General features: G+C 62.0%; 97 protein-coding genes, 2 tRNA genes and 1 pseudogene (1 of these 100 cut by a window edge). 59 read left to right on the top strand and 41 right to left on the bottom strand.

The window, feature by feature from the left end; genetic code table 11:
* The 15 genes from aspS to HU766_RS15140 form a co-directional block, all read left to right on the top strand.
* Positions 1-616 carry the 3' portion of an aspartate--tRNA ligase gene (gene aspS / locus HU766_RS15070; protein ID WP_033699848.1) on the top strand. It extends 1,160 nt beyond the left edge of the window, so only the last 616 of its 1,776 coding nucleotides appear in the window; the start codon falls outside the window, past its left edge; its stop codon occupies positions 614-616.
* A 114-nt stretch (positions 617-730) separates the two neighbouring features.
* On the top strand, positions 731-1,477 hold the full coding sequence (locus HU766_RS15075; protein ID WP_186658314.1) for a YebC/PmpR family DNA-binding transcriptional regulator: 747 nt from the start codon (positions 731-733) through the stop codon (positions 1,475-1,477).
* A 187-nt stretch (positions 1,478-1,664) separates the two neighbouring features.
* Positions 1,665-2,189 carry a crossover junction endodeoxyribonuclease RuvC gene (gene ruvC / locus HU766_RS15080; protein WP_033699846.1) on the top strand — a complete coding sequence of 175 codons (525 nt, stop codon included), beginning with the start codon at positions 1,665-1,667 and terminating at the stop codon, positions 2,187-2,189.
* Positions 2,190-2,298: 109 nt separating this feature from the next.
* The gene (gene ruvA, locus HU766_RS15085) at positions 2,299-2,916 is read left to right on the top strand and encodes a Holliday junction branch migration protein RuvA (protein ID WP_186658316.1); all 618 of its coding nucleotides are present in this window, start codon (positions 2,299-2,301) and stop codon (positions 2,914-2,916) included.
* Positions 2,913-3,959: a Holliday junction branch migration DNA helicase RuvB gene (ruvB, locus tag HU766_RS15090; protein WP_186658328.1), complete on the top strand. Its 1,047-nt coding sequence runs from the start codon at positions 2,913-2,915 to the stop codon at positions 3,957-3,959. Before ruvA ends, ruvB begins: the two co-directional genes overlap by 4 nt.
* A 125-nt stretch (positions 3,960-4,084) precedes the next feature.
* Entirely contained in the window at positions 4,085-4,537 is a 453-nt protein-coding gene (ybgC, locus tag HU766_RS15095; RefSeq protein WP_186658330.1) for a tol-pal system-associated acyl-CoA thioesterase, read from the top strand.
* Between the two features lie 2 nt (positions 4,538-4,539).
* Entirely contained in the window at positions 4,540-5,235 is a 696-nt protein-coding gene (gene tolQ, locus HU766_RS15100) for a protein TolQ (RefSeq protein ID WP_008090219.1), read from the top strand.
* Positions 5,236-5,249: 14 nt separating this feature from the next.
* The gene (gene tolR, locus HU766_RS15105; RefSeq protein ID WP_012273765.1) at positions 5,250-5,702 is read left to right on the top strand and encodes a protein TolR; all 453 of its coding nucleotides are present in this window, start codon (positions 5,250-5,252) and stop codon (positions 5,700-5,702) included.
* On the top strand, positions 5,702-6,820 hold the full coding sequence (gene tolA / locus HU766_RS15110) for a cell envelope integrity protein TolA (protein WP_033699841.1): 1,119 nt from the start codon (positions 5,702-5,704) through the stop codon (positions 6,818-6,820). Before tolR ends, tolA begins: the two co-directional genes overlap by 1 nt.
* A 26-nt stretch (positions 6,821-6,846) precedes the next feature.
* Positions 6,847-8,118: a Tol-Pal system beta propeller repeat protein TolB gene (gene tolB / locus HU766_RS15115; protein ID WP_033699839.1), complete on the top strand. Its 1,272-nt coding sequence runs from the start codon at positions 6,847-6,849 to the stop codon at positions 8,116-8,118.
* 54 nt (positions 8,119-8,172) lie between these two features.
* Positions 8,173-8,670: a peptidoglycan-associated lipoprotein Pal gene (pal, locus tag HU766_RS15120; RefSeq protein ID WP_008090230.1), complete on the top strand. Its 498-nt coding sequence runs from the start codon at positions 8,173-8,175 to the stop codon at positions 8,668-8,670.
* A gap of 6 nt (positions 8,671-8,676) precedes the next feature.
* The gene (gene ybgF, locus HU766_RS15125; protein WP_186658332.1) at positions 8,677-9,492 is read left to right on the top strand and encodes a tol-pal system protein YbgF; all 816 of its coding nucleotides are present in this window, start codon (positions 8,677-8,679) and stop codon (positions 9,490-9,492) included.
* 159 nt (positions 9,493-9,651) lie between these two features.
* Positions 9,652-10,299: a 7-carboxy-7-deazaguanine synthase QueE gene (queE, locus tag HU766_RS15130; protein ID WP_033700214.1), complete on the top strand. Its 648-nt coding sequence runs from the start codon at positions 9,652-9,654 to the stop codon at positions 10,297-10,299.
* Positions 10,300-10,316: 17 nt separating this feature from the next.
* Positions 10,317-10,991: a 7-cyano-7-deazaguanine synthase QueC gene (gene queC / locus HU766_RS15135; protein ID WP_186658343.1), complete on the top strand. Its 675-nt coding sequence runs from the start codon at positions 10,317-10,319 to the stop codon at positions 10,989-10,991.
* 60 nt (positions 10,992-11,051) lie between these two features.
* Positions 11,052-11,127: transfer RNA gene (locus HU766_RS15140), tRNA-Lys, on the top strand.
* A 117-nt stretch (positions 11,128-11,244) separates the two neighbouring features.
* On the opposite strand, the gene HU766_RS15145 is transcribed toward HU766_RS15140, so the two are convergent.
* The 3 genes from HU766_RS15145 to HU766_RS15155 form a co-directional block, all read right to left on the bottom strand.
* Complete coding sequence (locus tag HU766_RS15145; protein WP_033699836.1) at positions 11,245-12,204, bottom strand: cation transporter; 960 nt, start codon at positions 12,202-12,204, stop codon at positions 11,245-11,247.
* A gap of 139 nt (positions 12,205-12,343) precedes the next feature.
* Positions 12,344-14,410, bottom strand: a complete 2,067-nt coding sequence (locus HU766_RS15150; RefSeq protein ID WP_186658347.1) for a methyl-accepting chemotaxis protein — start codon at positions 14,408-14,410, stop codon at positions 12,344-12,346.
* Positions 14,411-14,476: 66 nt separating this feature from the next.
* Positions 14,477-15,829 carry an APC family permease gene (locus HU766_RS15155; RefSeq protein ID WP_033699834.1) on the bottom strand — a complete coding sequence of 451 codons (1,353 nt, stop codon included), beginning with the start codon at positions 15,827-15,829 and terminating at the stop codon, positions 14,477-14,479.
* Positions 15,830-16,301: 472 nt separating this feature from the next.
* Between HU766_RS15155 and HU766_RS15160 the strand changes: the two genes are divergently transcribed.
* Both HU766_RS15160 and nadA read left to right on the top strand, forming a co-directional pair.
* Positions 16,302-17,810: a YdgA family protein gene (locus HU766_RS15160; protein ID WP_186658348.1), complete on the top strand. Its 1,509-nt coding sequence runs from the start codon at positions 16,302-16,304 to the stop codon at positions 17,808-17,810.
* 230 nt (positions 17,811-18,040) lie between these two features.
* Complete coding sequence (nadA, locus tag HU766_RS15165) at positions 18,041-19,099, top strand: quinolinate synthase NadA (RefSeq protein WP_186658350.1); 1,059 nt, start codon at positions 18,041-18,043, stop codon at positions 19,097-19,099.
* 127 nt (positions 19,100-19,226) lie between these two features.
* Here nadA and HU766_RS15170 read toward each other — a convergent pair whose 3' ends face one another.
* Complete coding sequence (locus tag HU766_RS15170; protein WP_033699831.1) at positions 19,227-20,663, bottom strand: M48 family metalloprotease; 1,437 nt, start codon at positions 20,661-20,663, stop codon at positions 19,227-19,229.
* A 120-nt stretch (positions 20,664-20,783) separates the two neighbouring features.
* Here HU766_RS15170 and HU766_RS15175 point away from each other — a divergent pair, with 120 nt between their 5' ends.
* Both HU766_RS15175 and HU766_RS15180 read left to right on the top strand, forming a co-directional pair.
* Positions 20,784-21,023 (top strand): sulfurtransferase TusA family protein, encoded by a 240-nt coding sequence (locus HU766_RS15175; RefSeq protein ID WP_027594652.1) that lies wholly within the window; start codon positions 20,784-20,786, stop codon positions 21,021-21,023.
* Positions 21,024-21,043: 20 nt separating this feature from the next.
* Positions 21,044-22,114, top strand: a complete 1,071-nt coding sequence (locus tag HU766_RS15180; protein WP_186658352.1) for an AI-2E family transporter — start codon at positions 21,044-21,046, stop codon at positions 22,112-22,114.
* Positions 22,115-22,145: 31 nt separating this feature from the next.
* Here the strand turns inward: HU766_RS15180 and HU766_RS15185 are convergent, their stop codons facing one another.
* Both HU766_RS15185 and HU766_RS15190 read right to left on the bottom strand, forming a co-directional pair.
* Positions 22,146-22,619: a peroxiredoxin gene (locus HU766_RS15185; RefSeq protein ID WP_156311203.1), complete on the bottom strand. Its 474-nt coding sequence runs from the start codon at positions 22,617-22,619 to the stop codon at positions 22,146-22,148.
* A 10-nt stretch (positions 22,620-22,629) separates the two neighbouring features.
* Positions 22,630-23,190, bottom strand: coding sequence for a glycine cleavage system protein R (locus tag HU766_RS15190; RefSeq protein WP_033699827.1), 561 nt, complete (start codon positions 23,188-23,190; stop codon positions 22,630-22,632).
* A gap of 259 nt (positions 23,191-23,449) precedes the next feature.
* Between HU766_RS15190 and dapA the strand changes: the two genes are divergently transcribed.
* The 8 genes and pseudogenes from dapA (at position 23,450) to HU766_RS26575 (ending at position 28,183) form a co-directional block, all read left to right on the top strand.
* A complete protein-coding gene (gene dapA, locus HU766_RS15195; protein WP_186658354.1) occupies positions 23,450-24,328 on the top strand; it encodes a 4-hydroxy-tetrahydrodipicolinate synthase in 879 nt (292 codons plus the stop codon).
* Between the two features lie 17 nt (positions 24,329-24,345).
* The gene (gene bamC / locus HU766_RS15200) at positions 24,346-25,464 is read left to right on the top strand and encodes an outer membrane protein assembly factor BamC (RefSeq protein ID WP_033699823.1); all 1,119 of its coding nucleotides are present in this window, start codon (positions 24,346-24,348) and stop codon (positions 25,462-25,464) included.
* Entirely contained in the window at positions 25,465-26,223 is a 759-nt protein-coding gene (locus HU766_RS15205) for an MBL fold metallo-hydrolase (protein WP_033699821.1), read from the top strand.
* Between the two features lie 29 nt (positions 26,224-26,252).
* Entirely contained in the window at positions 26,253-26,963 is a 711-nt protein-coding gene (purC, locus tag HU766_RS15210) for a phosphoribosylaminoimidazolesuccinocarboxamide synthase (RefSeq protein ID WP_012315794.1), read from the top strand.
* A 92-nt stretch (positions 26,964-27,055) separates the two neighbouring features.
* Positions 27,056-27,145, top strand: a tRNA-Ser gene (locus HU766_RS15215).
* 109 nt (positions 27,146-27,254) lie between these two features.
* Positions 27,255-27,700 (top strand): annotated as a pseudogene (locus HU766_RS26215) (structural protein P5).
* 97 nt (positions 27,701-27,797) lie between these two features.
* The gene (locus tag HU766_RS26570) at positions 27,798-27,977 is read left to right on the top strand and encodes a DUF2514 family protein (protein ID WP_143500797.1); all 180 of its coding nucleotides are present in this window, start codon (positions 27,798-27,800) and stop codon (positions 27,975-27,977) included.
* Between the two features lie 86 nt (positions 27,978-28,063).
* Positions 28,064-28,183, top strand: coding sequence for a DUF2514 family protein (locus tag HU766_RS26575; protein ID WP_346656678.1), 120 nt, complete (start codon positions 28,064-28,066; stop codon positions 28,181-28,183).
* 595 nt (positions 28,184-28,778) lie between these two features.
* Here HU766_RS26575 and HU766_RS15225 read toward each other — a convergent pair.
* The 10 genes from HU766_RS15225 to HU766_RS15270 form a co-directional block, all read right to left on the bottom strand.
* Positions 28,779-29,621 carry a hypothetical protein gene (locus HU766_RS15225; protein WP_143500793.1) on the bottom strand — a complete coding sequence of 281 codons (843 nt, stop codon included), beginning with the start codon at positions 29,619-29,621 and terminating at the stop codon, positions 28,779-28,781.
* A gap of 5 nt (positions 29,622-29,626) precedes the next feature.
* Complete coding sequence (locus HU766_RS15230; RefSeq protein WP_050506092.1) at positions 29,627-30,160, bottom strand: fimbrial protein; 534 nt, start codon at positions 30,158-30,160, stop codon at positions 29,627-29,629.
* Positions 30,161-30,168: 8 nt separating this feature from the next.
* On the bottom strand, positions 30,169-30,672 hold the full coding sequence (locus HU766_RS15235) for a fimbrial protein (protein WP_050506091.1): 504 nt from the start codon (positions 30,670-30,672) through the stop codon (positions 30,169-30,171).
* Positions 30,669-31,148 carry a fimbrial protein gene (locus HU766_RS15240; protein ID WP_160015248.1) on the bottom strand — a complete coding sequence of 160 codons (480 nt, stop codon included), beginning with the start codon at positions 31,146-31,148 and terminating at the stop codon, positions 30,669-30,671. Before HU766_RS15240 ends, HU766_RS15235 begins: the two co-directional genes overlap by 4 nt.
* 10 nt (positions 31,149-31,158) lie before the next feature.
* On the bottom strand, positions 31,159-31,677 hold the full coding sequence (locus HU766_RS15245; RefSeq protein WP_160015246.1) for a fimbrial protein: 519 nt from the start codon (positions 31,675-31,677) through the stop codon (positions 31,159-31,161).
* A gap of 86 nt (positions 31,678-31,763) precedes the next feature.
* Entirely contained in the window at positions 31,764-32,522 is a 759-nt protein-coding gene (locus tag HU766_RS15250; protein ID WP_047583240.1) for a fimbria/pilus periplasmic chaperone, read from the bottom strand.
* A gap of 22 nt (positions 32,523-32,544) precedes the next feature.
* Positions 32,545-35,034 carry an outer membrane usher protein gene (locus HU766_RS15255; protein ID WP_201773250.1) on the bottom strand — a complete coding sequence of 830 codons (2,490 nt, stop codon included), beginning with the start codon at positions 35,032-35,034 and terminating at the stop codon, positions 32,545-32,547.
* Between the two features lie 46 nt (positions 35,035-35,080).
* Positions 35,081-35,605, bottom strand: a complete 525-nt coding sequence (locus HU766_RS15260; RefSeq protein ID WP_033699814.1) for a fimbrial protein — start codon at positions 35,603-35,605, stop codon at positions 35,081-35,083.
* Positions 35,606-35,810: 205 nt separating this feature from the next.
* Positions 35,811-36,365, bottom strand: coding sequence for a fimbrial protein (locus tag HU766_RS15265; RefSeq protein WP_033699813.1), 555 nt, complete (start codon positions 36,363-36,365; stop codon positions 35,811-35,813).
* Positions 36,366-36,544: 179 nt separating this feature from the next.
* Entirely contained in the window at positions 36,545-37,171 is a 627-nt protein-coding gene (locus HU766_RS15270; protein ID WP_033699811.1) for a response regulator transcription factor, read from the bottom strand.
* 199 nt (positions 37,172-37,370) lie between these two features.
* Here HU766_RS15270 and HU766_RS15275 point away from each other — a divergent pair, with 199 nt between their 5' ends.
* Both HU766_RS15275 and HU766_RS15280 read left to right on the top strand, forming a co-directional pair.
* The gene (locus tag HU766_RS15275) at positions 37,371-38,555 is read left to right on the top strand and encodes an EAL domain-containing response regulator (protein ID WP_033699810.1); all 1,185 of its coding nucleotides are present in this window, start codon (positions 37,371-37,373) and stop codon (positions 38,553-38,555) included.
* A gap of 95 nt (positions 38,556-38,650) precedes the next feature.
* Positions 38,651-42,280 (top strand): transporter substrate-binding domain-containing protein, encoded by a 3,630-nt coding sequence (locus tag HU766_RS15280; RefSeq protein WP_033699808.1) that lies wholly within the window; start codon positions 38,651-38,653, stop codon positions 42,278-42,280.
* Positions 42,281-42,505: 225 nt separating this feature from the next.
* On the opposite strand, the gene HU766_RS15285 is transcribed toward HU766_RS15280, so the two are convergent.
* From HU766_RS15285 to HU766_RS15295, 3 genes are all read right to left on the bottom strand, one after another.
* Positions 42,506-42,778 carry a DUF3077 domain-containing protein gene (locus tag HU766_RS15285; RefSeq protein WP_033699807.1) on the bottom strand — a complete coding sequence of 91 codons (273 nt, stop codon included), beginning with the start codon at positions 42,776-42,778 and terminating at the stop codon, positions 42,506-42,508.
* Positions 42,779-42,873: 95 nt separating this feature from the next.
* The gene (locus tag HU766_RS15290) at positions 42,874-43,137 is read right to left on the bottom strand and encodes a hypothetical protein (protein ID WP_033699806.1); all 264 of its coding nucleotides are present in this window, start codon (positions 43,135-43,137) and stop codon (positions 42,874-42,876) included.
* Positions 43,138-43,601: 464 nt separating this feature from the next.
* Positions 43,602-44,219: a LysE family transporter gene (locus tag HU766_RS15295; RefSeq protein WP_047583238.1), complete on the bottom strand. Its 618-nt coding sequence runs from the start codon at positions 44,217-44,219 to the stop codon at positions 43,602-43,604.
* 204 nt (positions 44,220-44,423) lie between these two features.
* Here HU766_RS15295 and HU766_RS15300 point away from each other — a divergent pair, with 204 nt between their 5' ends.
* Entirely contained in the window at positions 44,424-44,615 is a 192-nt protein-coding gene (locus HU766_RS15300) for a DUF4223 family protein (protein WP_027594641.1), read from the top strand.
* A gap of 316 nt (positions 44,616-44,931) precedes the next feature.
* Positions 44,932-46,569, top strand: coding sequence for a malate dehydrogenase (quinone) (gene mqo / locus HU766_RS15305; RefSeq protein ID WP_186658356.1), 1,638 nt, complete (start codon positions 44,932-44,934; stop codon positions 46,567-46,569).
* A gap of 65 nt (positions 46,570-46,634) precedes the next feature.
* Here mqo and HU766_RS15310 read toward each other — a convergent pair whose 3' ends face one another.
* Positions 46,635-46,970: a helix-turn-helix domain-containing protein gene (locus HU766_RS15310; protein ID WP_186658358.1), complete on the bottom strand. Its 336-nt coding sequence runs from the start codon at positions 46,968-46,970 to the stop codon at positions 46,635-46,637.
* A gap of 50 nt (positions 46,971-47,020) precedes the next feature.
* Here HU766_RS15310 and xenA point away from each other — a divergent pair, with 50 nt between their 5' ends.
* On the top strand, positions 47,021-48,112 hold the full coding sequence (gene xenA / locus HU766_RS15315) for a xenobiotic reductase XenA (RefSeq protein WP_033699795.1): 1,092 nt from the start codon (positions 47,021-47,023) through the stop codon (positions 48,110-48,112).
* A 130-nt stretch (positions 48,113-48,242) separates the two neighbouring features.
* Here the strand turns inward: xenA and HU766_RS15320 are convergent, their stop codons facing one another.
* From HU766_RS15320 to HU766_RS15340, 5 genes are all read right to left on the bottom strand, one after another.
* On the bottom strand, positions 48,243-49,499 hold the full coding sequence (locus tag HU766_RS15320; protein ID WP_186658360.1) for an FAD-dependent oxidoreductase: 1,257 nt from the start codon (positions 49,497-49,499) through the stop codon (positions 48,243-48,245).
* A 3-nt stretch (positions 49,500-49,502) separates the two neighbouring features.
* Entirely contained in the window at positions 49,503-51,080 is a 1,578-nt protein-coding gene (locus HU766_RS15325; protein WP_186658363.1) for an aldehyde dehydrogenase (NADP(+)), read from the bottom strand.
* 182 nt (positions 51,081-51,262) lie between these two features.
* Positions 51,263-52,210 carry a dihydrodipicolinate synthase family protein gene (locus HU766_RS15330; protein WP_186658366.1) on the bottom strand — a complete coding sequence of 316 codons (948 nt, stop codon included), beginning with the start codon at positions 52,208-52,210 and terminating at the stop codon, positions 51,263-51,265.
* A gap of 55 nt (positions 52,211-52,265) precedes the next feature.
* On the bottom strand, positions 52,266-53,192 hold the full coding sequence (locus HU766_RS15335; protein ID WP_186658369.1) for a 4-hydroxyproline epimerase: 927 nt from the start codon (positions 53,190-53,192) through the stop codon (positions 52,266-52,268).
* A gap of 27 nt (positions 53,193-53,219) precedes the next feature.
* Positions 53,220-54,836, bottom strand: coding sequence for an APC family permease (locus HU766_RS15340; protein WP_047583235.1), 1,617 nt, complete (start codon positions 54,834-54,836; stop codon positions 53,220-53,222).
* Positions 54,837-55,155: 319 nt separating this feature from the next.
* On the opposite strand from HU766_RS15340, the gene HU766_RS15345 reads away from it, so the two are divergent.
* The gene (locus tag HU766_RS15345) at positions 55,156-55,938 is read left to right on the top strand and encodes an AraC family transcriptional regulator (RefSeq protein ID WP_186658371.1); all 783 of its coding nucleotides are present in this window, start codon (positions 55,156-55,158) and stop codon (positions 55,936-55,938) included.
* Here the strand turns inward: HU766_RS15345 and HU766_RS15350 are convergent.
* Positions 55,926-56,813, bottom strand: coding sequence for a LysR family transcriptional regulator (locus tag HU766_RS15350; RefSeq protein WP_033699786.1), 888 nt, complete (start codon positions 56,811-56,813; stop codon positions 55,926-55,928). The two genes, HU766_RS15345 and HU766_RS15350, sit on opposite strands and share 13 nt — an antisense overlap.
* A gap of 140 nt (positions 56,814-56,953) precedes the next feature.
* Here HU766_RS15350 and moaB point away from each other — a divergent pair, with 140 nt between their 5' ends.
* Positions 56,954-57,493 (top strand): molybdenum cofactor biosynthesis protein B, encoded by a 540-nt coding sequence (moaB, locus tag HU766_RS15355; RefSeq protein WP_186658373.1) that lies wholly within the window; start codon positions 56,954-56,956, stop codon positions 57,491-57,493.
* A 26-nt stretch (positions 57,494-57,519) separates the two neighbouring features.
* Here the strand turns inward: moaB and HU766_RS15360 are convergent, their stop codons facing one another.
* Both HU766_RS15360 and moaA read right to left on the bottom strand, forming a co-directional pair.
* Positions 57,520-58,419, bottom strand: coding sequence for a bestrophin family protein (locus tag HU766_RS15360; RefSeq protein ID WP_186658377.1), 900 nt, complete (start codon positions 58,417-58,419; stop codon positions 57,520-57,522).
* Between the two features lie 20 nt (positions 58,420-58,439).
* Positions 58,440-59,444: a GTP 3',8-cyclase MoaA gene (moaA, locus tag HU766_RS15365; RefSeq protein ID WP_186658379.1), complete on the bottom strand. Its 1,005-nt coding sequence runs from the start codon at positions 59,442-59,444 to the stop codon at positions 58,440-58,442.
* Between the two features lie 218 nt (positions 59,445-59,662).
* Between moaA and HU766_RS15370 the strand changes: the two genes are divergently transcribed.
* The gene (locus HU766_RS15370; RefSeq protein ID WP_186658388.1) at positions 59,663-61,993 is read left to right on the top strand and encodes an FdhF/YdeP family oxidoreductase; all 2,331 of its coding nucleotides are present in this window, start codon (positions 59,663-59,665) and stop codon (positions 61,991-61,993) included.
* Positions 61,994-62,024: 31 nt separating this feature from the next.
* Here HU766_RS15370 and HU766_RS15375 read toward each other — a convergent pair whose 3' ends face one another.
* Positions 62,025-62,486, bottom strand: a complete 462-nt coding sequence (locus HU766_RS15375; RefSeq protein ID WP_186658392.1) for an Lrp/AsnC family transcriptional regulator — start codon at positions 62,484-62,486, stop codon at positions 62,025-62,027.
* 128 nt (positions 62,487-62,614) lie between these two features.
* On the opposite strand from HU766_RS15375, the gene HU766_RS15380 reads away from it, so the two are divergent.
* Positions 62,615-63,799 carry an aminotransferase class I/II-fold pyridoxal phosphate-dependent enzyme gene (locus HU766_RS15380; protein ID WP_186658414.1) on the top strand — a complete coding sequence of 395 codons (1,185 nt, stop codon included), beginning with the start codon at positions 62,615-62,617 and terminating at the stop codon, positions 63,797-63,799.
* A gap of 68 nt (positions 63,800-63,867) precedes the next feature.
* Here HU766_RS15380 and HU766_RS15385 read toward each other — a convergent pair whose 3' ends face one another.
* A complete protein-coding gene (locus HU766_RS15385; RefSeq protein ID WP_186658421.1) occupies positions 63,868-64,104 on the bottom strand; it encodes a YdcH family protein in 237 nt (78 codons plus the stop codon).
* Positions 64,105-64,400: 296 nt separating this feature from the next.
* Between HU766_RS15385 and HU766_RS15390 the strand changes: the two genes are divergently transcribed.
* The 4 genes from HU766_RS15390 (at position 64,401) to HU766_RS15405 (ending at position 68,582) form a co-directional block, all read left to right on the top strand.
* A complete protein-coding gene (locus HU766_RS15390) occupies positions 64,401-66,038 on the top strand; it encodes a phosphoethanolamine--lipid A transferase (protein ID WP_186658424.1) in 1,638 nt (545 codons plus the stop codon).
* Between the two features lie 108 nt (positions 66,039-66,146).
* On the top strand, positions 66,147-67,280 hold the full coding sequence (gene rnd, locus HU766_RS15395) for a ribonuclease D (protein WP_033699775.1): 1,134 nt from the start codon (positions 66,147-66,149) through the stop codon (positions 67,278-67,280).
* The gene (locus tag HU766_RS15400; protein WP_033699773.1) at positions 67,277-67,570 is read left to right on the top strand and encodes a YcgL domain-containing protein; all 294 of its coding nucleotides are present in this window, start codon (positions 67,277-67,279) and stop codon (positions 67,568-67,570) included. The genes rnd and HU766_RS15400 overlap by 4 nt, the downstream gene beginning before the upstream one ends.
* A 79-nt stretch (positions 67,571-67,649) precedes the next feature.
* Entirely contained in the window at positions 67,650-68,582 is a 933-nt protein-coding gene (locus HU766_RS15405; protein WP_033699772.1) for a D-2-hydroxyacid dehydrogenase, read from the top strand.
* A 125-nt stretch (positions 68,583-68,707) separates the two neighbouring features.
* On the opposite strand, the gene HU766_RS15410 is transcribed toward HU766_RS15405, so the two are convergent.
* Positions 68,708-69,301 (bottom strand): nitroreductase family protein, encoded by a 594-nt coding sequence (locus tag HU766_RS15410; protein ID WP_047583231.1) that lies wholly within the window; start codon positions 69,299-69,301, stop codon positions 68,708-68,710.
* Positions 69,302-69,446: 145 nt separating this feature from the next.
* Here HU766_RS15410 and HU766_RS15415 point away from each other — a divergent pair, with 145 nt between their 5' ends.
* Both HU766_RS15415 and HU766_RS15420 read left to right on the top strand, forming a co-directional pair.
* Positions 69,447-69,896, top strand: coding sequence for a YcgN family cysteine cluster protein (locus tag HU766_RS15415; RefSeq protein ID WP_033700206.1), 450 nt, complete (start codon positions 69,447-69,449; stop codon positions 69,894-69,896).
* Between the two features lie 41 nt (positions 69,897-69,937).
* Entirely contained in the window at positions 69,938-71,152 is a 1,215-nt protein-coding gene (locus HU766_RS15420) for a hypothetical protein (RefSeq protein ID WP_186658427.1), read from the top strand.
* A gap of 50 nt (positions 71,153-71,202) precedes the next feature.
* Here the strand turns inward: HU766_RS15420 and HU766_RS15425 are convergent, their stop codons facing one another.
* Complete coding sequence (locus HU766_RS15425; RefSeq protein WP_033699769.1) at positions 71,203-71,544, bottom strand: DUF2892 domain-containing protein; 342 nt, start codon at positions 71,542-71,544, stop codon at positions 71,203-71,205.
* A 338-nt stretch (positions 71,545-71,882) separates the two neighbouring features.
* Between HU766_RS15425 and HU766_RS15430 the strand changes: the two genes are divergently transcribed.
* The 5 genes from HU766_RS15430 to HU766_RS15450 all read left to right on the top strand — a co-directional run bounded on the left by HU766_RS15430 (position 71,883) and on the right by HU766_RS15450 (position 77,974).
* On the top strand, positions 71,883-72,611 hold the full coding sequence (locus HU766_RS15430) for a GntR family transcriptional regulator (RefSeq protein WP_186658443.1): 729 nt from the start codon (positions 71,883-71,885) through the stop codon (positions 72,609-72,611).
* 61 nt (positions 72,612-72,672) lie between these two features.
* A complete protein-coding gene (locus tag HU766_RS15435; protein WP_186658445.1) occupies positions 72,673-73,992 on the top strand; it encodes an FAD-binding oxidoreductase in 1,320 nt (439 codons plus the stop codon).
* A 183-nt stretch (positions 73,993-74,175) separates the two neighbouring features.
* Positions 74,176-75,504 carry an MFS transporter gene (locus HU766_RS15440; protein ID WP_186658447.1) on the top strand — a complete coding sequence of 443 codons (1,329 nt, stop codon included), beginning with the start codon at positions 74,176-74,178 and terminating at the stop codon, positions 75,502-75,504.
* A 74-nt stretch (positions 75,505-75,578) separates the two neighbouring features.
* On the top strand, positions 75,579-76,481 hold the full coding sequence (locus HU766_RS15445; protein ID WP_186658450.1) for a dihydrodipicolinate synthase family protein: 903 nt from the start codon (positions 75,579-75,581) through the stop codon (positions 76,479-76,481).
* A gap of 2 nt (positions 76,482-76,483) precedes the next feature.
* The gene (locus HU766_RS15450; RefSeq protein ID WP_186658453.1) at positions 76,484-77,974 is read left to right on the top strand and encodes an aldehyde dehydrogenase; all 1,491 of its coding nucleotides are present in this window, start codon (positions 76,484-76,486) and stop codon (positions 77,972-77,974) included.
* Positions 77,975-78,085: 111 nt separating this feature from the next.
* On the opposite strand, the gene HU766_RS15455 is transcribed toward HU766_RS15450, so the two are convergent.
* Both HU766_RS15455 and HU766_RS15460 read right to left on the bottom strand, forming a co-directional pair.
* Complete coding sequence (locus HU766_RS15455; RefSeq protein ID WP_033699757.1) at positions 78,086-78,556, bottom strand: RNA methyltransferase; 471 nt, start codon at positions 78,554-78,556, stop codon at positions 78,086-78,088.
* A 71-nt stretch (positions 78,557-78,627) separates the two neighbouring features.
* Positions 78,628-78,999 carry a YajD family HNH nuclease gene (locus tag HU766_RS15460; RefSeq protein WP_027594605.1) on the bottom strand — a complete coding sequence of 124 codons (372 nt, stop codon included), beginning with the start codon at positions 78,997-78,999 and terminating at the stop codon, positions 78,628-78,630.
* Positions 79,000-79,131: 132 nt separating this feature from the next.
* On the opposite strand from HU766_RS15460, the gene HU766_RS15465 reads away from it, so the two are divergent.
* Positions 79,132-79,410, top strand: a complete 279-nt coding sequence (locus HU766_RS15465) for a hypothetical protein (RefSeq protein ID WP_186658456.1) — start codon at positions 79,132-79,134, stop codon at positions 79,408-79,410.
* A 37-nt stretch (positions 79,411-79,447) separates the two neighbouring features.
* Here HU766_RS15465 and HU766_RS15470 read toward each other — a convergent pair whose 3' ends face one another.
* A complete protein-coding gene (locus HU766_RS15470; RefSeq protein WP_186658458.1) occupies positions 79,448-81,490 on the bottom strand; it encodes a S9 family peptidase in 2,043 nt (680 codons plus the stop codon).
* Positions 81,491-81,601: 111 nt separating this feature from the next.
* Here HU766_RS15470 and HU766_RS15475 point away from each other — a divergent pair, with 111 nt between their 5' ends.
* Genes HU766_RS15475 through HU766_RS15485 form a run of 3 tightly spaced genes read left to right on the top strand, consistent with a single transcriptional unit; the run spans position 81,602 to position 83,415 of the window.
* Positions 81,602-82,096: an MFS transporter gene (locus tag HU766_RS15475; RefSeq protein WP_186658460.1), complete on the top strand. Its 495-nt coding sequence runs from the start codon at positions 81,602-81,604 to the stop codon at positions 82,094-82,096.
* Positions 82,097-82,110: 14 nt separating this feature from the next.
* Positions 82,111-82,884: a class II glutamine amidotransferase gene (locus HU766_RS15480; protein ID WP_033699748.1), complete on the top strand. Its 774-nt coding sequence runs from the start codon at positions 82,111-82,113 to the stop codon at positions 82,882-82,884.
* 9 nt (positions 82,885-82,893) lie between these two features.
* Positions 82,894-83,415, top strand: a complete 522-nt coding sequence (locus HU766_RS15485) for a DUF2937 family protein (protein WP_186658463.1) — start codon at positions 82,894-82,896, stop codon at positions 83,413-83,415.
* A gap of 64 nt (positions 83,416-83,479) precedes the next feature.
* Here HU766_RS15485 and HU766_RS15490 read toward each other — a convergent pair whose 3' ends face one another.
* The gene (locus HU766_RS15490) at positions 83,480-84,397 is read right to left on the bottom strand and encodes a LysR family transcriptional regulator (RefSeq protein ID WP_186658466.1); all 918 of its coding nucleotides are present in this window, start codon (positions 84,395-84,397) and stop codon (positions 83,480-83,482) included.
* A gap of 131 nt (positions 84,398-84,528) precedes the next feature.
* On the opposite strand from HU766_RS15490, the gene HU766_RS15495 reads away from it, so the two are divergent.
* The 5 genes from HU766_RS15495 to HU766_RS15515 all read left to right on the top strand — a co-directional run bounded on the left by HU766_RS15495 (position 84,529) and on the right by HU766_RS15515 (position 89,136).
* Positions 84,529-85,815: an MFS transporter gene (locus HU766_RS15495; protein ID WP_186658470.1), complete on the top strand. Its 1,287-nt coding sequence runs from the start codon at positions 84,529-84,531 to the stop codon at positions 85,813-85,815.
* Positions 85,816-85,824: 9 nt separating this feature from the next.
* Positions 85,825-86,604, top strand: a complete 780-nt coding sequence (locus HU766_RS15500) for a 5-oxoprolinase subunit PxpA (protein WP_033699740.1) — start codon at positions 85,825-85,827, stop codon at positions 86,602-86,604.
* On the top strand, positions 86,601-87,296 hold the full coding sequence (gene pxpB, locus HU766_RS15505; RefSeq protein WP_186658485.1) for a 5-oxoprolinase subunit PxpB: 696 nt from the start codon (positions 86,601-86,603) through the stop codon (positions 87,294-87,296). The genes HU766_RS15500 and pxpB overlap by 4 nt, the downstream gene beginning before the upstream one ends.
* Positions 87,293-88,210 carry a biotin-dependent carboxyltransferase family protein gene (locus tag HU766_RS15510; RefSeq protein ID WP_186658488.1) on the top strand — a complete coding sequence of 306 codons (918 nt, stop codon included), beginning with the start codon at positions 87,293-87,295 and terminating at the stop codon, positions 88,208-88,210. Before pxpB ends, HU766_RS15510 begins: the two co-directional genes overlap by 4 nt.
* A 146-nt stretch (positions 88,211-88,356) precedes the next feature.
* Positions 88,357-89,136, top strand: coding sequence for an RHS repeat-associated core domain-containing protein (locus tag HU766_RS15515; protein WP_238338617.1), 780 nt, complete (start codon positions 88,357-88,359; stop codon positions 89,134-89,136).
* Positions 89,137-89,181: 45 nt separating this feature from the next.
* Here HU766_RS15515 and HU766_RS15520 read toward each other — a convergent pair whose 3' ends face one another.
* The 3 genes from HU766_RS15520 to HU766_RS15530 all read right to left on the bottom strand — a co-directional run bounded on the left by HU766_RS15520 (position 89,182) and on the right by HU766_RS15530 (position 92,487).
* Complete coding sequence (locus tag HU766_RS15520; RefSeq protein ID WP_186658493.1) at positions 89,182-90,360, bottom strand: VWA domain-containing protein; 1,179 nt, start codon at positions 90,358-90,360, stop codon at positions 89,182-89,184.
* Positions 90,361-90,372: 12 nt separating this feature from the next.
* Positions 90,373-91,218, bottom strand: a complete 846-nt coding sequence (locus HU766_RS15525; RefSeq protein WP_027594591.1) for a MoxR family ATPase — start codon at positions 91,216-91,218, stop codon at positions 90,373-90,375.
* A 195-nt stretch (positions 91,219-91,413) separates the two neighbouring features.
* Positions 91,414-92,487, bottom strand: coding sequence for a DUF748 domain-containing protein (locus HU766_RS15530; RefSeq protein WP_186658495.1), 1,074 nt, complete (start codon positions 92,485-92,487; stop codon positions 91,414-91,416).
* Between the two features lie 133 nt (positions 92,488-92,620).
* On the opposite strand from HU766_RS15530, the gene cysK reads away from it, so the two are divergent.
* Both cysK and HU766_RS15540 read left to right on the top strand, forming a co-directional pair.
* Positions 92,621-93,595, top strand: coding sequence for a cysteine synthase A (gene cysK / locus HU766_RS15535; RefSeq protein ID WP_033699727.1), 975 nt, complete (start codon positions 92,621-92,623; stop codon positions 93,593-93,595).
* Between the two features lie 172 nt (positions 93,596-93,767).
* Positions 93,768-94,703 (top strand): aspartyl/asparaginyl beta-hydroxylase domain-containing protein, encoded by a 936-nt coding sequence (locus HU766_RS15540; RefSeq protein ID WP_186658498.1) that lies wholly within the window; start codon positions 93,768-93,770, stop codon positions 94,701-94,703.
* Between the two features lie 360 nt (positions 94,704-95,063).
* On the opposite strand, the gene HU766_RS15545 is transcribed toward HU766_RS15540, so the two are convergent.
* Together HU766_RS15545 and azu are read right to left on the bottom strand one after the other, a co-directional pair.
* The gene (locus HU766_RS15545; RefSeq protein WP_095063770.1) at positions 95,064-96,716 is read right to left on the bottom strand and encodes a cyclic peptide export ABC transporter; all 1,653 of its coding nucleotides are present in this window, start codon (positions 96,714-96,716) and stop codon (positions 95,064-95,066) included.
* Between the two features lie 46 nt (positions 96,717-96,762).
* Positions 96,763-97,215 carry an azurin gene (gene azu / locus HU766_RS15550; protein ID WP_186658502.1) on the bottom strand — a complete coding sequence of 151 codons (453 nt, stop codon included), beginning with the start codon at positions 97,213-97,215 and terminating at the stop codon, positions 96,763-96,765.
* A gap of 181 nt (positions 97,216-97,396) precedes the next feature.
* Between azu and HU766_RS15555 the strand changes: the two genes are divergently transcribed.
* Complete coding sequence (locus HU766_RS15555) at positions 97,397-98,380, top strand: TauD/TfdA family dioxygenase (RefSeq protein ID WP_033699720.1); 984 nt, start codon at positions 97,397-97,399, stop codon at positions 98,378-98,380.
* The last annotated feature ends 55 nt before the right edge of the window (positions 98,381-98,435 follow it).

Raw genomic sequence — 98,435 nt, forward strand, 5'->3', positions numbered from 1 at the left:
GGGCGCAGTCGACGGCGACATCGTGTTCTTCGGCGCCGACAAGGCCAAGATCGTCAGCGAAGCCCTGGGCGCGCTGCGGATCAAGGTGGGTAACGACTTCAACCTGCACACCTGCGAATGGGCGCCGATGTGGGTTGTCGACTTCCCGATGTTCGAAGAGAACGACGACGGCAGCTTCACAGCGCTGCACCACCCGTTCACTGCACCGAAGTGCTCCCCGCAAGAGCTGGAGGCCAACCCGGCCACCGCGCTGTCGCGTGCTTACGACATGGTGCTGAACGGCACCGAACTGGGTGGCGGCTCGATCCGTATCCACCGCAAAGAGATGCAGCAGGCGGTGTTCCGTCTGCTGGGTATCGAAGCGGCAGAACAGGAAGAGAAGTTCGGCTTCCTGCTCGACGCCCTGAAGTTCGGCGCCCCGCCTCACGGTGGCCTGGCCTTCGGCCTGGATCGCCTGGTCATGCTGATGACCGGCGCCCAGTCGATCCGTGAAGTGATCGCCTTCCCGAAAACCCAGAGCGCTGCCTGCGTCATGACCCAGGCCCCAGGCATGGTCGACGCCAAGGCCTTGCGCGAGCTGCACATCCGCCTGCGCGAACAGACCAAGGTCGAGTAAGCGGGCCCCAGGCGCATCCACATGGATGCGCCTTTGCGTTACGGCGCAGGTTTTTTTGTCGTTGCGCCCCGTCAGGGGCGCAATTGTTTGTGTTTCAAAGAATTTGGAGTCGTTATGGCTGGTCATTCCAAGTGGGCGAACATCAAGCACCGCAAAGAGCGCCAGGATGCCAAGAGAGGCAAGGTTTTCACCAAGTGGATCCGCGAGCTGACCGTTGCAGCCAAGCAGGGCGGCGGTGACCCGGCGTCCAACCCGCGCCTGCGTCTGGCGCTGGACAAGGCCCTTGGCGCCAACATGAGCCGCGATATCATCGACCGCGCTGTTGCCCGTGGTGCTGGCACCAACGAAAGCGACAACGTCGAAGAGCTCAGCTACGAGGGTTACGGCCCAGGTGGCGTGGCGATCATGGTCGAGGCCATGACCGACAACCGCAACCGTACTGCCGCGGCCGTGCGTCATGCCTTCACCAAGTGTGGTGGCAACCTCGGTACCGATGGCTCGGTGGCCTACCTGTTCGAGCGCAAGGGCCAGATCAGCTTCGCGCCGGGGGTGGATGAAGACGCCTTGATGGAAGCCGCGATGGAGGCCGATGCCGACGACGTGGTGAGCAATGACGATGGCTCGTTCGACGTCTTCACTTCCTTCAACAGCTTCTACGCTGTGCGTAATGCCCTGGAAGAGGCCGGCTTCAATGCCAATGACGCCGAAATCGTCATGCAGCCGACCACCAGCGCCGAACTCGACCTGGAAGGCGCAGAAAAGGTGCTCAAGCTGATCGACATGCTCGAGGACCTGGACGACGTGCAGAACGTCTATTCCAATGCGCAGATTTCTGACGAGATCATGGAAAAACTCGGCTAAGGTGTGCTGGCGGATCAAGCCCAGCATGTGAGTTTTTCAGCGTCTGTACCGGCCCTTTCGCGGGGCGAGCCCGCTCCCACAGGTCCCTGCCATCCTTAAGGCCAGCGGGGTACCTGTGGGGGCGGGCTCGCCCCGCGAAAGGGCCGGTGCAGTTTGCAAAAATGCATCCCTAAATACGACAGGCGTTATGACTCTGATTCTTGGTATCGACCCCGGCTCGCGGATCACCGGTTACGGCGTGGTTCGCCAAACGGCCCGTGGTTGCGAGTATGTGGCGTCGGGTTGTATCCGCACGGGCAGTGGCGAGTTGCATGAACGTCTGCAGATCGTCTTTCGCGGTGTCGGCGAGGTCATCAGGCTGCACGAACCGGTAACCATGGGCATCGAACGGGTGTTCATGGCCCGCAACCCCGACTCGGCGCTCAAGCTCGGCCAGGCCCGCGGTGCGGCGATCGTGGCGGCGGCCGAGGCGGGGCTGGAAATCGCCGAATACAGTGCCACCCAGGTCAAGCAGGCCGTCGCGGGCACGGGCGGTGCCAACAAGGAGCAAGTGATGATGATGGTCATGCACCTGCTCAAGCTGACGCAAAAGCCGCAGATCGACGCCTCCGACGCCCTCGCCATCGCCCTGTGTCATGCCCATACCCGCTCCAGCCTGGTGCCACATGGCTTGGCCACGGCACGCCGACGCGGTGGGCGCTTGCGTCTGTAAGCGCTTCATGCGCTGATACACATTTTGTTCGGGTGGCAAGCTCACCCGGCGCATTTGCTGATAGGGTTGAGCGGTCTTTGACCGGCTCCCCGAGAGGAAGGATCGGAACGTGATTGGACGTTTGCGCGGCACCCTGGCGGAAAAACAACCGCCGCACCTGATTATCGACGTCAATGGCGTGGGCTACGAGCTGGAAGTGCCCATGACCACCCTGTATCGCCTGCCCAGGGTTGGCGAAACGGTGACCGTGCACACCCACCTGGTGGTACGTGAAGACGCCCACTTGCTCTATGGCTTCCACGAAAAGCGCGAGCGCGAACTGTTCCGCGAACTCATTCGCCTCAATGGCGTCGGGCCGAAGCTGGCGCTGGCATTGATGTCGGGCCTGGAAGCCGACGAATTGGTGCGCTGCGTGCAGGCCCAGGACACCTCGGCCCTGGTGCGCGTGCCGGGTGTTGGCAAGAAGACCGCCGAACGCCTGCTGGTCGAACTCAAGGACCGCTTCAAGGCCTGGGAGACCTCGCCGGCCATGTTCACCCTGGTGTCCGACGGGCCGGTACCGGCCAGCGGCGACTCCTCAGCCGAGGCCGATGCGGTCAGTGCATTGGTTTCCCTGGGCTACAAACCCCAGGAAGCCAGCAAGGCAGTGTCCGCCATCAAGGACAAGGCCGGCCTGAGCAGTGAAGAGCTGATCCGCCGCAGCCTCAAAGGGATGATTACCAAGTGATCGAAGCCGACCGTCTGATCGCCGCCAGTGGGCGTGACCGCGAAGAGGTCCAGGACCGCGCGATCCGCCCCTTGCGCCTGGACGACTACATCGGGCAGCCCGTGGTGCGCGAGCAGATGGCGCTGTTCATCCAGGCCGCGCGTGGCCGCAGCGAGTCGCTTGACCATACCTTGATCTTCGGCCCGCCAGGGCTGGGCAAGACCACCCTGGCCAACATCATCGCCCAGGAAATGGGCGTGTCGGTCAAGAGTACCTCGGGGCCAATTCTCGAGCGCCCGGGCGACCTGGCGGCGATGCTGACCAACCTTGAGCCCCATGACGTGCTGTTCATCGACGAAATTCACCGGCTTTCGCCGGTCGTCGAAGAGGTGCTCTACCCGGCAATGGAAGACTTCCAGCTCGACATCATGATCGGCGAGGGGCCCGCCGCACGCTCGATCAAGCTCGACCTGCCGCCCTTCACCCTGGTGGGGGCCACCACCCGTGCCGGCATGCTGACCAACCCCTTGCGGGACCGTTTCGGCATTGTTCAGCGCCTGGAGTTCTACAGCGACAAGGACCTGGCGACCATTGTCAGCCGTTCCGCCGGTATCCTGGGCCTGGTCATCGAAGACCAGGGCGCCTTCGAGATCGCCCGGCGTGCCCGTGGCACGCCACGTATCGCCAACCGCTTGCTGCGCCGTGTGCGCGACTACGCCGAGGTGCGCGGCAAGGGCCAGATCACCAAGGCCGTGGCAGACCTTGCGCTGAACCTGCTTGACGTCGACGAGCGTGGTTTCGACCACTCCGACCGCCGCCTGCTGTTGACCATGATCGAGAAATTCGACGGTGGCCCGGTGGGGGTGGACAACCTTGCGGCAGCCATCAGCGAAGAGCGTCACACCATCGAGGACGTGCTCGAGCCCTACCTGATCCAGCAGGGTTACATCATGCGCACGCCGCGCGGCCGTGTGGTCACCCGGCATGCCTACCTGCACTTTGGCCTGAATGTTCCCGGGCGCCTGGGGGAGGGTGGTGATTTTTCCGAGCCAGGCGATGAATGACAGATCAAAACCGGCTTTTTGTGGTCCTACCGCTGGCATGCCACAGGCGCGCTGGCAATAAGACATTAATGAAGAAAAAACAGTTGCCGCAGCGGATTGGCAAGCTGAGGAGTAAGCACTAGAGTATGCGCGCGCAAAATCAGCTCGAACCGTTCGCCCACCGTTGTCGCGTCTATTACGAAGACACCGATGCGGGCGGCGTGGTGTATTACGTCAACTACCTGAAATTCATGGAGCGCGCGCGTACCGAGCGGTTGCGGCACCTGGGCTTTTCCCAGTCGCAACTGGCCGGTGAAAACCTGTTGTTCGTGGTCCATTCCAGCGAGGCGCGCTACCACGCGCCGGCGCGGCTGGACGATGAGCTACGGGTCACCGCGCAAGTACTTGAACTCAATCGTGCCAGCCTGCGCTTCGTGCAGCAGGTCTGGCGGGAAAAGGATGAAACGCTGCTCTGCGAGGGGCAGTTCCTGGTGGCCGCCGTGCGCGCCGACACTTTCAAACCCCGAGCCATACCCCCCAAGCTGCGCGACGCCTTTGTGGCGGACGGCTCGGGTACTCAATCGAATGCAGGAGAATAAGCGTGGAAGCTAACGTCGTCGACCATACCTCCATGTGGAGTCTGGTCAGCAATGCCAGCGTGGTGGTACAGCTGGTAATGCTGATCCTGGTGGCCGCCTCGGTCACCTCATGGATCATGATCTTTCAGCGCAGCACCATGCTGCGCGCCGGTCGTCGTGCGCTGGATGCCTTCGAGGAGCGCTTCTGGTCGGGCATCGACCTGTCCAAGCTGTACCGTCAGGCAGGCAGTAACCCGGACCCTGATTCGGGCGTGGAGCAAGTCTTCCGCGCAGGTTTCAAGGAGTTTTCGCGCCTGCGCCAGCAGCCTGGCGTAGACCCGGACGCGGTCATGGAAGGCGTTGGCCGGGCCATGCGCGTGGCCATCTCGCGTGAGGAAGAAAAGCTCGAGCAGAGCCTGCCGTTCCTCGCCACTGTCGGTTCGACCAGCCCGTACATCGGCTTGTTCGGTACCGTGTGGGGCATCATGAACTCCTTCCGCGGCCTGGCCAGCGCCCAGCAGGCCACTTTGGCCACGGTTGCCCCAGGTATCGCCGAAGCCCTGATCGCCACCGCAATCGGCCTGTTCGCGGCAATCCCTGCGGTTATCGCCTACAACCGTTTCGCCGCACGCAGCGAAGTGCTGATCGGCCGTTACTACACCTTCGCCGACGAGTTCCAGGCGATCCTGCACCGCAAAGTGCACACCAGCGAAGAGTAATCAGGTAGAAGCCCATGGCCCGAGTTCGCCACAAACGCAAGCCGGTCGCCGAGATGAACGTGGTGCCCTACATCGACGTGATGCTGGTGCTGCTGGTCATCTTCATGGTGACGGCCCCCATGCTCAACCAGGGCGTGAAGGTCGACCTGCCCAAGGTTTCCAGTGAAGCCTTGCCGCAAGACAACAACGTCCAGATCCTCACCATCTCCATCAAGGCCGACAAGACCTACTACTGGAACCTCGGCAGCGAAGTCGATACCGATAAACAGATGGACAAGGCCATGACCTTGCCCGACATGACCAACGCAGTGACCAAGATCATTGCTGCCGGTCGTGACCAGGGCAAGCAGACCCAGGTCTTCATTCGTGGCGACAAGGCTGTCGACTACGGCGCGGTCATGGGTGCCATGGGCGGGTTGCAGAAGGCCGGTGTCGGTAACGTTGGCCTGATTACCGAGGCGCCCTGATGCAACAGCGAGAGCCATCCGCCTCGGAAAGCTACTTCTGGCCCAGCGTCTGGGCCATCGGCCTGCATGTGCTGGTGTTCGCTATGCTGTTCGTCAGTTTTGCCATGACGCCTGAACTGCCGCCTTCCAAGCCGATCGTCCAGGCTACTCTGTATCAGCTCAAGTCCAAGAGCCAGGCGACTACCCAGACCAATCAGAAGATTGCCGGGGAAGCGAAGAAAACCGCCTCGCGCCAGACCGAAGTCGAGCAGCTGGAGCAGAAGAAGGTCGAGCAAGAGGCCGTGAAGGCCGCGGAACAAAAGAAAGCCGACGCCGCTCAAAAGGCCGAAGAGGCTCGCGAGGCCGCCGAAGCCAAGAAGGCCGAGGACGCCGCCAAGGCCGCCGAGGCGAAAGAGGCCACCGAGGCCAAGAAAGCCGCCGAAGCCAAGAAGGCCGATGAGGCGAAGAAAGCCGCCGAGAAACAGCAGGCCGACATCGCCAAGAAGAAGGCTGAGGAAGAGGCCAAGAAGAAAGCCGCCGAGGACGCCAAGAAAGAGGCCGCCGAGGAAGCGAAAAAACAAGCCACCGAGGATGCCAAGAAAAAGGCAGCCGAAGAGGCCAAGAAGAAAGCAGCCGAGGACGCCAAGAAGAAAGCGGCGGCCGAGGACGCGAAGAAGAAGGCAGCTGAAGAGGCCAAGAAAAAGGCCGCGGCAGACGCCCAGAAGAAAAAGGCACAGGAAGCGGCCCGCAAGTCGGCAGAAGACAAGAAAGCCCAGGCCCTGGCCGAGCTGTTGTCCGATACCACCGAGCGGCAGCAGGCGCTGGCTGACGAGCAAGGTGACCAGGTGGCCGGCGATTTCGACGACCTGATCCGCATGCGCGCAGCCGAGGGCTGGGCACGTCCGCCTTCCGCGCGCAAGGGCATGACGGTAGTCCTGCAGATCAACATGCTGCCAGATGGCACCATCACCAACGTCAGCGTGTTGCGCTCCAGTGGCGACGGCCCGTTTGACAGTTCGGCGGTGGCAGCAATGAAGAACATCGGTCGTCTGACCGAAATGCAGGGTATGAAGCCGAGCGATTTCAACAGGTATCGTTCGTTCAAGATGACATTTACTCCTGAGGATCTAGCGTTGTGATTAAACTCCTTCGAGGACTGCTGGTCATGCTGTGCTGCGTGGCAGGCATGGCCGTAGCAGAGGAAAAGAACATCCTGGTCACCAGCGGCAGCGACCGGGCCACGCCCATCGCGGTAGTGCCGTTCGGTCTGCAGGGCGGCAGCGTGCTGCCCGAAGACATGGCTGACATCATTGGCAACGACCTGCGCAACTCCGGCTACTACTCGCCGATCCCGCGGCAGAACATGATCAGCCAGCCTTCCCAGGCCAGCGAAGTCATCTTCCGCGACTGGAAGGCGTTGGGTGCGCAGTACGTGATGGTTGGCAGCATCGTGCCGTCCGGCGGCCGCCTGCAGGTGCAGTACGCCCTGTTCAACGTCGCCACCGAGCAGCAAGTGCTGACCGGCAGCGTGGCAGGCAGCGTCGACCAACTGCGCGACATGTCGCACTACATCGCCGACCAGTCGTTCGAAAAGCTCACCGGCATCAAAGGTGCGTTCTCTACCCGCATGCTGTACGTGACGGCCGAGCGTTTCTCCACCAACAACACCCGTTACACCCTGCAGCGCTCGGACTACGACGGTGCCCGGGCAGTGACCCTGCTGCAATCGCGTGAGCCGATCCTGTCGCCACGCTTTGCACCGGATGGCAAGCGTATTGCCTATGTGTCGTTCGAGCAGAAGCGCCCGCGCATCTTCGTGCAGCACATCGACACCGGCCGCCGTGAGCAGGTCACCAACTTCGAAGGCCTCAACGGTGCACCGGCCTGGTCGCCTGACGGTTCGCGCCTGGCGTTCGTGCTGTCGAAAGATGGCAACCCGGACATCTACGTGATGAACGTGGCTTCGCGTCAGATCAGCCGTGTCACTGCCGGCCCTGGTATCAATACCGAGCCATTCTGGGGCAAGGATGGCAACACCCTGTACTTCACCTCCGACCGTGGCGGCAAGCCGCAGATCTACAAACAGTCGGTCAGTGGTGGTAGCGCCGAGCGCGTAACTTTCGTTGGTAACTACAACGCCAACCCGAAACTTTCGGCGGACGAAAAGACGCTGGTGATGATCCACCGTCAGCAGGGCTTCACCAACTTCAAAGTGGCGGCACAGGACTTGCAACGCGGAAGTGTAAAGATTCTCTCAGAAACAAGTCTTGATGAGTCTCCCACTGTTGCGCCAAACGGCACCATGCTAATCTACGCCACCCGCCAGCAGGGCCGGGGAGTCTTGATGCTCGTGTCGCTTAATGGCCGCGTGAGGCTCCCACTTCCTACCGCTCAAGGCGAAGTCAGAGAACCGTCCTGGTCCCCTTACCTGAACTGATTGCGGCGTAATACGTTTTGCTTAACACACTGGGGTTTCATTAGGAGTTTCACGATGGAAATGCTGAAGTTTGGTAAATTCGCTGCGCTGGCTCTGGCCATGGCTGTAGCTGTAGGTTGCTCCTCGAAAGGCGGTGACAACGCTGGTGAAGGCGCTGTTGACCCGAACGCTGGCTACGGTGCCAACACTGGCGCTGTCGACGGCTCCCTGAGCGAAGAAGCCGCCCTGCGCGCAATCACCACCTTCTACTTCGAATACGACAGCTCGGACCTGAAGCCAGAAGCCATGCGCGCTCTGGACGTTCACGCCAAGGACCTGAAGTCCAACGGCAACCGCGTTGTTCTGGAAGGCAACACCGACGAGCGCGGCACCCGCGAGTACAACATGGCTCTGGGTGAGCGTCGTGCCAAGGCCGTTCAGCGTTACCTGGTTCTGCAGGGCGTTTCCCCTGCTCAGCTGGAACTGGTCTCCTACGGTGAAGAGCGTCCTGTTGCTACCGGCAACGACGAGCAATCCTGGGCTCAGAACCGTCGCGTAGAACTGCGTAAGTAAGTTCCCATGCGAATGTGCCGCCGTGTAGTAACCGTCCTCGCACTCAGCCTGCCGCTCGCGGCCTGGGCTGAGGTCCCTGTAGTAGATGACAACGCAGGCAGTTATCCGCCTGCGGGTTATGGCACGAGCGGCGCCTATGCCGGGGCAGGGGCTTCAACCCCTACCTCGGCACAGGGCCAGCTGTTCATGCAGCTGCAACAGATGCAGGACCAGCTTTCCCGCCAGCAAGGCATCATCGAAGAGCTGCAAAACGATGTGTCGCGCATGAAGCAGGAAAACCTGGAGCGATACCAGGACCTGGACCGTCGCATCAACAGTGGTGCCGCGCCTGCCGCGACCCCTGACAATTCCTCTACCGGGGGCGCATCCAATGCCGCCGCCGGTGCAGCAGCAGGTGCCGCTGGCGCCGCTGCGCAACAACCGGCCGCCAGTGGCGAGCCCGGTGATCCGGCGAAAGAGAAGCTCTATTACGATGCCGCTTTCGACCTGATCAAGCAGAAGGACTTCGACAAGGCCAGCCAGGCGTTCAACGCCTTCCTGCGCAAGTACCCCAACAGCCAGTACGCCGGCAATGCCCAGTATTGGCTGGGTGAGGTGAACCTGGCCAAGGGCGACCTGCCAGGTGCCAGCCAGGCGTTCGCGCAGGTGAGCCAGAAGTACCCCAAGCACAGCAAGGTGCCTGATTCGCTGTACAAGCTGGCCGACGTCGAGCGCCGCATGGGCCACACCGACAAGGTCAAAGGCATTCTGCAACAGGTCATCACCCAGTACCCCGGCACATCCGCCGCGCAACTGGCGCAGCGTGACCTGCAAAAGCTCTAAGCAGCACCCTTCGCAAGAAACCCGCGCCAGTCGCGGGTTTTTTCGTTAGAATCACTGCCCTTTTTCTTAAACACGCTGCAGCGGATAACGCCATGTCGAGTCCGCGACAGTGCCTGACGGAGGCGGACAGCCTGTTTAGCTGTCACGCCCGTGGCGATCATGCAAGACACATTACGCATCACCGAAGTTTTTTACTCTTTGCAGGGTGAAACACGAACGGCTGGGCTGCCCACGGTTTTCGTGCGCCTGACCGGTTGCCCCCTGCGCTGTCAGTACTGCGACAGTGCCTACGCGTTCAGCGGCGGCACCCTGCGCACCCTCGATTCGATCATGGAACAGGTGGCCGGCTTCAAGCCGCGCTACGTCTGCGTCACGGGCGGCGAGCCGTTGGCCCAGCCCAATGCCTTGCCGTTGCTTCAACAGCTGTGCGATGCCGGCTACGAGGTTTCGCTGGAGACCAGCGGCGCGCTGGATATTTCGGGTACCGACACCCGCGTCAGCCGTGTGGTCGACCTGAAGACGCCAGGCTCCGAGGAGTCGCACCGTAATCGCTATGAGAACATCGAGCACTTGACCCGCAACGACCAGGTCAAGTTCGTGATCTGCTCGCGCGAGGACTATGACTGGGCGGTGTCCAAGCTGATCCAGTACAACCTTGCCGAGCGTGCCGGCGAGGTATTGTTCTCGCCTAGCCATCACCAGGTGCGCGCGAGTGACCTGGCCGACTGGATCATTGCCGACAACCTGCCCGTACGGTTCCAGCTGCAGCTGCACAAGCTGCTGTGGAACGACGAACCCGGGCGTTGATTGAGGAGTAGCAGTACATGACTGAAAAACGCGCGGTAATCCTGCTGTCTGGCGGCCTCGACTCGGCCACCGTTGTTGCCATGGCCAAGGCCGAGGGCTACAGCTGTTACACCATGAGTTTCGACTACGGCCAGCGTCATCGTGCAGAACTCGATGCCGCTGCCCGCGTGGCTCGCGACCTCGGGGTGGTCGAGCACAAGGTCATCGGCCTGAGCCTGAACGGTATCGGTGGCTCGGCCCTGACCGACAGCAGCATCGATGTTCCGGAAACCCCCGGTGAGGGGATTCCAGTCACCTACGTGCCAGCGCGCAACACTGTGTTCCTGTCCCTGGCCCTGGGTTGGGCGGAAGTGCTCGAAGCGCGTGACATCTTCATTGGCGTCAATGCCGTGGACTACTCCGGTTACCCGGACTGCCGCCCCGAATTCGTTGAAGCTTTCGAGCGCATGGCCAACCTGGCGACCAAGGCGGGCGTCGAAGGGCAGGGCTTCCGTATCCAGGCGCCGTTGCAGAACCTGAGCAAGGCACAGATCGTTCAGGAGGGCATCGCCCGCGGTGTGGACTACAGCCTGACGGTGTCCTGCTACCAGGCCGATGAGCAGGGCCGTGCCTGCGGCAAGTGCGACAGCTGCCGCCTGCGTGCCGATGGCTTCAAAGCTGCCGGTGTGAGCGACCCGACGCGTTATTTTTGATTTTTTTGCCGTAGGGTGTTGATTTCCCGTTAGAAATCAGTATTATACGCGCCATCCAACGGGTCGTTAGCTCAGTTGGTAGAGCAGTTGGCTTTTAACCAATTGGTCGTAGGTTCGAATCCTACACGACCCACCACACGCAGTAAGTCAAAGCCCGCTACCGGCAACGGTCGCGGGCTTTGTCGTTTCTGGCTCGTGTTGCTTGCCTTGGCCCATCGCCGGCGAGCCGGCGATGGGCTGCAAAGCGGCCCCGTTACTCGGCCCACTCCGGGTCGCCGGTAAACACCACGGTCAGCCAGCGGTCCGGCCCTTCGCCGCCCACGGCATCACCGATCTCGTTGCGCAGTGCATCCCACTCATCGATGGTTTTCGCGCCCATGCCGGTCGGCACGATGAAGTACAGCTCGATCTCCCGCGAGCGCCCCACCTTGGCCACATAAGCGCGGTACGACTGCAGGCCGTGGCGGGCGACGAATGCCTTGGCGACCTCGTCGACATGCAGTTTGAGGTCGCCCGGCGTCACCAGGAATATCTCTGAAAATGCCTGGCGTACCACCGACAACGGCAATGGAATGATCACCAGGCAGACCAGCGCCAGTACCGCCGGGTCGATGTACGGTGACATCCACTCCCACTGCGTGCCTTGCACGGCATAACCAAAGCAGAAGGCGATCAGCAACGCGGCGGTAATGCTGGCCGACATCACCCAGCCCTTGACGTCCATGCGCACGAAGTCCGAACACAACTTGCGGTTGGCCCGGGCTTCGATCACCGCGATGGTCACGCAGGCAATCACGGTCAGTACCGCGTAGACCATGGCGATGCCGAATTCCAGGTGGCGCCCGCCTTGCAGCACGCTGCTGACGGCGTTGATCAGCGCATAGATGGCCACGCCGCTGAGCAGGATGCCATTGAGCGCCAGCACCATCGGCTCCAGGTGCCAGAAGCCCATGGTGAAGCGCTCGCGCAGTTTGCGTGACATGTGTGCGGTGGTGGTGTGCGAGGTGATCAGCTTGACCACCACCAGCGACAGCCCGCTCATGCTGGCGTCGACCAGTGAATAGACGCCGTCGAAGATGATCGAGAACGAGCCGGAGGCCAGGCCGAAGGCGATGCCGATGGTGGCGATGAACAGGGTGACGGCGATCGAGGTGCGTAGCAGGCCCTGTTCGCTGGTGATGTCGAAGAATGGGGGTTTGTGTGCTGCTTCCATGGGTAAAGCTCTTTCAAAAGGTGGGTTGCCTGTACCGGCCTCTTCGCGGGGCAAGCCCGCTCCACAGGTGCGGCAGCGCGCCCAAGGCTGGTGATAATCCTGTGGGGGCGGGCTTGCCCCGCGAAGCGGCCAGTACAGACTAGACGCGAAACTGCTCCATCAAGGCTTGCTGCTGGTTGGCCAGCCGGTTCAGTGCCTGGCTGATCCGTGCCGACTCCTCGGCCTGGCCAGACAGCGATTCTGTCACATCGCGGATGCCGGCCACGTTGCGGTTCACTTCCTCGGCCACCGCACTTTGCTCTTCCGCTGCCGAGGCGATCTGCAGGTTCATGTCGCTGATCACCGTCACCGCCTCGCCGATTCGCTGCAGGGCCGGCAGTGCCTGCTCCATGCGCGTTGCGCTGGCTTGGGCCTGGCGTTGGCCTTCATGCATGGCGCCCACCACATCCTCGGTGCCTTGCTGCAAGCCTTCGATGACCTGGCGGATTTCCTCGACCGATACCTGGGTGCGTTGGGCCAGGCTGCGCACTTCATCGGCGACCACGGCAAAACCGCGTCCGGCTTCGCCAGCCCGGGCGGCTTCGATGGCGGCATTGAGCGCCAGCAGGTTGGTCTGCTCGGCAATGGCGCGGATCACATCCAGCACCGAGCCAATTTGCTCGCTGCGGCTTTCCAGGGCGCGTGCTTCGTCCATCGCGGTGGTCATGTCGGCGGCCAGGCGGTCGATGGCCTGGCGGGTACTGGCGATCAGTTGCAGGCCTTCGCGGCTCGCCTGGTCGGCGCCGCGAGCCGCCTGAGCTGCCTGGGCGGCATTGTGGGCGACATCCAGTGCGGTAGCGCTCATTTCGTTGGCGGCGGTGGCCACCTGCTCGATTTCCCGGTGCTGTTGCTGCATGCCGTTGCTGGTCTGGCTGGCGATGGCAGCGGACTGGTCGGCGGTGCCGCGGGCTTCCTGCAGCGAGCCCTTGACCTGGGCAATTACAGGTTGGAGTTTGTCGAGGAAGCGGTTGAACCAGCCCGTCAGCTGGCCCAGTTCGTCCTCGTGGGCGTAGTCCAGACGGCGGGTCAGGTCCCCTTCACCGCTGGCGATGTCCTCCAGGCGCGCCGCTACGGCAAGGATCGGCCGGGTTACCCCGCGTGCGGTCAGCCAGACCAACAGCAGGCCCAGCACGGCAGCGGCGAGGCCAATCATCAGGCTGGTGAGGTTGGCGCGCTGGTTGTTCGCGTCCAGCCGTTGGTTGAGGGCGACCGCTGGCGCTTGCAGGACGCTTTGTGGCACTTCAAGCAGTACCTGCCAGGGGGCTGCATCGGGGATCGGCGCAAAGGGGTGGGCAACCCGCAGCAGGCCGCTCGCCACGCTCGTGCTCAGCGCCTTGCCGAGCTGAGAGCTGTCGCGGCTGTGGCCTGCCAGCAGGCCGGCCGGGCTGACGATGCTGACCTGGCCCTGGCCATCGAACAGCTCCTGACGGCCGTCCAGGCTCAGCTGCTGCAGGTTGTCCAGGCCAATGTCCAGGCCGATCACGCCGATGACCTTGCCGTTTTCCAGCAGGGGCAAGGCGATGCTGGTCATCAGCACCTGGCGGCCATTGACCTCGTCGAGGTACGGCTCGAGCATGCAGGTCTGGGCCGTCTCTTGCGGGCAGGTCAGCCAGCGGTTCTGCGGGCTGCCGCTGGTGCTGGTGCGGGTGTCGGCCAGCATCGAATCTGGCATGGCTTCTGCTTCGAGGGTGCCAGGGCGTGGTTGCGACCAGTACAGCGAGAACCGCCCGCTGTCGTTGCTGCCCAGGGCATCCTGGCCGATGAACTGGCTGTCCTGGTGGTCCAAGGCATTGGGCTGGAACACCAGGTAAAGGCCGATCACATCCGGGTTGCCGGCCAAGCTGGCACGCGCTTCGCGGGTCAGGTCGCCGCGCAGGTCGCTGCCGCCGCGGGCCTTCAATACCTGCACCAAGCGGCGCAAGCCATTGCCATACTGATAAGCGTCCATGAAATAGCGCTGGATGCGCAATGCCTGGGTCTGGGCGTGCGCTTGCAGGCGCAGGCGCGCGCTCTGGTCGAGCATTTCGGTGTTGGCCTGGTTGACCAGTGCCGCGCTGCGTCGGGCCTGGGTCAGCGAGGTGGCGACCAGCAGGGCGACGATGGCCAGCAGGCACAAGCCGGCAAGCAGGGTGATCTTCCACTGGATGGAGAGGCGGCGCAGCGGCATAGGGGCTTTCCTTTTCGATCAAGCGCAACGCCCGCGATCAGGCGCGGGCGTTTTCGGCAGCGTGGGTCATTCAGCGATGCAGTTCGGTGGGGCAACCCTGAAGGCCTTGGTCAGCCAGGCCAGGTAGCACAAGCCGAACAATGCCCAGATGCCGCCAAACATCAGCGAGTGCGCGTTCAAGTCCAGCCACAGCGAAACGATGATGCAGAAGCCGATGGTCGGCAGCACCAAGTACTTGAGCTTGTTGGCCAGCCCCTGGCGATTGCCTTCGCGCAGGTAGCAATGGTTGATCACCGACAGGTTGACGAAGCTGAAGGCCACCAGGGCGCCGAAGTTGATGATCGACGTGGCCGTGACCAGGTCGAAGAAGATGGCCGACAGCGAAATCAACCCCACCACCGCGATGTTCATGACCGGCGTCTTGTAGCGCGAATGCAGGCGGGCAAAGATGCTGGCCGGGATCACGTTGTCGCGGCCCATCACGTACAGCAAGCGTGACACGCTGGTCTGCGAGGCCAGGCCCGAGGCGATGGTATTGATCACGGTGCAGGCGATGAACACCGACTGGAACAGCTTGCCGCCCACGTACAGGGCGATTTCCGGCAAGGCAGCTTCCTGGTCATGGAAGCGCGCCATGGTCGGGAAGTAGGCCTGGATGAAGTACGACACCAGGATGAACACCATCCCGCCGATCAGCGCGGTGAGGAAGATCGCCCGTGGGATGGTCTTGCCCGGGTCGCGGGTTTCTTCCGACAGGCAGGTGACTGCGTCGAAGCCCAGGAACGAGAAGCACAGAATGGTCGCGCCAGCGGCCAGGGCGCTGAGCTGGGTCTGGTTGTCGGCGAAGGGCAGCAGGCTCCAGGTGGTACCCATCCCTTCGCCATGGTGCAGGCCGCGCACGCAGAGGTAGATGAACACGCCGATGATTGCCACCTGCACCGCCACGAACAGCAGGTTGAAGTGCGCCACCAGGTTGATGCTGCGCATATTGATCAGGCTGATCAGGCTGACGAACCCGACCACCCACACCCACGCCGGCACTTCGGGGAACATGGCCGACAGGTAGAGCTTGGCCAGCAGCGCATTGACCATGGGCAGGAGCAGGTAGTCCAGCAGCGATGACCAGCCCACCAGGAAGCCAACGTGCGGGTTGATGGCGCGCTGGGTGTAGGTGTAAGCCGACCCCGATTGCGGGAAGCGTCGTACCAGGGTGCCATAGCTCACGGCGGTGAACAGAATGCCGGCCAGCGCCAGGATGTAGGCGCTGGGCACATGCCCGGCGGTGATGCCGGAAACAATCCCGAACGTGTCGAACACGGTCATCGGTGTCAGGTAGGCCAGGCCGATGATCACCACGTGCCAGAGGCGCAGGGATTTGTGGAATTGGCCGCTGCCGGTAGCGCTCTGGTCAGGCTGCATGCTGGCATGGCTCCTGCGGCTGGGCGTGAACGGCGGGCACAGTGAGTGGCGCATGCGGCAAGTGCGAGCGGGTGGGCTCCATGTTGTTCACCTTTATTGTTCGGAGCAGAGGGAGGCGCGTGCGAGACGCCGGTTGTTCTTTATGAGGTGGGCGCGGTGCAAGTGGTTAAAATAAAAAACGATGGGTAGGTTGGTGTCAAGTTAAACATGACAAGATGTTGCCAAGCTGAAATATTTATCGATTCCAATAGGGTTTTGTTCGGTTTTTGCGCGATTTTGTGCGCTTTTGGTCGATTTGAATGTCCGTAAAATCGAACAAACTCGCAACGCTTCCTGCGCCTTTCAGACGCTTCCTAAAAGCGGGATTTCTCTTCTTCGGCCGCCACGTGCCTCTGGCTGCAGTGATATTCTTCAGGCCCTGCGTGGCACCTGGCCGCGTGCAAGCCCTTATGGACAGCAATCGGTTTTATTCATGAAGAAATCAGTAGGCATCCTTTCCGGCCTGGCCCTTGCCATTGCCGTCGCAACCACCGCTGGCGCCTGGTACACCGGCGAGCGCCTGCCTGCGGAGCTGGAATATTCCGTCAACCGCAGCAACGCTGAACTGAAGAAAGCCCTGGTAGGCGTCGGCGGCAGCATGACCGTCGAACTGGTCTCGCTGGAGCGGCACTTCTTCAGCAGTACCGCCCAATACCGGCTCACCGCCAAGGACATCAACCTTGGCGACGGCGAGGCGGTCAATTTCGAGGTGGGCATGACCGACCAGATCGAGCATGGCCCGTTCCCTTGGTCGCGGGTCAAGGCGCTGAAGCTGATGCCAGTGCTGGCGGTCAGCAACAGCACGCTGGTCAAAGACGCATTCACCGCCCCCTGGTTCGCCGCAGCGGGCGAGCAGTCGCCGGTCAGCGCGCAGACCAGCCTGGGTTACGGCGGCAGCGTCGACAGCACGGTATTGCTGGCCCCGGCCAAGGTCACCGAAACCGATGGCAACAGCCTCGACTTCTCGGGCATGCAGCTGCACGTCAGCGGCGACCGCGAAGGCAAGGCGACCCAGTTCCAGGGCAGTGCCGAGCGCTTCGAGATGAAGGTGGTCCGCGACGATCAGCCGCCTGCCACGTTCGAGCTGAAAGGCCTGAAGGTCGGCGGCGACCTGGCGGCCACCAAGCATGATGCGATCTATGTCGGCAACGTCGACCTGTCGCTGGCTGAAACCAAGGTCACCTTGGGGCCCAAGCAGCAGGTGCTGTTGATCAAAGGCTTCGAGCAGAATGCCGTGCAAACCCTCGACGGCCCGGACACCGTGGGTGGGCGCGTGGCTTACACGCTGGCGGATATCACCTGGGACGGCCGCGCGGTCGGCAATGCTCAGTTGGCCGTGAGCATCAAGTCGCTCAACGCGCCGGCGCTGCAAGCGCTGTCGCACTGGTACCAGGCGCACTTGCCGGAGTTCGAGGCAGCGGCCGCAGCCGGCCAGCCGGTGCCACAGATCCAGATGGACGAGGCCGCGAAGGCCAAGTTCCAGGGCGACCTGCAACAGCTGTTGGCGTCCAAGCCCAAGCTGGCCGTGGAAAACTTCTCGTTCAAGACGGCCAATGGCGAAAGCCGCTTCAACCTGGCCATGGACTTCGCCAGCCCGACCTCCTTCGACCTGCCGCCTGACCAGTTGAGCAAACAACTGATCAGCGAGGTGAAGAGCAAGCTGTCGCTGTCCAAGCCGATGATTGGCGACCTGGCAACCTTGCAGGCATTGCTGGAAGGGCAGACCGATGCCCAGGCGATCGCCATGCAGTCCAGCCAGGCGGGTGAAATGGTCGGCATGATGGCGCTGCAAAGCGGCATGGCCACGGTGCAGGGCAATGATGTGGTGAGCAGCCTGCACTATGCCGATGGCATGGTCGACTTCAATGGCCAGAAAATGACCGTGGAAGCGTTCGCCATGCTGATGTCCTCGCGTCTTGCAGCCTTGCAGCCGCAAGGTTGATTGGCTGAGCGGTACAGCCCTGTCGCCGGCAACCCGGTTACAGGGCTGTACCGGCTGCATAAAACCCTTTTGAATTGCCTCGATTGTCTGTAGCCTTCGGCGTCCGATAATAATCCGCGCCCGCAGAGGGCCGTGATGGCCTGCGCGCCGTCCGGCGCCCCTAGCCGATCTGCCAGGGCCGGGTGATACACTCGATTTGATGCGCACACGCGCCTGCAGGTCCAGCGATCATGACCCAGATTTCCGAACGCCTGTTGGTTCAGGCCCACCTCGACGCCAAACAGCCCAACCCGCTGACAGCCGAGCAGGAGGCCGAATACCGTGCGGCCATCGCTGCCGAGCTCAAGGCCCAGAACGCCGTGCTGGTCGCCCATTACTACTGCGATCCGGTGATCCAGGCGCTGGCCGAAGAGACCGGCGGTTGCGTATCCGACTCGTTGGAAATGGCCCGTTTCGGCAAGAACCACCCCGCCGAGACCGTGATCGTTGCCGGTGTGCGCTTCATGGGCGAAACGGCAAAAATTCTCACCCCCGAAAAACGCGTGCTGATGCCGACGCTGGAGGCCACCTGCTCCCTCGACCTGGGGTGCCCGGTTGAAGAGTTTTCGGCATTCTGCGACCAACACCCGGAACGTACCGTGGTGGTCTATGCCAATACCTCGGCGGCCGTGAAGGCGCGTGCCGACTGGGTGGTAACCTCCAGCTGCGCGCTGGAGATCGTCGAAAGCCTGATGGACAACGGCGAGACCATCATCTGGGGCCCGGACCAGCACCTGGGGCGCTACATCCAGAAGCAGACCGGCGCCGACATGCTGCTGTGGGACGGCGCGTGCATCGTTCACGAAGAATTCAAGTCGCGCCAGCTGGCCGACATGAAGGCGCTTTACCCGGACGCAGCCATTCTGGTTCACCCTGAATCGCCCGAAGCGGTGATCGACCTGGCCGACGCGGTAGGTTCTACCAGCCAGTTGATCAAGGCCGCCCAGACCCTGCCGAACAAGACCTTCATCGTCGCCACCGACCGCGGCATCTTCTACAAGATGCAGCAGCTGTGCCCGGACAAGGAATTTGTCGAGGCGCCGACGGCCGGTAACGGTGCAGCCTGCCGCAGTTGCGCGCACTGCCCGTGGATGGCGATGAATACCTTGGAGCGGGTGCTGGATTGCCTGCGCACGGGCAGCAACGAGATTTTCGTTGACCCGGCGCTGGTGCCCAAGGCGATCAAGCCATTGAACAGGATGCTCGATTTTACTCAGGCGGCGCGCTTGAAGTTGTCGGGTAACGCCTGATATTGCTGGGGCCGCTTTGCGGCCCATTCGCGGGGCAAGCCCGCTCCCACAACCCCGCTAACCTCAAGGGCAGCGGGGTACTTGTGGGGGCGGGCTTGCCCCGCGAATAGGGCGGTCCAGATGTGCCCTAGCGGCCCATCATGTCCTTGACCATCCGCTGCTGCTCCATGATCTCGCGCTGGCGCTGATCGATCTGCGACGCCAGCGGGAAGTTGCTGCCCGCACGGCGTTTGGCGTAATCCAGCTGCTGGATGGCCTGGTCGAAATCCCCCACCAAGGTGAAGTACTCGGCCCGTGCCCGGTGCAAGCCGATGGTATTGCCCGACAACCCCCGCACTTCGGCAACCTCGTACCACACATCCGGGTCATCCGGCCGGCTCTTGAGCAGGTCGTTCAGTACCTTTTCCGCCTCGGCTGGCTTGTTCTGCTTGACCAGCAGGTCGGCGCGCACCTGTTTCAGCGGGTAATTGCCTGGGTACAGCCCCTGCATCCGTTCGGCGCGCTGCTGTGCATCGGCCAGGCGGTTGTTGGTGATGTCCAGGTCGATCTGCGCCAGGTTGTAGGTAATGTCGTTGGGGGCCTTGGCCAGCAGCGGCTTGAGCAGCTCGCGGGCCTCGTTCAGCTGGCCACCCTTGATCTGCGCCAAGGCCAGGCCATAGCGCGCGGCGTCAAGCTTCGGGTCTTCGTCAAGCTGGGCGCGGAAGCGCTTGGCGGCAAGGCCCGGGGTGCCTTCGTAGGTGAGTGCCACGCGGGCGCGGATCAACTGGTAGCGCTGGGTGTCCTCGATGCCGCCCTTGGGTGCCTGCTCGGCGCGGTTGCGCGTGTCGGCAACCCGCGACTCGGTCACCGGGTGAGTCAGCAGAAATTCTGGCGGCTTGGCATCGTAGCGGTACTGGCGCGCCAGGCGCTCGAACATGCTGGGCATGTTGCGCGGGTCGTAACCGGCTTTTTCCAGGTTCTGGATGCCGATGCGGTCGGCTTCCTGTTCATTTTGCCGCGAGAAGCGCCGCTGCTCCTGAATAGCGGCGGCCTGGGTGCCTGCGATCACGCCGATACCGGCGTCGCCGCCGCCACCGGCGGCCAGCACGATGCCTGCCAGCAGGGCGGCCATCATCGGCAGTTGCATGCGTTGCTGGGCTTCGACGCCACGGGCGAAGTGGCGCTGCGACAAGTGCGCCAGTTCGTGAGCCAGCACCGAGGCGTATTCGCCCTCGGTCTGGGCATTGAGGAACAGCCCGCCGTTGACCCCGACGATGCCGCCAGGGGCGGCAAAGGCGTTGAGCTCGCGGCTGTCGATCAGGATGAACTCCAGGCGCCTGTCCTGCAGCTGGCTGGTTTCCGCCAGGCGGTACACGCTGGTTTCAACGTAGTCCTTGAGCTGCGGGTCGTTCAGCTGGTTGACCTGGCCACGCAACAGGCTCAGCCAGGCGCGGCCGAGCTGGTGCTCCTGTTGCGGCGAGACGATCGCAGAGCTGGCATCACCCAGTGATGGCAGGTCGTCAGCATGGCCGGGAAGGGCCATCAGGCAGGCCAGCGTCAACAGGGTAGGGCGCAGTAGATTCATGCACGAAGCTCGCGTCGGGTCAAAGGCCTCTACTGTAGCCCGCTCACACGTTGGCGACCAGTGGCGGTATCCTAGCGGGCCTGTTACCAAAGACGTCTGCCCCGCACGTGGAGAACCCCGATGAGTGACACCCTGACCTGCGACGCCGAACTCGACGCCAGCGGGCTGAACTGCCCGCTGCCACTGCTGAAGGCAAAGATGGAACTCAACCGCCTGGCCAGTGGCGCGGTGCTCAAGGTGATTGCTACCGATGCTGGCTCGCAGCGCGACTTTCGCACTTTTGCCAAGCTGGCCGGTCATACGCTGCTGCATGAAACGGCCGAGGCCGGCACCTACACCTACTGGCTGCGCAAGGCCTGAGTCTCAACCAAGGATCGTCAATGTTCAAAGTGCTTCGCGACTGGATGCAGCGCTATTTCTCCGATGAGGAGGCGGTGGTGCTGGCGGTCCTGCTGGTTCTGGCGTTTACCGCGGTACTGACCCTGGGCGGCATGTTGGCGCCGGTGCTGGCGGGGATGGTGCTGGCGTTTCTGATGCAGGGCCTGGTCAACGCCCTGGAGCGCCTGCGGGTGCCCACCCGGCTGGCGGTGGCCGTGGTGTTTGCGTTGTTCATGGGGGCACTGGCGGTCATCCTGCTGGTGCTGGTGCCGTTGCTCTGGCATCAACTGATCACCTTGTTCAACGAATTGCCCGGCATGCTCGGCAAATGGCAGTCGCTGTTGCTGCTGCTGCCCGAGCGCTACCCGCACTTGGTGTCGGATGAGCAGGTATTGCATGCCATCGAGTCGGTGCGCGGTGAAATCGGCAAGTTCGGCCAGTGGGCACTGACCTTTTCGTTGTCGAGCCTGCCGCTGCTGGTCAACGCGATGATCTACCTGGTGCTGGTGCCGATCCTGGTGTTCTTCTTCCTCAAGGACCGCGAGGTGATCGGGCGTTGGGTGGTGGGTTATCTGCCCCGTGAGCGCACCTTGCTCAACCGCGTGGGCAACGAGATGAACCGGCAGATCGCCAACTACATTCGCGGCAAGGGCATCGAGATTCTGATCTGCGGGGTTGCCACCTATATCGCGTTCATCAGCCTGGGGCTGAACTATGCGGCCTTGCTGGCGTTGCTGGTGGGCTTGTCGGTGGTGGTGCCCTATGTGGGCGCCGTGGTGGTGACCGTGCCGGTGACGTTGATTGCACTGTTCCAGTGGGGCTGGGGCGATCAGTTCATCTACCTGATGACGGTGTACGCGATCATTCAGGCGCTGGATGGCAACGTGCTGGTGCCGTTGCTGTTTTCCGAGGCGGTGAGCCTGCACCCGGTGGCGATCATCTGCGCGGTGCTGCTGTTTGGCGGGTTGTGGGGCTTCTGGGGGATCTTCTTTGCGATCCCGCTGGCAACGCTGTTCAAGGCGGTGCTGGATGCCTGGCCGCGGCAAGAGCCGACAGTGGCGCCGCTGTTGTGATTTTTGGGGCTGCAAAGCAGCCCCGACAATCTCAAGCCTTGTTCAACGCCTGAGCCGCCGCCAAGACGGCATCCACATGCCCGGGTACCTTCACCCCACGCCATTCCTGGCGCAGCACACCGTCCTTGTCGATCAGGAAGGTGCTGCGGTCCACGCCCATGTACTCCTTGCCATACAGCTTCTTCAGTTTGATCACGTCGAACAGCTGGCACAGGGCCTCGTCTTTGTCGCTGATCAGCTCGAACGGGAAGCCTTGCTTGGCCTTGAAGTTCTCATGCGACTTGAGGCCATCGCGCGATACGCCGAACACCACGGTATTGGCGGCGGCAAAGGCTTCATGCTGGTCACGGAAGCCCTGGCCCTGGGTGGTGCAGCCCGGGGTGCTGTCCTTGGGGTAGAAGTACACCACCACCTGGCGGCCCTTGAGCTCGGCAAGGCTGACCGCCTGGCCGCTGGTGGCCTGGGCCTGGAAATCGGCAACGGGTTGGTCGAGTGCTACGGCCATGGGGGCTTCCTTACATGGGGTTCTGTGGGCGCCAAGGCTCGATCAGCGCATCCAGGTTCAAGGCGTCGGCAAAGTCCAGGAACTGGTCACGCAGCCAGCTGATCTGGGTGCCGGCCGGCAAAATCACGGTGAACTGGGCGTTGAGCATGCTGCTGCCGGTCTGTGGCGCCAGGTAGGTGTCGCAGGTCATGGCTTCGAGCTCGACACGGTGGTCGAGGAAGAACTGGCACAGCTCGTTGATGATGTCGGGGCGGTAGGCCGCGCTGACATAGGCCACGTAAGGCAGCGCCTGCGGGCGTACCTCCTGGTCGGCGCTGCGCACCACATCGAGGGTCAGGCCGTGCTTTTTGCCCAGGCCAGGCAGGGAGGCTTCAAGACGCGCCAGGGCGTCCCAGCTGCCACCGACCTGCAGCACCAGGGCGCTGGTCTCGCCATGGCGGCTCAGGCGCGAGGTGACTACCGCGCAGCGGTTCTCGACGGCAGCGCGGCTGAGGACGTTGGCCAGTTCCATGGGGTTTGGGCCCAGGGCACTGATGACAAGGAATTGTTCGCGGACGGTGGGGGTGGACATGCAGCATTCCTAAAGCGATGAGCGGTCGGTGCAGGACAGGCAAAAGCCTCCAGTCGGCAGTGCCCGGGGCTCGCATGCGAGGTCGTGGACGCCGGCGGGGAGCAAGGTCGACGGCCCGGCGGGCCGCGCTGCACCGATCAAAGGATCAAGGGTAGCGAATTAAGCCGCCGAGGGGAATGCTCCACCCGCCTGCTTCGCTTGTGCAAGGCCGATGCCCCCAGTACCATTACCGCTCTCTTTTTCCGGCAGGAGCAGTTACATGATTGCGGGCAGTATGGTGGCATTGGTCACTCCCATGGATGCACAAGGGCGTCTTGACTGGGACAGCCTCGGCAAACTTGTAGACTTCCACCTGGAAAACGGCACTCACGCCATCGTCGCCGTCGGTACTACCGGCGAGTCGGCCACCCTGACCGTCGAAGAGCACATCGAGGTCATCGAATTCGTGGTCAAGCGTGTCGCTGGCCGCATCCCGGTCATCGCGGGCACTGGCGCCAACTCCACCTCGGAAGCCGTGCACCTGACCCAGAACGCCAAAAACGCCGGCGCCGACGCCTGCCTGCTGGTCGTGCCGTACTACAACAAGCCGACCCAGGAAGGCTTGTACCAGCACTTCAAGCACATCGCCGAAGCCGTCGACATCCCGCAGATCCTCTACAACGTACCCGGCCGCACCTCCTGCGACATGCAGGCCGAGACCGTGATCCGCCTGTCGACCGTGCCGAACATCATCGGCATCAAGGAAGCCACCGGCGACCTGGCCCGTGCCAAGGCCATCCTCGATGGCGTCAGCAAAGACTTCATCGTCATGTCCGGCGACGACCCGACGGCTGTCGAGCTGATCCTGCTGGGCGGCAAGGGCAACATCTCCGTGACGGCCAACGTCGCCCCGCGCGAAATGGCCGAACTGTGCGAGGCCGCCCTTGAGGGCAATGCCGAGAAGGCCCGCGCAATCAACGAAACACTCATGCCGCTGCACAAAGACCTGTTCTGCGAAGCCAACCCGATTCCGGTGAAATGGGCGCTCGTCGAAATGGGCCTGATGCACAAAGGCATTCGCCTGCCGCTGACCTGGTTGAGCGAAGGCTGTCACGAAAAAGTCCGTACTGCCTTGCGCCAGTCCGGCGTACTGGTTTAATCGAGGAAGTACACCGCATGAAGCGACTGGCTGGTCTTTCCGCCCTTGCCCTGATCATTTCCAGCACCAGCGGTTGCGGCTGGCTGTGGGGCGACGAGGGTTATTTCCGCGACCGCGGCAGCGATTACCTGCAGGCGCACCCGACCGCGCCGATGCAGCTGCCGCCGGACGCCAGCAACGTCAAGCGCCTCGACCCGCTGTTGCCTATTCCGCGTAACGTTGCCGATGACAGCGCCACCGGCGAGTTCGAAGTGCCGCGTCCGCAACCGCTGACGGCCGGTGCCGAAGTCAGCGACTTCAGCTTGCAACGCAGCGGCAACAGCCGTTGGGTGCTGGCCCAGCGCTCGCCAGCCGAAGTCTGGCCTGCGGCCCGTCAGTTCTTTGAAGACAATGGCTTCCGCATTGCCGAAGAGCGCCCGCAAACCGGCGAATTCAATACCAGCTGGCAGCGTTTCGATGAACTCTCGGCCTCGCTCGGCCAGCGCCTGGCGAGCACCGCCAGCAGCGGCGACAGCGAAGTGCGCGTGCGTGTACGCATGGAGCCCGGCGTGCAGCGCAACACCTCCGAGGTGTACATCGTCAGCGTCGAGCGCCCGGCTGGCAGCACCGCCGAGCCTGGTTTCCCGTCCACCTCCAGCAACACCGGCGCCGATGCCCTGCTGGTTGACGAAATGCTCGCCAGCATGAACCGCAGCGCCGAGAAGGGCGGGTCTGTCTCGCTGCTGGCCGCGCGCGATTTCGATGCGCCAAGCCGCGTCAGCCTGAGCGAAGACGGCAGCGGCAACCCGGTACTGTTCCTGGGCGCCGACCTGGATCGCGCCTGGTCCAGCGTGGGCCGTGCCCTGGAGCAAGGTGGCGAGTGGCGTGTCGAAGACATCAACCGCAGCCTGGGCCTGTACTACATCAACCTGTCCGAAAAGCCTGACGACAAGCAGAACGAGCCGGGCTTCTTCAGCCGCATGTTCGGCAGTGCACCGACCAAGGAAGAGCGTGAAGCCCGTGCCGAGCGCTACCAGGTACGCCTGAGCAAGGTCGGCGAGAGCGTGCAGGTCACCGTCGAGAAAAACATCAACACCGTGGCTCCGGCCGATGTCGCCCGCCGTGTGCTGAGCGCCATTCAGGACCACCTGGGTTAAGTGCGCTTCGCGGTACTCGGAAGCGGCAGCCAGGGAAACGGCACGCTGATCGCCAGTGGTGACACGTTCATCCTGGTCGATTGCGGGTTCTCCCTGCGTGAGACCGAGCGGCGCCTGGCGCTGCTCGGGGTCTCGGCGGCACAGCTGAGCGCGGTGCTGGTTACCCACGAACATGCCGACCATGTGCATGGGGTGGGGTTGCTGTCGCGGCGCTACAATGTACCGGTCTACCTCAGCCAAGGGACTTTGCGCGGCCTGCGCAAGCCGGTGGAGGTGGCCGGTTTTCTCGCTTGTGGCGACAGCCTGCGCATCGGTGGCCTGGAGGTGACGGCAGCGCGCGTCGAGCACGACGCCTACGAGCCGTTGCAGTACGTGCTCAGCGACGGCCGGCGGCGTTTCGGCATGCTCACCGACCTGGGCTCGTACGATGCCTTGTTGCTGGAGCGCTACCAGGGCCTGGATGCCCTGTTGATCGAAGCCAATCACTGCCGCGACATGCTGGCACGCGGTCACTACCCGTCGTTCCTGAAGCAGCGGGTAGGTGGCATGCAAGGGCATTTGAACAATCACCAGGCCGCGCGCCTGGTGGACGAGTTGGGCTGGAGCAACCTGCAACACCTGGTGCTGGCCCACCTCAGCAGCAAGAACAACCTGCCACAACTGGCCCGCCAGTGCTTCGTCGACACCCTTGGGTGCGACCCAGACTGGCTTCAGGTGGCGAATCAGGAACACGGGCTCGACTGGCGCGAAATCGCCTAGCCCAACTACTCAAGCAAGCGGAGCCCATCATGGAAAAACGCGAAGAACTTTACCGCGGCAAGGCCAAATCGGTTTACAAGACCGACGACGCCGACCGCTTGATCCTGCTGTTCCGCAACGACACCTCGGCGTTCGACGGCAAGCGTATCGAACAGCTCGACCGCAAAGGCATGGTGAACAACAAGTTCAACGCCTTCATCATGCAAAAGCTCGAAGAAGCCGGCGTGCCGACCCAGTTCGACAAGCTGCTGGGCGACAACGAGTGCCTGGTGAAGAAGCTCGACATGATCCCGGTCGAGTGCGTGGTGCGTAACTACGCGGCGGGCAGCCTGGTCAAGCGTCTGGGCGTGGAGGAGGGCATCAAGCTGGAGCCGTCCACCTTCGAACTGTTCCTGAAGAACGACGAGAAGGGCGACCCCTTCATCAACGAATCCCACGTTGTCGCGTTCGGCTGGGGCACCGCCGAGCAGCTGGCAGAGATGAAAAAGCTGTCGCTGAAAGTCAACGAAGTGCTGAACAAGCTGTTCGATGACGCAGGCCTGTTGCTGGTCGACTTCAAGCTGGAGTTCGGCGTGTTCCACGGCCAGATCGTCCTGGGCGACGAATTCAGCCCCGACGGCTGCCGCCTGTGGGACAAAGAAACCCGCAAGAAGATGGACAAGGACCGCTTCCGCCAGGGCCTGGGCGACGTGATCGAAGCCTACGAAGAAGTTGCCAAGCGCCTGGGCGTGCCGCTGTAAGCGGCCTGTTCACGCAAGCGCCTGATACCACGCGATTTTTTTGAAAATAAAGGTTTGCGTTTTCAGAATTCGCTGGTATGATGCGCGGCATTGGAGAGATGCCGGAGTGGTCGAACGGGACGGATTCGAAATCCGTTGTACTGGCAACAGTACCTAGGGTTCAAATCCCTATCTCTCCGCCATATTAAAGGCCCCGAGCGCTGTATAGCCCTCGGGGTTTTTTCGTTTGGGGAAATTTGGGGGAATGGGGGAGCGTGTATTTCCCCCCAAGCGTTCGCTATCATTCCGCCATTGCCTACTACGAAAAGCGGCGTTCGGACCAAGAACCCCTGCAACATCAATTACAATCCGCGCAACGCCTAGCAGTGGCAGCTCGGCCGGAAAGAAGAGGCGGAAGCCCGCGCTTTGCCCGATTTGACAATACAGAGAATGGCATCCGTGCCTTGCAAGCTGCTGATCAACTACCGCGGCAAGGCCGGTATGCCTGGCGTGGGCGGGAACGGCATCGATACAGGGCTCGAGACCATCAACCGTTGGGTACCGAGCAGCGAGAACGACACCCAGGGCTATGCTGCTGTCGTGGTCAAGCGCCTGGGCGTCCGGGCGCGGACCCGATCGACATCAAAGACCCAGCCACGCTGCGCAAGGTGGTGCTCGGTATCATCATCCATGAGAGCGGCGGTAACCTGTATCCGTTGATGATAATTGATGAGTGTATCCGGCGGGCTTTGGCATGAGCGTCTGGCCTGCGCGGCTGCCGCTCTTCTTGTACTTCTGGCGTCCCATTGGGGGGCTACCAGCACGGCATAGCGGGCGAAGGGCGGTCAGGCATCAGTGCAACGGGGCAGCGGCGACCGCTTGGTCGAGGTAATCGGCGAACGATCGGCGCACCAGGAAGATCACCGGAGCGCAAACGCGCAGCAAGAGGCGCGGGTAAAAGCGTATGACGAAAGAACGATTGCTGGTGCTGGCGCTACTGACGCCGATGCTGCTGGTCACCGGCTGCGCAGTTAAGCCACCCAGCTCATAGTCACCGTCAGTTGCCCCGGTATGTATATCGCCGCTATCACCCAAGGCCAGGCAGCCACCCTTCCGCCACGGTGCTCTCAGATTTACTCACACGGGCCGATGCTCGAGCGGGAGAATTGGCGAAAGCTTATGACCGAGCCCTGTCAACTGGGCGTGCGTGTAAGGCGTCTTACATTGCTCTAAAAAGATAAACAAAATGCAGGAGTAGGGCTCTGTAAGGTCGTGATTCTGAACTCGATTAAGCCTTCGAGGTGAAGGTTGTCGAGCCGCGAAAAGTAGAAGGCTTTCTGTACTTAGAGTTTAGAGTTCTTTAGATGACCGCCCTCGATGATCATGATCAATCTGTGAGTGAGTCGCCCACTACGATTCGTTATCATAAGGTTGCGCTGCAGGGCTTGCTGAGATGAGATGCTAAAAGTATTTTGCATTAAAGAGTCGGAGCGCATATATTTACAGAGAGCTTGGACTTAATTGAATTTCTTGTCTAGTTGGTGGAGCTGGATTTATGCTTGTGCTTGATGACTTTCGCTTTGAATCCCATCGCTTGTTGCTTGAAATTGACGCTTCAACAAATCTCCTTATGATGCTTGTAGTGGCAAGGAACGTAACGGGTGATGTGTGGGCTAATGCAGTGAGTCGTCACGAAGCGGCCTATGAGGCGTGGGTTAGCATGCTCCGTAGTTCCTCTATTAGCAAATAGGACGTTTAGACACTCGTGACAGGATGTCAGGGAACTAGCGACGGCTTAACTTGTTTTTTTGCCATCCAGTCACGAGGGCATTAAATTTAAGGTGGTGTAACGGTAATAACTGTCGAGCCAGAGAACGCACCGGGGGCCACGGTTCCCCGGGTGGCAAGGGTCGACTCGATGTTTAATGGGGCTTGGCCATTTGGAACGGTCACGTTGATACCCGCTGTGGCGTCCTTGCCATTGATCGTGATCTTCGAGTACAGGCTTTTGTCGTCTCTGAGCTGCACCCCGTTAGTGTCTGTTCTGGATGCTGAGACGGTGACGCTGGCCGGGCCCCGACACTTTAGCTGGAGCTTGGTCGAAGCCTTAGCCCCGTTGGCTTCAATGTCGGATAAAGTTTTGTGGTTGATATTGGTGTCCCCTGTGATATCGCATTGTAGCGTCGGAGCAACAACACGGGTGCACGGGCCGAACAAGTTAAATGCGGCGCCAAGATTTCCAGAGGTTGTTGCATATGCAAAAGAGATACATAAATTATTGCTTGCGTCTTGGTTAGCTACTAGAATCGAGCCGCTTAGAGGAACTCTGAAGCCGACAGCCTGTAGGTCGGAGTACAGGTCGCCCAAGGTTGAAAGTTCTCGCCGAATAGGTACGCTCCATATAGCGTAATGACCTACCTGGTAGCCCGGCCCCCACGAAACCTTGGTCGCTGACAACATAATATTGCAAGTGTTTAATAGTGGGTCGCTATCCCTACACGGATTTACCCCACTTGTAGTTGTTGTCCAGTCGGTTACGGTAAAGTAGTAACGTACACCCCCCTGCTCATAACGACTTTGCGTCGTCGTGATGTTGATCGCTTGTGCTTGTGCAGCTACAACACACAGTAGTACTAATGCAATGGTGCGGCGTAACGTGGTCGTGTATGAGGCTTTCATGGTCGTTACTCGTAACTCAGTTCAAAGGTCATTGACGCTTCAAAATCGCCTAGTCCTAGGGTGCGATTGGCTAGAACCTCGGGTGCTCCTTTCAAGTAGGCATTGAAGTTGAGCGCGTTATAGCCGCTGGTCAGTTCGCCCATGGGATGGTTCTTGTTCAGCGGCAGTGCGGTACCGCCCGCCGTCTCCAGTCCTACCATCAAGCCTTGTACAGTGGTGCTTTGCAGCAACAGCAGGCCCGGCGGTTCGCTGCTTTCATTGCCGCTGAACGTGATATTGACCATGCGTTTTCCGACGTCTAAGTCGCAATTGTTCAACCGCAGCACGATCGGCCGCCCTTTGGTTCTCCCGTTGAGATAAAGGTCCTTGTTGACCACGCTTTTGAAGTCCAATTTGATCAACTCATCTCTCTCATCAAGCACGCAAGGCTCATTCACCAGCGTTCCTGAGAAGTACAGGTTATCTTCTGCTGCTTGCACCGCCGAGACCCACAGGCTGGCGGAGAGCCAGATGGTCAGGATAATGGCCCAATTGCCCATACAGCCTCCTAGTAGAGTTCAGCCATCAGAAGTGCCGAAGCGGTAAAGTTGGTGCTGGGTAACTCCGCAGCGGCAAGCTTCACCGGCACGGCCTCCAGTATCGGTGGTGTGGATGCGTTCACATCGATCTCTCGAGGCTCATTAGGAATGAGTGTGGTACCGCCGAGCAGTACCTTGATGCCTAGGTCGTTCACAGAGCTTGTCAGTGCGGTATGGTCGAAATCCGCATACTTGCCTATGAGAGTCAAGCGCATGTGCCAAGTGATACCAGTCCCGGAAGCACCCGGGCATGAGATCTGGTACGGAATCGCCTGGCGATAAAGTTCGCCATCAATGCGATTAACGGCGATATTGCGCTCGAAGCGCACATTGATACGGCCGCCTTTGTCGCTGACAGTGCAGCCCGGCGGCGCCAGCAGGTTGCCGGTGAACTTCAGGTTGTCCGCGCCAGCACAAATTAGGGGCAGGGTGGCGATCGAAAGTATCGCAAAGGTGCGGTGCAGCATAATCATCGATAATCCACCACGAGAGTTGCGCTGGCATCCAATTTGCCGGCTTGAACCTCACTGTTTTCGCGCTTGACCAAGACGGCTTGCAGCACAGGCTGTTTGCGGGTGTCTATATCTGCCCAGGTATTGAGCGCAAGCGGCACACCGTCTTTCTTCAAGGCGATACCGAGGTTGTCGTAACCGCGTACCACTAACAGTTGAGGATCGAACGCTGGGGTACCGCGTACTTGAATGCGTAACTCATTGGTCGCGGAGCGGCTGCAGTCGAGTGCGTATTCCAGGGTGATGGTCTTGTACGTGCCATCGATGCCGGTGGTCTGCACATCGCCAAAGGGGGCAGTGATGGGGGCGTTTTTATTGATCACGCACGGGATCGCCGCATAGATGACACCCTCGATCGTCACCTTTTGCTCGATGGCATGCGTCATGGTTGCGCAAGCAAACAGTATGGCTAGCAGTGCGGGCCGTGCGACGGTCATTGCCAGACCCTTAGTCATATGCAAGATTCACATTGAGGCTGGCGCGGAAGGCGCCCGGGCGCAAAGGGGCGGATGTGCGCTCAGGGCGGATGTAGTATGTCAGTTGGTTGTCACCCGGGGAGACGAACCACCCGGGGGCGGTTCGGCCCAGGCGTACATCGTTGCCTTGGATATCTAGCAGGCGTAGGCCGAAACCCTCGGCGCCGCTCACCCTTATAAGCGCGGGCGTATTGGCATCGGCGACCGCGTTGAACGCCATCGTGGCTACCGGCTCGATGGCGCTCCAGACCAAGGTGCCTTGCTGCTCATCCTGACGTCCGCCGTTGACGCGTATACAGCCTTGCAGTTTGAGATGCAGGGCTATAGGCGCACCCTGATCGCCAATGCGCAACAGGCGGGCAGTGCTCAAATCGCCCAGCGACAGAGTCTGGTACGCAGAACTGGGGTCCAGGTAGCAGGCGCTTTCTAACAAGGTGCCGGTGACCTGGAATTCGGCCGTCTGAGCAAGATTGCCGGCGGCATGGGTCAAGACACTGGCATTACATAGCCAGGCGGCAAGACAGATACGGAGTCCAGGCTTCATGATTTGCCCTCACTGGAATAAGTCGTCGGGTGTCAGCGATTGCTGTCAACGGGGCTGGCGTTGCAGCTGTCTGCAGTACAGTTGAACTGCAGTTGCGGGCGGCCGCCAAAGTCATTGACGTAGGTCAGCACTGGCTTGTCGCCCAGCGCCTTGCTGCTTACGCCCAGGTCGAGTTGGCCTCTAGGGGCGATCATCAGGGGTTTGAAGTCGGTTGCGCTGGCGGCCTTGAGGTTGGGCGTGGCATCGATCAGGGTGACGTAGTATGGCGTCGGATTGTTCACTAGATAGCGGTCGTTCTGGCGGGTCAGGGTCAGCTTTTCCTGCCACGGGGCTTCGTTAACACCGGACCTCGCGACGATCGCCGCCGGTCGATAAAACAGCTTCACACGCGTTTGCAGGGCAATTTGCAAGGTATTGGGCTGGTCGCTGCGTGGCGGGATTTCGCGCAGGTTGAAGTAGAACAACGATTCGCGGTCCTGGGGCAGTTGGCTAAGCTCAGGCAAGCCTTGAATCTTTACCTGGCTGTTGCCCCCTGCTTCCAGCCGCTGGATGGGCGGCACTACCACCAGGGGGCTAGTAATTTTTTCGGCCTGCTCATTCTCGATCCACGCCTGTGCAAGGTAGGGCAGTTGGGTGTTCTGGTTACTGACGCTGAGGCTGATCGATTTCTCGCTGCCGGTAAAAATGACTCGGGTACGGTCTAGCGACACTGCGGCCAGGCAGGTTTTCGCCGCGCAGGTGCCAGCGAGGGCAAGCAAAGTCAGGCTGATGCATTTAAAACGGGTGTTCATAGAAGTACCTATTGCAAATAGATTAAGCGGCGGAGTCGTCCGTATCGCTGACGGGCTGGCAAAGCAGTTCCAGTTGTCGTTCGGGCGATACCACCTGGTCAGGCAGTGTGAAATGGCAGCGCGCGCTGCCGTCCCATTGCAGCGACATGGTTTCGCCTGGCTTCATGCCGCTCAGGTAAGTCGATCCTTCTTCGCCAACAATGCCGGTCTCCTGGCCGCGGCTGTTCCGTGCGCTGGCGCCAAAGGGCGGCGCGCGGTGATTGGCCATGCGAATGATGACCATGGCCTTACGGCCGGAGATCACATCGAAACGGCGGTAGCCGATCGCGCCTTCGGTCAGGGTTGCCTGGGTGATCGACTGGGTGGCTTCGACATCGTCGGCCAAGTCGTCCAGCACAATGCTGGCCTGGTTGCGGTAGTAGCTGTTGACGTCCGTCACCACCGCCTTGCCGAAACGGTTGGTGCGAGTTATCCCGCCGTTGCCGCGCACGGGTACGTCGGCAACGCCCTGGGTATCAACCAGCAGGCGCGTGCCGCCCATGATATTGCTGCGATGCAGGGCCGCACCTTGTGCAGTCAGCGTGGCACCGCCTTGCAGAGACAGTCCTGCCGACGTGTACTCACCGGCCTGGTAACTGGCGCTCGCAACTACCTGAGCTTCATCCCCGTCATGCGACAGAAAACCGCTGGCCATTGCTCCGCTGGAGGACTTACCCGCGCTGAGCATGTAATTGTTACGCGCATCGATACGGTCGTAATAGCTCAGGCTATGAGAAGTGTCGCCGCGATTGACCGACGAGCTGTAACTGAACGAGCCCGTGCTGTCCCAGGGGATGTTGACCGATAAGTAGGCACCATCATCAGAGGTGCCTTTGCCCTTGTTCTGGTACGCGGTCAGGGATAGGCTGAGGTTCTTCAAACCACCGACATCGAAATAGCGCGACACTGACAGGCTGTAGCGGTCGCTTGCCTGGCTGTTCCAGTAAGTCTGGTGGTTGTAGTTGAAGTACATGCTGAGAGCTGAATCGCGAAATTGTTTGCTCACCGTCGCGGTGTACAGCTCCTTGCTCTGGTTCAAAGGTTGGCTGCCACGCCGGGCCTCGATGAATTCGTTCATGCTCATGTAGTTCTCTTCGGAGAACCGGTAGCCGGCGAAGGTAATCTGGCTGTCGTACTCGTCGAACCGCTTGGAATAACTGGCACGGTAGGACTTACCGCTCAGTGTGTCACGTTCCGGGATCGTGGCCCGTGACTGCGTGACGTCGAATGACAATGCACCGAAAGCCATCAGGTCGCGACCAACGCCAACGGCGAGGGATCCATAGTCCTTGGCACCAAGGCTACCGCCATACAGCGACCAGCCGTTGCTCACACCCCAAGAAAACTCACCGGTGGCGAAAGCGGGGCCATCGAGTTGATGTTCCCAGTCAGAGGGTTTGCCGGTGGCCAGCTTGTAGCGCACCGTGCCAGGACGTGTCAGGTAGGGAATGCTGGCCGTGTCCATCTGGAATTCCTGGACGCTGCCATCCTGTTCCTCGACGCGCACGTCTAGCTGGCCAGAAACCGCATCGTTGAGATCCTGAATTCGAAACGCCCCTGGGGGGACTTGGGTGTCGTAAAGCACGCGGCCTTGCTGGCGAATGATCACGCGCGCGTTGGTGCGGGCCACACCGCTGACTTCCGGGGCATAACCCCTTAGATTGGGGGGCAGCATGTTGTCGTTGCTGCTCAGGTTCACCCCGGTGTAGCGGAAACTACCGAACAGGTTGGAGTCGAGGTAGTCTTCCCCGACGATCAGGTTCGAGCGCAGAGACGGCATCGCGCGTAGCGCATAGAAACGGCTCCAGGCGAATTGGTTTTGTGACGGCTGGTTGTCACTACGTTGCATCTGGGTCTGCCAGTCGCCACGCAAGCGCCAGGCGCCGAGATTGATCCCGGCGGTACCGTTGCCGCTGAGGTTGTCGCTGCGGCCTTTGCCCCGCGTGCGGTCGGTGGTCTGGGCATTGAGGTTGTAATCGAAAAGCACACCGGAAATGCCCTCGTCCCAGCGAGATGGTGGGTCCCAGTTCGGCGCAGTATATTCCAACTGTTCTTGGGGAATGCTCACGTACAATGCCGAAGTGCCCAGGTTGCCACGGGCCTGCATGCCGGTAACGCTGGCCAGGTCCAGGCAGGCGCCATCGCGCCACCAGGTGAGCGACTTAATAACCTGTTCTTTCAGACCCAGTTCATTGACCAATGCCGGCGAAAGACAGGGGACGCTGCTTTTCGGATCGTCTTCGGCCGGAAGATAGTCGACAGCAAACTCCGTCAACGTATCGCGGTTCACGTGTACCATCAGGTTGTATTGGCCGGGCATGATGAAGTTGGCCGAAGCAAACACCCCAAGATCAAGGTTCTCGCGATCTTTGAGGTCCAGTACATCTGTGTTGAATTGGAACTCTTCGGCTGCACTTGCCCACGTCGCGATACAGCACAACGCCGTGGTAGCCAGTACCTTACGGTGATTCACGTGACTAAGTCCTTGAGCGAAACTGCACAAATGATTGTGGGGCAGTTCAGAAGTGCTGAATGTTAAGCTTGATGGTGGCGTGATAATCGCCTGCTTCCAGTGCATGTCCGACGCCAACGAGCGTCAATGAGTAGTTGAGCATTAGGCTGTCAGTAGACAGTTCGTTGTGCTCAAGTACCATGCCTGGCGATACTAATTTACCCTGGCGGTCTTTTATTTGCAGGGCAATGCCTTTAGCGATGCCCTCGATAGCAAAGTACTTTCCATTGGGTTGTCCTTCGAATGTCAGTTTAAAGCGCTGGGAAACATCGGTGTCGTTGGGCTTTTCCGATGCAATACAGTCGCTGATATAGAGGGTTAAGGAATGCTGCGATGATGTATCGCCGTTTAGCAGGCCATTCAGTGTCATAGGTTTGAACGCAATCGTTTGACGATCGCTACCCACTCGCATATTACAGGCGCTGTCCACGATGCTCCCGCCCAGTTGTACATGCCCTTCGAGTGCATCGGCAGCACTGGTGGGCATGATTAGAGGGCATAGAGTCAGCAGCAGGACGGTTGAGCGAATCATTTAAACCTCCGCAAACTCCCCGCAATAAGCGATCCGTGCTTACTGCGGGGCACCTCATCACGCGATCCGTGCGTACTGCGGAGCACCTCATCATTACGCGATCCGTGCGTACTGCGGGGCGCCTCATTACGCGATCCGTGCGTACTTCGGAGCACCTCATCACGCTATCCTTGCGTACTGCGGAGCACCTCAGTAACGGATTAGCTTACTGATAAGCGAGGGTGAAGTTGGCGAACGTTTCGAAGTCACCCGGTTTGATTGCGGCTCCTGTTGCTGCGCCGCCACCAGCTGGGGCAACCATGTCACCCTGCAGATAGGCTTTGAACTCGAGGTAGGTGTCGCCATTGGACAGCGTCTGGGCAGGAGAAGCGTCACCCAGCTTGATCAGCTCACCGGTGTGATCGGCGATGGCCAGGCTGGCGCCTTGGGCCGTACCTCTGATAGCCAGCAGGTCGGGGTTGGACGCAGGCGAACCGGTGAAGGTTGCAGTGGCCGACTTCAGTGCGCCCAGTTCACAACCGCGCAGTTCGATCTTGAAGGTTTTCGGAGTGGATTTTCCGCCGTCTTTCAGGGAAACATTGGAGACTTGATCCATCTCGACGGTTTGGTATGCCGACTCTTGGGCGATGGAGCACGGTGCCTCAATAATTGCGCCCCTGAAGGTAATGCGACCGTGACCTTGATCTTGGGCAAAGGTGACAGCCGAGGTGGATGCCAAGGCAACTGCCATGATCGCGCCAGCCAACGAACTAACTTTCATTTCATACTCCTAGGTTGATAGTGAAGTGCTTGAAGGGGGCTTAGTTGAACACTCTCTTTCTGCTCGGGTATCTGTGTACCGTTGAGCTGGAGTAAGCCTAGGGGGCGAAAGGGAAGAAATGAGTAGGAAATTGCCTACGGAAGCATAGGAAATTTCCTACGGGTGCATTTATGCAGCGATTACCGCGTCAATTCATTGCGTTTGGCAAACTCCGCCAGGTCAACCAGCGACGTAGCGCCCAGCTTTTGCAATAGCCGCGTTTTGTAGGTGCTCACAGTTTTATTGCTCAAAAAGAGCATGTCGCCAATTTGTTTGTTCGAGTAGCCCTGCGCCAAGTATTGCAATACCGTCACTTCCCGGGCGGTTAATGAGCGAATCTGCTCCAGTTCCGACAGTTGGTCGGCAGGGTTGACACTGTCGAACGTGAGCGAGGGAAAGAACGTATAGCCGGCATCCACCGATTTGATCGCTGTAATCAGGCTGCCCAGGTCCTCTTCCTTGTTGACGAAACCGCGTGCACCTAACTGGATACAGCGACGGCATACCGAATCGGCAGGTTGCGAAGTCAGGATAAGCACCTTGCTACGCACATCTAGCGTTTTAATCTTGGTGATAACGGTAAACCCATCCAGTTTGGGAATACCAATATCGAGAATGACCACCTGCGGGTTGAGCTCGCGTACCAGCTGAACCGCATCCAGGCCATTGTCCGCTTCGCCCACCACGCGCATGCCGTGCTTTTCCAGCAGCACCCGGACTGCAAGTCGAATGACTGGATGATCGTCAACTATCAGAACGCTATGCATAGTGTGAATCTACCTTGAGAACGCGCTTGTTACGGAACGGTATCGATAAGCCACTAGCAGGTTATCACCATTAGCTGCGTAGGACAGAGCTGTACTTGCTTCGGAAATTTCCGATGGATGAGAGGAAATTTCCCATGGAGGTGTCAGATGCGAGCCTTGCAGACTGTGGCTCCTTCAATTGCGTGCGTGTAGACCTGCGATGCAAGACTTGACTGTTCTGGTGCTGGAGGATGAACCCTTCCAGCGCCTTGTCACCGTGACTGCACTGGAAAAAGTGTTGCCGGGGCCCATTCTGCAAGCGGCGGACGGCCACGAGGCCGTTGCTGTGCTGTCAGCCTGCGACGCGGTAGACATTATTATCTGTGACTTGAGAATGGCTGGCATGGACGGCTTGGCGTTTCTTCGCCAAGCCAGTAGCAGCGGCAAAATTGGGGCTGTGGTGCTATGCAGCGAACTGGACCCGGCGCTGCGTCAAGCCACGGTCGCGATGATCCACTGTCTGGGCCTGACTTTTTTGGGCGACTTGGGCAAGCCTTTCAACCTGGAAGGATTCAGCCAGGTGGTCAAACGCTATAGGGAACACTGCAGCGCCGCGCCTAAAGTGTTGTCGCCGGCAGAGCTCCCCACGCTGAACGATGTGCAGCAAGGCTTGGACAACGGAGAGTTCGAGGCCTATTACCAACCCAAATTTACCCTGCAGGGGCAGCAACTGGTTGGCGCAGAAGTGCTTGCACGCTGGACGCACCCTCAATGGGGGGTGCTGCCACCCGCACATTTTTTACCGGTGATGGAAGCGCACAACCTGATCAACCGCTTGTTCTGGCAGCTGTTCGAACAGGGCCTGTCTCTTCAGCAAAGGCTGGCAGCGCAGCGCCAGGGGATCGACCTGGCGTTCAACTTGCACCCGGCGCAGCTGGCGTGCGCCGCGTTGACTGAGCGCATCACCCTGCTGATCAAGCGGTCACAGGTGCCAGCGGCCAGCGTGACGTTCGAAATCACCGAGTCTGGTCTCATCAGTGCACCTGCCAGAAGTCTGGAAAACCTGGTGCGGCTGCGTATGCTCGGTTGTGGCCTGGCCATGGATGATTTTGGCGCCGGTTATTCTTCATTGGATAGACTAAGTGAACTGCCATTTAGTGAAATCAAGCTTGACCGGGCGTTCGTGCGCAAGATGCAAAACCAGCCCAAGAGCGCTGCGATTATCAGTTGCTCGGTGGCGCTGGCCCGGGCGTTAGGCATCTCGCTGGTTATCGAAGGTGTAGAGACCGTCGAGCAACAGGCTCACCTGATTGAGTTGGGCGCCACCCTTGCCCAAGGGTTTTTGTTCGCCCGGCCGATGCCGGAAAGCCACTTCATCGACTTCTGCATGCAGCGCAGGTTGTGAGGCAGGTCCTCATGAACGAGCGACGGCAACCACTTTGAACTATTATTGCGCCGCCACTGGCGGCGATCCCCAGGCTCCTTCGGTTTCTATCTCGCATGCATTTACGTTCTTTCTGCCTGTCCATCGGCCTACTGTTGAGCAGCGTTCCGCTGCTGGCTGCCACCCTGCCTTTGGCCCCGCAGGTGTTGTCCAGCCAGCTGCGTATCGATCGTCACGATATGGCGATCACGACTGAAGACTGGCATTGGCTGCGGCACAAGGCTGAGCTCAAGGTGGGTGTGTATGCAACCGAGTCCGCGCCGTTTTCAGTCTATGCCCAAGATAACCTGTACGAAGGCATCAGCGCCGATGCAACCGCTCTGGTCGCTCAACTCTTGGGCTTGCAGGTGAAGGTCGTTCCCTTTGCTAATGAGCAGGACGCGCGCAAGGCATTACAGGCCGGTAGTGTCGATGTCATCAGTATTCACGGCAGTACAGAGCCTCGCCCCGACCTGCTGCTGAGCATTCCCTACGCCAGGGACCGGCTGGCGGTGTTCAAACGCAGTGCCGAACCCCGGCATTCACCCCCTGATCTTGCCGGCTTGCGTGTCGCGATCACCCACGAGCATAGCGCCGAGCTCAAACACCGCTACCCGCGGGCCGTTTTTAGGGTGTACGCCGACCATGAAAAAGCGATTGCCGCTGCCGCCTTTGGGCAGGCGGATGTTTACTTGGACGACCTGTACAGCGCCTATTACCTAATCAATCGTTCGTTCTACAACTTTGTCCGTTTTGAGCGTTTCTCGGATGTTCGCGGAGGCGACTACAGTTATGCGCTGAAGGTCGACAACACGCGTATGCAACGGCTTCTCAATGTCGCCCTCACATCCATCGGCGAAGATCAGTTGCGCAATTTGGCCAAGCGATGGGTGGGCAACAGCTTCATCCCCAGTGAAGACCCCATTAGCCTCACCGTAGAGCAAACACGCTGGATACAGCGGCATCCGGTGGTACGCCTGGTGATCAATGATGACCTGGCCCCGGGCGCCTATTTCGATGCTAGCGGGGTGTTTTCAGGCGGCATCGCCGATATTCTTGAAGTGATCACGCTAAGTACCGGCCTGCATTTTGAAGTGGTTTCCCGCAGTGGTGGCTTCCCCCAGATTATCGACGCGGTGCAGAAGGGCAAGGCAGATCTGGCACTGATGACGGCAAGCTCGGAGCGCGAGGAATACCTGCGCTTTTCCCGGCCACTGCTCAACAGTCCCTTTGTATTGCTCAGCAACATTGACCAGCAAGGCAAGCTGGGCAATCTGATCGACAAGCGTGTGGCGGTTCCAACGGGTCATGTGGCCATCGAGCAACTGCGCGAGCGTTACCCCGAAGCCAGGGTGGTGGAGGCGGGTGGCTCGCTGGATACAATGAACTTGCTCTATGAAGGCAATGCTGATGCTGCGATGGTGGCGTTGCCTGCTGCACGCTATTACATCGAGCGGTTGTTCCACGACAAACTGGCCATCAACCAGATACTTGATGTTGGACCGGCGACGGTCAATTTCGCCATGCGTCGTAGTGACGTAGAGCTGCAGTCGATCATCGATACCGTCTTGCAGAGCATTGCACCGGACGAGCTCAATGCGATTTCCAACCGCTGGCGTTCGCCACCGGGTATGAGCGGTCAGACCTGGGTAGATTATGAGCGGCTGATCACTGAAATTGTCGCCGCTGCCGCGCTGTTGCTGTTGTTGTCACTGGTGTGGGTGTTTTACCTGCGTAGGCAGATCAAAGCCCGGCTCAAGGCCGAGCGCATGCTCAACGATCAGTTGCAATTTATCGAGACCCTGACCGACTGCATGCCGCCACCGCTTTATGTCCGTGATACCAAGGGACGAATGCTGTCGTGCAACCGCAGCTATCTCAAAAGCGTTGGCTTGAGCGCCGATGAGGTGTTGCATAAAACGGTCCGGCAGTTACCGAAGGAGAATTTCGAAAGCCTCCCGGAGTTCCATCGCAATTACTCTCAGGCCATGCGCGACGGGCAGACGATCGAGTCGGTACATGCCGTGCGGCTCCAGGGCAAGGAGGCGTGGATCAACCACTGGGTGCAACCGTTTCAGGACTCCAAAGGGGTGACAAAGGGTGTCATCTGTGGCTGGCTGGATATCACCGAGCACCGCCAGTTGGTGGCGCAGTTACGCGAAGCGAAGGCCCATTCGGACGACGCTAGCCGCGCCAAGACCAGCTTCCTGGCCACCATGAGTCACGAAATCCGCACACCGATGAATGCCGTGATCGGCATCCTCGAGCTTGCACTCAAGCGCGCCGACAGCGAGCCAATCGACCGCGCCAGCATTGAGATCGCTCATACATCGGCAAAAAGCCTGCTGGAATTGATCGGCGATATCCTCGACATCGCCCGCATCGAGTCTGGACGCCTTAGCCTGTCGCTTAAACGTGCGAACTTACGGGTTTTGATTGAGTCAGTGGCGCGGGTGTTTGAAGGGCTGGCGCGTCAAAAGCGCCTTGAGCTTTTGCTCGATATCGACTCTAGCATCAACTGTGACGTACTGATCGACGCTCTACGTTTCAAACAGGTTCTTTCCAATCTGGTTAGCAACGCAATCAAATTCACCGAAGCGGGAACAGTCAAAATCAGCATCAGTGGTGTGTTGAGCGAAGCAAGCGTGCTAACTATCAAGCTCAGTGTCGAAGACACTGGCGTGGGTATCAGTTCTGAAGATCAACAACGATTGTTCCGTCCTTTTGTTCAGGCTCAACGAAACTCACATCAAAGCGAAGGCACTGGGCTGGGGCTAGTGATCAGTCGCTCGCTTTGCGAAATGATGGGCGGCCGAGTGAACCTGAGCAGCGCCGTCGGTAGAGGGACTCGCGTCGAAGTCGAGCTAGGCCTGCAGATACTTGAACCTGTTAATTTTACGCCAATAACTGCACTGCCGTTAATTCAACAACCACGCTATCGTTTGCAAGTATTGATAGTCGATGATCATGAAGTCAATCGACAGGTACTGCGTCAGCAGCTGAATTTTCTGGGTCATGATGTCAGCGAGGCGGAAAACGGCCGGTCGGCTTTTGAACGCTGGTGTGAGCACGCTTTCGATATTGTCATTACCGATTGCCACATGCCGGTCATGAGCGGTGCCGAACTTACTCAGGCGATACGGCAGGTAGAGGAGGCTCAAGGGTTGGAGGCTTCCATAATCCTGGGTCTGACCGCTGATGCGCAATCGGAAGAGATAGAGCTTTGTCTTAAAGTCGGTATGAATGATTGTCTAATTAAGCCGATTGCTTTGGATGAATTGGACGCTCGCTTGTTGCAGTGCTCTAAGAACGAAAGTCCTGCGATCGACTTGCAGTCTACGGAACGATTAGAGGCGAGGCCTGTTTCAACGAGCGTGGTCGACCTTGGGCCCTTGGAAATGTTGATCAGCAGCGAGCCTGAGAAGTTTAGACAGATTCTTGACGAGCTGATCAATAACAACCGCAAGGATTGTAAAGCTCTTGGTATCTTCATGCAGGAAGACCAATTCGAAAAGCTGGCGGAGCTGGCGCACCGAATCAAGGGCGCTGCAAGGGTGGTAAAAGCTGAGCAACTGGTTGAGTGTTGTCGTCAACTGGAGGTTTTGTGCCGTACACCGGAGATGTATCAGAGCCAGATCAGCGATGTCGTGGTAGAGGTTCAGGCTGCTATCACAGCCCTGGAGCAGGCGCTTATGAGTTATAGATAGCGCTCAGGCGACAACCTTAGCCTTTTGGTGAGGCCGTGATCAGGCGTCTCTGTTGATAGTGCTTGCGATGGCAATTGCTCTACGCTGCCCAGCCTGTATACGTCTCAGTGTCCACACACCCTCCGTCAAGAACGCTGCGAATACTTGGGCATTGTCGAGAAAGCGCGAGGCCTCGAACGGTTTGGTGTTGCTCAAATTCAGATCGAGGACTCGCATAGCGTTGCCTTAATGTTTCATCATCCCCAGCTCAGCATCATCTAGCAGCGCCTTGGCCATCGCGCTCAGGTAATGCGAGGCCCAGATCAGCTTTTGATCACCATCCATCAATCCAGCCAAGGTCATGTCGCGTACGTAGCCCATCAATTCGGAAGCCTGTTCGCGGGCGCTTTGGCAGCAGATGCCCGGCTCGATGCGAAAGAGTGGGTGGGTCTGGTTTTCGCCTTGGTAGAACGTGGTTTTGCCGGCTGTAGTGGGCGGCTTGGGGGTGTCTGTAGTCATCATTGAACTCCCTGGAATGTTCAGTTCCCGGGCGTGCCTGTTCGCGGTTTTACCCGCGAACAGGCACGCCCAGGCGATGCATCACTTCAATGGTTTCAGTGCAGGGTGCGCGGCTCTGCCGGAGCATGCGGCTGCATCTGCAGTTGCATCAAGGCGGACTCCACCAGGCTTTGTACGGCTTCCATCTCGTGGATGACGGCTTGCATCACGATCGAGCTGGGCGAGGTGGGTTTGAGTTGCACGGACTGACGGGCTACGGACAGGGCGCAGAGGACGTACTCTGTGGATTGGATCAGGGTGTCCTGCAGGATTTGAGAGGCATCGAGGGAGTAGGGCGGATCGGGGACTATCTTGCGCATATACAGCTCCTTGAGTCAGGTGGAGCTGCCTGCTAACGCTGTCAAACGAATGGAGGCAGCTATACATGGGTTGACAGACCGGTGACCCAAGGAACCCGGCGCACACGAGTGTGCCCCATGTACAGCTGCCATTAAGCGCTGCAAGTGAGTTCTTAAGTCGGGACGGCCTGTCAAAGCCGGTCGCTACAGTGGCAACGACACGGCGAGACTAGAGCGCGACCCAAGCACTAGCAACAGTTTGAGCGGGTTGGGAGTATGTTTGGGAAATGGACTACAAGATAGGGGAAAAAACTGAAGGTTAGCTGTAGGGCGGAAGGCTAAGTTGCCGTCTTTTATCGTTCAGGGAATGAATACTGGGCTGACCTGTTGGTTATGGTTTGCTGGATAGATCCTGGGGCCGCTTTGCGGCCCATCGCAGGGCAAGCCAGCTCCTACAGGGCAGCGCAAGCCTTGTAGGAAAACCCTCAGCGCATCGCCGCCAGCTTGATCCCGAACCCAACCAGGCACACCCCCGCCAATCGCTCGAACAGGTGGGTAATCCGCGGATTCGCGCGCATGCGTTCAGCCAGCTTGTGGGTCAACACCACCGCAATCAGCCCATACAGCAACGTCACCACCGCCACGGTCGCCGCCAGGAAGCCAAAGGTCACCAGCCCCTGGTGCTTCACCGGGTCGACGAACAGCGGGAAAAACGCCATGTAGAACATGATCGCCTTGGGGTTGAGCAAGGTGATCATCATGGTCTGGCGCAAGTAGTGGCCGTTGTCCATGCGGCTTGCACGCGGGGCGCCGCCGGGTTTGCTCAGCAGCATGCGCAGCCCCAGGTAGGCCAGGTACGCAGCGCCCGCCCACTGCACCACATGGAACGCGGCAGGGTAGGCGGCCAGCAGGGTGGCAACGCCGGCCACGGCCAGCCACAACAGCACCTGGTCACCCAGGATCACCCCGCAGGTCGCCGCCATGCCAGCCTTGATGCCGCCTTTGCCGGTCGCCGTGATCAAGGCAAAGTTGCCCGGGCCGGGGATGGCCAGGACGATGATGAAGGCGATGACGAACGCGCCGTAGTCGGTAACACCGAGCATGGGGAAACTCCTGTAAGCGTGCAGGTGTGAGGCAGAACGACAGACTATCTTCCGAGGCGGCCCGCTTTTCAACGGTCGGTTAATGCTGCGATAACGCGACGTATTGTTACATCGCGGCCCGCACGACTTGGATCCAATGCCTTGGTTCTGTATGATCCGGGCGCCATCAGCACGATGGCCGACGATTCATTTAAAGGACTTTGTATGAAAAAGCTGTTGAAAGCCACCGTTGCTGTTGCTGTCGTTTCGGGCGTTGCCCTGCTGTCCGGCTGCACTGGTCAAGTCTACAACCAGCAGAAGAACTGCTCGTACGACTACCTGTTCCACCCTTCGGTTTCCATCTCCAAGGTCATCGGTGGCTGCGGCCCAATCGATAAACTGCCTCAGCCGCAGTAATCTTGGCGATACCCTGATCGCGCCGCTTGCGACGTGATCCAAAGACCCCGGCCATGCAAGTGGCCGGGGTCTTTTGTTTTCCCCCTGGGACAACCTGCCGCCTTGACGCAACCCCCCTCAATTTGTTTGTGCTGGCAATTGGGTTACAATCGGAAAAACGTTTCAGCGGTGGCCGGTCAATTCGACCAACGGCTGAGCGTTCACTGTTTCTCTTGGCTGCTGACTCCAATGACCAATAACAAGCGCGCGCTGAAGGACAGAGAAATACAAGGCCCCGCCTAGGCCTTCCTTACGTGCTAACCATTGGAATCAATCAATGTTCAAGAAAGCTGGCAAGACCTTGCTGGGTCTGGCTGTCGCGGCGAGCGTCATGCAAGCGCACGCGGCAGAAACCAAGAAAGTCGACGTGCTGCTGGTCGGCGGCGGCATCATGAGTTCCACCCTGGCTGTCTGGCTGCACGAGCTGGAGCCGAGCTGGTCGATGGAAATGGTCGAGCGCCTGGACGGCGTCGCCGAAGAAAGCTCCAACGGCTGGAACAATGCCGGTACCGGCCACTCCGCGCTGGCCGAGCTGAACTACACCCCGGAAGACAAAGACGGCAACGTCAACATCACCAAGGCCATCGAAATCAACGAAGCCTTCCAGATCTCCCGCCAGTTCTGGTCGTGGCAGGTCCGCCAGGGTGTATTGAAGAACCCGCATTCGTTCATCAACAGCACCCCGCACATGAGCTTCGTCTGGGGCGATGACAACATCAAGTTCCTCAAGAAGCGTTACGACGCGCTGCAGGCCAGCCCGTTGTTCCGCCCGATGCAGTACTCCGAGGACCACGCGCAGATCGCCAAGTGGGTCCCGCTGATGATGGAAGGGCGCGACCCTAACCAGAAGCTGGCCGTGACCTGGACGCCGATCGGCACCGACGTCAACTTCGGCGAGATCACCCGCCAGTTCGTTGGCCACCTGAAGACCCAGGACAAGTTCGACCTGAAGCTGTCCAGCGAAGTGCAGGACATCACCCGTAACAAGGACGGCTCCTGGCACGTCGAGTACAAGAACCTGAAGGACGGTACCGAGTCGGCCACCGACGCCAAGTTCCTGTTCATCGGTGCCGGCGGCGGCGCGCTGAAGCTGCTGCAGAAGTCGGGTATCCCGGAGGCCAAGGAATACGCCGGCTTCCCGGTGGGTGGTTCGTTCCTGGTGACCGAGAACCCGACCGTTGCCATGCAGCACATGGCCAAGGCCTACGGCATTGCCTCGACCGGCGCGCCGCCCATGTCGGTACCGCACCTGGATACCCGCGTGCTGGACGGCAAGCGCGTGATCCTGTTCGGGCCATTCGCCACGTTCTCGACCAAGTTCCTGAAAAACGGCTCGTACCTCGACCTGCTGGGCAGCACCACGCTGCACAACGTGTGGCCGATGACCAAGGTCGGTATCGAACAGTACCCGCTGGTCGAGTACCTCGCTGGCCAGCTGATGCTGTCTGACGACGACCGCTTCGAAGCGCTGCGCACCTACTTCCCTAACGCCAAGAAAGAAGACTGGCGCCTGTGGCAGGCCGGTCAGCGCGTGCAGATCATCAAGCGTGATGCCGAGAAGGGTGGCGTGCTGAAGCTGGGCACCGAAGTGGTGGCTTCCGAAGACCGCACCATCGCCGGCCTGCTGGGTGCCTCGCCAGGTGCTTCGACCGCGGCCCCGATCATGCTGAATGTGCTTGAGACCGTGTTCAAAGAGAAAGTGGCGACGCCAGAGTGGCAGGCCAAGATCAAAGAGATCGTGCCAAGCTACGGTACCAAGCTGAATGATTCGGCTGCGGCCACGCAGAAAGAGTGGAACTACACCGCTGAAGTGCTGCAGTTGGAGAAGCCGCCAGTGATCGACGCCAGCGTTGATTTCGGCAACGCGCCGAGCGAGCCGGTAGAAAGCAAGCCTGAGAACGACATGGCGCTGTAAGCCCCATTGTTGTAATCGAAAGCCACGGGGGTGACCTCGTGGCTTTTTTTTTGGCCAGCACGGGACTACCGCTGACGCAGAATGCACTCCAGCAACCCAGGGAACCGTTCGTCGAGCATTTCGCTGCGCAGCGAATTCATGTGGGTAGTGCCGACGTTGCGCGTGTGCACCAGCCCCGCATCGCGCAAGACGCGAAAATGGTGGGACATGCTCGACTTCGGCCGCCCGCCGTCAAGCTCGCCGCAGCTGGCCTCCGCCACGCCCGCCAGGTGGCGCACAATCTCCAGGCGCACGGGGTCGCTCAGGGCGTAAAGCAGGCGCTCGAGAATCAGGTCTTCAGGGTTGGGATGTTTGTAGGCTCGCATGGTCGACATGATAACGGGCCTTTCAATTATTGCCATAGTTCGATTATGATCGAACTATCGTATTCAGATAACCCGGGAGCTTCTCCATGTCCGCATTGTTCGAACCCTACACCCTCAAGGACGTCACCCTGCGCAACCGCATCGCCATTCCGCCGATGTGCCAGTACATGGCCGAGGACGGCATGATCAACGACTGGCACCACGTGCACCTGGCCAGCCTGGCCCGAGGTGGTGCCGGCCTGCTGGTGGTCGAAGCCACCGCCGTGGCGCCGGAAGGGCGCATCACCCCCGGTTGTGCCGGTATCTGGAGTGACGCCCACGCCCAAGCCTTCGTGCCGGTGGTGCAGGCGATCAAGGCCGCAGGCTCGGTGCCCGGCATCCAGATCGCCCACGCCGGGCGCAAGGCCAGCGCCAACCGCCCCTGGGAAGGTGACGACCACATCGCTGCCGACGACGCCCGTGGCTGGGACACCATCGCCCCGTCGGCCATTGCCTTCGGTGCTCACCTGCCGAAAGTGCCGCGCGAAATGACCCTGGGCGACATCGCCCGGGTCAAGCAAGACTTCGTCGACGCTGCACGCCGTGCGCGGGATGCGGGTTTTGAATGGATCGAACTGCACTTTGCCCACGGTTACCTGGGCCAAAGCTTCTTCTCCGAACACACCAACCAGCGCACTGACGCCTACGGTGGCAGCTTCGAGAACCGCAGCCGCTTCCTGCTGGAAACCCTGGCCGCGGTACGTGAGGTGTGGCCAGAAAACCTGCCGCTGACCGCGCGTTTCGGCGTGCTGGAATATGACGGTCGCGATGAGCAGACCCTGGAAGAATCCATCGAGTTAGCCCGCATGTTCAAAGCCGGTGGCCTGGACCTGCTGAGTGTCAGCGTCGGCTTCACCATCCCTGACGCCAACATCCCGTGGGGCCCGGCGTTCATGGGGCCGATTGCCGAGCGTGTACGCCGCGAGGCGGGCCTGCCGGTGACGTCGGCGTGGGGCTTTGGTACGCCGCAGCTGGCCGAAGGCGCGCTGAAAGCCAATCAGCTCGACCTGGTGTCGGTAGGGCGTGCGCACTTGGCTGATCCGCATTGGGCGTACTTTGCGGCCAAGGAGCTGGGCGTTGATAAAGCCTCGTGGACCTTGCCGGCGCCTTATGCGCACTGGCTTGAGCGTTATCGCTGAGTTGCTGATTATTCAGTAGCCTGGGCCGGCCTCTTCGCGGGGCAAGCCCGCTCACACAGCTACTCCGCTGGCCTTGAGGTTGGCAGTTACCTGTGGGAGCGGGCTTGCCCCGCGAAGAGGCCGGCCCTGATCAAAACCGATCCAACCGATAGGCCTCCATCTGCGGCCCTTTTTCCTGGTCGGCAAGCCGCCCCACCCATTCGGCCGTCACGGCCGCCTGGGTCAGCCCCAGGTGCTGATGCCCGAATGCCAGCAACACCCGCCCATCACACACCCGGTCGATCACCGGCAATGAGTCCGGCAACGATGGCCTGAAGCCCATCCACGGCGTCGCGCCCTTGGCATCCAGGTCCTGCTTGAACAAACCCTGGCTCAGCCGATGCAGCTGCCATGCCCGCTGCATGCTCGGCGGCGCATCCAGCCCTGCGAATTCCACCGTGCCGGCCAGGCGCAAGCCGTCGGCCATCGGCGTCATGATGAACTTGCGCTCCAGTGAGGTCACGGCGAACGGCAGCCGTTGCTGCTCGCCAGGCAACATCAGGTGGTAGCCGCGCTCGGTATCCAGCGGCACCCGCTTGCCGGTGAGGGCTGCGGTAAGTGTTGCCGAGTGCGCGCCGCAACTGATCAGCACCTGGCGGGCGTTGAACGTGCCCTGGTCGCTGACCAGGCTGACCCCGCCGCCGTGCAACTGCCCACCTTCGACCTGCGCCCGGACGAAGCGCACCCCACTGGCCCTGGCCGCTTCGAACAGTGCGCAGACCACGCGGTACGGGTCGATGAAATGCCCGGTAGCGGGGAAAAACAGCCCTCCCAAAAGCGCTGGGCTCAACTGGGGCGCCGCTGCCTGCACGGCATCGGCCGACCAGAAGTCGACCGCCACGGCCTGCTGCTGCATGCGCGCCTGCAACGCCGCTAGGGCTTGGCGCGACTCACTGCGTTCGAACACCAGCAACGACCCCTCTTCCTTGAACAGGTCGCTGCGCCCAATGGAGCCGAGCAACTGCTGCCACGCCGCCAGGCTGCCTTCGTTCAATGCACGGATACCGGCTACGCTGCGCTGGAACGGCGCCGGGCGCAGGTTGAGCAGCAGGCGGGTGAACCAGGGCATGGCCTTGGGCAGGTACTTCCAGTCCAGGCGCAGCGGGCCCATCGGGTCCATCAGCATGCTCGGCAGGCGCTTGAGGATCGACAGGTCGGCGATCGGGAATACCTGCTCGGTGGCCAGGTGCCCGGCATTGCCGTAGGAGGCGCCATGGCCGGGTTGCTCGCGGTCGATCAGCAGCACCTGGCGGCCCTGGCGGGCCAGTTGCAGGGCGCAGGCGACGCCGACGATGCCGGCGCCGACCACGGCGATATCGGTGTCGGCAGCGTTGAGTGGCTCGCCCATGGCCTAGCCTTCCCGCTTGCCGTCGAGCAGCCGGCGCAGTTGCAGCGGGTTGCCGTGGCGCAAGGCCTCTGGCAGCAGGCCGTCAGGGAAGTCCTGGTAGCACACCGGGCGCAGGAAGCGCAGGATCGCCGCCGTCCCCACCGAGGTGGTGCGGGCATCGGAGGTGGCAGGGAACGGCCCGCCGTGGACCATCGCATCGCACACCTCGACCCCGGTAGGCCAGCCGTTGACCAGGATGCGCCCGGCTTTGCGCTCCAGGGTTGGCAGCAGCGCGCGGGCGCTGTCGAGGTCGGCCTCGTCCAGCTGCAGGGTGGCGGTCAGTTGGCCTTCCAGGTGCTCGGCGACCTGGCGGATCTGCGCGTCGCTATCGCATGCCACCACCAACGAGGCGGCGCCAAAGACTTCGGCCTGCAGCGCCGGGTCGGCCAGAAACGCGCTGGCCTGGGTCACGAACAAATGGGCCTGGCACTGGTTGGGGCCCTGCGGTGGCTGGCCGCTGGCCGCGACCTCGGCATTGCTATTTTCGGCCAAGGCGCCGACGCCCGTTGCATAGGCGCTGAAAATACCGGGGGTGAGCATGGTCTGTGCCCCCGCGCGTTGCACCTGTTCGCTGGCGGCGGCGACAAAGCGTTGCAGCGCCGGCCCTTGGCGCGCGATCACCAGGCCAGGGTTGGTGCAGAACTGCCCGGCACCCTGGGTCAGCGAAGCGACGAAGCCTTGCGCCAACGCCTCGCCACGGTTGTGCAGGGCGGCGTCAAACAGAAACACCGGGTTGATCGAACTCATCTCGGCGTACACCGGGATGGGCTCCGGGCGTGCCTGGGCGGCCTGGCACAGGGCGATGCCACCGCTGCGCGAGCCGGTAAAGCCGACCGCCTTGATGCGCGGGTCGCTGACCAGCGCGATGCCGACTTCACGGCCGGAGCCGTACAACAGCGAGAATACGCCGGCCGGCAAGCCGCACAGCTTCACCGCTTGCGCCACCGCCTGGCCGACCAGTTCGCTGGTGCCAGGGTGGGCGCTGTGGGCCTTGACCACCACTGGGCAGCCAGCGGCCAATGCCGACGCGGTGTCGCCACCGGCCACCGAGAAGGCCAGCGGGAAATTGCTGGCGCCGAACACGGCTACCGGCCCCAGGGCCACCTGGCGTTGGCGCAGGTCGGCGCGGGGCAAGGGCTGGCGTTCTGGCTGGGCGTTGTCGACCCGCACATCCAGCCATTCACCGGCCCGCACCACCCGGGCGAAGGTGCGCAGCTGGGTGCAGGTGCGGCCACGCTCGCCCTGGATGCGCGCCTTGGGCAGGCCGCTTTCGGCCACGGCACGGTCGATCAGGGCATCGCCCAGCGCTTCGATCTGCGCGGCGATGGTTTCGAGGAACTGTGCGCGTTGTTCGAGCGATGTTTCGCGGTAGGCATCGAACGCCGCCCAGGCCAAGGCGCAGGCCTGGGCCACGTGCTCGCCGGTGCCGCCGAGGTAGGCCGGTTCCAGTGGCTGGCCGGTGGCCGGGTCGATGGCGCGAATGGCTTCGCGGCTGCCGGTTACCGGCGTCTGGCCGATCAGCAGGTTGCCTGTGAGGGGCATGGAGCCTCCTTGGAAATCAGATTCGGGTATCAAGGGAAACCGCAGCCCCTGTAGGAGCGGCCTTGTGTCGCGATCGGGCTGCAAAGCAGCCCCGGGATTTCCGCGCAAATGCACAAATTGCTGGGGCTGCTTTGCAGCCCGATCGCGACACAAGGCCGCTCCTACAAAGGGCCGCGCAGGGCTTAGGCGATGTTCTGCTCGGCCGACCAGCTGGCGTACCAGTTGCGGAACAGCGCGTACTGCTGCTCGGCATAGTTGCGCTGTGCGTCGGTCAGCACGTCGGTTTCGTTGAAGTGCAGGCTGTATTCGCGGTCGCCGTTCAGCACCATCAGGTGCTTGTAGTACAGCACCAGGTCGCAGCCTTCATCGAACGACGACAGCACTGCCAGCGCCGCTTCCAGTTCGCGGGCCAGGCGCCGGGCCTTGGCGTCGCCCTTGGCGGCCTGTTTGCTCAGGCTCACCAGTTGCAGCACCTCACGCGGCAGGGCGTTGCCGATACCGGTGATGGCGCCGGTGGCGTTGCAGTTGACGAAGCCATGCACCACCTGGGTGTCGACGCCGACCATCAGGGTCACGTCGTCGTCCTTGGAGGTGATGTGTTCGGCGGCGTAGCGCAGGTCGGCACCGCCGCCGAATTCCTTGAAGCCGATCAGGTTCGGGTATTCGCGGCGCAGTTCGAAGAACAGGTCGGCGCGGGTGGCGAAGCCGTAGTACGGGCTGTTGTAGATCACCGCCGGCAGCTTCGGCGCAGCCGCCAGAATGGCCGAGAAGTGGTGCTTCTGGGCGATCAGCGAGGCGCCGCGGGACAACACCCGCGGGATTACCATCAGGCCGGCGGCGCCGACTTCGGCGGCATGGGCGGCGTGGGCGACGGCCTCGCGGGTGTTCACCGCGCCGGTGCCGACGATGGTCGGGATGCCGGCCGCCACCAGGCGCGCCACGCCTTCCTGGCGCTCGGCCTCGGTCAGCAGCGGCCAGTCGCCCATCGAGCCGCAGTACACCACGGCGCTCATGCCGGCTTCGATCAGCTCGCGGCCTTTGCGCACCAGGGCGTCGAAGTCTGGTTTGCGCTCGGCGGTGCAAGGGGTCATCAGGGCAGGCATGCAGCCGGTGAAGATGTTGTCGCTCATGGGTGTCACTCCTTGCAGTATTCAGTAGGGGGGGCGAATAAAAGGCCTGGGCGGGTCAGATGCCCCAGGCGAAAGGGTCCTGTTCGTCGATAAGCAAGGTGCTGTCGGCGGTCATGTAGGCGCGGCCGGTGATGAACGGGCGAATACGCTCGCCTTCGCGTTCGTAGCGGCCCTGGAACTGGCTGCCGGTGATGCTCGCCTGGACCCAGGTCTGGCCCTCGTCGAGCTTGCCGTCGGCGGCCAGGCAGGCCAGCTTGGCGCTGGTGCCGGTGCCGCAGGGGGAGCGGTCGTAGGCCTTGCCGGGGCACATGACGAAGTTGCGGCTGTCGGCGTCGGGGTCATCGGCAAACAGCTCGACATGGTCGATTGGCTGGCCGTGCTCGCCGGTGATGCCCTGGGCCTCCAGGGCTTTGAGCATTGCCCAGGTGTAATCGGTGAGCGCCTCGACGTTGTCCATCGCAATGCGCTGGCCGTGCTCGGACACCAGGAAGAACCAGTTGCCGCCCCAGGCGATATCGCCGTGCACCACGCCATGGCCCGGTACCTCGACCGGCACCTGCTGGCGATAGCGGTAGGCCGGCACGTTGCCTACGGTGACCGCGCCGTCTTCATGCAGGGTGGCGCTGACCTGGCCGACCGGCGTGTCGATCTTGTGCACGCCCGGTGCGATCAGCCCCAGGTGCTGCAGCGAGGCGATCAGGCCGATGGTGCCGTGGCCGCACATGTTCAGGTAGCCGGCGTTGTTGAAGAAGATCACCCCGCAGGTGGCGCCCTCCGACACCGGTGGGCAGTACAGCGCGCCCACCAGTACATCGTTGCCGCGTGGCTCCAGCAGGCAGGCGCGGCGCCAGGGGTCGTGCAGCTCGCGCAGTTCGTCGCGCTGTTCGGCCATGGTGTGGCCATTGAGCTGCGGGAAGCCTTTCATCACCAGGCGGGTCGGTTCGCCGCCGGTATGCGAGTCGATGACGTGAATGTGTTTCATGGGCATGTCCCTTGGTTGAGGCCGAGGTCAGGAGGCGACGGCGGCAGGGCGGTGGCCCAGGTGGGTGTCGGCGCTGGCTTCGCTTTCATCTTCGCCATCCAGGCGCACCAGATGGGCCGGCACGCCGGTGGCCGCGCCCCAGTAGTAGATGCCCAGGGCGCAGGCCGCGACGGCCACGGTGTCGAGTGGATGGCCAATCACGCCCAGGCCACCGAAGCTGCCCAGCCAGGACAGCAGGATGGTCACGGCATAGAAGCCGATCAGCCAAGCCGACGAGCGCACTTGCTGGCCAAGGGACAGGTGCTGGGTGGGCACGAAGCGGGCGCACAGCAGGTACAGCACGAACATCACGATTTGCAGGGCCAGCAGCCACGACACGGTGTTCCAGCCAGACCAGTAGACGATCAGCGCGGCGATGATGAACGACAGCGGGCCGAGTACGCTCATGCCCTTGACCCGGAACGGGCGCGGCATGTCAGGGGCGTTGCGGCGCAGCGCGGCGACGGTGACCGGGGCCACGGCATAGCTCAGCACCAGTGCCGCCGACACCACGTTGATCAGTGCTTCCCAGGAGGGGAACGGCAGGGTCCAGAACACCGACAGGGCGAAGGTCAGCCACAGGGCCGGGCGGGGGATGCCGGACTGCTCGTCGATGCGGGTGAAGAACTTGAAGAAGGTGCCGGTCTGCGCCCAGCCATAGATCACCCGCGGGGTGGCATTCATGTAGATGTTGCCGCAGCCGCTGGGCGAGATCACCGCGTCGGCCACCACCAGGTAGGCCAGCCAGCCCACGCCCAGGGCCAGGGCGATGTCACGGTAGGGCAGGGCGAGTTCCTTGGTCACCCCGGCCCAGCCGTTGGCCAGCATTTCGGTCGGCACGCTGCCGAGAAACGCCAGTTGTAGCAAGGCGTAGATCGCAGTGGACAGCAGCACCGACAGAATCAGCGCGATCGGGATGGTGCGCTGCGGGTTCTTCACTTCACTGGCCACCGAAATGATCGGCGTCAGCCCCAAGTAGGCGAAGATGATGCCGCCGGCCGACACGGCCATTTCCACACCGGACAGGCCATAGGGCGCAAAACCCTGGACTTCGAAGTTTGCCGGCTTGAAGAAGGTGAACAGCACGCCGATCACCAGCAAGGGCACGATGAACTTGAACACGCTGACCAGGTTGTTGGCTTTGGCAAAGGTCTTCACGCTGCGGTAATTGAGCACGAAGAACAGCCCCAGCAGCGCGAACTGCACCAGCCAGCCGAGCACGCTCGGGTCACTGGAGCCGGCCTTGGTCAGTTCGGGGAACCAGGCAGCGGCGTATTGGCGCGAAGCGACCACTTCGATGGCGATCAGGCTGGAGAAAGCGATCAGGGTGATGAAGCCCATCAGGTAGCCGAGCAGCGGGCCGTGGGAGTACACCGGGTAACGCACCACGCCACCGGCGCGGGGCAGGGCGGCGCCGAGCTCGCAGTAGACGATGCCCAGCAACAGCACGGCGAAACCGCCGAGGAACCAGGAGAGGATACCGGCGGGGCCGGCGATGGCCGAGACGTGGCTGGCAGCGAACAGCCAGCCGGAGCCAAAGATGGCGCCTAGGCCGATGAAGGTGAGGTCCAGCAATGACAGCTGTTTTTTGAATTTACCTGACATGGGTGCGCCTTTTTGTAGGTTTTGGATAGGCAGGTCTGATGTCACGAGATGCGGCTTTTGGGCCGCGCTCTTGTAGGTCTTGGGCGGCTTGCGTGGGGCATAGAGTGGACCGATCGGGGCGTCGGTTCTTGATGGTTTTCTGCAAGGGGGATGACGAAATCGGCACAGTTGCAGAAAAAGCTGGCGGCTGGCGGGGGCGGGCGGATAGGCTGGAAGCCATACCGGCTGTGGGCTGGCGAGGAGCCGTGACGCTTCTGGCGCCTTCGCGGGGCAAGCCCGCTCCCACAGGTGGTCAATAGCGTCGCCCCCGAGAAGCGAGATGACAGATCACTCCCTGGCAACCTTGTATCAGTGCTTCGACCAGCACCGCCCCGCCACCCTGGAGGCGCTGCTCGCCGGGGTCTCCCTGCTGCTGCCGATCCTCGACGCCATCCCCAACGCCGCGATCTTCATCAAGGACCCCGACGCCCGCTACGTGCTGGCCAACGACACCTTGGTCCAGCGCTGTGGCCTCAAGCGCCTGCAGCCGTTGCTGGGCAAGACCAGCGCCGAAGTCTTCCCGGCGCAACTGGGCCCCGGCTACACCGAGCAGGACCGCCGCGTACTCAAGGATGGCCTGGTGCTGCAAGACCAGCTCGAACTGCACCTGTACGGCAGCCGCGAGCCCGGTTGGTGCCTGACCCACAAGCGGCCGCTGTACAACCCGCAAGGCGCCATCATCGGCTTGGTGGGCATCTCGGTCGACCTGCAGTCAGCCGCCGACACCCATCCCGCTTACCAGCGCCTGGCCGCCGTGGATGAGCATATTCGCCAGCACTTTCACCAGCCGATCAGCATGGGTGAACTGACCCGCATCGCGGGTATTTCCGTGGCGCAACTGGAGCGCTATTGCAAGCGGGTGTTCCACCTCACGCCGCGGCAGATGATCCACAAGGCGCGGCTGGAGCATGCCCATCGCTTGCTGCATTCGGACCTGCCGATCACCGACGTGGCGATGCGCTGCGGCTACACCGACCACAGCGCCTTCAGCCGGCAGTTCAAGCAACTGACCGGCTTCACCCCGCGCCAGTACCGCCAGGCGACGGCGGCTCAGGGGGCTTGAAACAGGGCACGGGCCTCGTCGAAGCACTGCTCGGCAATTGCCGAACGTGGCTCGCTGCGGCGCAGCAGCAGGCCCACCGGGCTGTGGATGCTGGCATCGACGATGGGCAGGATGCGCATGTGGTCGCTCAAGTCCTCCAGCCCGCAATCGAGTGGCATGATCGCGCAGCACACGCCGGTGTTGATGGCCTGGATCAGCTGGAAGCTTGAGTCGCTTTCCAGCACGGCGTTGGGCTCCAGGCTGCGGCTGCGAAAACTCAGGTCCAGCGACTGACGGTAGTGCATGCCTTTGCTCAGCAGGCCCAGGGGGATCTCGCCGAGTTCCTCCCAGCGCAGGCTGTCGGCCTCGAACTGGAAGTGCCGGGTGTCGTGCAGCAGGCCCATGGTGGTGGTGCCCAGCTCGATCACTTCGAAGAAACTGGCGTTGACCTGGTCCAGGTAGCAGATGCCCAGGTCGAGCTGGTTGCGGCTCAGGCCATCCATGATCTGTTCGGTGCTGTGCGAGCTGAGCTGAAACTGCAGCTCGGGGTATTTTTCGCGCAGCGGCAGCAGCAATTGCATCGGGTTGAAGCTGGCCAGCGGCACCGTGCCCAGGCGCAGGCTACCGACCACCTGGCCACGGCAACTGGCGGCTTCGGCCTGCAGGCCGTCGTGGGCGGCCAGCAGGGTGCGAGCCCAGGCCAGGATGCGTTCGCCGGCCTCGGTAAACCCTTCGAAGCGCTGGCCGCGCTTGACCAGCACCAGGTCCAGTTCGTCTTCCAGGTTGCGCAGGCGCATCGACAGCGTCGGCTGGGTGATGTGGCACAGCGCTGCGGCCTGGCCGAAGTGGCGGGTCTGGTCGAGCGCGATGAGGAACTTGAGTTGCTTGATGTCCATGGGAGTGCCTGGCGTCTGGTTGTGCTGACCTTAACCAAGTCAGCGATAGATGTCATTGATCACCCGGTACGCCATATCGATTGGACGCCCCCAGGCCATGCCTCTAGCGTGGTGACAATGCCCTTTCAGGAGTAGCCCACGTGAGCGTCAAACCCGACGCGGTCTTCGTACCGCTCAATATCGCCGTGCTGACCGTCAGCGACACCCGCACCTACGACAACGACACCTCCGGCGAGCTGCTGGCCAGCCGCTCGGTGGAGATCGGCCACCGCCTGGTGGCACGGGCGTTGCTCAAGGACGACCTGTACAAGATCCGCGCCCAGGTCGCTACCTGGATTGCCGACGAGCAGGTGCAGGTGGTGCTGATCACCGGCGGCACCGGCTTCACCGGGCGTGACAGTACGCCGGAAGCGGTTGAATGCCTGCTGGACAAACGTATCGATGGCTTTGGCGAACTGTTCCGGGCGTTATCGATTCTCGATATCGGCACCTCGACCGTTCAGAGCCGGGCCTTGGCCGGATTGGCCAACGGTACCCTGGTGTGCTGCCTGCCGGGTTCCACCGGTGCGTGCCGCACGGCATGGGAAGGGATCCTGGCGGAGCAGCTGGATGCGCGGCACCGGCCGTGCAATTTCGTGCCGCACCTGAAGCCCGTCGAGGCTTGTGCCAGCCGAGGGTAACGGCCAGCACAGAAAGCAGAAAACCCTCAGCTCAATACATACCCCACCGGCTCCAAAGCCGGTGGCAGTGGCGTTACCCCCAACCCCGCCAGCACATCGCGCTCCACGGTACGCACCAGCGCATCGGTGGGCAGGTCGTTTTCATCCCGCCCGAACGGGTCTTCCAGCTCATTGCCAATCGCATCCAGCCCGAAAAACGTGTACCCGACGATGGTGGTGAACAAGGGCGCCAGCCAGCCCAGCGGTTCGGCCAAGGCGAACGGCAGCAGCAGGCAGAAGATGTAGATGGTGCGATGCAGCAACAGGGTGTAGGGGAACGGCAGCGGCGTGCCCTTGATGCGTTCGCAGGTGGCCTGTACTTCCGACAGGCCCACCAGGCGCTGCTCCAGCACGCTGTAGCGCCAATTGCTGATCTGTTGTTGCTCGGCCAGCCGCGAACAGTGCCCGCCAATCTCGCTCAGGATGCTGTTGCACATATTGTGCGGGCTGATTGCAGCCGGGCTGGCCAGCCAAGGTCGGGCAGCGGCCAGGTCATCCTCGTTGCGCAGCCGGGCATTGAGCGCATGGGCAAAGCCGCACAGGTTGCGCAGCAGCTCGGCACGCAGCGCCGGGTCGGCGATCACCACACTCTCGCGCACGAATGAACGGGTCTCGATGATCAGCTTGCCCCAGGCCTTGCGGCCCTCCCACCAGCGGTCGTAGCAGGCGTTGTTGCGAAAGCTCATGAAAATCGACAGCGACAGGCCGAGCAAGGTGAACGGCGTGGCGCTGACCGGGTAGAAGAACGCCGGGAAATGCCGCTCGACCAGCACGATCAGCGCGGCCAGCACGGTGACCATCAGGCAGCGCAGGGCAATGCGCTTGACGATCGAACCCTTGAGGGTGAACAGCACGCGCAGCACATCGGGGCGGGGGTGGACGATCATGGAAATCCAGAGGCAGCCAATCAGCCGCCGGTCATGTTCATGAAGCGCAGAATCTGCACCTCACCGCCCACTTCGAAGTGATGGCGGTAGGGCTTGAGGTGCAGCGAGTCGCGGATGGCTTTTTCCAGCCGCGCGGCATCGCCAGGGTGGGCACGCAGGACCTGTTTCAGGTCCACCGAATGCTCGTTGCCCAGGCACAGCAGCAGGCGGCCTTCGACGGTCAGGCGCACGCGGTTGCAGGTGGCGCAGAAGTTGTGGCTGTGCGGCGAAATGAAGCCCACCCGGGTGTGTGCCGCTTCGGCCAGGCGCCAGTAACGGGCCGGGCCTTGGGACGACTCGGTGGACTCGATCAGGGTGAACTGCTCGGCCAGGCGGTCACGCACCTGGTCGCTGGAGTAGAACGACTCACCGCGCTGGTGTTCGCTGATTTCACCCAGGGGCATTTCTTCGATGAAGGTGATGTCCAGCTCGCGGTCGATGGCAAAGCGCACCAGGTCGACCAGCTCGTCATCGTTGCGGCCTTTGAGCACCACGCAGTTGAGTTTGGTCTTTTCAAAGCCTGCCTTGCGTGCGGCGTCGATGCCGGCGATGACCTGGTTGAGGTCGCCGGTGCGGGTCAGCTGCTTGAAGCGCCCGGCGTGCAGGCTGTCGAGGCTGATGTTCAGGCGCGATACGCCGGCGTCGAACAGCGGCTGGGCCAGGCGCCCGAGCTGCGAGCCGTTGCTGGTCAGGCACAGTTCGCGCAGGCCGGGCAGGGCGGCGATGCGCCCACACAGCTCGACGATGCCCTGGCGTACCAGCGGCTCGCCCCCGGTCAGGCGGATTTTGCGGGTGCCCAGGGCGACGAAACGCTCGGCCACCTGGAACAGTTCTTCGAGGCTGAGGATCTGCTGGCGTGGCAGAAACTGCATGTCTTCGGCCATGCAGTAGACGCAGCGGAAGTCGCAGCGGTCGGTGACCGACATACGCAGGTAGTCGATTTTCCGGTTGAAGCCGTCGATCAGGGCCCGGCTGTTCTGTTCCACGATTGTGCTCGAATGGGTTGGACTCATCTCCAAGCTATAACCTGGGTGCACCCCCGTCAAATTGCTTTCCCCGACCGAATGATCAATATGCTCTATCACGGCTGCTGGGCCAGCCCCCATGATCGAAACGGCTTATCACGCCGTAAGATCTTTCGATTGGACGCTCCCACCCCACGCTCAATAGTCTGGAAAAAACACCGAGCGTGAGGATTCACCGCATGAGCCAGGACGAACACATCAGGGACTACAAAGGCGCCGCCGCCGGCTGGGGTGCGCTCAAGAGCGTGACCAAAAGCTGGCTGGGCAGCGAAAACGCCTTCAAGAACCTGCGGGCCATGCTCAAGACCAACCAGAACGGCGGCTTCGACTGCCCAGGCTGCGCCTGGGGCGAGTCGCCGGAAAACGACATGGTCAAGTTCTGCGAGAACGGCGCCAAGGCGGTCAACTGGGAGGCTACCGGCCGCTCGGTAGACCCGGCATTCTTCGCCAAATACAGCGTCAGCGCGCTGGCCGAGCAGACCGACTACTGGCTCGAATTCCAAGGCCGCCTGACCCACCCGATGCGCTACGACGCGGCCACCGACCACTACGTCGAAACCTCCTGGGAAGACGCCTTCGCCCTGGTCGCCCAGCACCTGCAGGCACTGGACTCGCCCGATCAGGCCGAGTTCTACACCTCGGGGCGGGCCAGCAACGAAGCGGCGTTCCTGTACCAGCTGTTCGTCCGCGCCTACGGCACCAACAACTTCCCCGACTGCTCGAACATGTGCCACGAGGCCAGCGGGGTGGGCATGTCGGAAACCCTCGGCGTGGGCAAGGGCACGGTGGTGTTCCATGACCTGGAGCTGGCCGACGCGATCTTCGTCATCGGCCAGAACCCCGGCACCAACCACCCGCGCATGCTCGAACCGCTGCGCGAGGCGGTCAAGCGGGGCGCCCAGGTGGTCTGCTTCAACCCGCTGAAAGAGCGTGGCCTGGAACGGTTCCAGCACCCGCAGCACCCATTCGAGATGCTCAGCAACGGCTCCGAGCCGACCAACACCGCTTACTTCCGCCCGGCCCTGGGCGGCGACATGGCGGCCATGCGCGGCATCGCCAAGTACCTGCTGCAGTGGGAGCGCGAGGCCCAGGCCAAGGGTGAGCCGGCCGTGTTCGACCATGCCTTCATCGCCGAGCACACCAGTGGCGTCGATGCCTACCTGGCGGCGGTGGATGCCACCGCCTGGGCGCATATCGTCGAGCAGTCGGGGCTGACCCAGGCCGAGATCGAGTTGGCCGCGCGCATGTACCGCAAGGCCGAACGGGTCATCATGTGCTGGGCCATGGGCATCACCCAGCACCGCCATTCGGTGGCCACCGTGCAGGAAATCGTCAACCTGCAGCTGCTGCGCGGCAACGTGGGCAAACCGGGTGCCGGCCTGTCGCCGGTGCGTGGCCATAGCAACGTGCAGGGCGACCGCACCATGGGCATCGACGAGAAGCCCAAGGCCGGCTTGCTCGACGCCCTGGAAAAACGCTTCCAGTTCCGTGTGCCACGTGCCCACGGGCATAACGCGGTGCTGGCGATCAAAGCCATGGAAGAAGGGCAGGCCAAGGTCTTCATCGCCCTGGGCGGCAACTTCGCCCAGGCCACGCCGGACACCCCGCGCACTCATGCGGCCCTGCGCAATTGCGCACTGACCGTGCAGATTTCCACCAAGCTCAACCGCTCGCACCTGGTCACCGGCCGCGATGCGCTGATTCTGCCGTGCCTGGGCCGTACCGAAATCGACCTGCAGGCCAGCGGGCCGCAGGGTGTCACCGTGGAGGACACCTTCAGCATGGTGCACATCTCCCACGGCCAGTTGCGGCCACGTTCGCCGCACCTGCGTTCGGAGCCGGCGATCGTTGCCGGCATGGCCCAGGCGACCTTGGGCAAGAAGCCGATCGACTGGGAATACGCCATTGCCGACTACGGCCGCATCCGCAGCATGATCGCTGACGTGATCCCGGGTTTTGCCGACTTCAATGCGCGCCTGCAGCACCCGGGTGGGTTCCACCTGGGCAACAACGCGGCGGATCGCAACTGGCGCACCGCGACCGGCAAGGCGCGTTTCAGTGCCAGCCAGTTGCCGGAGCAACTGGTCAATGCCCAGGTGCTGGCCCGTGGCGACAAACCGGACCTGATCCTGCAGACCTTGCGTTCGCACGACCAGTACAACACCACGCTGTATGGCCTGGACGACCGCTACCGCGGGGTGTTCGGCCTGCGCGAGGTGGTCTTCGTCAATGAGGCCGACATTCGCCGCCTGGGCTTTGAGCCCGGCGAGCATGTTGACCTCGTATCGCTGTGGGAGGATGGTCGCGAGCGGCGGGTGTCGGGGTTCCGCCTGGTGGCGTATGACGTGCCCGAGGGGCAGGCGGCGGCCTATTACCCGGAGACCAATCCGTTGGTGCCGCTGGAGAGTTATGGCGAGGGGACGTATACGCCGACGTCGAAGTTTGTGGCCATCAAGCTAGAGAAGGCCAAGGCCGGGAACCGGATCGAGGCGGTGTTGGCGGCGGATTGATCGGTGGCCTGGAAGGGCCTCCAGCATCGCGTCAGGGGCGGTGCACGGGGTACGCCGTGGTGTACTTCATCTGCTCCATGGCAAAACTCGAGGTGATGTTGGAAAGCCCATCCGTGCGGGTGATCAGCTTCTTGTAGAACCGGTCATAGGCGGCGATATCACCCACCACCACCCGCAGCATGTAGTCCCAGTCCCCGGACATGCGGTAGAACTCCATCACCTCTTCGAAACGGGCCACGGTGGCGGCGAATTGCTCCAGCCAGGCGCTGTCGTGGCGCTGGGTCTTGAGCTGGACGAACACGGTCAGGCCCAGCCCCAGGCGCGTGGGGTCGAGCAACGCGACACGGCCGACGATGTAGCCGTCTTCTTCCAGGCGCTTGACCCGCTTCCAGCAGGGCGTGGTCGACAGGTTGACCGCCTCGGCCAGGTCCTTGAGGGAAACCGACGCGTCGCGTTGGAGCAGGGTGAGGATGTGCTGGTCGAAACTGTCCATATCGATAGAAGGCTGGCTGTAGAAAATTCTTCTCCAGATTACGCCAGAATGCAGGAAATTGATCCCCCTAGCTGCGCGCCCTTGCCGAGCGCGGCGGTTGTGCGATAGTTGCAGGCTCTATTCAGTCAATGGACCGGATCATGTCCGACAAGCCGCGTAATTTCGCCACCCGCACCATCCACGCCGGCGAACAGCATAGCGTTGCCGACAACGCGATCTTCCCGCCCATCTATACCGCCAGTTCCTACATCAAGCGCAGCCTCGACGATAACCCCGAGTATGCCTACAGCCGTGTCGGCAACCCGACCCGGCATGCCTACGAGAGCTGTGTGGCGGCGCTGGAAGAAGGCGTTGGCGCGGTGGCTTGTGCCTCTGGCGTGAACGCCACCGCGACGGTGCTCGAACTGTTGCCCAAGGATGCCCACGTGGTGGTGATGAACGGTGTCTATGGCGGCACCTTCCGTATCCTGGAGGACTACCGCAGCCATACGTCGGGGCTGACCACCACCTACGTCGACCTCAACGACCTGCAGGCCGTGGCAGCGGCGATACGCCCGCAAACCCAGCTGATCTGGATCGAATCACCGACCAACCCGCTGCTGCACCTGGTCGATATCAAGGCGGTCTGCGACCTGGCCCGCGCGCGCGGTATCCTCACCTGCATCGACAACACCTTCTGCTCGCCCTGGAACCAGCGGCCGATCACCCTGGGCGTGGACTTGGTGATGCACTCGGCAAGTAAATACATCGGCGGCCACTCCGACCTCACCGGCGGTGTGGTGGTAGCGGCCAATGACGCACTGCTGGCGCGTTTGCGCAAGATCAGCATGGCGGTCGGGGCCATCCAGGGGCCGTTCGACTGCTACCTGGCGCTGCGCGGCCTGAAGACCCTGGATGTGCGCATGGAGCGCCAGTGCGCCAATGCCCTGCAGGTGGCGCGTTTTCTCGAAAGCCACCCACAAATCGAACAGGTCTATTACCCGGGGCTTGAAAGCCACCCGCAGCATGACCTGTGCAAGCGCCAGATGCGCGCGGGCGGGGCCGTGGTGGCAATGAAGGTCAAGGGCGGCGACCGGGCCGCGCTCAATCGCCTGGTAGAGGCCTTGCAGATCTTTGTGCTGGCCGACTCGCTGGGCGGGGTGGAGAGCATGATCAACCACTCCTGGAGCATGTCGCACAACTCGCTGAGCCCGGAGCAGAAAGGCGAGATGGGGATCGGTGAGAACCTGCTGCGGTTGTCGGTGGGGATCGAAGACTACCGCGACCTGATCGAGGACCTGGACTGCGCGCTGCGGGCGTCGGCAACGGTGTGAGGGTTGCCGGCCTGGTTCGCGGGTTTGCCTGCGAACAGGCCGGCGCATTCAAATTCAGGTTGTGTGGGTCAGGCTTTGGGCGGATGAACAATGCGTTCGATCTTGTCCTTGATCAACAGCCGCTCCTTGCGCAAACGGGTGACGGTGTCATCGGTGCTGGCGTTGCCCTCGGCGGCCAGCACTTCCTTGTCCTTGGCGTTGTACTCCTTGTGCAGTTTGTGCAGGTCATGGTCCTTGTCAATGCGCGCCTGGAAGTCGTCGGCAGTGATGTTCAGGTCAGCGAGCAGATCGTGCGGAACGGGCATTTCTTCACCTCTCTTGGGGGTTGGCGAATGGTCCTGACTTTTGAGGATAGTCGCCTTTGCGCCGTTGGGGGGCTGGGGTAGGCTGTCGCATCCCCCCGTAGCCGTACGCCAAGCTTCGCCTGCTGGCTGAATGGCGGCTGAATGAACTTCATTTAATGTGATAAAGATGCCCGCTCACTGTTTTGTTGGCGTCTTTTTCACGAAATATTGAGGGTGCGCTTTCTAGAGTTCAGCCAACGTTCCCCCGGTGCCGCACAGGCCCACGGGCTGATACTCACTCTTGATTGCGAACCCTGATGCTCAACGTTAAATCCCTGCGGACTGAATGGGTCACGCTGCTGGCCAGCCTGTACCTGCTGATCGGCTTCAATGTCGTTCTCTGGCAACACCTGGAACAGGTGGTTCCGCCAGGGCTGCCGGGGCTTTGGCTGAGCCTGGCGTTTGCCGTGCTGATGCTGTTCGCGTTTAACTTGATCTTGACCTTGTTTGCCTTCCGGTATGTGTTGAAACCGGTGCTGATCCTCTTGTTCATGAGTGGTGCAGGTGTCGCTTACTTCATGAATCAGTACGGTGTACTTATAGATGCCGGTATGTTCCGTAATATCGCCGAAACCAATGTCACGGAAGTGCGCGACTTGCTCTCGCTGAAGTTTGCTTTGTATATCCTGGGGTTGGGTGTTTTGCCTTCGGTGCTTTTGTGGAAGGCGCCGATTGCCTACCGCGCCTGGCACCGCGAACTGCTGGGCAAGCTGGTGGTAAGCGGCGCCTGCGTGGTGGCCTTGGGGTCGGTGGCGCTGGTCAACTATCAGGGGTTGTCTTCGCTGTTTCGCAATCACCACGAACTGCGGCTGATGCTGACGCCCAGTAATATCGTGGGTGCCTCCATGGGTTATGTCAGTGAACGTGTGGGCACGGCCGCCCGGCCATTCCAGCCTTACGGTGAAGATGCCCGGCGCGATGCAGCCTGGCAGCAGCACGCCCGCAAGTCGTTGACCGTGCTGGTGGTGGGTGAGAGCGCGCGTGCAGAAAACTTTGGTGTGCTCGGCTATGCCCGCGACACCACGCCAAACCTTGCCAAGGAGCAGGGCCTGCTGGCGTTTTCCGATGTGCATTCGTGCGGTACCGAGACGGCAGTGTCGGTGCCGTGCATGTTCTCGGGCATGGGCCGCAAGGAATACGACGCGCGCGTCGCCAAGAACCGTGAAGGGCTGCTCGACATCCTCCAGCGCGCAGGCCTGGCCGTGCAGTGGCGCGACAACCAATCGGGCTGCAAGGGGACCTGTGATCGGGTGCAGTTCATCGATGTCAGCAACCTCACCGACCCGGCCTTGTGTGCCAATGGCGAATGCCATGACGAGATTCTGTTGCAGGGCTTGGCCGAGCTGCTCGACAACCTCGACAAGGACACCGTGCTGGTGCTGCACCAGATGGGCAGCCATGGCCCTGAGTACTTCAAGCGTTACCCGGCGCAAACCGAGCGGTTCACTCCGGTGTGCCACAGCAATGCCCTGAACCAGTGCAGCCAGCAGGAGATCGTCAACGGCTACGACAACACCCTGGCCTACACCGACAAGGTGCTGGCCATGTTGATCGATACCCTGCGCAGCAAGCAGGACAAGGTCGATACCGCCATGATCTACCTGTCCGACCATGGCGAATCGCTGGGCGAATACAACCTGTTCCTGCATGGCACCCCCTACATGCTGGCGCCTGAGCAACAGAAACACGTGCCGTTGCTGACCTGGTTTTCGGACAGCTACCGCGAAGATTTCGGCCTGGACACCGCCTGCCTGGCCAAGCTCAGCGACGCGCCGCTGTCCCAGGACAACCTGTTCCACTCGATGCTTGGCCTGTTGCAGGTGCGCACCGAGGTCTACCAGCAGTCGCTGGACATGTTCGCCAGCTGCCGGCCTTGGTTGGCAGCCAAGCGTTGACTGCCAATGGCCTGCATACCACCGTTTATCTATTCCAGGGATGGCGCAGGTTTCACCCGCAGTGCCCGCGCCGTATATACTGCGCGCCAATGTTAGTGGGAGAGCCTCGTGGCCATCGAAATACACTGGATCCGTGACGACCAGACCCTGGCCGAACTCTGCCGAAGCTGGCGCGAACTGCCCTTCGTAGCGCTCGACACCGAATTCATGCGGGTAGACACCTTCTACCCCAAGGCGGGGCTTATCCAGATCGGCGACGGCCAACGCGCCTTTCTGATCGACCCGCTGCTGATCAAGGACTGGCAGCCCCTGGCCGAGTTGCTGGAAGACAGCGGCGTGGTCAAGGTGCTGCACGCCTGCAGCGAAGACCTCGAAGTGTTGCTGCGCCTGACCGGCAAGCTGCCACAGCCGCTGTTCGACACGCAGTTGGCCGCCGGCTACCTGAACCTGGGCTTCTCCATGGGTTATTCGCGCCTGGTCCAGGAAGTGCTGGGGCTCGAGCTGCCCAAGGGTGAAACCCGCTCCGACTGGTTGCAGCGCCCGCTTTCCGAAACCCAGATCAGCTACGCCGCCGAGGATGCCGTGCACCTGGCCGAGCTGTTCACCGCCCTGCGCCCGCGCCTGTCCGACGACAAGTACGCCTGGGTGCTGGAGGATGGCGCCGAGCTGGTTGCCCAACTGCGCCGCGAGGTCGAACCCGAGAGCTTGTACCGCGACGTCAAGCTGGCCTGGAAGCTTGCGCCCCAGCAGTTGGCGGTGTTGCGCGAGCTGTGTGCCTGGCGCGAGCGCGAGGCACGCCACCGCGACGTGCCGCGCAATCGCATCCTCAAGGAGCACTCGCTGTGGCCGATGGCCAAGTCCCAGCCGTCCAACCTGTCGGCGCTTGCCAAGATCGACGAGATGCACCCGCGTACCATCCGTCAGGACGGTGAGTTCCTCGTTCAGCTGATCAAGCGGGCTGCCAGCCTGCCTGCCGAGCAGTGGCCGCAGGTCCTGCCCGAGCCCTTGCCGATCGAGGCTGCCGGTATCCTCAAGCAGCTGCGCGCGATCGGCCAGGCCGAAGGCGAGCGCCTGGGCATAGCCCCCGAGCTGATGCTGCGCAAGAAAACCCTGGAAGCCCTGCTCAAGAGCGGCTACCCCAACGGCCCCTATCAACTGCCCGATTCGCTGCGCGGCTGGCGCCGTGAGCGTATGGGCCAGGCCCTGCTGGACAACCTGGCAGGTGCCGGAGAAACCCGATGAAACGTATCTGCTCGATCTACAAGAGCCCCCGCAAGAACGAAATGTACCTGTATGTGCTCAAGGCCGAAGGCCTGGAGCGCGTGCCCGAGGCCCTGCTGCCGTTCTTCGGCGCCCCCGTGCATGCTTTCGACCTGGTGCTGACCCCCGAGCGCAAGCTGGCCCGCGAGGACATCGCCAAGGTGCTGGAAAACCTCGACAACCAGGGCTATCACCTGCAGATGCCGCCGGTCGAAGACGAGTACATCGAGCACCTGCCCGAAGAGCTGCTGCGTCGTAACGATCCGGTCTGACCCAGGCCAGGTTCCCCTCTTTCGCCAAGTGGCCCGCGCGTCGGGCCGCTTTGGTTGTCTGCCAAGGTTGTTTTCACGAATGCGCGTTCTGATTGCCGAACAGGATCATGCCCATTACGCCCAGTTGTTGGGCCAGGCGGCCCCTGACCTGGAAATCCTGACCAGCAGCGACTCTGCCGAACTGGCGCTGCAGGCGTCGCAGTGCCCGGTGTGGCTGGGTCAGCCCGACTTGCTGGCGAGCCTGCTGCGCCAGGGCCACAAGCCGGCCTGGATGCAGTCGACCTGGGCGGGCATTACCCCGCTGCTGGCCGACGGCTTGCCACGGGATTATCGCTTGACGCGTGCGGTGGGCATTTTTGGTCAGGTGATGGCGGAATACATGCTCACCTACATGCTTGGCCATGAACGCGAAGTGCTGCCGCGCCTGCTGAGCCAGGTGGAGCGGCGCTGGGACGACCGCCCGGGCGGCACGCTTGAGGGGCGCCAGGTGTTGATCGTCGGCACCGGCGATATTGGTCAGCGGGTAGCCGAGTTTCTCCAGCCGTTTGGGGTAACCCTGTACGGTATTGCCAGCAGCGCCCGTGAGCAGGCGCCGTTCGCCGAAGTGGCCGCGCTGGCGGACCTGCCGAGCAGGGTCGAGCGGGCCGATTACGTGATCAACCTGCTGCCGGACACGCCGGCTACCCATGATCTGTACGATGCGGCGCTGTTCCAGCGTTTCAAGCCCAGTGCGTTGTTCATCAATGCCGGGCGCGGGGTGGCGGTGGTCGATGGCGACCTGGTCGAAGCACTGAAGCAAGGCCACCTGGCGGGCGCGGTAATCGATGTGTGCCGCCAGGAGCCGCTGCCCCAGCGTCACCCGTTCTGGACCGCCTTGGGCTTGCTGCTGACCGGGCACAGCTCGGCGCCCACCTCGCCGGCGGCGATGGTGCGGCTGTTTGTCGAGAATGTGCGGGCATATGAGGCGGAGCAGGGCTTGCGCGGGGAAGTGGATTTCACCCGGGGTTACTGATGTGCAGTGGCTTTACTGGCCTCTTCGCGGGGCAAGCCCGCAGGTACTGAGCAGTTCTGCAACTTGCTCAGTGCCTGTGGGAGCGGGCTTGCCCCGCGAAGAGGCCAGTACAGCCAATAAAGCGCTTACAGGCTGAAATCACCCTCAGCCGCCAGCTCGCTCAGCGGCCGGCGTGGGCTTGGCACCTCACGCGCCTGCAGTGCCTCGGCCAGGGTCGCCTTGTCGCCCAGCTTGCCGATCGCGATCATGGCATGCAGCTCGTAACCTTCAGGCACTTTGAGTTCGGTACGCGCCAGTGCCTTGTCGAAACCGGCCATGCCGTGGGTGTGCCAGCCACTGATGCTGGCCTGCAGGGCCAGGTGCCCCCAGGCGGAACCGGTATCGAAGGTGTGCCACAGGGCCGGGCTCTCTTCCGCGGCGCCAGGCGCTGCGAAGGTGGTCTTGGAAATGATCAGCAGCAGCGCCGAAGCCTGTTGCGCCCAGCTGCGGTTGAAGGGCACCAGCAGGTTCAGGTAGCGCTCCCAGTTCGGCGTATCGCGACGGGCATAGAGGAAGCGCCAAGGCTGCGAGTTGTACGCCGACGGCGCCCAGCGCGCGGCTTCGAGGAAGCTCAGCAGGGTCTCTTCGCTGATCGGCTCGGCCGTGAAGGCGCGCGGCGACCAGCGGTTGATGAACTGCTCGTTGATCGCGTAATCGGCAATACGGGGTGTGGCGCTCATGGCTGCTCCTGCAAGAGGATGGGGAAAACCGCACGCTACTGCGTCCCGTCGTCACTGACAAGCGGTCTGGCTTTGCCGAAGGCCAGGCTCTAGACTGGCGCCGCCGCGCGCCGCCCATTAAAGATGAATGCAGGAAACCCGTGTGATGATCGCTGACAGCGCGCCGTTCTGGCGGCGCAAGACCCTCGAACAACTCAACCCGCAAGAGTGGGAATCGCTCTGCGACGGTTGCGGTTTGTGCTGCCTGCAAAAGCTTGAGGACGAGGACGACAACAGCATCTATTACACGCGCATCGCCTGCAAACTGCTGGACCTGAACACCTGCCAGTGCAGCGATTACCCCAACCGCTTTGCCCAGGTGCCCGACTGCATCCAGCTCACCCCGGGCAAGGCCGACCAGTTCAAGTGGCTGCCAAGCACCTGCGGTTACCGCCTGGTCAGCGAAGGCAAGGACTTGCCGGACTGGCACCACCTGATCTGCGGCGATCGCCAGCAGGTCCATGAACAGCGCATTTCCCAGTCAGGGCGTATGCTCAGTGAGCATGATGTCGACGAGGACGATTGGGAAGACCATCTGATTTTTCGCGCCAGCTGACCGGCGCGTCCCGTCGCCTCTGGGAAACAAGGAGTTTCTGTATGCGTTGCCCGCTGTTGCTGCTGTTAAGCCTGGTGGCCTGTTCGCCGGCCTGGGCGAAGAAAGTCGACCTGGATTATCACGTGCGTCTGTTGCCCGCCAATGGCCAGGCTGAAGTGCGCCTGACCCTGGCTGAGGGCAGCAGTGTGCGCAGCCTGGATTTCGACCTGGGCAAGGGCGGCACCTACAGCGGCTTTCAGGCCGACGGCCAATGGCAGGAGGTAGACCAGGGCGCGCGCGGGGTGTGGCACCCGGCGCCGGGCAAGACCAGCCTCAGCTACCGCGTGCAGCTGGACCAGCAGCTGCGCAGCGGCGCCTACTCGTCGCGCATCACGCCTCATTGGGCGTTGTTCCTCGGTGACCAGTTGGTGCCGCCTGCGCACCTCGACCAGCAGGACGGTACCGAGCTGGTGGCGCGCCTGTGGTTCGACCTGCCCGAAGGCTGGAAGAGCATCGAAACGTCCTGGCCGCGTGTCGGCAAGGACAAGTTTCGCATCGACAACGTTTCACGCCTGTTCGACCGCCCCACCGGCTGGATGCTAGCCGGTGACCTGGGCAGCCGCCGTGCACGCCTGGGCGAAACCGAAGTCACCGTTGCCGCGCCGGTCGGGCAGGGCATGCGGCGCATGGACAGCCTGACCTTGCTGACCTTTGTCTGGCCGCAGTTGCAGGTGGTGTTCCCCCGTAACCCGCCGAAGTTGCTGCTGGTCGGTGCCCGTGACGGCATGTGGCGCGGCGCGATGGCGGCGCAGGGGTCGCTGTATCTGCACAGTGCCCGGCCGATGATCAGCGAGAATGGCAGCAGCCCGTTGTTGCGCGAACTGGTGCAACTGTTTGCACAGATCCATGGGCGTGATGGCAATGACTGGCTTGTCGAGAGCCTGACCGACTACTACGCCAGCGAATTGCTACGCAGGGCGGGTGGGGTAAGCGATGACCGCTACCAGGCCTGGCAGGCGCGCTTGAGCAAGCAAGGCGCCAAGGTCACGCAGCTCAAGGGCGAGCAGGCCAGCCCGGCTCAGGTTGCCCGTGGGGTGATACTGTTGCAGGCACTGGACAAGGAGATCCGCATCCACACCCAGGCCAAGCGTTCGCTGGATGATGTGGCGCGGGCGCTGATGCGTTTGCCGAGCGTAAGCACCGAAGAGTTCGTGCAGATCAGCGAGAGCGTACTGGGGCGCCGGTCCGAGGTGTTGCAGAGCAAGGCGTTGCGCTAAAGACCTCTGTAGCCTGTGCCCGCGAACCGGCTGGCACAGGCCAAGTAACATCAAAGGCCGGTCAACGGATCCTTCCCTGTCACCGTCACCCCGCGCGTAGCTGCCTTGGCGCTCGCCTTCAATGCCTGCAACTGTTCCGCGCTGCGTTCGATGTCCGAGCGCAACCGGTTGTATTCCTGACGGTGCCGTTGCCACCAGGCCTTGGTCGAGCAGTGCCCGCTGACCCCACGCGCCACCGCCAGGCCGCCCACTACCATCTGCAGCAGGCCGACCAGGCCGCCATGGCGCAGCCCCTTGCTGAACATCAGCGCCCCGCCAGCAAGCGAGCCGACCCTTTCCAGGCCCTGAACATTGTGCTCCGGCGACGCCGCAGCGGTATGGATATCGAGCATGGCAAGCCCTCCGTGTGAAGTGTAAGTAGCTGACCGCAGGCTGCTTGCAGCCGTTCATTCGTGTTGCTCAACGGCATGCGGGATGAGTGCGCAAAGTGGAAGGGGAGAGGTCGCAAATAATCGGCAATGTGTCCGGTCTGGATAACTTTTTGTCCGGTTTGGAAATGCAGCGCCAACGGTGTTTAATCTCACCCCAGGTAACCCCTCAAGCCCTTTGAATCAGGGGCTTTGAGAGATTCAACCGCTCATCGAAAATGCTGTAGACACATTGTCTAACAGTGCCCTATAGTCGTTATACAAATAGTAGACACAGCGCCATGACAACAAAGAAGGCCGCCATGAAAGCCACCGTTCAAGCCATCAGTGCGCCCGCAGGCGCTGAAGCGCCGCAGGACCGCAAGGCCGTCCTCGCCGAAGCGCTGCGCCGCCGGATCCTCAGCATGGAACTGGCCCCAGGGGCTGTGGTGGACGAGCTGGCGCTGTGTGACGAGTTCGGCCTGTCGCGCCCACCGGTGCGTGAACTGCTGCGCCAGATTGCGGCTGAAGGCTATATCGAGCTCGAAGCCAACCGTGCGCCACGGGTTGCCGCGATGAACCATGATTCGCTGCACAGCTTCTTCGTCGCCGCGCCGCTCATCTATATCGCCACCACCCAGTTGGCCGCCACCAACGCCAGCGCAGCGGAAATCGAGGCGCTCAAGGCTATCCAGGTGCTGTTTCGCCAGGCCATCGAGGCGCGTGATGTGGAAAACCGGGTGGTCTACAACGATGCCTTCCACCTGGAAATCGGCAAGATGGCGCACAACGACTACCTGATGCCGAGCCTGCGCCGCCTGCTTATCGACCATGCCCGCCTGGGCAAGATTTTCTATCGCCACCCGACCACCGATGACATGCAGCAGGACCTTGAAGTCGCCTGCGATCAGCATGACCAGATGATCCACGCCATCGAACACCGCGACCCTGCGCGCGCCGGGCAACTGGTGCGTGAGCACTTCGAGCTGTCGCGCCGGCGCATGGCCGAATACGCAGCGCCGCAAGGGCTGGATGTACCCATTCAGCTATGAGATTCCCAGGTCTCGCCGCTGGCGCTGACCGCTCGTCAACAGCAAGATCCAGGTTAGTGACATGACAAGAATAAGTTCGTTACCTGCCGATGATGCCACCTGTGGTTGGTATCACTTGAGCAAGCCCCGTAAGCCCCGGCCGGCCCACAGTGGCCACAGCCAGGCGCGTTGGGTGGTGGTCGGTGCTGGTTTCACCGGCCTGGCTGCTGCACGCCAGCTGGCAACGAACTTCCCGGACGACGAAATCGTGTTGGTCGAGGCCCAGGAAGTCGGTTTCGGCACCTCCGGGCGCAACGCCGGTTTTGCCATCGACTTGCCCCATGACATTGGTGCCGAGGATTACATCGGCGACATCGATTTCGCCAAGACGGTGCTCAAGCTCAACCTGGGCGGCCAGTCCTATCTCAAAGCGCTGATCGAACGCTACGGCATCGACTGCCAGTTCCGTCACTGCGGCAAATACCAGGCGGCCGTCGAAGATCGCGGCATCGCGGTGCTGGATGCTTATCGCCGTGGCCTGGACAAACTGGGCCAGCCGTATGAAGTGATTGAAGGCCGCGACATGCCGGAGCATATCGGCACCAACTTCTACCGCAAGGGCCTGTTTACCCCCGGCACTGCCTTGCTGCAGCCCTCGGCGCTGGTCAAAGGCCTGGCCGACAGCCTGCCGAGCAACGTCTCGTTGTATGAAAACACCCCGATTACCGACGTCGAATATGGTGCGAAGGTGGTACTGCGTCATGCCAACGGCTCGATCACGGCCGACAAGCTGGTGCTCACCACCAACGCCTTCGGCATGAGTTTCGGCTTTCTCAAGGGCCGCATGCTGCCTGTCTTCACCTATGGCAGCATCACCCGCCCGTTGACCGATGAGGAACAGGCGCGCCTGGGGGGCAAGCCCTACTGGGGCGTGATCCCGGCCGACCCGTTCGGCACCACGATGCGGCGCACCGTCGACAATCGCCTGCTGATCCGCAACAGTTTCAGCTACAACCCGGACGGGCGCAGCAACCGCAAGTACCTGGAACGCTTTGTCCAGCGTCACCGCGAGTCGTTTGCCCGGCGCTTCCCGATGCTGCCCGAGGTGAACTTCGAATACACCTGGGGCGGTGCCCTGGCGTTGTCGCGCAATCACATGGGGTTCTTCGGCCAGTTGGCGCCCAACGTAGTAGGTGCCCTGTGCTGCAATGGCTTGGGCGTTACCCGTGGCACCGTCACCGGCGCATTGCTGGCCGACTGGCTGGCCGGCGACAAAAACGAACTGATCGAGTTTCTGCTCAATGCCCCCGGGCCTTGCGCAAACCCACCGCAGCCCTTGGTATCCCTGGGCTTGAACGCAAACTTGATGTGGGGGCAACTGCGCGCTGGCAAAGAAAGCTGATCCTTATCTGAGTTAGGCCATTGAACATTTAACGCCGGGTGTGAGTTAGCCGGCACGGGCGCGCTTTGCCCGAATTTGATGATCGAGATGCGCTGTCCGGTCACCCGGGGCTGAACCGTGTTTCAGTTTCGCGGCCGCGCTCGCCTTGAATATGTGCATGCAGATGAAGTGGTAGGAACAATAATGACAAGTCCGAATATTTCGATTGAAGATGTACCGATCAACCGCTTCCACCAGTTGCTGACCCTGCGCTCGGGTGGCGGATCGTTCGTCGATGGCTATGTGTTGAGCATCATTGGCGTGGCCATGGTGCAAATGTCTGCAGGCCTTGGCCTGAACAGCTTCTGGCAGGGCATGATCGCCGCCTCGGCGCTGATCGGCATTTTCTTCGGCGGCTTCTTCGGCGGTTGGTTGACTGACCGCTTTGGCCGCAAGCGGGTGTTCTTCGTCGGCCCGACCCTGTTCATCCTGGCCTCGCTTGCGCAATTCTGGGTGGAGTCGGCGCTGGTGTTGTTCCTGCTGCGGTTTGCCATCGGCATCGCAGTGGGCATCGAGTACCCGGTGGCCACTTCGCTGCTGGTGGAGTTCTTGCCGAAGAAGAACCGCGGCCCTCGCCTGGCTACCTTGACCGTGCTGTGGTTCGCCGGTGCCGCTACCGCCTACATGGTCGGTGAAGCGCTGCTGCGCAACGGAGGCGAGGATGCCTGGCGCCTGGTGCTGGCCAGTGCGGCGGTGATCGGCGCGCTGCTGTTCGTCATTCGCCTGGGCACCCCGGAGTCGCCGCGCTGGTTGATCAGCAAAGGCCGTTCGTCCGAGGCCGAGCAGGTGATCAAGCGCGTCTATGGCGAGGGCTTCTCGCTGTGCAACCTGCCGGAAGAGCCCAAGGCCCGCAAGCTGTCGTTCTTCAGCCTGCTGCACTCCGGCTACGGCAAACGCATGCTGTTCGTCACCATGTTCTGGACCTGCTCGGTGATCCCGGTGTTCGCCGTGTACGCCTTCGCCCCGAAAGTGCTGGGTGCACTGAACCTGAAGGGTGACTGGGCATCGATCGGTTCGGTCGCCATCACCTGCCTGTTCGTGGTCGGTTGCATCGTCGGCACCCGCTTGCTGAACACCATTGGCCGGCGCACCACGCTGCTGCACAGCTTCTTCTGGTCGGGGCTGGCCCTGCTGGGCCTGGCGGCGTTCAGCAACGGCAACGAGATGCTCATCCTGGTGCTGTTCGGGGCCTATGCATTGTTCATTGGCGGTGCCCAGGTACTGCAGCTGGTCTACCCCAACGAGCTGTTCCCTACCGAAATCCGCGCTGGCGCCGTTGGCGTGGGCACCTCCATGTCGCGGATCGGTGCTGCGGTCGGCACCTGGCTGGTCCCCATCGCCCTCGACAACTATGGCATCGGCGCAACCATGTATGCCGCTGCCGCCGTCACCTTTGTCGGCCTGGGCTTCTCCGTCGCCCTCGCCCCGGAAACCCGTTCGCTGAACCTGCAGCAAGCAGCTTCGCTGACCTGAACCCATGACTACCGGCCGCAGCGTCGCACCGCTGCGGCCTCTACAACACTGATCAACGCACTGGAGAACCTACCGTGAAATTCGAAGGCATCTACACCCCGGCAATCACTCCGCTGGCTGCGGACGGCTCGATCGACAAGGCGGCGTTCGCCGAAGTGCTCGATTACCTGGTCGAATCGAAAATCCACGGCGTGATCATCGGTGGCTCCACCGGCGAGTACTACGCCCACACCGCGCAAGAGCGCATCGAACTGGCCGCCCAGGCCAAGGACGTGCTCAACGGCCGCCTGCCGCTGATCATCGGCACCGGCGCGATCCGCACCGAAGACTCGGTGGCGTTCGCCAAGCACGCCAAGGAAATCAAAGCCGATGCGCTGCTGGTGGGCACCCCGCCGTACGCGCTGCCGACCCAGCAGGAAATCGCCCTGCACGTCAAAGCGGTCGACGCTGCCGCCGGCCTGCCGATCATGCTCTACAACTACCCAGGCCGCATGAGCGTGAGCATGGGCGAAGCGTTCTTCGATGCGGTCGCCGAGGAGAAAAACATCGTCGCCATCAAGGAAAGCTCCGGCGACATGGCCCAACTGCACCGCCTGGCCATCCAGCGCCCGAATATCCAGCTGTCGTGCGGCTGGGACGACCAGGCCCTGGAGTTCTTCGCCTGGGGCGCCCAAAGCTGGGTGTGCGCCGGCTCCAACTTCATCCCGCGGGAGCACGTGGCCCTGTTCGAGGCCTGCGTGGTCGAGAAAGACTTCGACAAAGGCCGCCGCATCATGAGCGCCATGATGCCGCTGATGGACTTCCTGGAAGGTGGCAAGTTCGTCCAGTCGATCAAGTACGGCGTGGCCCTGAACGGCCTGAGCACCGGTGGCGTGCGCAAGCCGCTGTCCGAGCTGGACGCTGCCGAGAAGCAGGCACTCGAGCGCGTGGTCACTGAACTCAAGCGCAACATCGCCCAGATCACCGGAGGTGCCTGAAAATGGCTGAATTACTGAGCAAGGCACAGTACGCGGCCATCGCCGCCGACCTGCAACTGCGTACCCAGGCGTTCATCGACGGTGAATTCCGCGATGCTGTCTCGGGCCGCACCTTCGTCACCACCAACCCAGCCACCGGCAAGCAACTGGCCGAAGTCGCCGCCTGCGACGTGCAGGATGTCGATGTTGCCGTGGCAGCAGCCAAGCGCGTGTTCGAAGACGGTTCGTGGTCCAAGCTGCAACCGGGTGAGCGCAAGCACATCCTGCTGAAGTTCGCCCAGTTGCTGGAAGACCACAGCCATGAGCTGGCGGTACTGGAAGCGCTAGACAGCGGCAAGCCGGTCAGTGAATGCCAGAACGTCGACGTACCGGAAACCATCCACACCATCCGCTGGCACGCCGAGCTGATCGACAAGATCTACGACAGCACCGCCCCGACCGGCAACGCTGCCGTGACCATGGTGGTGCGTGAAGCCATCGGTGTGGTCGGCCTGGTGCTGCCCTGGAACTTCCCGCTGCTGATGCTGGCCTGGAAGATCGCCCCGTCGCTGGCCGCCGGGTGCTCGATCGTGGTCAAGCCGGCCAAGGAAACCACCCTCAGCGCCCTGCGCGTGGCAGAGCTGGCCCACCAGGCCGGTGTACCGGCAGGTGTGTTCAACCTGGTGCCTGGCGGTGGCCGTGAAGTGGGCGAAGCCATCGGCCGCCACATGGACATCCCGATGGTCAGCTTCACAGGCTCCACCGACACCGGCCGCCTGTTCCTGAAATACGCCGCCGAGTCCAACCTCAAGCGTATCGTCCTGGAGCTGGGGGGCAAGAACCCGGCCGTGGTCATGAATGACTGCGAGGACCTGGACGAAGTGGCCCAGTTCGTCACCGCCGGTGCGTTCTGGAACATGGGCGAGAATTGCTCGGCCTCTTCGCGCCTGATCGTGCACAAGGACGTCAAGGACGAACTGCTGACCCTGATTGGCAAGCACTTGAAGGACTGGAAGCTGGGCGACCCGCTCGACCCGGAAAACCGCCTGGGCGCGATGGTCAGCAAATCGCACTTCGAGAAGGTGAAGTCTTATCTGGAATATGCCGCCGAGCAGAACCTCAACGTGGTGCAGGGCGGTGAGACCGAGCAGGGCGTGTTCGTGCAGCCGACCATCGTCGACGGGGTTACGCCTGATAACCGGTTGTTCGTCGAGGAAATCTTCGGCCCAGTGTTGAGCGTAACGTCGTTCGAGACCATTGACGAAGCGATCGAGCTGGCCAACGACACTATCTACGGCCTGGCCGCTTCGGCCTACACCGGCAGCCTGCGCAATGCCTTGCGCCTGTCGCGGGAAATCCGCGCGGGGGTGGTGACGGTGAACTGCTTTGGCGAGGGCGATGCGTCGACGCCGTTCGGTGGCTACAAAGAGTCCGGCTTTGGTGGGCGTGACAAGTCCATCTGGGCCCATGACCAGTACACGGAGTTGAAGACCATCTGGATCAACGCTGCGTGAGCTGACTGCAGGACGGTGCTGTTCTGACGGAGCTCAGCACCTGGCCGCTTCTGGTTTTGTCTGTGCCGGCCTCTTCGCGGGGCCGGCATGAGCACCATCAGAAGTGGCTTTTTATTTGAACTTGGGCCCGGAACGGGTATTCAAGCCTTTGGCCAACCGGTCATACAGCACCACATTCACCGTCGCCGCCAGGTTCATGCAACCTTCGGTCGGGATGTAGATGGTTTCTTCACACCACGCTCGCACGCTGGCATCGAGGCTGCCGTCTTCCGGCCCGAAGATGTAGATGGCGCGATCCGGGTGGGTGTATTCGGGCAGCGGCCGTGCGCCTTCGACCAGCTCCACTGCCACAGGCGTGCAACCCAGCGGGATGATGCGCTGCAGGTCGTCGATGCCAATCAGGGGGATGTCGTAGTGCACACGCTTGGTGTCGGTGACGAAGTCGCGGGCGCGTTCATAGCGCTTGCCGGTGTAGAACACCGAATTGACGCCGTAGCAACCTGCTGCGCGCATCACCGAGCCGACGTTTTCTGCCGACTTGGGGTTGAACAGGCCGATGCAGCTGTATCGTTTGTTTGCCACGTACCGGGGCCCTTCGCGTAAAAAGCGCGATTATACGGGCTCGCCGGTAGCAGCGGGGGGCGAATCGATATTCAGTCTTTCTTCAGCAGACCCGCCAGCCCGGCAAACGGGTTGTGGGTGGCCTTGGCGATGCTCGGGGTGCTGGTCGAGCCTTCGCTGAAATACTGCTGGTCGGTATAGCGCGAGTGTTCGTTGTCGTGGCAGTACAGGCACAGCAACTCCCAGTTCGAACCGTCCTGCGGGTTGTTGTCGTGGTTGTGGTCACGGTGGTGCACCGTCAGCTCGCTCAGGCGCTTGCCGGCGAACTCGCGGGCGCAGCGGCCACACACATGCGGGTACATCTTCAGGGCCTTGTCACGGTAGCCCATTTCTTTGTCGCGCTTGGCATCGGCGAGGATGCGGTCGAGGCGCGCGGTGGCGGCGGAAGTAGAGGCCGAGCTCATGGTGTTTCCTTTGTTCTGATCAGGCAAATGACGGTTATGCCACTGAGTCTAGCGCGCTTGCAGGCCAGGCGGACAGGCGAAAGCTGTCATTTAGGCGTAGCCTGTAGAAAGGTTCCCGACAGGAGGTTGCTGATGTTGCATGCGATCCTCGCCGCGTTGTTGCTGGCTGGCTTGCCCATGGCCGAAGCGGCCAGCACGCCACCCAGGCTCAATACACCCGTGCCCGGTGCACCTGGCACGCCTACGCCCACGCCTTACCCGCAGATCACCCCAAGTTCGCCGCCCAAGGCATACGACAGCCAGCCTGGCGCGCCGCTGTTGCCACCGATGCCGGTGCCGGGGCCGCCTAAAGACCAGCCTTTGCCGGGGTTACGGCCAGAGCCGGCCAAAGTGCCGGTGGAGGAGGACTGAGGGTTTGTGAAAGGGGCGCAGAGCGCCCCAATATTGGTCAGTTCACACCCAGCTCGCCAAACACAAACGCATACTCCAGCGCCACATCCTTGAGCCCCTGGTACCGCCCACTCATGCCGCCATGCCCGGCGCCCATTTCGGTCTTGAGCAGCAGCCGGTTGTCATCGGTCTTGCGTGTGCGCAGGCGGGCCACCCACTTGGCCGCCTCCCAGTACTGCACGCGGCTGTCGTTGTAGCCAGCCACCACCAGCATGGCCGGGTAGGCCTGGGCCTTGACGTTCTCGTACGGGGCGTAGGCCTTGATGCGCTCATACACCTCAGGCTCCTGCGGGTTGCCCCATTCGTCGTACTCGGTGACGGTCAGCGGCAGGTCGGGGTCGAGCATGGTGTTGAGCACGTCGACGAAGGGCACTTCGGCGATCGCGCAGCGGAACAGCTCAGGGCGCAGGTTGAGCACCGCCCCCATCAGCAGCCCGCCGGCGCTACCACCACTGATCGCCAGGCGCTCGGGCGAGGTCACGCCTTCGGCGATCAGGTGCTCGGCACAGGCGATGAAGTCGGTGAAGCTGTTCTGCTTGTGTTCCTGTTTGCCGGCCCGGTACCAGGCCTCACCCAGTTCGCCGCCACCGCGCACATGGGCAATGGCGAAGGCCACGCCGCGCTGCAGCAGGCTCAGGCGCGCATGCGAGAACCACGGGTCGAGGCTTTCGCCATAGGCACCGTAACCATACAGGTACAGCGGCACGGTCTTGCCCAGGTCTTCGCGGCGACGCACCAGGCTGATCGGTACCTGGGTGCCGTCCTGGGCGGTGGCCCACAGGCGCTGGCTGACATAGTCGTCGGCATCGAACACACCCAGCACCGGGGTTTGCTTGAGCACCACCTGCGCACCGCTGGCCAGCTCCAGCTGGCGCACCTGGGCCGGGCGGTTGAGCGCTTCGTAACGCAGGCGCACGCGGCTGCTGGCGAATTCCAGGCTGTCTTGCACGTAAAGGCTGTAGGCCGCATCCGGCAATTCGACGCGATAGGCAGGCAGGCCCTGCGGGCGCACTTCGATGATCGGCAGGCCACCTTCGCGCAGGCTCAGGGTCAGCGCCCCCGCGTTGAGGCTCAGGCCTTCGAGCATGACCTTGTCGTTGTGCGGCACCAGCAGTTGCCAGCGATCACGGGTCGGGACCTGGTCGGCCTGGGCGTGGTAGAGGGCGAAGTTGATGCCGTCCTGGTTGCTGCGCACGAACCACTGCCACTGGCCATCGAGCTGGCCGTGGTCGGGGAAGTACTCATGGCCCTCCACCCGCGGCGCCAGGCAGGTGAACGGCAACTGCGGGGTTTGGGCATCGAGTACCCAGGCCTCGCTGGTGGTCTTGCTGTTGAGCAACAGCACCAGCTGGCGTTCGGAGCTTGTGCGGTAGCAATGCAGGAAGAAGCGGCCATCGGGCTCTTCGAACACGGTCGGCGCGTCGCTGCCGCCCAAGGTGTGACGGCGCAGGCGCCAGGGGCGGTGGGTGTCGTCGAGTTCGGCGAAAAACAGCGTCTGGCTGTCGTTGGCCCAGGTCAGGCTGCCGTCGCAGTCCTCGAAGGGCAGGGCGGTGACACGGTCGTTGCCCAGGTCCTTGACGTACAGGGTGTAGACCTCATCGCCGCTGGTGTCGAGGCTGTAGGCCAGCAGGCGATGGTCGGGGCTGACGTTGAAGGCACCCAGCGACAGGAAGCCGCCGTTGGCCAGGGCATTGGGGTCGAGCAGCAGTTGCTCGCGGCTTTCATCCACCGTGTTGGAGTCGTCGGCCGGGCGCGGGCAGCGGTAATGGCGTGGGTACTCGTCGCCGGCGGTGGTGCGGGTGTAGTACAGGTACGGGCCCCAGGGCGAGGGCAGCGACAGGTCGGTCTCGAGGATGCGGCCCTTGATTTCCTCGAACAGTTGTTCGCGCAATGGCGCCTGATGGGCCAGGCAGGCCTCCTGGTAGCTGTTTTCGGCCTGCAGGTAGTCGAGCACCTCGGGGGTGTCACGCTGCTGCAGCCAGGCATACGGGTCACTGGACTGGTCTGCGCGGGCAATGGGGGGCTGGGGCTGGGTGGGCATCTGCATTCTCTTGGCTGGGAGGTCGGCGCGGGCCTCCGAACAGCGGAGGGGCGCCTGCGCCCTGAAAAGTGTTTATCATAGGCAACTCTTTGCCTGGCTTGCACGAACACCATGACCGAGAACGACTATACCCTCGCCTGGGGCCTGTACGCCCTTGCCGCCCTGGGCTGCCTGCTGGTGGGCTTAAAGCTCACCGGATGGATGTGGCGCTGGCTGCGCGAACCGCTGCGGGTGATCCTGGCGGTGCTGCTGCTGACCCCGACCGTCGTCGACCCGGTCAAGGACAGCTTTGCCCCGGCGATTGCCATCACCGCCCTAGACGTTGCCTTCAAGGTGGGCAACAACGCCTGGCGCGCGGTTTCCGACTTTGCCATGTACGGCATGATCGCCTTTGCCCTCTACCTGCTCTTCGTGCTGTTGCGCTGGCCGCTGGAAAAGCGCGCCCGTGAGCGTCGCGAGCAAGCCGAGGCAGCGGCCAAGCGCCAGGCCGTCGAGGATGCCGACGTCACGGCCCAGGCCCCCTTGTCGGCCGAACGCCGCGACCGTTACCGCAACGATCCCCCTGCCGCACCTGCTGGCGGCGGCCGGGTCGAGCCTCGTCTGTAACCGGAGACACGCGCATGTGCGAATTGCTGGGCATGAGTGCCAACGTCCCCACCGACATCGTTTTCAGTTTCACCGGCCTGATGCAGCGCGGAGGCCGCACCGGCCCGCACCGTGATGGCTGGGGCATCGGCTTCTATGAGGGGCGCGGCCTGCGCCTGTTCCAGGACCCGGCGGCGAGCAGCGAGTCGGAAGTGGCCAACCTGGTGCAGCGTTACCCGATCAAGAGCGAAGTGGTCATCGGCCATATCCGCCAGGCCAATGTCGGCAGGGTATGCCTGTCCAACACCCACCCGTTCGTGCGCGAAATGTGGGGCCGCAACTGGTGCTTTGCGCATAACGGCCAATTGGGTGAGTTCAAGGGTGAAGCCACCTTCTACCGGCCTGTGGGTGACACCGACAGCGAAGCGGCCTTCTGCGACCTGCTCAACCGCATTCGTGCAGCGTTCCCAGAGCCGGTCGCCGTGGAACAGCTGCTGCCGGTGCTGGTCGAAGCCTGTGCCGGCTACCGTGGCAAGGGCGTGTTCAACTGCATGCTCAGCGATGGCGACTGGCTGTTCTGCTTCTGCTCGACCAAGTTGGTGCACATCACCCGTCGCGCACCCTTTGGCGCTGCAAGGTTGAAGGATGTCGACCTGATCGTCGATTTTCACACCGAAACGACCCCCAATGACGTGGTCACGGTGATTGCCACCGAGGCCCTGACCGAGAACGAGACCTGGCAGCGTTACGCGCCGGGTCAATGGGCACTGTGGCGGCACGGAGAGTGCGTTGCGCAAGGCCAGAGCTAAGGACGCTGCATGTTCAGAAGTTACCTGCGGTTGTTGCTGTTCACGTTCGGCCTGCTGGCCGGTATCCAGGTTCCGGGGCTGATCAACGACTACAGCCAGCGGGTCGAAGCGCACCTGTTCGAGTCGCGCCAGGCGCTTGATGGCTTCAAGCAGACTGCCGAACGCTTCTTCAATGGCGACCTGCAGGCATTGCTGCGGCATTACCGCAGCAGTGACGACCCGGTGTTCAACAGTGATGCCAACAGCATCGAAAGCCTGATGATCCGCAATGAACTGCTGGAAAACGAATGGCAGGCGTTGCAGGGTTCGTGGGCCAGCCGCACCTGGCATGTGCTGGTGCAGCCCGACCCGCAAATGCGTGAAGAAACGCTGAAGGGCTTCAGCTACCAGATACTGCTGGTGCCGGAAGCGATTGGCTGGGGCATTGGTGCCGGGTTTGTGCTGGCCTTCGTGGTCGAGAGCCTGTTGCTTGCCATTGGCTGGGTAATCATGGGCGGGCGGCGCAGGGTGGTGAAGGAAAGCTGGCGCTGAGGTTGCACCCGGCTCTGGCGGTTGCTTGGGGCCTCATGGACACAGCATAACCAATGGCAAGCACCTAAGGTGCAACCAGCACAATTCTCTGAGCCCCCACATCCCGCGCATACTGTTCCAGCACCTGCCGGCAAACCCCTACCACCTCATCCACCAATGCCACGCCGGTCTGCCAGGCCACCACCAGTTCCAGGCTCGGGGGGGGTTGCAAGCCCTCCAGCAGCACCAACTCACCAAGGCCCAGCTCCGTATCCACCAGCGCCGGTGGCAGCGCACCGATCGCGAAGCCATCACGCAGTAGCCGGGTAATCGCCGCCACCGAGTTCACGCAATTCAAGCGCGGTGTTTGCACCCCGGCGCCCTGCAGCAGGCTGAGTACCTCCTGATGCGGCCGCGAGTTCTTCGAAAAGGTCACAATGCGCTCGCGGCCAAGCTCGGCCAGCGAGGCATAATCGCGCTGCTGGAGCGAGCCTGCAGCGACGATCCAGCCCATCGGGTAGCGCGCCAGGTCCAGGCTGCGGATCGACTGTTCGCGCAACAGGTCGGTCTGCAGGATCACATCGAGAAAGCCTTTATGCAGCTGCTCGCGCAGGTTCAGCGCGGTATCGGCCACCAGCTCGATCTCAACCTGCGGGTAGCGTTCGGTCAACGCGGCCACCAGCGCGCTCATCCAGGTGTGGATCACCGTGTCCATCACGCCGATGCGGATACGCCCGACCTTGGCCCGGTCGCTGTCCAGCGACTGCTTCATGGCCTTGGCGGTGTCGAGCATACGCTCGGCGTACTCCAGCACCTTGCTGCCCTCTGGGGTCAGGCTGACGCCGCGTGAATCGCGCAGCAGCAGTTTGACGCCCAGGTCAGCCTCCAGCGCGGCGATGCGGCTGGAGACCGAGGCCTGGGTGGTGAACAGCTTTTCTGCCGTCAGACGGAAGCTCTTGAGCCGGGCGACCCAGACGAAGGTTTCGAGAAAGCGAAGGTTCATGATCAGTTTTTCTTGTTCCAGACCGGGGGTTTTTCTCGTTGGACGCAAGCCGCGCGGCCTCTGAACAATGTTGCCCAGGCCGCGACGCATCTGGTCGCCCCATAAAACAATACCAACAAGCCGAGGCAAGCATGAACCCCACCGGCGTGCAGCAGCAGGTCGCTACACCTCCTTCGACCGGGCCCTTCGCCTGGTATCGCGACATCGACAAACAGCAACGGCGTACTTTCTGGAGCTGCAAGATCGGCTATGGCCTGGACGGCATGGACACGCAGATGCTCAGCTTCGTCATCCCCACGCTGATCCTGATTTGGGGCATCAGCACCGCCGAGGCCGGGCTGATCCACACCAGCACCCTGATCGCCTCGGCTGTCGGTGGCTGGGTCGCCGGCATCCTCTCCGACCGCATCGGCCGTGTTCGCACCCTGCAACTGACGGTGCTGTGGTTCGCGTTCTTCACCTTCCTGTGCGGCTTTGCGCAAAGCTACGAGCAACTGTTGATCGCCCGTACCCTGATGGGCTTTGGCTTTGGCGGCGAATGGACGGCGGGTGCGGTGCTGATCGGTGAAGTGATCCGCGCCGAGCACCGCGGCAAGGCCGTGGGCATGGTGCAGTCGGGCTGGGCGCTCGGCTGGGGCCTGACGGCGATCCTCTATGCCTTGCTGTTCTCCTACCTGCCACCCGAGCAGGCCTGGCGTGCGTTGTTCCTGCTGGGCATCGTGCCGGCCGTGTTCGTGATCTTCGTGCGCCGCCTGGTCAAGGACCCCGAGGTGTACCGCGAGGCCAAGGCCGCTGAAAAGGCCGAGGCGCCGTCGCACTTCTACGAAATTTTCGCCCCTGGCATGCTCTGGACCACCGTACGCGCTTCTTTGCTGACCACCGGTGCGCTGGGCGGCTACTACGCGATCACCTCGTGGCTGCCGACCTTTCTCAAGAACGAACGTGGCCTGAGCGTGCTGGGCACTGGTGGCTACCTGGCGATGGTGATCGTGGGGTCTTACATCGGCTATGTGGTCAGCGCTTATTTGTCTGACCTGCTGGGGCGCAAGAAAAACTTCATCCTGTTCGCCGTGGGCTCGTTCGTCATCGTGCTGCTGTACACGCAGATGCCGGTCAGCGATGGCGTGATGCTGTGGCTGGGCTTCCCGCTGGGTTTCTTTGCCTCGGGCATTTTCAGCGGCATGGGGGCCTTCCTGACCGAATTGTTCCCCACGCGCATCCGCGGCTCGGGGCAGGGCTTTTGCTACAACATCGGCAAGGTCATCGCTGCGCTGTTCCCGTTGCTGATCGGCATGCTCGGCGAGAAGGTGCCGCTGGGGCTGGGTATTGGCGTGTTCTCTGCGGTGTCGTATGGCGTGGTCATTCTGGCAGCGCTCAGCCTGCCGGAAACACGCGGCAAACAACTCCAGTCACGGTAAGGTAGGCCTATGAACATCGACAAGGGAGTCCGTGTGGTGGAACGCCTGCTTCTCAATTGCGACATGGGCGAAAGTTTCGGCAGTTGGCGCATGGGCCTGGACGCCGAGGTGATGCCGTATATCGATTGCGCCAACATCGCCTGCGGCTACCATGCCGGTGACCCCGGCATCATGCGCCGCACCGTGGAAATGGCCCTGGCGCATGGGGTGACCATCGGCGCGCATCCGGCCTACCCGGACCTGGTTGGCTTCGGCCGCCGCGCCATGGCCTGTAGCCAGGACGAAATCCGCGACCTGTTGCACTACCAGATCGGTGCGCTGGACGGCATCTGCAAGGTGCTCGGCGGCCGGGTGGCCTACGTCAAACCCCATGGTGCGCTGTACAACGACATGATGGCCGACCCGCTCAAGCTGCGCGCCGTGCTCGAAGCCGTGGCGGCCTACGACAGCAGCCTGCCGCTGATGCTCATGGCCACCGCCGATAACCGTGCAGCCCAGGCCCTGGGCGACGAAATTGGCGTGCCGCTGTGGTTCGAGGCCTTTGCCGACCGGGCCTACACCGCCAGCGGCCACCTGGTGTCGCGGCGCCTGCCTGGCGCCGTGCATCACGACCCGGCGCTGGTGGTCGAGCAGGCGCTGCGCCTGGCCCGTGGCGAAGCGCTGGTGGCGGACGATGGCAGTGCGCTGCACCTGCAGGCCAGCACCCTGTGCGTGCACGGCGACAACGACAGTTCAGTGGCGGCGGTGCGGCAGATCCGCCAAGCCCTCGATGCGCTGGAGCGGGCATGAAGCTGCGCATTGAAGTGGTCGCCATCGACAGCCTGATGGTGCGCCTGTTCGACACCATCGACGAAGCCAACATGCCGTGGATCCTCGCGGCCTGCCAGCGCTTGCGTGCAGCCTTCGGCGAGCGGTTGATCGAGCTGGTGCCGTCCTACACCACCTTGATGGTGCAATACGACGGGGCGCCGAGCACGGCGAGGGCGTTGATCGCCCAGGCGCTGGAGGGGCTGCAGCCTGATGCAGGCAACAGTGGTCGGCGCCATGAGATTGCGGTGTGGTACCACGCCAGTGTCGGCCCCGAGCTGCCTGCCTTGGCCAGCCGAAGCGGGCTGACCGAGGCCGAGGTGGTTCGCTTGCACACCGGGCGCGAGTACCCGGTTTTCGCCCTGGGCTTTGCGCCGGGCTTCGGCTTCATGGGGCTGGTGGACGAACGCCTGGCCACGCCGCGCCTGAGCACCCCTCGCAAGCGCGTGGCGGCTGGCAGCGTGGGCATTGCCGAGCGCCAGACCGCCGCTTACCCGGCGGTATCGCCAGGCGGCTGGAACCTGATCGGGCGCACCCCGGTACGCCTGTTCGACCGTGAGCGCGAGGGCTACAGCCTGTTGCAACCGGGCGACCGGGTGCGCTTCGTGGCCGTATCCCACGCCGAGTTCATGGCGTTGGGCGGAGATGACAGCCCGCTGGAGGCACAGGCATGACGCAGTTGAAGATCGAAGCCAGCACCGCGCTGTGCCAGTTGCAGGATGCCGGGCGCTTTGGCGTGCGTCACCTGGGCGTGACCCAAGGTGGGGCGCTGGACTGGGTGGCGATGCACTGGGCCAACTGGCTGCTGGGCAATCCGTTGGGTGCGCCGGTGATCGAGGTGGCGCTGGGTGGTTTTAGTGTAGTGGCCGAGCAGGATTGTGTACTGGCGCTGGCCGGTGCCGACTTGGATGCGCGGGTTGACGATCAGCCCTTGGCGCCCTGGCGCAGTTTTGCCTTGGCCAAAGGTCAGCGGTTGACCTTGAAGCAACCGAAGCAGGGTGTGCGCGCTTATCTTGCGGCGCCGGGCGGTTTCAAGGCCGAGGGGGTGCTGGGCAGTTGCGCCACTGTTGTACGTGAAGCGCTGGGCGGCATCGATGGGCGAGGGGAGGCGCTGAGTAAAGGGCAGGTATTGGCATTTGCGGGGTCAGCAGCGGCCTTGCGTGAAGTGCCTGGGGCGTTGCGACCGGTCTACTCGGCAAAGCCTGTACTCGACCTGGTGATGGGCGCGCAGATCGGTGATTTCAGCGGTACCAGTTTGTTCGAGGCGTTCAACAGTGATTGGACCCTGGACAGCCGGGCGGACCGCATGGGGATCCGGTTGCTCGGGCCGCAGTTGGTTTACCAAGGCGCGCCGATGATTTCCGAAGGCATTCCGCTGGGCGCGGTGCAGGTGCCGCCCGATGGGCAACCGATCGTGCTGCTCAATGACCGGCAGACCATTGGCGGTTATCCGCGGCTGGGGGCGTTGACGCCGTTGGCGTTGGCGCAGTTGGCGCAGTGCATGCCGGGCGGGGCGGTGCGGTTCAGGGCAGTGGTGCAGGAAATGGCGTGGCATCAGCATCAGGCCTTGGGCAAACGCTGGCAATGAGGTGGGCTGACTGGCATTTTTGTCAGTTGCCCATTGCTGGCGCTCACTCAATACTGGGCAGTAGCAATTCAGAGGGTTGAACGTAACCTCATGACGAGGGAGATGATTCAATTCCCCGACAGTGTGTAAAGCGCATGGGGTGGGCGATGAAACTAGCAATCAGTGGGGGGGCTGGAGCCTACACGGCTTATGGTTTCAACAAGCGGCATGCATCGCAGGTAAGTTTCAATGGCCAGTGGTATGACTGGATGGCCGGTTGTTATCCACTGGGCCATGGCCATAGAAGTTTCAGCCCTGTATTGATGCGCTTCTTGTCGCCGGATGCCCTAAGTCCCTTTGCCCAAGGGGGGCGCAACGCTTATGCATACTGTCTGGGGGACCCTGTAAACGGTGATGATCCCAGCGGACAGATGCCACGTTTCATGAGAGTGATCGGTGAAGTGTTCTTCGGTAAACGTTCAAGCGCGCAGCGAAGTGAAATAGAGGTTTTGCGGATAAATCAAGTTCTCCAAGAAGAGAGGCGTCAGGCAGGCGCTCAATTTTCCGCATTTGAAGGTATGTTTGATCAGGGCGCGCCTGAGTATAAGCTATCTAATATTGCTGACTACTTGAATGCCCTTCCGGATAATTCATTCGAGCGTACTGAGGCACGTGTCAAGTTGGTCAGGGAAACTGTTTCTTTGTTGAAAACAAGAGAATTTATTGCGGACGGTACAATGCTTAGTCGGCCAATACCTGAAGGTATCTTGCCGTCCGATGTTGAGAGACTGAATCATTATCGTCAGGCTGCTTTGAAGTCTCAAGAGCCAGGCACACGTGAGAGGGCGCGGATATCCCAGGTTGCTTTGCGGATGGCCTTTGGAAGGCTGGCAGGTGAGACTAACAAGTCGCTTAATACAAACCTAAAGTCTTTGCGTCGAGCCTAATAGGTGCACGGGGCTGCGAAAACCCACCGCAGGGGTGGGTTTTTTCTATTTCGACAGATACCGCATCCCATCCTCCAACCCCTGCAAGGTCAGCGGATACATCTTGTCCTCGATCAAATCCCGCACTAAATGCGTGGACGCGGTGTAGTCCCACGCCTGTTTCGGGTAGGGATTGATCCAGATGATCTTCTTGAATTTCTCCATGAAGCGCTGCATCCACACATACCCGGCTTCTTCGTTCCAGTGCTCGACGCTGCCACCGGGCTGGGTGATCTCGTAGGGCGCCATGGCCGCATCGCCGACGAACACCACCTTGTAGTCATCGCCGTACTTGTGCAGCAGGTCGAAGGTGGAGAAGCGCTCCGACGTACGCCGCAGGTTGTTCTTCCACACCGACTCATACACGAAGTTATGGAAGTAGTAATACTCCAGGTGCTTGAACTCGGTCTTGCAGGCCGAAAACAGCTCTTCGCAGACTTTGACGTGGGCATCCATCGAGCCGCCGATGTCGAACAGCAACAGCAGCTTCACGGTGTTGCGCCGCTCCGGGCGCATCTGGATGTTCAGCAGCCCGGCGTCGCGGGCGGTGTGGTCGATGGTGCCGTCGATATCCAGCTCTTCGGCCGCGCCTTCACGGGCGAACTTGCGCAGCCGGCGCAGGGCCAGCTTGATGTTGCGCGTGCCCAGCTCGACCTGGTCGTCGAGGTTCTTGTACTCGCGCTGGTCCCACACTTTGACCGCCTTGCCCTGGCGCTGGCCGGCTTCGCCCACGCGGATGCCTTCGGGGTTGAAACCGCCCGAACCGAACGGGCTGGTGCCGCCGGTGCCGATCCACTTGTTGCCGCCGGCGTGGCGTTCCTTTTGCTCTTCAAGGCGCTTCTTGAATGCCTCGATCAGCTTGTCCAGCCCGCCCAGGGACTGGATCTGCGCACGCTCCTCATCCGTCAGCGAGCGCTCGAATTCCTTGCGTAGCCAGTCTTCGGGGATCAGCGCTTCGAGGTGGCGGTCGAGGTTTTCCAGGCCTTTGAAGTAGGCGGAAAAGGCCCGGTCGAACTTGTCGAAATGGCGCTCGTCCTTCACCAGGATGGCCCGCGCCAGGTAGTAGAACTCGTCCATGTCGGCGAACACCACGCGTTGCTGCAAGGCGTTCAGCAGGTCGAGCAGTTCGCGTACCGACACCGGCACCTTGGCCGCGCGCATTTCGTTGAACAGGTTGAGCAGCATGACCGGCTCCTGTCAGCGGTTGCCGCGCCGGCTCATGAAGGCCAGGCGCTCGAGCAGCTGCACGTCCTGCTCGTTCTTTACCAGGGCGCCTGCCAGCGGCGGGATGGCTTTGGTCGGGTCACGCTCGCGCAGTACCGCTTCGCCGATGTTGTCGGCCATCAGCAGCTTGAGCCAGTCGACCAGCTCGGAGGTGGAGGGCTTTTTCTTAAGGCCCGGCACCTTGCGCACGTCGAAGAACACGTCCAGCGCCTCGCTGACCAGCGATTGCTTGATGTTCGGGTAGTGCACGTCGACGATCTGCTGCAGCGTCGCGCGGTCGGGGAAGGCGATGTAGTGGAAGAAGCAGCGGCGCAGGAAGGCGTCCGGCAGTTCTTTTTCGTTGTTCGAGGTGATGATGATGATCGGGCGTTGCTTGGCCTTGATGGTCTCGTCTGTTTCGTAGACGTAGAACTCCATCTTGTCGAGCTCTTGCAACAGGTCGTTGGGGAACTCGATGTCGGCCTTGTCGATTTCGTCGATCAGCAGAATCACCCGCTCTTCAGCCTCGAAAGCCTCCCAGAGCTTGCCCTTTTTCAGGTAGTTGCGCACATCGTGGACTTTTTCGGTACCCAGTTGCGAGTCGCGCAGGCGGCTGACCGCATCGTATTCGTAGAGGCCCTGGTGGGCCTTGGTGGTGGATTTAATGTGCCAGGTGATCAGGCGGGCGCCGAAGGAGGCGGCGAGCTGCTCGGCGAGCATGGTCTTGCCGGTGCCCGGTTCGCCTTTGACCAGCAGCGGGCGTTCGAGGGTGATGGCCGCGTTTACCGCCAGTTTCAGGTCGTCTGTGGCGACGTAGTCGCGGGTGCCTTCGAACTTCATGGGAGTGTCCTCTGCGGGGTGCCTGGGCCGTTCTCTACGCACAGAGACTGCATAACCCTGTGGGAGCGGGCTTGCCCCGCGAAAGGGTCGGCCCAGGCAACACATGTTTATCGTTTGTCAGCGACTATACCCCGGCCCCAGACGCCTGCAAACGCAGACCGGGTATTCAGTCCCTGAATGCCCCGTCACGCGCTTTCAGTCAGACTTGGGCGCAGGCTGCTCATAGCGCGCATTGAATGCCTGGACAAAGCCGTTGCGCAGTATCTGCAAGACAGCCTCGAAAGCGCTGACATCCTGCTTGTGCACGCTGCCACTAAGCTCCACGCGGGTGGCGAACTGGTTTTTCGGCTGGTTCTTCAGCACGGTTTCAGTCGCCCCCACCAATGCCTCCCACACCGAGCGGAAGAAGCCCTTGTCTTTGTCCTGCACATCCTGCTGCCAGTTGAACACATCGACATCGCGCAGCAGCGGCTTGATATAGCCATTGAGCCGCCCGTTCTCGGCCTGCGCTTCGATCACCAGGTCGCCGTGCCCGGCATTGAAATCGAACTTGCCATAGGCACTGGCGAAGTCATTGAGTTGGCGCAGCTGTATGCCGGTGGCCCGCAGGCGGAACTCGAAGTCGTCGAAGTCGCTGAAGGGGTCGAACGTGGCGCGGCTCTCGACCTTGGCATCGCCAAATAACAGGGCATGGGCGTCGAAACTGGCGTCGCGCCGGCCTTTCTCATTGCGCACGTTGGTCAGGTTGCGAATGCGCGCGTCGAGCTGGGTGGCCTTGAGGTCGACCGGCGGCTTGGAGGTGAAGTTGCGAAAGGTCAGCACGCCATCTTGAATGCGCACTTCGTTGAGGGTGATGGGCAGCAGTTTTTCCAGCTGCTGGCGCCAGTCGGTGCCCTGGCCAGTCTGCGAAGCCTGCTTGCTGCCGCCATCGACGAAGTTCAGCTCGGGCCGCACGAAGGTCACCTCGGCCACCACGGCGCGGTCGTACCACAGTGCATGCCAGCTGACCGAGAGGTCGATCAACGGCGCGTCGAGCAGCGGCACCGGGACCTTGCCGGTGGTCTTGACGATTTTCAGGCCGTTGATCTGGTACGCGCCGCGCCACCAGGCCAGGTCCACGTCAACGACCTGGCCGCGGTAGTCGCCCATGTCGGCCAGTTTGTCGTTGAGGTAGTCGCGTACCAGGTAGGGCAGGGCCAGGTGCAGGGCAACCAGCAGCACGACCAGGCTGGCCAGGCCTACCAGCGGCCAGCGGTAGCGAGCTTTCATTGTCGGCTCTCCAAGGCAGGATGTGCGGTTGACCGCAGGCGCCGCTCGGGAGTTCGAACAGGCTTTACGGGCCAACGGGGCAGGCTTACCCTTGAAGTCTTTCCCTGCTTCTTCACGTTCAAGGACCCCTGCCATGAGCCGTATCTACGCAGACAACGCCCACTCCATCGGCAACACGCCGCTGGTGCAGATCAACCGCATCGCCCCGCGTGGGGTGACCATCCTGGCCAAGATCGAAGGGCGCAACCCGGGCTACTCGGTCAAATGCCGGATCGGCGCGAACATGGTCTGGGACGCCGAGAGCAGCGGCAAGCTCAAGCCCGGCATGACCATCGTCGAGCCCACCTCGGGCAACACCGGCATTGGCCTGGCCTTCGTCGCCGCCGCCCGAGGCTACAAGCTGATCCTGACCATGCCGGCCTCGATGAGCCTGGAGCGGCGCAAGGTGCTCAAGGCGCTGGGCGCCGAGCTGGTGCTGACCGAGCCGGCCAAGGGCATGAAGGGCGCGATCGAGAAGGCCAACGAAATCGTCGCCTCCGACCCGGCCCAGTACTTCCTGCCAGGCCAGTTCGAAAACCCGGCCAACCCGGCGATCCATGAAAAAACCACCGGCCCCGAGATCTGGAACGACACCGACGGCGCAGTCGATGTGCTGGTGGCGGGTGTGGGTACGGGCGGCACCATCACTGGCGTGTCGCGCTACATCAAGCACACCCAAGGCAAGTCGATTTTGTCGGTGGCGGTGGAGCCGCTGGCCTCGCCGCTAATCAGCCAGACCCTGGCCGGTGAAGAACTCAAGCCCAGCCCGCACAAGATCCAGGGCATTGGCGCAGGCTTCGTGCCGAAAAACCTCGACCTCTCCATCGTCGACCAGGTCGAGACGGTGACCGACGAAGAGTCCAAGGCCATGGCCATCCGCCTGATGCAGGAGGAGGGCATTCTGTGCGGTATTTCCTGTGGCGCAGCAATGGCGGCAGCGGTGCGCCTGGCTGAAAAACCGGAGATGCAGGGTAAGACCATCGTCGTAATTTTGCCCGACTCGGGCGAGCGTTACCTGTCGAGCATGCTGTTCAGCGACCTGTTCAGCGAGCAGGAAAACCAGCAGTAAACGCCCCGTCCGCTGACCAGGCGCAACACTCGGTGATCCGGTTTATTGCAAAATCTTCATGACTCAGATCCCGCCCAGGTTGTTTGTACCGGGGCGGGATGGGTTTATGATGGCCGGATGATTTTTTTGGGAGCAGGCAGCGCAGGCCTGTTTCCTTTCCAAGGAGTGTTGCATGACCTTTTCCTTTGCAGCCAAGGCGGGTGTCCTGCTGGTGTTTTTCGGCAGCGTGCTCTTCGTGCACCTGCGCGGCAAGGCGCGCCTGCCGGTGCTGCGCCAGTTCGTCAACCATTCGGCGCTGTTCGCCCCGTATAACGCCCTGATGTACCTGTTCTCCGGCGTGCCGTCCAAGCCCTACCTGGACCGCCAGCGCTTCCCCGAGCTGGATGTGCTGAAGGACAACTGGCAGGACATCCGCGAAGAGGCCATGCGCCTGTTCGACGAGGGCTATATCCGCGCTGCTGAAAAAGACAACGACGCAGGCTTTGGTTCATTCTTCAAGAAGGGCTGGAAGCGCTTCTACCTGAAGTGGTACGACAAACCGCTGCCATCGGCCGAAGCCCTGTGCCCGCGCACCGTCGAGCTGGTCAGCAGCATCCCCAACGTCAAGGGCGCGATGTTCGCCCTGCTGCCAGGCGGCAGCCACCTGAACCCGCACCGCGATCCGTTCGCCGGCTCCTTGCGCTATCACCTGGGCTTGGCCACACCTAACTCCGATGCTTGCCGCATCTACGTCGACGGTGAGGAATACGCCTGGCGTGACGGTGAGGATGTGATGTTCGACGAAACCTACGTGCACTGGGTCAAGAACGAAACCGACGTCACCCGCGTGATCCTGTTCTGCGACATCGAACGCCCGCTGAGCAGCTCGCTGATGACCCGCATCAACCGCCAGGTCAGTGCCTTCCTCGGCCGTGCCACCGCGCCGCAGAACACCGACGACGAGCGCGTTGGCGGGATCAACCAGGCGTATGCCTGGAGCAAGCGCTTCAGCAACAATATCAGCGGCCATGTGAAGCAGTTCAAGCGCGCCAATCCGAAGGCTTACCGCATTCTGCGGCCGGTGTTGGCGGTGGTGGTGGCGTATCTGTTGTATCGCTGGTTGTTCTGACTTCTACTCGCCTGCAGCGCCAGGCGGGGCTGGCGCTTGCGGGGCGTGTTCAGCCAGCCCTTGTAATGCACCATCAGTGCGGATATAGAGGGTTGACCAGTTGGCGGACTGACGGGCCTTTCGCGAAATGTTGTGGGCGGAGGGCTGCGATGTGTTCGTCGGGCGCTAGGGTGAAGGCAACTATGTGCCTGTCTTTAGTTTTGCAGGGGTGCCTATATCGAGCGCCGCCCGCGCGGCGCTCGATCTCCCGGGCGCTATAAATACCAAGACAAGCCCCCTTGCTGCCCCCATGCATTCTCAGCGCGCACAAAAAAGGGCGGTCATTACCCTGACCGCCCCTCAAGCCCTCACAACGCTATCTCACGCCGGCTCCAGCGCCTCAACCACCTTCCCGCGGCTAAGGTGCACCACCTTGTCCGCCGTATCGAAGTACCGGTCATCATGCGAAATCACGATGATGGTCTTGCCCAGCCGCTTCAGGTCCGGCAGCAGCTCGGTATAGAACACCCGGCGGAAGGTCGGGTCCTGGTCGGCCGCCCACTCGTCGAACACCAGCACCGGCCGGCCATCCAGCCATGCATTGACCAGCGCCAGGCGCTTGCGCTGCCCGGTCGACAGGTCGGTGGTGGTAAACGCGCCATCGCGCACGCTGACCTTGTGCGCAATCTCCAGCCGCTCCAGATAGCGCGTGGCATCACTCGGCAGGCTGTGCTCGTGCTCGGGCAGGTCTTCGAACAGGTAGTAATCGGCGAACACGGTGGTGAACAGCTGGCGATAATCGTCCAGCCCTTCCGGCCCGACTGCCACGCCGTTCAGGCGCACTTCGCCGCGCTGCGGGGTATACAGGCCCAGCAGCAGCTTGATCAGCGAGGTCTTGCCGCAGCCGTTCTCACCGACGATGAACAGAATCTCGCCCGGCTCGATGCTCAGGTTCACCGGCCCCACGCGAAACGGTTCTTTGCCGTCCACCGGTGGGTAGGCGTATTCGACATTGTGCAGCTCCAGGTGGGCGCTGCCCGGGGCGCTGCGTTTGACCGGCTGGTCCAGCAGCAGGTGCGGTTCGGGCGAGGAGAAGCGCTCGGACAGGTCGGCGATGCGGCGGAACGCCACCTGGGCGCGGCCGAGAATAGGCAGGTTGCCGATCAGCGTCTCCAGCGGGCCTTTCATGTACAGCAGCACCAGCACGAAGCCGCTCATCACCGCTGGGTCGTTGCTCGGCCACAGCGATTGCAGGGCCAGGGTCAGGCCGATGACCACGAAGAACAGCATCGAACCCAGGCTCTTGGCTGCCACGAAAATGTTGATGGAGCGGATGTGGGTGTTGGCGATGAAGTCCGCCGTGCCCTGAATATTGCGGGTCAGCATGGCGTGGCGGCGGCGGCGGTCGATGCGCAGCTCCTTGGCGCCTTCGGCGATCGCCGAGTAGTGCTTTTGCAGGTTGTCCTCGGCGTCGCGGGCGGCGTTGAAGCCGGCCACGCCTTTTTGCCGGGCGACATACTGAATCGCGCTGCCAATGCCGATCGCCACCAGGGTGATGAGGAAGATCGGCCACGACAGCCAGGCCAAGTAGGCCATGCAGCCGATCACAGTGGTGAGTGAGATCGCCAGCGGCGCGAAGGCGAAGGCGAAGTCGCTGATGGTGTCGACGTCGCGGGTCAGCACCGGGATCAGGCGGTGGGTGCGGTAGCGCTCGATCTGCTCGATGGGCGCAGACAGCACCTTGGCGCCCAGGTCTTTGCGCAGCCGGGCAATGACCTTTTGGCCGACGTAGTTGGTGCCGCTGTCGGCGGCCACGCTGCTCACCAGTGCCAGTACGCACAGGCCGGCGAAGGCCAGGATCACGCCCTGGCTCATGCCGTCGGCGGCATGCAGGCCCTGGTTGACGGTGGCCAGCAGCGCGGTCACGGCCAAGCCGCCGACCATGCCCAGCAGCACCGAGACGATGACCGCCGGGCGGTAGGGTTTCAGCAGGCCCAGCAATTCGCGGATGGCCCCGGGGGAAGACGTTTTCATGAAGCGCGATCTCGGTGATGGAGTGGGGGTGGGCGGCGCAGCGGGGTCAGCTCCCGAGGGCCAGGGTGCCCTTCATCAAGGTGCTGTGGAACGGGAACGAGCAGTAGAAGCTGTAGGCGGTCCCGGCCTTCAACGACCGGGTGTCGAGGGTGACGCTGTCTGTTTCACCGCCGCCGATAAGGCGGGTATGGGCGAGCACCCGGGTGTCGCCTGGCTTCACGTAATCCTGTGCCTCACCGGCCTTCAGGCCATCGTCCAGCACGCCTTGCATGTCTGCCTGGGTGCTCAGTACCCAGTTGTGGCCCATGACGCTCTTGGGCATCTGGCCGGGGTGGGCGAGGGTGATGGTGAACGACGTGCAGGCCTTGGGTACGGTGATTTCGGCCTTGTCGAAGGTCATCTGGTCGGTGCCGCGGATCTCTACGGCGCAGTCCTCGGCCGACCAGGCCGCGGCAGGGGCCGCAGCAAGCAGGGCGAGGAGCAGAAGCTGGCGAGTCATGTAAGGTTCCTGGACGATAAAAGGGTGCACATCGTTCAGACGAACCGGCGCGCGTTCGCTTTACCTTGTGAGTGGGGGCGGGTGAATTTCTGCCGGGCACGCTCGTTCATCTAGTCAGGCGCCCTGATGGCGCAGCATCCGATTTCGCCGCCATGGCGGCCCTGGCTTGAGGTGACGGTACATGAGTGAATTGCTGAGCTTTGCGATCGAACCCCTGGACGCCGCCCGCGGCGACCTGCCGCTGCTGGTGCGCGCGCCAGAGCCCGGCATCGACCTGCTCGACGCATTCGAAGAACTGAAGCCGCTGGTGGAACGCCACCTGCTGCATGCGGGCGGCATCCTGTTCAGGGGCTTCCAGGTGGGTGGGGCCGAGGCTTTCCGCCAGTTCGCTGCCGCCTTCGGCCACCCGCTGCTCAACTACGAGTTTGGCTCCACGCCGCGCAGCAACGTGACCAAAGGGGTGTACACCTCGACCGAATACCCGGCGCACCAGAGCATCCCCTTGCACAACGAACAGGCCTATACCCTCGAATGGCCGATGAAGATCTGGTTCTACAGCGTGATCCCTGCCGAGACCGGGGGTGAGACGCCGATTGCCGACAGCCGCGAGGTCTACCGGCGGATGCCGGCGCGTATTCGCGAGCGGCTGGTCGAGAAGGGGCTGATGTATGTGCGCAACTACGGTAATGGGCTGGATGTGGAGTGGTCGCAGGTGTTCAACACCGAAGACCCACGCCAGGTCGAGGCGTACTGCCGGGCGCATGCCATTGAATGCATCTGGAAGGAAGATGGCGAACTGCGCACCCGGCAGCGCTGCCAGGTGGTGGCGCGCCATCCGGTGACGGGGGAGGACGTTTGGTTCAACCAGGCGCACCTGTTCCATGTCTCGAACTTGCAGCCGGAGGTGCGTGAGTCGCTGATGGACATTGTCGAGGAGGAGGACCTGCCGCGGAATGTGTATTACGGCGATGGTTCGACCATTGAGGATTCGCTGCTCGATGAAGTGCGTGGGGTGCTGGATGAGTGCACGGTCAGTTTTCCTTGGCTGGAGAATGATGTGTTGATGCTCGACAACATGCTTGCGGCCCATGCGCGGTCGCCGTTTACCGGGAAGCGCAAGGTGGTGGTGGCGATGGCGGAGGGGTATTCGCAGGTTTTGCGTTGATTGGTTTTTTTGGGGGGGCAGGGGTGCAAACCTCAAGGCATGCACTCACCGGCCC

The organism is Pseudomonas sp. SWRI77 (assembly GCF_014269105.1).
Taxonomy (GTDB): domain Bacteria; phylum Pseudomonadota; class Gammaproteobacteria; order Pseudomonadales; family Pseudomonadaceae; genus Aquipseudomonas; species Aquipseudomonas capeferrum.

Bases quoted from the DNA above. Each gene is read 5' to 3' on its own strand.
- HU766_RS15495 (WP_186658470.1), top strand. From the start codon at position 84,529: ATGAACCCCACCGGCGTGCAGCAGCAGGTCGCTACACCTCCTTCGACC.
- HU766_RS15280 (WP_033699808.1), top strand. From the start codon at position 38,651: ATGCATTTACGTTCTTTCTGCCTGTCCATCGGCCTACTGTTGAGCAGC.
- HU766_RS15335 (WP_186658369.1), bottom strand. From the start codon at position 53,192: ATGAAACACATTCACGTCATCGACTCGCATACCGGCGGCGAACCGACC.
- HU766_RS15415 (WP_033700206.1), top strand. From the start codon at position 69,447: ATGATCGCTGACAGCGCGCCGTTCTGGCGGCGCAAGACCCTCGAACAA.
- queC (WP_186658343.1), top strand. From the start codon at position 10,317: ATGACTGAAAAACGCGCGGTAATCCTGCTGTCTGGCGGCCTCGACTCG.
- HU766_RS15345 (WP_186658371.1), top strand. From the start codon at position 55,156: ATGACAGATCACTCCCTGGCAACCTTGTATCAGTGCTTCGACCAGCAC.
- purC (WP_012315794.1), top strand. From the start codon at position 26,253: ATGGAAAAACGCGAAGAACTTTACCGCGGCAAGGCCAAATCGGTTTAC.
- HU766_RS15190 (WP_033699827.1), bottom strand. From the start codon at position 23,190: ATGTCCACCCCCACCGTCCGCGAACAATTCCTTGTCATCAGTGCCCTG.
- cysK (WP_033699727.1), top strand. From the start codon at position 92,621: ATGAGCCGTATCTACGCAGACAACGCCCACTCCATCGGCAACACGCCG.
- HU766_RS15425 (WP_033699769.1), bottom strand. From the start codon at position 71,544: ATGCTCGATATCCATACCGCTGCGGCGTCGCCGGAGCACAATGTTCAG.
- HU766_RS15540 (WP_186658498.1), top strand. From the start codon at position 93,768: ATGACCTTTTCCTTTGCAGCCAAGGCGGGTGTCCTGCTGGTGTTTTTC.
- HU766_RS15375 (WP_186658392.1), bottom strand. From the start codon at position 62,486: ATGGACAGTTTCGACCAGCACATCCTCACCCTGCTCCAACGCGACGCG.
- HU766_RS15225 (WP_143500793.1), bottom strand. From the start codon at position 29,621: ATGAAAGCCTCATACACGACCACGTTACGCCGCACCATTGCATTAGTA.
- HU766_RS15490 (WP_186658466.1), bottom strand. From the start codon at position 84,397: ATGAACCTTCGCTTTCTCGAAACCTTCGTCTGGGTCGCCCGGCTCAAG.
- HU766_RS15440 (WP_186658447.1), top strand. From the start codon at position 74,176: ATGACAAGTCCGAATATTTCGATTGAAGATGTACCGATCAACCGCTTC.
- pal (WP_008090230.1), top strand. From the start codon at position 8,173: ATGGAAATGCTGAAGTTTGGTAAATTCGCTGCGCTGGCTCTGGCCATG.
- ybgC (WP_186658330.1), top strand. From the start codon at position 4,085: ATGCGCGCGCAAAATCAGCTCGAACCGTTCGCCCACCGTTGTCGCGTC.
- HU766_RS15075 (WP_186658314.1), top strand. From the start codon at position 731: ATGGCTGGTCATTCCAAGTGGGCGAACATCAAGCACCGCAAAGAGCGC.
- HU766_RS15260 (WP_033699814.1), bottom strand. From the start codon at position 35,605: ATGATTCGCTCAACCGTCCTGCTGCTGACTCTATGCCCTCTAATCATG.
- tolA (WP_033699841.1), top strand. From the start codon at position 5,702: ATGCAACAGCGAGAGCCATCCGCCTCGGAAAGCTACTTCTGGCCCAGC.
- HU766_RS15295 (WP_047583238.1), bottom strand. From the start codon at position 44,219: ATGCTCGGTGTTACCGACTACGGCGCGTTCGTCATCGCCTTCATCATC.
- queE (WP_033700214.1), top strand. From the start codon at position 9,652: ATGCAAGACACATTACGCATCACCGAAGTTTTTTACTCTTTGCAGGGT.
- HU766_RS15230 (WP_050506092.1), bottom strand. From the start codon at position 30,160: ATGGGCAATTGGGCCATTATCCTGACCATCTGGCTCTCCGCCAGCCTG.
- HU766_RS15185 (WP_156311203.1), bottom strand. From the start codon at position 22,619: ATGGCCGTAGCACTCGACCAACCCGTTGCCGATTTCCAGGCCCAGGCC.
- HU766_RS15170 (WP_033699831.1), bottom strand. From the start codon at position 20,663: ATGAATCTACTGCGCCCTACCCTGTTGACGCTGGCCTGCCTGATGGCC.
- HU766_RS15155 (WP_033699834.1), bottom strand. From the start codon at position 15,829: ATGCAGCCTGACCAGAGCGCTACCGGCAGCGGCCAATTCCACAAATCC.
- HU766_RS15330 (WP_186658366.1), bottom strand. From the start codon at position 52,210: ATGAGCGACAACATCTTCACCGGCTGCATGCCTGCCCTGATGACCCCT.
- HU766_RS15520 (WP_186658493.1), bottom strand. From the start codon at position 90,360: ATGCTGCTCAACCTGTTCAACGAAATGCGCGCGGCCAAGGTGCCGGTG.
- HU766_RS15385 (WP_186658421.1), bottom strand. From the start codon at position 64,104: ATGCCCGTTCCGCACGATCTGCTCGCTGACCTGAACATCACTGCCGAC.
- HU766_RS15460 (WP_027594605.1), bottom strand. From the start codon at position 78,999: ATGAGCTCGGCCTCTACTTCCGCCGCCACCGCGCGCCTCGACCGCATC.
- bamC (WP_033699823.1), top strand. From the start codon at position 24,346: ATGAAGCGACTGGCTGGTCTTTCCGCCCTTGCCCTGATCATTTCCAGC.
- HU766_RS15420 (WP_186658427.1), top strand. From the start codon at position 69,938: ATGCGTTGCCCGCTGTTGCTGCTGTTAAGCCTGGTGGCCTGTTCGCCG.
- HU766_RS15175 (WP_027594652.1), top strand. From the start codon at position 20,784: ATGAGTGACACCCTGACCTGCGACGCCGAACTCGACGCCAGCGGGCTG.
- xenA (WP_033699795.1), top strand. From the start codon at position 47,021: ATGTCCGCATTGTTCGAACCCTACACCCTCAAGGACGTCACCCTGCGC.
- HU766_RS15500 (WP_033699740.1), top strand. From the start codon at position 85,825: ATGAACATCGACAAGGGAGTCCGTGTGGTGGAACGCCTGCTTCTCAAT.
- HU766_RS15265 (WP_033699813.1), bottom strand. From the start codon at position 36,365: ATGAAAGTTAGTTCGTTGGCTGGCGCGATCATGGCAGTTGCCTTGGCA.
- HU766_RS15325 (WP_186658363.1), bottom strand. From the start codon at position 51,080: ATGCCCCTCACAGGCAACCTGCTGATCGGCCAGACGCCGGTAACCGGC.
- HU766_RS15270 (WP_033699811.1), bottom strand. From the start codon at position 37,171: ATGCATAGCGTTCTGATAGTTGACGATCATCCAGTCATTCGACTTGCA.
- azu (WP_186658502.1), bottom strand. From the start codon at position 97,215: ATGACTCGCCAGCTTCTGCTCCTCGCCCTGCTTGCTGCGGCCCCTGCC.
- HU766_RS15430 (WP_186658443.1), top strand. From the start codon at position 71,883: ATGAAAGCCACCGTTCAAGCCATCAGTGCGCCCGCAGGCGCTGAAGCG.
- HU766_RS15400 (WP_033699773.1), top strand. From the start codon at position 67,277: ATGAAACGTATCTGCTCGATCTACAAGAGCCCCCGCAAGAACGAAATG.
- nadA (WP_186658350.1), top strand. From the start codon at position 18,041: ATGACCCAGATTTCCGAACGCCTGTTGGTTCAGGCCCACCTCGACGCC.
- HU766_RS15310 (WP_186658358.1), bottom strand. From the start codon at position 46,970: ATGGCAATAATTGAAAGGCCCGTTATCATGTCGACCATGCGAGCCTAC.
- HU766_RS15545 (WP_095063770.1), bottom strand. From the start codon at position 96,716: ATGAAAACGTCTTCCCCCGGGGCCATCCGCGAATTGCTGGGCCTGCTG.
- HU766_RS15405 (WP_033699772.1), top strand. From the start codon at position 67,650: ATGCGCGTTCTGATTGCCGAACAGGATCATGCCCATTACGCCCAGTTG.
- dapA (WP_186658354.1), top strand. From the start codon at position 23,450: ATGATTGCGGGCAGTATGGTGGCATTGGTCACTCCCATGGATGCACAA.
- HU766_RS15530 (WP_186658495.1), bottom strand. From the start codon at position 92,487: ATGAAAGCTCGCTACCGCTGGCCGCTGGTAGGCCTGGCCAGCCTGGTC.
- HU766_RS15410 (WP_047583231.1), bottom strand. From the start codon at position 69,301: ATGAGCGCCACACCCCGTATTGCCGATTACGCGATCAACGAGCAGTTC.
- HU766_RS15360 (WP_186658377.1), bottom strand. From the start codon at position 58,419: ATGATCGTCCACCCCCGCCCCGATGTGCTGCGCGTGCTGTTCACCCTC.
- HU766_RS15480 (WP_033699748.1), top strand. From the start codon at position 82,111: ATGTGCGAATTGCTGGGCATGAGTGCCAACGTCCCCACCGACATCGTT.
- HU766_RS15380 (WP_186658414.1), top strand. From the start codon at position 62,615: ATGGACCGGATCATGTCCGACAAGCCGCGTAATTTCGCCACCCGCACC.
- HU766_RS15320 (WP_186658360.1), bottom strand. From the start codon at position 49,499: ATGGGCGAGCCACTCAACGCTGCCGACACCGATATCGCCGTGGTCGGC.
- pxpB (WP_186658485.1), top strand. From the start codon at position 86,601: ATGAAGCTGCGCATTGAAGTGGTCGCCATCGACAGCCTGATGGTGCGC.
- HU766_RS15300 (WP_027594641.1), top strand. From the start codon at position 44,424: ATGAAAAAGCTGTTGAAAGCCACCGTTGCTGTTGCTGTCGTTTCGGGC.
- HU766_RS15465 (WP_186658456.1), top strand. From the start codon at position 79,132: ATGTTGCATGCGATCCTCGCCGCGTTGTTGCTGGCTGGCTTGCCCATG.
- HU766_RS15450 (WP_186658453.1), top strand. From the start codon at position 76,484: ATGGCTGAATTACTGAGCAAGGCACAGTACGCGGCCATCGCCGCCGAC.
- mqo (WP_186658356.1), top strand. From the start codon at position 44,932: ATGTTCAAGAAAGCTGGCAAGACCTTGCTGGGTCTGGCTGTCGCGGCG.
- ruvC (WP_033699846.1), top strand. From the start codon at position 1,665: ATGACTCTGATTCTTGGTATCGACCCCGGCTCGCGGATCACCGGTTAC.
- HU766_RS15475 (WP_186658460.1), top strand. From the start codon at position 81,602: ATGACCGAGAACGACTATACCCTCGCCTGGGGCCTGTACGCCCTTGCC.
- tolR (WP_012273765.1), top strand. From the start codon at position 5,250: ATGGCCCGAGTTCGCCACAAACGCAAGCCGGTCGCCGAGATGAACGTG.
- HU766_RS15275 (WP_033699810.1), top strand. From the start codon at position 37,371: ATGCAAGACTTGACTGTTCTGGTGCTGGAGGATGAACCCTTCCAGCGC.
- HU766_RS15525 (WP_027594591.1), bottom strand. From the start codon at position 91,218: ATGAAGTTCGAAGGCACCCGCGACTACGTCGCCACAGACGACCTGAAA.
- HU766_RS15240 (WP_160015248.1), bottom strand. From the start codon at position 31,148: ATGACCGTCGCACGGCCCGCACTGCTAGCCATACTGTTTGCTTGCGCA.
- HU766_RS15470 (WP_186658458.1), bottom strand. From the start codon at position 81,490: ATGCCCACCCAGCCCCAGCCCCCCATTGCCCGCGCAGACCAGTCCAGT.
- HU766_RS15290 (WP_033699806.1), bottom strand. From the start codon at position 43,137: ATGCGCAAGATAGTCCCCGATCCGCCCTACTCCCTCGATGCCTCTCAA.
- HU766_RS15235 (WP_050506091.1), bottom strand. From the start codon at position 30,672: ATGATTATGCTGCACCGCACCTTTGCGATACTTTCGATCGCCACCCTG.
- HU766_RS15555 (WP_033699720.1), top strand. From the start codon at position 97,397: ATGAGTGAATTGCTGAGCTTTGCGATCGAACCCCTGGACGCCGCCCGC.
- HU766_RS15390 (WP_186658424.1), top strand. From the start codon at position 64,401: ATGCTCAACGTTAAATCCCTGCGGACTGAATGGGTCACGCTGCTGGCC.
- HU766_RS15150 (WP_186658347.1), bottom strand. From the start codon at position 14,410: ATGCCGCTGCGCCGCCTCTCCATCCAGTGGAAGATCACCCTGCTTGCC.
- HU766_RS15515 (WP_238338617.1), top strand. From the start codon at position 88,357: ATGAAACTAGCAATCAGTGGGGGGGCTGGAGCCTACACGGCTTATGGT.
- HU766_RS15340 (WP_047583235.1), bottom strand. From the start codon at position 54,836: ATGTCAGGTAAATTCAAAAAACAGCTGTCATTGCTGGACCTCACCTTC.
- HU766_RS15510 (WP_186658488.1), top strand. From the start codon at position 87,293: ATGACGCAGTTGAAGATCGAAGCCAGCACCGCGCTGTGCCAGTTGCAG.
- HU766_RS15435 (WP_186658445.1), top strand. From the start codon at position 72,673: ATGACAAGAATAAGTTCGTTACCTGCCGATGATGCCACCTGTGGTTGG.
- HU766_RS15485 (WP_186658463.1), top strand. From the start codon at position 82,894: ATGTTCAGAAGTTACCTGCGGTTGTTGCTGTTCACGTTCGGCCTGCTG.
- HU766_RS15160 (WP_186658348.1), top strand. From the start codon at position 16,302: ATGAAGAAATCAGTAGGCATCCTTTCCGGCCTGGCCCTTGCCATTGCC.
- ybgF (WP_186658332.1), top strand. From the start codon at position 8,677: ATGCGAATGTGCCGCCGTGTAGTAACCGTCCTCGCACTCAGCCTGCCG.
- HU766_RS15285 (WP_033699807.1), bottom strand. From the start codon at position 42,778: ATGACTACAGACACCCCCAAGCCGCCCACTACAGCCGGCAAAACCACG.
- HU766_RS15370 (WP_186658388.1), top strand. From the start codon at position 59,663: ATGAGCCAGGACGAACACATCAGGGACTACAAAGGCGCCGCCGCCGGC.
- HU766_RS15145 (WP_033699836.1), bottom strand. From the start codon at position 12,204: ATGGAAGCAGCACACAAACCCCCATTCTTCGACATCACCAGCGAACAG.
- tolB (WP_033699839.1), top strand. From the start codon at position 6,847: ATGCTGTGCTGCGTGGCAGGCATGGCCGTAGCAGAGGAAAAGAACATC.
- HU766_RS15250 (WP_047583240.1), bottom strand. From the start codon at position 32,522: ATGAACACCCGTTTTAAATGCATCAGCCTGACTTTGCTTGCCCTCGCT.
- HU766_RS15180 (WP_186658352.1), top strand. From the start codon at position 21,044: ATGTTCAAAGTGCTTCGCGACTGGATGCAGCGCTATTTCTCCGATGAG.
- HU766_RS15350 (WP_033699786.1), bottom strand. From the start codon at position 56,813: ATGGACATCAAGCAACTCAAGTTCCTCATCGCGCTCGACCAGACCCGC.